Origin of the sequence: Thauera sp. K11, from assembly GCF_002354895.1 — a bacterium.
GTDB lineage: Bacteria > Pseudomonadota > Gammaproteobacteria > Burkholderiales > Rhodocyclaceae > Thauera > Thauera sinica.
In genome coordinates this window covers 5016132-5131474 of record NZ_CP023439.1, presented here as the reverse complement: position 1 = coordinate 5131474, position 115343 = coordinate 5016132, and the positions used below count along the sequence as shown (strand labels likewise).

The window sequence follows — 115343 nt, the reverse complement described above, 5'->3', positions numbered from 1 at the left end:
CGGGTGAGACTGCAGGTGGAGAACACCGACCTGTTCGACGTCGAGGTGGCGGCGCGCTTCGTGCAGATCCTGTCCGAGCCGCAGGCGCCGGCCGACGCCGAGTACGCGGGCTGACCCCTCCATGCGCATCGCCGCGCCCGCCCTCTCCCCGCCGGCCGGCGCGCGGCACGCCGGCGCGCATCGCCTCGTCAGCCGCGGGCTGGGCATCGCGCTGGCGATCTCGCTGATGCTGCACGGCCTGGTCCTGAGCCTGCAGTTCCGCCCGCCCGAGGGCAAGCCGGCGCGCGATCGCGGCCTGGAAGTCGTGCTGGTGAATGCGCGCCACGCGAAGCCGCCGCAGAAGGCCGACGTGCTGGCGCAGGCCAACCTCGCCGGCGGCGGCACCAGCGACAAGAAGGACGCGCGTCCGAAATCGCCGCTGCCGCCGCAGAACGCCCGCCGCGACGGCGACGCGCTCGTCGAACAGAAGCGGCGGCAGCCGCAGCAGGCGCAGGCGCAGCAGCAGGTCCTGACGCGCGACAAGGCCGCCGCGTCGGTGGCCAGCCGGCCGCAGCAGACCGAGCAGCCGACGTCGCCGCCGGTCGTCAGCGGCCTCGACCTGCTCGACAGCGCCGCCGCCGTCGCCCGCCTGGAAGCCCAGATCGACCGCTCCCTGGACGAGTTGTCCAAGCGCCCGCGCACCCAGTTCATCGGCGCGCGCGCCAGGGAATACCGCTTTGCGCAGTACGTGGAGGACTGGCGGCAGAAGGTCGAGCGCATCGGCACGCTCAACTACCCGGACGCGGCGCGCGGCAGGATGTATGGCAGCCTGCTGCTGTCGGTCACCATCCGCGCCGACGGCTCGGTCGAGCGCGTCGGCGTGCATCGCAGTTCGGGGCACAAGGTGCTGGACGACGCGGCGGTGCGCATCGTCAGGATGGCCGCGCCCTACGCCCCCTTCCCGCCCGACATCCGGCGCGATACCGACATGATCGAGATCACGCGCACCTGGACCTTCACCAACGCCGACGAGGTGCGGGCGAATTGAGCCCGGCCGGCCCGCGCGACCGCGCCGGAGCCCCGTCGTGAGGACGGCGCTGCGCTGGATCGGCCGCGCGCTGGCGATCGCGCTCGCGCTGCTGATCGTGTGGCAGATCGCGCTGCTCACCCAGGTGATCTGGTGGAGCCGCTTCGACCCGGCCAGCACCAGCTTCATGCGGCTGCGCCTGGACGAACTGCGCGCACGGGACCCGGAAGCCCGGCTGCGCCACCAGTGGGTACCCTACGAGCAGATTTCGATCCACCTGAAACGCGCCGTCGTCGCCGCCGAGGACGACAGCTTCGTCGACCACGAGGGCTTCGACTGGGAAGGCATCGAGCGCGCGCTGGAAAAGAACGAACGGAAGGGGCGGGCCGTGGCCGGCGGCTCGACGATCAGCCAGCAACTGGCGAAGAACCTTTTCCTGTCGCCATCGCGCAGCTACCTGCGCAAGGCGCAGGAGGCGGTGATCACCGTGATGATCGAGCGGTTGTGGACCAAGCGCCGCATCCTCGAGGTGTATCTGAACGTGGTGGAGTGGGGCCAGGGCGTCTTCGGCGCCGAAGCCGCGGCGCGGCGCTACTACGGCATTCCGGCCAGCCGCCTGGGCCCGGCCGAGGCGGCCCGGCTGGCGGTGATGCTGCCCGATCCGCGGCGCTACGAGCGCAGCTTCGGCCCGCGGCTGGCGGCGCACGCGGAGCGCATCCGGCGCCGCATGGCCTACTCGCAGGTGCCCTGAAACGCGCCCGGCCCGACGCGCCGGGCCGCGCCGCGGCGACGCGGCATCCCCGCGCCAAAGGCGCCGCCTCCGGGGTCGCGTGCGGCGCACCAAGCCCGTAGAATCGCGGTTCTCCCGACCACCCGAGCCCGCTGCGCGATGACCCAGGAAGAGGAACGCCACGCCGACGACGTCCAGCAGCACCTGCGTGAAGTGCAGGCGCTGCTCGCACGGCAGAAGGTCGTGGAGGACCTCGTCCACCGCCAGGACATGCCGCGCCACGAACTGGTCGAAAACCTCGTGCACAAGCAGCACGAGGCCGGGCTGCGGGCCAAGCTGGACGAACTGCACCCCGCCGACATCGCCTACATCCTCGAGGCGCTGCCGCTCGAGGAACGCCTGTACGTCTGGGACCTGGTGAAGGCCGAGCGCGACGGCGAGATCCTGCTCGAAGTCTCGGATGCGGTGCGCGAATCGCTGATCGAGACGATGGCGCCGGAAGAGCTGAAGGCCGCGGCGGAGACGCTGGACGCCGACGAACTCGCCGACCTCGCCCCCGACCTGCCGCCCGAGGTCATCCAGGACGTCTTCCAGTCCCTCGACAGCGAGGGCCGCGAGCAGTTGCGCGCGGCGATGTCCTACCCCGAGGATTCGGTCGGCGCGCTGATGGACTTCGACATGGTGACGGTGCGCGAGGACGTCACGCTCGAGGTCGTGCTGCGCTACCTGCGCCGCTTCGACGAACTGCCCGACCACACCGACAAGCTCTTCGTGATCGACCGCGACGACCACCTGAAGGGCATCCTGACGCTCGAATCGCTGCTGATCACCGACCCCGAGACCCTGGTCGCCGACGTGATGCGCAGCGAGCCGGTCATCAGCTTCACGCCGGAAGACGACGCCGGCGAGGCGGCGCAGGCGTTCGAGCGCTACGACCTGGTGTCGGCGCCCGTCATCGGCGACGGCAAGCGCCTGATCGGCCGCCTGACCGTGGCCGACGTGGTGGACTACATCCGCGAGGAATCCGAGGCCGAGATCCTGAGCCAGGCCGGCCTGCGCGAAGAGGAAGACATCTTCGCCTCGGTGTGGGATTCGGTGAAGAACCGCTGGTCGTGGCTGGCCGTCAACCTCGTCACCGCCTTCGTCGCCTCGCGCGTGATCGGCCTGTTCGAGGGCTCGATCGAGAAGCTCGTCGCGCTCGCGGCGCTGATGCCCATCGTCGCCGGCATCGGCGGCAATTCCGGCAACCAGACGATCACCATGATCGTGCGCGCGATCGCGATGGGCCAGGTGGAACCGTCCGCCATGCAGCGCCTGCTGAAGAAGGAACTCGGCGTGGCGCTGGTGAACGGCCTCGTCTGGGGCGGGCTGCTCGGCGTGCTGGCGTGGGTGCTGTACGACAGCGTGTCGCTGGGCGTGGTGATGACGGCGGCGATGACGCTCAACCTGCTGCTCGCGGCCAGCGCGGGCGTGCTGATCCCGATGATGCGCCAGAGCCTGGGCGCCGACCCGGCGATCGGCGGCTCGGTGATGATCACCGCGCTCACCGACTCGGGCGGCTTCTTCATCTTCCTCGGCCTGGCCACGCTGTTCCTGCTCTGATACAAGCGGGCCGCGCGCGGGAGCGGTGCGGCCCGGAACCGCTCAGCGCCCCCAGGCGTAGCGCAGCCCCACCCACGCGGCGCGCGGCGCGCCCGGCGCGACGAACTGCTCGCTGCGCCACTGGTCGGTATCGGGCTGGAAGGCGTTGCCCGGGCCGGTGAAGGGGTTTTCGGCCAGCGCGCCCGCAGTCGCGTAGCGCTGGTCGAAGACGTTGTCGACGCGGCCGAACAGCGTCCAGCCGCCGCTCAGCCGATAGTCGGCGCTCAGGTTCACCACCGCGTAGCCCGGCAATTCGCCACGGCCGCGGAACCCGTCGCCGGCCTTGTGGCGGTTGTTCTCGTTGCCGCGCACGTACTGGCCCGAATACGCGACCAGGCCGGCGCCCACGCGCAGGTCGTCGTTCGCGCGCCAGCTCAGCGCCAACTTCAGCCCGTGTTCCGGCAGGCCCGGAATGCGGTCGCCGCGGCCGACGCGGATCTGTTCTTCGCCACAGCCCGGGTCGCTTTCGGCGGTGCTGTTGTTCTCGGCGACGATGCAGGCGGAAGACTGGAAGGTGGCGCGCAGCCAGTTGTAATTGACCTGCCACTCCAGCGCCCCCGCGTTGCCGCCGATGCCGAGTTCGACGCCCTCGCGCCGCGTCTTGCCGAAGTTGGTGAAGTAGCCGGCGCTGGTCGAGGTGCCGACGAACAGGATGTCGTCGCGGCTGGTGGTGCGGAACACGCTGGCGTTCCACTGCATGCCGCCCGCCAGCCGGCCGCGCACGCCCAGCTCGAAGGTGCGCGCCACGACCTGCTCGAGGAAGGGGTCAGAGGCGAGCGCGTTGGGCAGCGTGCAGGGCTTTTCCGGATTGGCGCAGCCCAGCTCGATCGGCGTCGGCGCGCGGTTGCCCTGGCTGTAGCCGCCATACACGGTGAGCGCCGGGCTTGCCTGCCAGGTCAGGCCCAGCGCGGGGTTGAGCTTGTGGTAGGTGTAGTCGCCATCCAGGTTGTCGGGCTCACCGGGCTCCAGGCGGTCGCGGTTGATCACGCGCGTGCGGTTGTAGCGCAGCGCGCCGGTCAGTTGCACCGTGGGCCCCAGGGCGACGCTGTCGGTCAGGTATATCGACGTGGTGCGCGTGCGGCCGGACAGGCTGTTCTCGAGTTCCGCATCCTCGTCCACCTCCACGCCGCGGTTGGCGGTCAGCCGCCCTTCCTGCGCGGTCTGGCGGAAATCGGCATGGCTGCGGTCGTGCGAGGCGCCGACGGCGAACTGGTGCGCGCCGGCAAAGCGCGTCCATTGCAGCGCGACGCCGTACGCGCGCTGGTTGGTGGCGGTGCGGTTGAGCACGCCGCTGAGGTCGAACGCCGGGTCCTCTTCCAGCGCGTCCTCGTAGTCGTCGTTGCCATCGCCGTTCAGCGTGCGCGTGCGCGTGCGCCGCACATAGGCCGAGGCCGACAACTGGTCCACGTCGCTCAACCAGTGCGTGCCGGCCAGCGTCAGCATGCTCATGCGGTTCCGGGTCTGGTCGGGGTGGGTGAAGATCGCCTCGTCGCGCCGCCGGCGCAGGCTTTCCGGCACCAGGCCGTTGCCGATCAGGTCGGTGTTGGCGTGGATCACGCTCATCGACAGATCGGTACGGTCGGACTTCCATCCCAGCCGGCCGAAGAACTGCGCCACCTCGGAGGGCGAATGGTCGCGCCAGCCGTCCTCCTTCATGCCTTCGGCGGACACGAACCAGTTCAGCGCATCCTTGCTGCCGCCGTGCTGCAGGCTCAGCATGCGGCGATCGAACGAGCCGGCTTCGGCCTCGATCTCGGTGCCGGGATGGGTGTCGCCGCGCTTGGTCCGCAACGCCAGCGCGCCGCCCAGCGTGTTGAGGCCGTACAGCGGGTTGGAACCGGGCACCACGGCCATCGAGGCGATGGCCGCCCTGGGAATCAGGTCCCAGTTGACGACGTCGCCGAAGCCTTCGTTCACCCGTACGCCGTCGACATACACCGACAGCCCCTGCGGCGTGCCGAGCAGCGGCGACACGGTGAAGCCGCGGTAATTGACGTCGGCCTGGTAGGGGTTGCCCTGGATCTCGTTGACCGTCACGCTGCCCAGCCGCCGCTGCATCGCCTCGCCCAGCGACACGCCGCCCGCCTCGCGCACCTGGCGGCCGTCCAGGGTCTGCAGGTTCGCCGGCACCTGGTCCCTGGGCAGATCGATGCCGGGCAGCGGCGTGGTGCCCACCACGACGGTGGGGGCGAGCTGGGTGGGTTCCTCCGCCGCGTGAGCCGCACCAGCGGCCGCCAGGGCGGCAATGAAGGCGATCGTCGAGTAGCCGCAGCACGCCGGCGCCTGCGTCGGCCGGCGGATATGGCGCACGGGTTCACAGCCTGCGTGTGCTTGCATCATGTTTGCCTCCCTGGTTTTTCCTGCCGAAGCCGCTTTGCCGCGCCGTCGGCCGGCGCGGCTCGGTGACCGCGCCGGCCGCGCACGGCGGCCGACGGGCCTCGATCGATTCTAGGGATGGCGGCGGTGCGGCACCCGGGAGTCGCCCCCGGCGAAACCGGGAATTCTTCCCGGCATCGCGCCTTCAGGCCCCGTGGGTGGGGAAGGCGATCAGGCCGAGGCGCACTGCCTCGCGGATCAGCTTGAAATCGTTGTCCGCGTCGAGCTTGCTGCGGATGGCGGACAGGTGGTTGTGCACCGTCTTCGGGCTGAGATGCATGCTGTTGGCGATGTCGGCCGACGAATCGCCGCTCACCGCCAGGCGCAGGACCTCGAACTCGCGCGGGGTGAGGCGCGCGAGCGCCTGCTCGCCGTCGAGCGAGGAGCGCGCGAGCACTTCCAGGATGTCCGCCGAAAAGATCCGCCGCCCCGCTGCGACCGCGCGGATCGCATCGAACAGTTCGGTCGGTTCGCTGCTCTTGGTCAGGTAGCCGAGCGCGCCGGCGCGCATCGCCTGGGTCACGTAGCCGGCATGATCGTGCATGGACAGCACCAGTACCCTGAGCGCCGGCGCGCGCGCGAGCATGCGGCGGATGGCCTCGATGCCGCTGCAGCCGCGCAGGCTGAGATCCGCCACCGCCACGTCGATACCGCCGCGCGCCACGCAGGCGCACGCCTCGTCCGCCGTCGCCGCTTCGGCCACGACCTCGAACCCGCACTCGGCATCGAGCAGGCGGCGGTAGCCGGTGCGCACCACGGCGTGGTCATCGAGCAACAGGATGCGGATCATCGTGCAGATCTCCCTCGTCCACTTCGTCCTCTACCCTTGCGCCCTCGTCCGCTTCGGGCAGCCACAACTCCAGTTGCAGCCCGCCCAGCGCGGATTGCCCCAGGCTCAGCCGGCCTCCCGCCATCTCGGCGCGCTCGCGCATGCCGAGCAGGCCGCCGCCCGCACGCAGGGAGTCGGCCTGCCCGCAGCCGTCGTCGCCGACGACCAGCCGCACGCCGCCCGGCACCGCCTGCAGGCGGACCGCCGCGCGGCCGGCGCCGCTGTGGCGCAGCACGTTGGTGAGCGACTCCTGCAGGCAGCGGTACAGCGCCAGCCCGGCTTCCGGCGCCAGGCGGGGCAGGCGCCCGGGCAGTTCGACGTCGAGCGCGATGCCGCCGGCGCGGGCCCGCCAGTGCTGCACCAGTTCGGCCAGTGCATCGCGCATGCCCAGCCCGCCCAGCCCATGCGGACGCAGTTGGCGCAGCAGGCCGCGCACATGGGACGACATGCGCGCGGCCTCGGTGCGCGCATCGCGGGCGCAGTCGGTGATTCCTGCAGCATCGGCGGTCCCGGCATGGCGCTCGATGAACGCGGTGGCGGCGCCGATGGCGGCGAGCGACTGCCCGAACTCGTCATGCAGTTCGCGCGCGAGTTCGCGGCGCTCCGCCTCCTGCACGCCGATGAGCCGGCGCGCGAGCGTGGTTTCGGCGGCGCGCGCGGCCGCGAGGCTGGCGGCGAGGCGGTCGACGGCGGCGGCGATGCGGTCGAATTCCTGCAGCTCGAAGCGCGGCAGGGCCGCCTGCTCTTCGCCGCGCGCGAGCCGCGCCAGCCCCTGCTCCAGTTCGCGCACCGGTGCGAGTGCGCGGTGCGCCGCACGCCAGGTGGCGAACACGGTGACGCAGGCGAACAGCGCCAGCACGCCGAGCATGCGCAGCCCGTCGCGCAGCACCTCGCGGATCTCGGCGCGCGGGTCGGCGCGGATCACCAGCACCTCGTCGCCGATGGCGATGCGCTGCTCGTCCGTCGCACCACCCGGCAGGCGCGCGGCGAGCCAGTCGAGCGGATCGGCTGCTCCGGAACGGCGCGACTGCTCCAAACCGGGACGCTCCAGCGATACCGCGACGTGGCGCAGTTCGCCGGCCTCCAGCAGGCGCTTGAGCGCCGCGGTCTGCCCGCCCCCGGCCTCGCCGATGCCCAGCAGGAGTTCGGCCAGCCGGCCCGACGCCGCCACTTCCTCGGACACGTCGCGCGTCAGCGCGAGCGCGACCATCGCGCAGCCGGCGGCCAGCAGCGCGGCGGCCAGCAGGGAGAGGCGGGTGGCGAGGCGCCAGCGCAAGTCCATCGACGAGACCTCGGTCGGCAACACGCCGAGCCGCAGCAATCGCCGTGCCATCCGCTGCGGCACGGCCCCGCGCGATGGGCTGCTAACGCAGCGCGGCGAACACCGCCCGCGCCGCGGCGACGGTGGCGTCGATCTCCGCCTCGCCGTGCGCGGCGGACACGAAGCCGGCCTCGAAGGCCGACGGCGCGAAATAGTGGCCGGCCTCCAGCATGGCGTGGAAGAAGCGGTTGAAGCGCTCCCGGTCGGAGGCCATCACGTCGGCGAACGAGGCCGGGACGCCGGCGCTGAAATACACGCCGAACATGCCGCCGACCGCATCGGCGCTGAAGCTCACGCCGGCCTCGCGCGCCGCCGCCGACAGCCCGTCCGCCAGCCGCGCCGCGCGCGCGGCGAGCGCGTCGTAGAAGCCCGCCTCGCGCGTCAGCCTGAGCGAGGCCATGCCCGCCGCCACCGCCACCGGGCTGCCCGACAGCGTGCCGGCCTGATACACCGGGCCGAGCGGCGCGATCTTTTCCATGATGTCGCGCCGGCCGCCGAAGGCGCCCACCGGCATGCCGCCGCCGATCACCTTGCCGAGCGTGGTGAGGTCCGGCGTGATGCAGTACAGCCCCTGCGCGCCCTGCGGCCCCACGCGAAAGCCGGTCATCACCTCGTCGAAGATCAGCACCGCGCCGTACTGCGTGCACAGGCGGCGCAGCCCTTCGAGGAAGCCCGCCCTGGGCTTGACCAGGTTCATGTTGCCCGCCACCGGCTCGACGATCACCGCGGCGATCTCGTCGCCGCGCGCCTTGAACACCGCCTCGGCCTGATCGAGGTCGTTGTAGTCGAGCACGATGGTGTGCTTGGCGAAGTCGGCCGGCACCCCGCCCGAGGACGGATTGCCGAAGGTCAGCAGGCCGGAGCCCGCCTTCACCAGCAGGCTGTCGGCGTGGCCGTGGTAGCAGCCCTCGAACTTGATGATCGCATCGCGCCCGGTGTGGCCGCGCGCCAGGCGGATCGCACTCATCGTCGCCTCGGTGCCGGAACTGACCAGGCGCACCATGTCGACCGAGGGCAGCAGTTCGCAGATGAGTTCGGCCATGTCGACCTCGCTCGCGGTCGGCGCGCCGAAGGACAGGCCCTTGAGCGCCGCCTCGCGCACCGCCTCGACGATGGCCGGATGCGCATGGCCGGTGATCGCCGGCCCCCAGGACCCCACGTAGTCGATGTAGACCTTGCCGTCGGCATCCCACACGCGCGCGCCTTCGGCGCGCTCGATGAAGCGCGGCGTGCCGCCCACCGAGCGGAAGGCGCGGACGGGCGAATTGACGCCGCCGGGGATGGTGCGCTGGGCGCGCTGGAAAAGGGCTTCGTTGCGGCTGTTCATGGTCGTCCTGGCAGGCGGTGCTGTGCGAAAGCCCACATTGTGACGCCGCGCCGCGGCAAGGGTCCACCACCCGGATCAAGGCGGTGACGGGATGGCGGAAGAGCGGCAGCCCCGCTCAGGCCGGCAGGCCGAACAGCGGACGGTAGGCCGCGGCGCGCGCCGCCGGGTCTGCCGCGGCGAACACGTCGCTGATCACCGCCAGCAGGTCGGCGCCGGCGGCGATCACCGGCGCGGCGGCGTCGAGCGTGATGCCGCCGATCGCCGCCACCGGCAACTGCAGTTCACGCCGGGCGCGCGTCAACAGTTCGAAGGGCGCACGCGGTGCCTGCGGCTTGGACGGCGATGCGAACATCGCGCCGAAGGCCACGTAGTCCGCCCCCGCCTGCGCGCCGCGCCGCGCGCGGTCGAACTCGCCGTAGCAGGTCACGCCGAGGATGCGGCCGGCGCCGAGCGCCGCGCGCGCCGCCGCGGGATCGCCGTCGTCGCGGCCCAGGTGCACGCCGTCGGCGCCGATCGCCAGGGCGAGCGGCAGGTCGTCGTTGATCAGCAGCGGCACGCCGGCGGCGCGGCACAGCGCCAGCAGCGCCTGCGCCTGCTCGCGGCGCAGCGCCGGGCCGGCGGGCTTGTTGCGGTATTGCAGCAGCGCCGGCCGGCCCTGCAGCACGCGCCCGGCCAGCGCCAGCAGGTGCGCGGTGCCGGCCTCGTCGGGAGTCACCGCATACAGGCCGCGCAGGCGTTCGGGAGGACAGCGTTCAGGCATCGCCGGTCTCGCGGCCGCGCGCCCAGAAGAAGCGGTCCGGCACGGCGCGACCCATGCCGGGGCGATAGGCGTGGCGCAGCGTCTGCTGCGCGAACTCCTGCGCCTCGCGCACGGCCTCGGGCATCTCCATGCCGTGGGCCAGCGCGGCCGCGGCGGCGGCGGCCAGGGTGGCGCCGGCGCCGAGGTAGCGGCCGGGCAGGCGGTCCCAGGCATCGGTCCGGATCAGGCCGTCGCGGCCGTAGAGGCGATTCACCACCCGCGGCCCGCGCTCGCCGCCGCCGGTCAGCAGCACGTATTCGGTCCCTTCCTCGAAGAGGCGCGCCACCGCCTCCTGCGCGTCAGACGTGCCGGCGGACTCGTCTTCGTCCCCGTCGTCGCCGTCCGCCGCATCGTCGATGCCCGTGAGCCGGCACAGCTCGTGGCGCCCGGCCACCAGCAGGGTCGTCTGCGGCACGATCAGGTCGGCCAGCGCGGCAACGTAGTCCTCCTCCCCCGCCCACTCCGCGCCGGCGTACAACGCAGGTTCGAGCACGAGCGGCACGTCGGGGTAGTCGGCCATCACTTCGGCGATCCGCGCGACGTTCTCGACGCTGCCGCAGAAACCGATCTTGAACGCCGCCACCGGCACGTCCTCCAGCACGGCGCGCGCCTGGTCCACCAGCAGGTCGCCGTCGGCCGGCCAGGACTCGTCGACGCTGCGCGTGTCGCGCACGATGCCGGCGGTCTGCACCGCGAGCGGATGGCAGCCCATGCTGGAAAGCGTCAGGATGTCGGACACCAGCCCGCCTCCGCCGGTCGGGTCACCGGGGGCGAAACACAGCACGACGGGGGGCGTATCGGGTACGGCGATGGCCATGGAGGAAAGCGGGTGCCGTTGCCGGGCAGCGGCACCCATGCGTTAAGATTTGCGCGATTCTAGCGCCGCACGCATTTTTCTTCTCAAGTTGCCTCCCTCATGGCCGATATGTCGTACAAGACTTACATGTGTCTGATCTGCGGTTTCATCTATGACGAAGCCGCGGGCCTGCCCGACGAAGGCATCGCGCCCGGCACGCGCTGGGCGGACGTGCCGCCGAACTGGACCTGCCCCGAATGCGGAGCGCGCAAGGAAGACTTCGAACTCGTCGAGATCTGAACGCAGCCCGGGCCGCGGCGCGGGCGCTGCCCGCTCCCGCCTCCCAGACGCTCCCCACGCCCACGGAAATGACAGCATGGATCTTGCCGGACTCAAGGTGATGGTCATCGACGACAGCAACACCATCCGCCGCAGCGCCGAGATCTTTCTCGGCCAGGCGGGCTGCCAGGTGCTGCTCGCCGAGGATGGTTTCGACGCACTGGCGAAGATCGCCGACCATCATCCCGACGTCGTCTTCGTCGACATCATGATGCCGCGCCTCGACGGCTACCAGACCTGTGCGCTGATCAAGAAGAATTCGCGCCTGTCATCCACGCCGGTGATCATGCTGTCGTCGAAGGACGGGCTCTTCGACCGCGCCCGCGGGCGCATGGTCGGATCGGACGAATACCTCACCAAACCCTTCACCAAGGACAGCCTGCTGCGCGCGGTGGCCACCCACGCCGCGCGCGCCGCGCGGCTGAGTCCGGAGTGACCGCAACGCTCATGACGATCAGCAAAATCCTCGTGGTGGACGATTCGCCCACCGAGCGCCTGGCCCTCACCGAAGTGCTGGCCAGGCACGGCTACCACGTCATCACCGCGGAAAGCGGCGAGGACGCCATCGCCAAGAGCCGGACCGAGAAGCCCGACCTCATCCTGATGGACGTCGTCATGCCCGGCATGAACGGCTACCAGGCCACGCGGACCATCTCGCGCAGCGACGCCACGCGCAGGATCCCCATCATCATGTGCACCAGCAAGGGGCTGGAGACCGACAAGATCTGGGGTATGCGCCAGGGCGCCTACGACTACCTGGTGAAGCCGGTCGACCACGCCGAGCTGCTCGCCCGCATCAAGGCGATGGACTGAACGCCGATGTCCAGACGCATCAGCCTGCGCGAGTTCCAGGAAAACCTCGCCAAGCGCCTCGCCGAGGCGAAGACGGGCGAGCGCCGCGGACTGCTCGGCTTCCAGGCCGGCAGCATGAACTGGCTGATCGATCTCGCCGAATCCGGCGAGATCCTGCCGTCGCCGCCGCTGTCCCCGGTTCCCCTCACCAAGCCCTGGTACGTCGGCCTGGCCAACGTGCGGGGCACGCTGTACGGGGTGATCGATTTCGCCCTGTTCCACGACGACCCGCCCACCGCCCCCGGCGGCGCGGCGCGGCTGCTGCTGGTGGGCGCGCGCCACGGCGCCAACTGCGCGCTGCTGGTGAGCCGCATCGCCGGCCTGCGCAGCCACGAAGACTTCGAGCCCGACGCTGCGCCCGATCCGCATCCATGGGTAGCGCGGCGGCTGCACGACGTGCAGGGCCGGCTCTGGCTGCAGCTCGACGCCGGCCGGCTGCTGGCGCAGCCGGCATTCCTCGACGCGGGCCTCGAATGAGCGCGGCGAAGCCCGCGGCAGGCACGCGGCGGTCGGCACGAATCCGTTTTCCCCTTTCCGACTCACTACCTGCCGCGCACGGGAGGGCAAGGCATCGCCCCCCGGCGGCGGAGCACGCGACATGGCTTTGAAGTTCTCTCTGGGCAAGAAAAAGACGATCGACGACGTTTCCGCCGCCGAAAGCACCCGCATCCTGGACACGGCCGCGCCCGGCACGGCCCCTGGCGGCGACGCCGGCACGGCACGCGTCTTCCCGCAGCGGATGCGCAGGCTGGGCATCCTGTTCGCCGTGCTGGCGCTGGTCACCGCCGCGCTGGCGGTCTACCAGGCGCGGCGTTCCGCCGACGCGACCTCGCACGTCGCCGCCGCCACCGAGATGCAGATGCTGTCGCAGCAGATCGCGAAGGCGGCGCAGCAGGCGCTGCTGGGCAATGCCGATGCCTTCACCGAACTGCAGGCCGGCCGCGGCCGCTTCGCCGGCCTGCTGCAGGCGCTGAAGGAAGGCGGGCAGATCGACGGGGTGCGCGTCCCGGAGATCCCCGACGCCGCGCGCCCGCAGCTCGACGCGCTGTCCGAGGCATGGCGGCAGACCGACCACGACACGTCGCAGTTGCTCGCGCAGCAGAAGAACCTGGTCACGCTGAACGCCGCGGCGGACGCCATCAATGCCGACAACGCGCGGCTGCTCGAACTCTCGGAGCAGGTCGCCGCGCTCGCGCTGCAGGGCAACGCCAATGCGCGCGACATCGCCGCGGCCAACAGCACGGTGATGCTGACCCAGCGCATCGCCAAGAACGCCAACGCCCTGCGCGTGGCCGACGCGATCGACCCCGACGTCGCGGTCGCTCTCGGCAAGGACGCGAACACGCTGCGCGAACAGCTCGACCGCCTGGCGCAGATGCGCGGCGACGCCGAACTGCACGCCCGCATCGCCGAACTGGGTAATGCGGCCCAGGGCAGCTTCCAGGCCGTCGCCGGCATCCTGGGCGACATCCGCCTGCTGGTCCAGGCGAAGCAGGCCGGCAGCCGCATCTTCCGCGACTCGGTGCCGCTGCTCGCCTACAGCAAGGAACTGGCCTCCAGCCTCGCCGAAGCCTATCGCGGCTTCGACGCGATCACGCTGGCGACCCTGCTCGGCGCGCTGCTGGCGGTGACGGTGCTGGTGCGCATGGCGCGCCTCTACAACCACGACGTCGCCTCGCGCCGCGCCGAAACCGAGGCCCAGCGCCTGGCGGCGGAGAACGAACGCAACCTGACGCAGCAGGCCATCCTGCGCCTGATGAACGAGATGGGCGACCTCGCCGACGGCGACTTGACGGTGCGCGCCACGGTGACCGAGGACATCACCGGCGCCATCGCCGATTCGGTGAACTACACGGTCGAAGAACTCTCGGTGCTGGTGCGCCGCATCAACGACGCCGCCAACCGCGTGACCGCCGCCACCGAATCGGCGCAGCGGACCTCGAACGAACTGCTGCTCGCCACCGAACGCCAGTCGCACGAGATCGAAGGGGCCGGCACCACCGCGCAGCGCATGGCCGAGTCGATGACCGCCTCTTCCGAACGGGCGCTGGCCTCCGCACAGGTGGCGCGGCGCTCGCTGGATGCGGCGCACAAGGGCGCCGGCGCGGTGGAGGACACCATCGAGGGCATGAACGACATCCGCGACAAGATCCAGGAGACCGCCAAGCGCATCAAGCGGCTGGGCGAATCCTCCCAGGAGATCGGCGAGATCGTCGAGCTGATCTCCGACATCACCGAGCAGACCAACGTGCTGGCGCTCAACGCCGCCATCCAGGCCGCCTCAGCGGGCGAGGCCGGGCGCGGCTTCACCGTGGTCGCCGAGGAGGTGCAGCGCCTGGCCGAACGTTCGGCCGAGGCCACCAAGCAGATCGCCGCGATCGTGAAGACCATCCAGACCGACACCCAGGACGCCGTCGGCGCGATGGAGAACGCCACCCGCGACGTGGTCGACGGCGCGCGCCTGACCGACGCCGCCGGCCAGGCGCTGGCGGAGATCGGCGACGTGTCGCTGGAAACCGCCCGCCTCATCGAGCAGATCTCGTCCGACACGCAGCAGCAGGCCGCCACCGCCAGCCGGGTGGCGGCGACGATGCGCGACATCCTGACCATCACCGAGCAGACGACGCTGGGCACCAAGCAGACCGCGGTGTCGATCGGCCAGCTCGCCGACCTCGCCGTCGAGCTGAAGGGTTCGGTCTCCGGCTTCAAGGTCTGACCGGCCGCCCTCCCCCAAGCGCCACCAGCGGGAACACTCATGACACATGCGATCGAAACGGATCTCGGGCCGCTGAACTGGGTCAAGGGCGAGATCGACGCCGCGCTCGGCCGCGCGCGGGAGGCGCTCGGGCAGGCCGGCACCGCGCACGATCCGGCGGCGCAGGTGCAGTTCGCCCAGACCCACCTGCATCAGGTCCGCGGCGCCCTGTCCATCATCGGCCTCGACGGCCTGACGCAGTTCGCCGAGTCGGCGGGCCTGCTGCTGGGCGACATGGCGCGCGGCGACGTGCCGGCCGACCCGGGCAACGTGGAACTCGGCCTGCGCGCACTGGCGGCGCTGGGCAACTACCTCGAAGAACTCGCCCACGGCGCGCCCGACCAGCCGCTGCGCCTGCTGCCGCTGTACGAAGCCATCGCCGCGGCGCGCGGCCAGCCGGCGGGCGCGGTCGATCTGTTCTACCCCGACCTCAGCCTGCGCCCGCCCCGCCGCGACGACGCGCCGCCCGCCGCCGACGAGGCGCAGGCGCGGCTGCGCGGCGCCCGTGCCCGCTTCGAGCGCGGGCTGCTGGACTGGCTGCGCAAGGGCGCGGCCGGCGGCGGCGCTGCGCAGATGCGGGAAGCCATCGCCGACGTGGAAGCGCTGCAGCCCACGCCGTCGGCGCGCGCGCTGTGGTGGGCGGGCCTGGGTTTCTTCGATGCGCTGGCCGCCGGCACCATCGTCCCCGACCCCGCGGTCAAGAAGTTGTGCGCGCAGATCGACGCCCAGTTCCGCCGCCTGATGGGCGGCAACGGCGCAGTGCCCGAACGCCTGCTGCGCGAAGTCCTCCACCGCGTCGCCACCGCGCCGGCCACCACCGCGCAGCAGCAGAGCATCCGCGCCTGCTGGCAGCTCGATGCGCTGCTGCCGCCCGCCGGCGCGACCATCAGCGAAATTCCCCTCGCCCCGCTGCTGCAGGCGCTCCACGCCCGGCTGGCCGCGCTGCGCGAACAGTGGGACGCCTTTTGCGCCGGTACCGCCATCGCGCTGGCGCATTTCGAGGAGGAACTCGCCGCATTCGCCGGCGCCGCGGCGGGCCTCGCCCGCCCGGCCGTGGACCGCCTGGTCGCCGGACTGGCCGATTTCACCCGCTGGCTGCGGCACGATCCGCTGCAGTTTTCCGAGAGCATCGCGCTCGAAGTCGCCGCCGCCCTGCTGCAGATCGAGGCGGCGCTCGACCCCGGCGCCACCGGCGACGGCCTGGCCGCGCAGGTGGACGCCACGCTGTCGCGCCTCGCCGCACTGCGCCGCGGCGAAGCCCTCGCGCCGCAGCCGGCCTCCGCGGAGCAGGAAGGCGCGGTGCGTACGCACGAACGCGACGCCCTCGCGCAACTGGCCAAGGAAATGCTGTCCAGCCTCGCCCAGGTCGAGCAGACGCTGGACGACTACTTCCGCAACCCGCAAAAGCGCGCGGCGCTGGGCGAACTGCACCGGCCGATGCAGCAGATCCTGGGCGCGCTGAGCCTGCTCGGCGAAACCACCGCGATCGAGCTGATGCGCGAGGCCGGCACGCGCATCGCGCACTTCGCCGCACCCGACGCCCAGCCCGACCAGGCGGCGTTCGAAGAACTGGCGCACAAGCTGTCGGCGCTGGGCTTCTACATCGAGTCGCTGCCGCACAAGCGCACCGACCTGCAGGCGCTCCTCGGACCGGTCTCCACCGCCTCCGCTAGCGCCGAGGGCGCTCCCCCGGCGGCCGAAACGCCCCCCGCGCCGGCACACGCCGCGGCCCGGACCAGCGCGGAGCCGCAGGAAGGCACCGCGACACCAGCGGCCGAACCTGCGACCGGCATCGAGGCCGAAGCCGCATCGCCCGTCCCCGCCGCCGGAACGGCCCCCGTGCCGCCGTCCGGCGCGGACGGCGCGGCCCCGCCCGCGGCACCGGCTCCGCTGGCGCCATCCGCGGCGGAAGCCACCGCGGTGTCCGTGCCGGCCGCGGCGGGCGGCGCCGAACGCGCGACCGGCGACGCGGAGATCGACGCCGAACTGCTGTGCATCTTCATCGAGGAAGCCTACGAGGTGCTGGCCTCCATCGGCGAGCATCTCGAACTGTCGCGCAGCGAGCCGCAGGATGCCGAGCACCTGACGGTGATCCGGCGCGGCTTCCACACCCTGAAGGGCAGCGGGCGCATGGTCGGACTGCGCGAAGTCGGCGAAGCGGCATGGAGCGTGGAGCAGACGCTCAACCGCTGGCTGCAGCTCGAATGGCCGCCGACGCCGGCGCTGCACCACCTGATCGACGCAGCACGCCAGCTCTTCACCGACTGGGTCGCCCAGCTCGAAGCCGGCGGCCCGCGGGGACGGGATGCCGCTGCCGTCGTCGCCGAGGCCGAACGCCTGCGCAGCGCGGAAACGCCACCCGCCGAACCCGCTCCGGCCGCCGCGGCTCCGGCGGAAAGCGGCGCAGGCCGCCCCGCCGCGCCGGAGCCGGCGTTCCCCCGACTGGAACTGTCCGCGAGCGGCGAGATCCTGCCGCTGTTGACGGCCGCGGACCAGCCCGCCGCCGTCATCCCGCCGCTCGACGCCCTGCCCGATTTCGAACTCGAACCGCCGACCGTCGGCGATCTGCACGAACTGGCGCTGGGCGCCGACGGGCTGCCGCCGCTGGCCGCCGCCGAGGCACCGACGCCCGAGGAACTGGCGCTGCTGCCGTCGGAGGCCGGGGACGAGGCATGGCCCGCCCCCGAAGCCCCCGACGATGTGCCACCCGTCGTGGTCGGCATCGCGATCGACATCGCGCCGGCACGGCCCGAAGGCGAACCGGCGCAGCCCGATGGAGCGCCCGACAGGGCCGGAACGCCGCCGGCACCGGACGCGATCCTGATCGGCGATGCCGAGATGTCGCGCGCGCTGTACGAGCTGTACCGCTCGGAGGCGGCCGCCCACCTGGCCACGCTGCACGACGAGTTCGCCCGCCTCGCGGCCAACCCCGCGCTGCTGCCGCCCGACGCCGCGCTGCGTGCCGCGCACACGCTCGCGGGCATCTCCGGCACCGCGCGGCTGTCTCCCCTGCACACACTGGGGCGCGCGCTCGAACATGCGCTGGAACGCGTGCGCCATGCCGCCCGCCCGCCCGCCGCGGACGAACTGGCCCTGTTCTCGCAGAGCACCGGCACGCTGCAGGCCATGCTGGGCGAAGTGCTGCAGCAGCGCATGCCCGAAACCGCGCCGGCGCTGGAGCGGGCGCTGGACGACTGCGGCCGCGCCCATGCAGCCACGGCGCCGGAAGCCGGACCACCGGTTCGCACACCGGCCGCCGAAGCCGGTGTGGCCGGACCGCCCGCGGCCGGGGAAACCGTGCTACCGGAAGCCGGCGGGGAACCGCCGGCCGCCCTCCCTGCCGCTGCCGCCGTGGCCGAGGCGGCACGGGGCGGGGCGCCGATGGTGGCCGGCAGCGCGCCGCAGGACGACATCGACCCCCAGTTGCTCACGCTCTTCCTCGAAGAAGCGGCCGACCTGCTCGGCGAACTGCACGCCACGCTGCGCGCCTGGGAGCAGGCGCCGGAGGACGGCGGCCACGCCCCGGTGGTCGCGCGCCTGCTGCACTCGCTCAAGGGCAGCGCGCGCATGGCCGGCGCCATGACGCTGGGCGAGCACCTGCACGAACTGGAATCCCGCCTCGAAGAGGGCGGCGGGCGCGGCCAGGCGCTGGCCGACGATCTGGCTGCCGGCATCGACGCCGCCGAACTGATGATCGACGCGCTCGCGGCGGGCGAACCGCTGCCGGCCGTGGCGCCGCCCGCGGCGGCCGCGCAGCAGGCGACGGCGCTGGTCGCGGCCGCCGCCGAGGCGCCCGCGGCGGAACCCGAAGGCGCCGCCTCCGCGACGCTGCGCGTGCGCGCGGACCTGGTCGACCGCTTCGTCAACCAGGCCGGCGAGATCGGCATCTCCCGCACCCGCATCGAGGGCGAAATGCGCACGCTGCGCAATTCGCTGCTCGACCTCACCGACAACGTCATCCGCCTGCGCAATCAGGTGCGCGAGGTCGAACTGCAGGCCGACATGCAGATGCAGTCGCGCATCGCACAGGCGGATGCCCGCCATGCCGACTTCGACCCGCTGGAGATGGACCGCTACACCCGGCTGCAGGAACTGACCCGCATGCTGGCCGAGAGCGTCAACGACGTCACCACCGTGCAGCAGAGCCTGCTGGGCAACCTCGACAGCGCCGACCTGGCGCTGCACGGCCAGGCCCGCCTGTCGCGCGACCTGCAGCAGGCGCTGATGCGGGTGCGCATGCTGCCCTTCGACAGCCTCGCCGACCGGCTCTACCGCGTAGTGCGGCAAAGCGCGAAGGAACTGGGCAAGCGCGCCCATCTCGACCTGCGCGGCGGGCGCATCGAGATCGACCGCAGCGTGCTCGAACAGATGGCGGCGCCGCTGGAGCATCTGCTGCGCAATGCCGTCGCGCACGGCATCGAGACGGCGGACCGGCGCCGCGCCGCGGGCAAGCCCGAGATCGGCCAGATCAGCCTGGGCGTGCGCCAGGAAGGCAACGAGATCGCCATCGAACTCGTCGACGACGGCGCCGGCCTCGACTTCGAGCGCATCGAGGCGCGCGCACGCGCCGGCGGCCTCCTCGAACCCCACGAGCAGGCCGACGCGCGCCGGCTGACCAACATGATCTTCCTGCCCGGCTTCTCCACCGCACAGGCGGTGTCGGCGGTGTCGGGGCGCGGCGTCGGCATGGACGTGGTGAAGGCGCAGACCGCCGCGGTCGGCGGCCGCATCGACGTCACCAGCCGGCGCGGCGAGGGCACCACCTTCCGCATCCACCTGCCGCTGACGCTGGCCGTCACCCAGGCGCTGCTGGTGCGCGCCGCCGGCCGCACCTACGCCATTCCGTCGAGCATGGTGGCGCAGGTCATGGAGCTGAAGACCGACGCCCTGCAGCGCGTGCAGGCCGATCACGGCACCGGGTGGATGGACGAGCACTACGCCTACCGCTACCTCCCGCGCCTGCTCGGCGACAAGCACGCCCGACCCGAGGAACAGCGCTACAACTGGCTGCTGCTGCTGCGTGCCGGCGCGCAGACGCTGGCGCTCCACGTCGACGCGCTGTGCGGCAGCCAGGAGATCGTGGTCAAGAACGCCGGGCCGCAGCTCACCCGCATCCCCGGCATGTCGGGCGCCACCGTGCTCGGCGACGGCGAGATCGTGCTGATCCTCAATCCGGTCGCGCTCGCCAGCAGCGGCATGGGGCTGGAGGAAGGCCCCGAAGCGGCGCCGGGCAAGGCCGGCCACCCGGGCCACGTGCCGACGGTGATGGTGGTCGACGACTCGCTGACCGTGCGCAAGATCACCGGCCGGCTGCTCGAGCGCGAAGGCTACCGCGTCATCACCGCCAAGGACGGCGTCGACGCGCTGGAAAAGCTGGTCGAGACGCTGCCCGACGTCGTGCTGTCGGACATCGAGATGCCGCGCATGGACGGCTTCGACCTGGTCCGCAACATCCGCGCCGATGCGCGCACGTCCGCCCTGCCGGTGATCATGATCACCTCGCGGCTGGCGGACAAGCACCGCCGCTACGCCGCCGAAGTGGGCGCCAGCCACTACCTCGGCAAGCCCTACCAGGAAGAGGAACTGCTGGCACTGCTGGCCGGCTACACCGGGCGCGAATACCAGCCGCAGGCCGCGCCGGCCTGACACCGGCTCGCTTCGATGACCAGCCCGCATTCGGTCCATGGCTGGTTTCCACTGGATCATTTCCAGGTCTTTGAACGCGAATTGGCATGAGCGGTCCGCTGCCGGCCTGGCGGCGCAGGCCGTGCCGCCGCTTCAGCCCTTGATCGCGGCGAATCGGGCGAGCGTGCGCTCGCGCGCAGCGGCGTGGTCCACCACCGGCGCAGGGTAGTCCTGCCCGATGCGCGCCCGCGCCGCCTGCTGATCGAGGCCGCCCATCGTCCACGGCGCATGGATGAACCGGTCGGGCACCTGCGCCAGTTCGGGCAGGTAGCGGCGGATGAAGCGCCCCTGCGCATCGAACTTCTGCGACTGCGCCACCGGGTTGAAGATACGGAAATAGGGCTGTGCATCGCAGCCGGTCGATGCCGCCCACTGCCAGCCGCCGTTGTTCGCCGCCAGGTCGTAGTCGAGCAGCTTCGCGGCGAAATGGCGTTCGCCCAGCCGCCAGTCGATGCCGAGATCCTTGGTCAGGAAGGACGCGGCGATCATGCGCAACCGATTGTGCATGTAGCCGGTCTGCTCGAGCTGGCGCATCGCCGCGTCGACAATCGGATAGCCGGTGCGCCCCTCGCACCAGGCGGCGAATAGTTCGGGCGCGTCGTCCCAGCGGATGCGGTCGCATTCCGGGCGGAACGCCGCATCAGCCACATGCGGGTGATGCCACAGGATCATGTGGAAGAAATCGCGCCAGATCAGTTCCGACAGCCAGGTCTCGGCCCCGACACCGCCGCGGTGCCAGGCGAAGGCGGCGAGTTCTCGTACCGACACCGTGCCGAAGCGCAAGTGCGGCGACAGGTAGGAAACCCCCTTCACCGCAGGAAAATCGCGCGCCTCCCTGTAGCGGTCGATGCGCGCGCGGAATTCGGCGCAAAGTCGGCGGCCGCCGGACATGCCCGGCGGCAGGCGCAGTTCGGAGAGGTTGGTCGCCTCGAAGCCCAGCGCGGCCAGATCGGGCAGGGCGTGGCCGGCCGGCGGCGCGGCCAGGCGCGCGGCGTACTTCTCCACCGGGTAGGACTGCAGGTGGAAGCCGTCGAGCTTGCGCAGCCAGGCGTTCCGGTACGGCGTGAACACGCGGAAGGGCTGCCCGGCCTGGGTGAGCACCTCATCGCGTTCGAAGATCACCTGATCCTTGAAGTCGGCGAATCCGACCCCGTCGGCGGCCAGGCGCTCAGCGACGCGGCGGTCGCGCGCGATGGCGGCAGGCTCGTAGTCGCGGTTGGCGAAGACCTGCGCCACGCCGAGTTCGCGCGCAAGTTGCGGAATGATCCCGTCGGCGCGGCCATGGCGCACGATCAGTCCGCCGCCCGCCCCACCCGCGGTGCGGGCCAGCGCGTCGAGCCCCTGGGCGAGTTCGGCGACGGCCGCATGGATGAACTCGACGCGGCGGTCGCGCCGGTCCGGCAGGGCGTCGAGGATCTCGCGGTCGAAGACGAAGGCGCAGAACACCCGGCGGGCGCCGCGCAGAGCGTGATAGAGCGCGGTATGGTCGTGCGTGCGCAGGTCGCGGCGAAACCAGACGAGGGCGGAATGCAGCAGAGGATCGGTCATCGGTGCAAGGCGGCGCGCGGAAAGGCGCCGATTATGGCCGACGGCCGGCCGCCGCGGCGGTGCCCGTCCGGCACCCGGCACCCCGCTGGCGGCGGACACGGCGTAAAATGCCGCGCATGGATACGCCCACGGCCAACTTCACGCATCACTTCCTGATCGCCATGCCCAGCATGGCCGATCCCCATTTCGCGCGTACCCTCACCTACATCGCCGAACACAACGAACAGGGCGCGCTGGGCGTGATCGTCAACCGGCCGATCGACATGACGCTCGCCACGCTGTTCGAGCGCATCGACCTGCCGCTCGAGGCCGAAGGCTTCGCCGGCCAGCCGGTGTATTTCGGCGGCCCGGTACAGACCGACCGCGGCTTCGTGCTGCACCGGCCGCTGACCGAATGGCACTCCACGCTGCGCGTCAACGACGAAGTCGGCCTCACCAGCAGCCGCGACATCCTGCAGGCGATCGGCACCAGCGGCGAACCGCGCGAGGTGCTGGTGACGCTGGGCTACGCCGGCTGGGCCGCCGGCCAGCTCGAGCAGGAACTCGCCGACAACGCCTGGCTCACCGTGCAGGCCGACATGGCGATCATCTTCGAACTGCCGCCCGAGGAACGCCTGGCCGCGGCGATGCAAAAGCTGGGCATCGATTTCGCCAGGCTCAGCGAGGTCGCCGGGCATGCCTGAGGCGGCTGCCGCCGGGCAGCCCGTGAAGGACCCCCTGCCCGCCCGCGGCACCCTCTTCGGCTTCGACTTCGGCCTCGCCCGCATCGGCGTGGCCAGCGGCGAACTCGAAACCGGCCACGCCTCGCCGCTGGCCACGCTGCGCGAGGAATCGAACGACGCGCGCTTCGCCGCCATCGCGCGCCTGATCGCCGAATGGCGCCCGGTGGCACTGGTGGTCGGACTTCCCTCCCATCTCGACGGCCGCGAACACGAACTCACCGCACGCTGCCGCCGCTTCGCCAACCAGTTGCACGGCCGCTTCGCGTTGCCGGTGTTCATGGTGGACGAGCGACTGTCCTCGGTTGCGGCCGAGGCGGAACTCGCCGATGCCGGCGTGCGCGGCTGGCGCGAGCGCAAGGCGGTGCTCGACGCCGCCGCCGCACGACTGATCCTGCAAACCTTCCTGGACGGCAACCGACATGCAAACCCCTGACGCCGAAGCGCTCTGCCGCGAGCTGGCCGAGCAGATCCGCCCCCATGTCACCGCCGGCACCGTGCTGGTCGGCATCCATACCGGCGGCCTGTGGCTGGCCGAGCGCCTGCATGCGCTGCTCGGCATCCGCGCGCCGCTGGGTGCGATCGACGTGTCCTTCTACCGCGACGACTACGCCAGCAAGGGGCTGCACGCGCGCCCGCAGCGCACCGACATCCCGTTCGGCGTCGACGGTGCGCCGGTGATCCTGGTCGACGACGTGCTCTACACCGGCCGCACGACGCGGGCGGCACTCAACGAACTGTTCGATTTCGGCCGGCCGGCGCGCGTCGACCTGGCGGTGCTGGTCGACCGCGGCGGCCGCGAACTGCCCATCGCCGCGCGCTACTGCGCCCACACGCTGGCCGAGCCGCTGCCGGCGGCGCAGACCCTGGAACTGCAGCGCGCCGCCGACGGCACGCTGACCCTGCAGTTGACGAGCCGAGGCTGACCGATGCGCAACCCTCAACTGAACAAGCACGGCGAACTGCAGCACCTGCTCACGCTGGACGGCCTGCCGCGCGACATCATCGACACCATCCTCGACACCGCCGCGCCCTTCACCGAGGTGGCCGAGCGCGAGGTGAAGAAGCTGCCGCTGCTGCGCGGCAAGAGCGTGTTCAACCTGTTCTTCGAGAACTCGACGCGCACCCGCACCACCTTCGAGATCGCCGCCAAGCGGCTGTCGGCCGACGTGGTGAATCTCAACATCACCACCAGTTCCGCCGCCAAGGGCGAGAGCCTGCTCGACACGATCGACAACCTGTGCGCGATGCAGGCCGACATGTTCGTCGTGCGCCACGCCGCCAGCGGCGCGCCGGTGCTGATCGCGCAGCACCTGCAGGCCACCGGGCGCGACCACATCCACGTCGTCAATGCCGGCGACGGGCGCCATGCGCACCCGACGCAGGGCCTGCTCGACATGTACACCATCCGCCATTTCAAGAAGGACTTCACCAACCTGACGGTCGCGATCGTCGGCGACGTCATGCACTCGCGCGTGGCGCGCAGCCAGATCGCAGCGCTGACCACGCTGGGCGTGCCCGAAGTGCGCGTGATCGGCCCCAGGACGCTGCTGCCCACCGAGGTCGAAAAGCTCGGCGTGCGCGTGTTCAACGACATGCGTGAAGGGCTCAGGGGCGTGGACGTGGTGATGATGCTGCGCCTGCAGAACGAGCGCATGCACGGCGCGCTGCTGCCGACGCCGCAGGAGTATTTCAAGATCTGGGGCCTGACCGCCGACAAGCTCGCGCTGGCCAGGCCCGACGCGATCGTGATGCACCCCGGGCCGATGAACCGCGGCGTGGAGATCGATTCCGCGGTCGCCGACGGCGCGCAGGCGGTGATCCTGCCGCAGGTGACCTTCGGCATCGCGGTGCGCATGGCGGTGATGAGCATGCTGGGCAGCAACTGAGGAAGGGCGCATGAAGAAGATCCTGATTTCCAACGGCCGCGTCGTCGATCCGGCCAACCGCATCGACCGCGTGCAGGACCTGTACGTGGCCGGCGGCAAGGTCGTCGCCCTCGGCCCGGCGCCGGACGGCTTCGAGGCGGAGCGCGTCATCGACGCCTCCGGGCTGGTGGTCGCGCCCGGTTTCATCGACCTCGCCGCGCGCCTGCGCGAACCGGGCTTCGAATACCGCGCGACGCTGGAATCCGAGATGGATGCGGCGATGGCCGGCGGCGTGACCAGCCTGGCGATCCCGCCCGACACCGATCCGGCGCTGGACGAACCCGGCCTCGTCGAGATGCTGTGCTACCGCGCGAAGAAGCTCAACCGCGCGCACGTGTATCCGGTCGGCGCGCTCACCATCGGCCTGAAGGGCGAGCGCCTGTCCGAGATGGCCGAGCTGGTCGAGGCCGGCTGCGTGGCCTTCTCGCAGGCCAACGTGCCGGTGGTCGACAACACCGTGCTGATGCGTGCGCTGCAATATGCGGCGACCTTCGGCTTCCGCGTCTGGCTGCAGCCGATCGCGCCCTTCCTGTCGCGCGACGGCCATGCGCACGACGGCGAAGTCGCCACCCGCCTCGGGCTGGCGGGGATTCCGGTCGCCGCCGAGACGGTGGCGCTGTACACCTATCTGCAACTGGCGAAGATCACCGGCGCGCACCTGCACATCACCCGCCTGTCCAGCGCGGCGGGCCTGGAACTGATCGACCAGGCCCGGGCCGACGGCATCGAAGTGAGCTGCGACGTGTCGATCAACCACCTGCATCTGTGCGACATGGACATCGGCTATTTCGATGCCAACTGCCATCTCGTGCCACCGCTGCGCAGCCAGCGCGACCGCGAGGCGCTGTGCCGCGGGCTGGCCGAGGGCCGCATCAACGCGCTGTGCTCCGACCACACCCCGGTGGATGACGACGGCAAGCAGGCGCCGTTTTCCGAATCCGAACCCGGCGCCACCGGCCTGGAGCTGCTGCTGCCGCTGACGCTGAAATGGGCCGGGCGCGCCGGCCTGTCGCTGGGCGACGGCCTCGCGCGCATCACCTCGGATGCGGCGCGCATCGTCGGCATCACCAAGGCCGGCCATCTGTCGGCCGGCGCGCGCGCGGACGTCTGCGTGTTCGATCCCGCCGCACACGTCGCCATCAGCCGCGACGGGCTGCGCAGCCAGGGCAAGAACACGCCTTTCCTGGGCATGGAACTGCCCGGCAAGGTGCGCTACACCCTGGTCGAAGGCCAGGTGATGTTCGAGGGCTGAATCAGCCCAGCGCGCGCAGCTTGTCGACCACGGCGGACTGCGGCGCGTCGATGCGTACGCGCTTCGCGCGCGAGGTCTCGCCGCTCACCAGCGTGACAGCCGATTTCGGCACGCCGCAGAACTGCGCCAGGAAGGCGCACAGCGCCGCATTGGCCTTGCCATCCACCGGCGGCGCGGCAAGGCGGATCTTCATCGCCTCGCCGTGCAGGCCGGCAAAGCCGGTCTGTTTGGCGCCGGGCTGGATGTGCAGGCTCAGCACGACGCCGCCGTCGGACGCGACGCGCAGCCAGCCTGCCGTACCGGAAGCCTGCATGATCTCAGTTGCCGAACAGCAGCAAGGCGAAGTTGTTGCGCAGGCCGCCGATGACCATCAGCAGGATCTGCAGCACCAGCAGCAGCACCAGCGGCGACAGGTCGACGTTGGCGACGGTCGGGATCAGCCTGCGGAAGGGCTTCAGGAAGGGCGCGGCGAGCGCGTTCAGCACCGGCGCCGCCGGCCCGTGGGGACTCACCCAGGACAGCACCGCCGACATCAGCACCACCGCGAACACCAGATAGAGCGCCATCCGCAGCAGCTCGACGAGGCCGATGCCCCACAGCCCCAGCATGACCGAGACCGGATTGCTGCCGAAGACGGCGCCGTTCAGCACCAGTTCGGTGAACACCAGCAGGACCTGCACCACCCAGGCCGGCAGCAGGCTGGCCAGGTCGAGCCCGAACAGGCCGGGCACGAAGCGCCGCAGCGGCAGCACGATCCAGTCGGTGGTGCTGACGACGAAATGGCCCACCTGGTTGCGGAAGGAGACGCGCTGCCATTGCATGAAGAAGCGCGCCAGCAGCATCAGCGTCAGGAAGCCGCCGCCGGCATCGAGGATCAGCAGCAGGATGTTCGCAAGCATCGCCGCCTCAATCCTTGCCCAACTGCTCGCCAAGCTCGCGGCCGCGCGCCGCGGCCGCCTGCACCGCGGCGACGAGGGCGTCGTGCCAGCCCGCCGCCGCGAGGCTCGCCAGCGCCGCCTCGGTGGTGCCGCCCTTGGAGGTGACCCGTTCGCGCAGCACGCCGGGCGGCTCGTCGGACGCCGCCGCCAGCCTGGCCGCGCCCGTCACGGTGTCGAGCGCCAGCCGGCGCGCGGTCTGTTCGTCGAAGCCGAACGAGCGCCCGGCGGCTTCCAGCGCCTCGATGAAGTGGAACACGTAGGCCGGACCGCTGCCCGATACCGCGGTGACGCCGTCGATCGCGGCCTCGTCGGCGCCCCACACCACGCTGCCGACCGCCGACAGGATGCGCGCGGCGGCCTCGCGCCCGGCCGCATCGACCGAAGGGTCGGCATACAGGCCGGTGACGCCGGCGCCGATCAGGGCCGGCGTGTTGGGCATGCAGCGCACGATGCGCGCGTACGGCGCGCCGCCGGCGCCGAGCCAGCGCGCGATGTCGGCGATGCGCAGGCCGGCGGCGATGCTGATGACCAGTTGGCCGGACAGGCGGCCGGCGAGCTGCGCGAGCGCCGCGCGCATCTGCTGCGGCTTGACCGCCAGCACGATCGCGTCGCAGGCCAGCGCCGCATCGTCGAAGGATTCGACCGTGCGCACGCCGAAGCGGGCCGCCAGGCGCTGGCGCGTCTCCGCACCGAGATCGACCACCTGCAGGCCGGCGGCCGCGAAGCCGCGCTCGACCATGCCGCCGATCAGCGCCGCGGCCATGTTGCCGCCGCCGAGGAAGGTAATTTTCATGGGTATCTCTCTTTCAGCCTTCAGGATTCGTGTCCGGATCGTTCCGCCGTCCGCCGCATGCCGGGCCTGGCCGCCGCGGGCATCAGACCGCCGCCACCGGGCCGGCCGCCGCGCGGGTGCCGAAGATGGCGGTGCCCACACGCACGATGGTCGCCCCCTCGGCGATCGCCGCCTCGAGGTCGTGCGACATGCCCATCGACAGCGTGTCGAGCGCCAGCCCGTCGGCCGCCAGCGCCTCCTTGAGCGTGCGCAGCGCGGCGAAGCGGCTGCGCAGCAGCGCCTCGTCGGCGGTCGGCTCGGGGATGCACATCAGGCCCCGCAGCCGCAGCCGCGGCAGCACGGCCACCGCGCGAGCCAGTTCCCGCGCCTGCCCGGGCGCCACGCCGCTCTTGCTGTCCTCACCGCTGACATTGACCTGGATGCACACGTTCAGCGGCGGCAGATGCACGTCGCGCTGGGCCGACAGGCGCTCGGCGATCTTCAGGCGGTCGATGCTGTGCACCCAGTCGAAGGCGTTCGCCACCGGCCGCGTCTTGTTGCTCTGCAGGGGGCCGATGAAATGCCATTCGAGCCCCAGCGCGGCAAGCGCCGCGGCCTTGTCCGCGCCTTCCTGCACGTAGTTCTCGCCGAAGGCGCGCTGGCCGGCCGCGGCCGCCTCGCGCACCGCCCCGGCGGGCCAGGTCTTGCTCACCGCCAGCAGTGCGACGGATGCGGGATCGCGGCCGGCGGCCTGCGCGGCGCGGACGATGCGGCCGCGCACGGCTTGCAGGTTGGCAGTGATTAATGTCATATATCCGTGGTCATTTTCATGCTGGACGGAGCGCCGGCAGTATAGCATCGGCACCCAGGACCTCCCCTCGCCCACCGCCCGACCTCCCGACATGGACATCACCGAACTGCTCGCCTTCGCGGTCAAGAACAAGGCTTCCGACCTCCACCTCTCGGCCGGCCTTCCGCCGATGATCCGCGTGCACGGCGACGTGCGCCGCATCAACCTGCCGCCCATGGAACACAAGGACGTGCACGCCATGGTGTACGACATCATGAACGATGCGCAGCGCAAGCAGTACGAGGAGAGCTGGGAGTGCGACTTCTCGTTCGCGGTGCCCAACCTCGCGCGCTTCCGCGTCAATGCGTTCAACCAGAACCGCGGCGCGGGCGCGGTGTTCCGGACCATTCCGTCCAAGGTGCTGACGCTCGAGGAACTCAACTGCCCGAAGATCTTCAAGGAGATCGCCGACCAGCCGCGCGGCATCGTGCTCGTCACCGGGCCCACCGGCTCGGGCAAGTCGACCACGCTGGCGGCGATGGTCGACTACATCAACGAGAACGAATACGGCCACATCCTCACCGTCGAGGACCCGATCGAATTCGTGCATGAATCCAAGCGCAGCCTGATCAACCAGCGCGAGGTGCACCGCGACACGATGTCCTTCAACAACGCGCTGCGCGCCGCGCTGCGCGAGGACCCGGACGTGATCCTGGTGGGCGAAATGCGCGACCTCGAAACCATCCGCCTGGCGCTGACCGCGGCCGAGACCGGCCACCTGGTGTTCGGCACGCTGCACACCTCGTCGGCGGCCAAGACCATCGACCGCATCGTCGACGTCTTCCCGGCGGCGGAAAAGGACATGGTGCGCTCCATGCTGTCGGAATCGCTGCGCGCAGTGATCTCGCAGACGCTGCTGAAGACCAAGGACGGCGCCGGCCGGGTGGCGGCGCACGAGATCATGATCGGCACCCCCGCCATCCGCAACCTGATCCGCGAGAACAAGATCGCGCAGATGTACTCGTCGATCCAGACCGGCCAGAACGTGGGCATGCAGACGCTGGACCAGTGCCTGGCCGATCTCGTGCGGCGCAACGTGGTGTCGGCCGCCGAGGCCCGCGTGCGTGCGCAGAACAAGGATAATTTCGCCAGTTGAACGCCGGCGGCGAGGCCCGAACGGCTTCGCCGAACCACATGCATGGCCGCCCGTGCGGCCAGGAGCCCCAAATGGAACGCGACCAGGCCCTCAAGTTCATGCACGACCTGCTGCGGCTGATGCTGCAGAAGAACGGCTCGGACCTCTTCATCAACGCCGGCTTTCCACCCGCGATCAAGGTCGACGGCCGCATCGTCCCGCAGTCCAACCAGCCGCTGCTGCCCCAGCACACGGCGGAACTGGCGCGCGCGATCATGAACGATCGCCAGGCGGCCGAGTTCGAGGCCACCAAGGAATGCAACTTCGCCATCTCGCCGGCGGGCATCGGCCGCTTCCGCGCCAACGCCTACGTGCAGCAGGGCCGCATCGCACTGGTGCTGCGCACGATTCCGCAGCGCATCCCGACCTTCGAGGAACTGGGCCTGCCGCGGGTGCTGAGCGAGGTGGCGATGACCAAGCGCGGGCTGGTGATCTTCGTCGGCGGCACCGGCACGGGCAAGACGACCTCGCTGGCGGCGATGGTCGATTACCGCAACCAGAACTCCTATGGCCACATCATCACCGTCGAGGATCCGATCGAGTTCGTGCACGCGCACAAGAACTGCATCGTGTCGCAGCGCGAGCTGGGTATCGACACCGACTCCTGGGAAAGCGCGCTGAAGAACACGCTGCGCCAGGCGCCGGACGTGATCCTGATGGGCGAGATCCGCGACCGCGAGACGATGGACTACGCGATCGCCTTCGCCGAGACCGGCCACCTGTGCCTGGCCACGCTGCACGCCAACAGCGCCAACCAGGCGATCGACCGCATCATCAACTTCTTCCCCGAGGACCGGCGCCAGCAACTGCTGATGGACCTGTCGCTGAACCTGCGCGCGCTGGTGTCGCAGCGCCTGCTGCCGATGAAGGAGCGCAAGGGCCGCGTGCCGGCGGTGGAGATCCTGCTCAACTCGCCGCTGATCGCCGACCTGATCTTCAAGGGCGACATCCCGAGCATCAAGGACATCATGAAACGCTCGCGCGAGCTGGGCATGCAGACCTTCGACCAGGCGCTGTTCGAACTCTACGAGACCGAACTCATCACCTACGAGGATGCGCTGCGCAATGCCGACTCGGTGAACGACCTGCGCTTGCAGATCAAGCTCAACAGCCGGCACGGCGAGCGCGACATGAGCGCCGGCATCCAGAACCTGGACATCGTCTGAGCGCGCCTCAGGAGTCCGTGCCCGCCGCAGCCTGCGGGCGGTCGCGCATGCTGCCCGCCACCATGCGGTATTCCAGCAGGCGGCACTCCAGCGCACCGTTGAACAGCGGCGTGCGGCGGCTCGCCTTCAGCCCGATCAGCTTGGGCAGCGCCGGATCGCCGCTGAAGAAGAAGCAGCGCCAGCCGCTCCAGCGCTGCTTGAGCGCGTCGCCCAGGCGCGGATAGAGCGCCGCCAGCGCCTCGGCCTCGCCGATGCGCACGCCGTAGGGCGGATTCGTCACCATCACGCCGGCGGGGGCGGGCGGCGTGCGTTCAAGCAGGTCGGCGCGCTCCAGGCTCACGCAGTCGGCCAGGCCGGCGGCCTCCAGATTGGTGCGGCTGCGCCGCAACTGCTCGCCGACGATGTCCGAGCCGAAGATGGCCAGTTCGCGCGGCGCCTGGCGGCGCGCTTCCGCCGCGCGGCGGATGCCCGCCCAGGCCGCGCGGTCTGCATGGCGAAGGCGCTCGAAGCCGAAACGCCGCCCCAGGCCGGGGGCGATGTCGAGGGCGATCTGCGCCGCTTCGAGCAGGAAGGTGCCGCTGCCGCACATCGGATCGAGCAGGGGCTCGCCCGGCTGCCAGCCGGTGAGGAGCAGGATGCCGGCGGCCAGGTTCTCCTTCAGCGGCGCCTCCACCGCCGCGGGCTTGAAGCCGCGCTTGTACAGCGGCTCGCCCGAGGTGTCGATGTACAGCGTCGCGATATCCGCGGTCAGGAAGGCGTGGATGCGCACCGCGGGATCGGCCGTGTCCACGCTCGGGCGCCGGCCGGCGACGGTGCGGAAGTGGTCGCACACCGCATCCTTGATGCGCAGCGTGATGAACTCCAGGCTCTTCAGCGGCGACTTCTGCGCGGTGACGTAGATGCGGATGGTGTCGTCGGCGGTGAACCACTTCGCCCACGTCGCGCCGTAGGCGAGCTTGTAGATGTCGACCTCGGCACGGTAGCGGCCGCGCGCCACCTGCCACAGCACGCGGGTCGCGATCCGGCTTTCGAGATTGGCGCGGTAGCATGCCGTCCAGTCGCCGTGCCACATCACGCCGCCATGCACCGCTTCCGCACCGGCCGCGCCGAGGGCGCGCAGTTCGTCGGCGAGCAGTGCTTCGAGGCCGCGCGGGCACGGAGAAAAGAAGGTTTCGGCCATGTCGGGCTCCGGTCTTGGTGGGCGCATTGTAGCCTGCGCCGCCCGCGGCCCCGCTCCGGCGCCCGCCACGCCGCGTCCGCCGGCGCGCACTTCTGGCATCATGCGTCGCACGCGGCCTGCCCGCCGCGCCCGCACATCGCTTCGGAGCCGATCCGCCGTGACCGACCAGACGAAACCCCGCCCCCGCATCACCGGCGTGCTGCTCGCCGGCGGGCAGGGGCAGCGCATGGGCGGGGTGGACAAGGGGCTGATGACGTTCGACGGCCGCCCGCTGGCGGCGCACGTGCTTGCGCGGCTCGCACCCCAGGTCGACGAACTGCTCGTCAACGCCAACCGGAACCTGTCCGCCTGGCAGGCATTCGGCTACCCGGTCTTTGCCGACGACATTCCCGGCTACATCGGACCGCTCGCCGGCCTGCACGCCGCGCTGAGCCGCGCCGCCCATCCGCTGGTCGTCACCGTGCCCTGCGATGCGCCCTTTCTCCCCGGCGACCTCGTCCTGCGCCTGTTGTCGGCCTGGCAGGGCGCCGGCGCCGGCGCCGACGTCGCGGTGGCGAAGACCGCCGGCCGGCTGCACCCGGTGTTCTGCCTGTGCCGGCGCGAACACGTCGCGCATCTCGACGCATACCTGGCCGCCGGCGGCCGCCGGGTCGAGCGCTGGAGCGAGGGGCTGCGGGTGGTCGAGGTCGGCTTCGACGACCAGCCGGCCGCCTTCCTCAACCTCAACACCCCCGACGAACTGGTCCGGGCGCTGGCCGGTACCGGGCACGGGGACGGAAGGTAGCAGGGCCATCCATCGGCGGGCCGCACGCGGGCCCTATTCACTGCGGGTAGCCAGCACGCCCCTGTCGGGACAATAATGCTCACCGGCCGGATGTCATACCATCCGGCAGACGGATCTCGAGGCACGGAACCGGCACGTCCGGCAACGGAGACGAGGAGCGACGCGATGCAGCACGGTGCGGCCAGTCACGGTAGGAGATACGATCGGCGCCTTCCGGCATTTCTGCTGGGCACGGTCGCGATGTGGGCCTCGGCCCTGAGCCCGAACGCAACGGCGGAAGACTACCGCTACGTGGTGCGGCCCGGCGACAACCCCTGGAACCTGACGCAGCGCTTCCTGAAAGGCATCGTCTACTGGCCGCGGATCCAGCAATACAACCGCATCGTCGATGCCACCGCCATGCAGCCCGGCACCACCCTGCGCATCCCGGTGGGCTGGATGCGCGCGGCCGCGCGGCAGGCGGAGATCGCCGACCTGCGCGGCGACGTCTTCCTCGAACGAGGCGGGGAGCCGGCGCAGGCCGCGGCCGCGGGCATGCCGGTGGCGCCCGGTGCCACGCTGCGCACCGGCGACGAAGGCAGCGTCTCGCTGCAGTTCCCCGACGGCAGCCGCACGCTGATCGGCCCCGGCACGGTGGTGCGCCTCGTCGAACTGCGGCGGCTCACCTTGTCGTCGGGGCAGCAGACCCGGTTCGAGCTGCAGCAGGGTGAAATGGAGAACGAGGTGGCGGGCAGCCGGGGCAGCGGCGGCCGTTTCGTCATCCAGGCCCCGGCGGCGACCGCCGCGGTGCGCGGCACCCGGTTCCGCGTCGCGAGCGCGGCGGACGGCATGCGCAACGAGACGCTGCAGGGGACGGTCGCGCTGCAGAACCGCAAGGGCTCCACGCTGCTGCGCGCCGGCACGGGGACGCACGTCCGCGCCGGCGCCGCGCCGGGCGCCGCGCAGCCGCTGCTGCCCGCGCCGGTGCTCGACGCCCTGCCGGCACGCATCGAACGGCTCCCCGCGCGGCTCGAGATCCCCGCCGTGGCGGGTGCGCACGCCTATCGCAGCCAGATCTTCCCGGCAACGGGCGCGGCGGCGGCCGAATCCGATCGCAGCGGCCCCACCGCCCACGTCCTCAGCACCGGCGACCTGCCCGACGGCGTCCACCGCCTGCGGGTGCGGGCCATAGGCGAAGGCGGCCTGGAGGGCCTGGACGCCGAGCGCGAGATCGTCATCGACGCCCGGCCCGAGCCGCCCTTCCTCCACGAACCGCCGAGCGACGGCTGGGTGGTCGACGAACACCCGGCGTTCCGCTGGGCACGGAGCGGCGACGCCGCCCGCTACCACTTCCAGCTCGCGGCGGAGCGCGATTTCCACGCGCCGCTGGTCGTTGCCCAGGGGCTCGAAAGCCCGGAATGGATCGCCGGGCAGCCACTGGCGCCCAGCGTCTATTTCTGGCGCGTCGCAGTCGAGACCGATGCCGAGGGCCTCGGCCCCTACTCCGACCCGCAGCGCTTCACGCTGCCCCCGCCCGGCCCGCAGCCGCAGCCGCCGGAAATCGATGGCGACACGATGGAACTGCGCTGGCGTGCCGGCAACCCGGGCGAACGCTTCCAGGTGCAGATCAGCCGCGACCCCGCCTTCGCCGCGCCGGAGATCGACCGCGTGACGGACGAAGCCAGGCTGTCGATGCCGCGGCCGGAGCCGGGGCTCCTCCACCTGCGGGTGCGCACGCTGGCACCGGACACGCCACCCGGCCCGTGGGGCAAGGCGCAGCAGGTCGAGATCCCCCACAGCCACTGGCGCGCCCTGCTGATCCTCGTCCCCGTGCTGCTCATCGCGCTATGACGAACGGGCGGCTGGCGCACGCGATGGCGCAACGCGGCGGCTGGCTGGCCGCCGCCACGCTCGCCGCAGTCGCCGCGCTGACGCAGCCGGCACCGCTGCAGCGGCTGGATCTCGTCATCTACGACGCGCTGGAACCGCTGGCGCGGCCGGGCGGGCCGGAGCCCCGATCGGCCATCGTCGCCATCGACGAAGCCAGCCTGGCGGCGTTCGGGCGCTGGCCGTGGCACCGCGGCCTGCACGCCGCCGTGCTGGACCGGTTGACCGACGCCGGGGCGGCTGCGGTCGGCATGGCGGTGCTGTTCCCGGAAAGCGCCGACGGCGACGCGGCGCTGGCCGCGGCGATGCAGCGCGCCGGCAACGTGGTGCTGGCGACCGCTCCCGGCACCCTGCCCGGCGGGCGCGGCGTGCGCGATTTGCTGCCCACCGGCACGCTGGCCGAAAAGGCCGCGGGCATCGGCCATGTGGACGTCGAACTCGACGCCGATTCGCTTGCACGGCGCACCTTCGAACGCGCGGGGACCGGCATCCCCGCATGGCCCGCCCTGTCGCTCGCGGTGCTGCACCGGGCAGAGCCGGACGGAAGGCCACCGGCGGAGGCGGCCGCTCCGGCGGCGGCCAACGCCGCGTCGTGGGTGCGCGCCGGCGAGATGCTGCTCCCCTTCCCCGGGCGCAGCCTGCGCCCGCCGACCTATTCCGCGCTGGCGCTCCTGCGGGACGCGCAGCTTGCCGCCAGCCTGCGCGGCAAGGCGGTCTTCGTCGGCACCACGGCGGCCGGGCTCGAGGCCGGGCTCGCCACTCCGGGTTCGCGCAATGCTTCGCCGATGCCCGCAGTGGAGTTCCACGCACGCGCCTTCGACGCCGCGCGCAGCGGCCATGTCTATCGCAGCGCAGCACCTGCCACGGCAGCGGTCTTCACGCTGCTGATGCTCGCGCTGCCGCTCGCCGTCCATCCTCTGCTCGGACTGCGCGGCGCCATCGCGGGCAGCGCCTTCGCGCTCGCCCCGCTGGTGGCGAGCGGCGTCATCCTGTATTCCACGCGCGTCTGGGTGCCGCCTGCCGCCGCGACGGCGAGCTTCGTCCTCGGCCATCTGCTGTGGTTCGCGCTGTACCTGAAGCAGACGCGGGGGTCGCTGCTGCGCGCCCGCCTCGGCGCCGAGGCTACCCTGCGCTCGATTGCCGATGCCGTGATCACCGTGGACGGCGCCGGACGCATCGTGCTGATGAACGAAGTCGCCGAGAAGCTGGCCGGCATCGGCCTGGACCGGGTCCAGGGGCAGGCCGCCGCCGGCTTCCTCGCCGGATTCTGCTCCGCCGCCACCGAGATCGACCGGCTGCTCGCCGACTGCCTGCGCGGACACGGGACGCTGCGCCTGTCCGAACCGCTGGAGTGGCGCCGTCCCGATGGCGCGCCGTGTTCGCTGCGCGTCACCCTCACGCCGATCGGCGACGGCGGCGCAGGCGCGGTCCTGGCTTTCAACGACGTCACCGAAACGGTCGCCTTCACCGCCCGCCTGCTGTACGAAGCCACCCATGATCCGCTCACCGGCCTGCCCAACCGCACCCTGCTGCTCGACCGCCTGCGCCAGGCGCTGACGCAGGCGAAGCGCAAGGACAGCCTGGTGGCGCTGCTGTTCGTCGACCTCGACCGCTTCAAGCGCATCAACGACAGCCTCGGCCACAACTGGGGCGACCACGTGCTGAAGGTCGTGGCGCAACGCCTGGAGGCGTCGGTGCGCGCCGGCGACACCGTATCGCGCTGGGGCGGCGACGAGTTCATCGTGCTGCTGGACAACGTCACCGAGCGCAATGCGGTGGCCAGCATCGCCGGCAAGATCGTCGAAGTGCTGGACCGCGAGATCGAAACCGACGACGGCACCAGCCTCGTGGCCTCGTGCAGCATCGGCGTCGGCCTCGGCCCGCAGGACAGCGACGACGCCGAGACCCTGCTGTCGATGGCCGACAAGGCGATGTACCGCGGCAAGATGGAAGGCGGCGGAAACTTCACCTTCTACGCCGCCGACATGAACACCTGGTCGCGCGACCGCCTGAAGATGGAGGGCGCCCTGCGCCATGCGCTGGCCAATCGCGAGTTCGAGCTGTTCTTCCAGCCCCAGGTGGACATCCACGGCAACCGCCTGGTCGGCCTGGAATCCCTGATCCGCTGGCGCAAACCGGGCGCCGGCCTCGTCACCCCCGCGACCTTCATCCCGGCGGCGGAGGAATGCGGCGTCATCCGCTCCATCGGCGAATGGGCGCTGCACGAGGCGGCGGAGCAGGTCGCGCGCTGGTCGGCCGAAGGCCTGCAGCCGGTGCCGCTGGCCGTCAACGTGTCGGCACGCCAGTGCTCCGACATGGGCGTGGTCGAGGCCATACGGAGCGCGCTGGCCTGCAGCCGGATCGACCCCGGCCTGCTGAAGATCGAGCTGACGGAATCCACCACGATGCACAACGTCGACTTCGTCGCCACCCTGCTCGACAGCGTGAACCGCATCGGCGTCGGGGTGGCGGTGGACGATTTCGGCACCGGCTATTCGTCGCTGTCGTACCTGAAGCGCTTTCCGATCACCGAACTGAAGATCGACAAGAGCTTCGTCGGCGAGATCGCCACCGGCGGCGACGATGCCGCGATCGTGCGCGGAACCATCGCCCTGGCGCACGGGCTGGAGATGACGGTGGTTGCCGAAGGCGTCGAGACCGCGGCGCAGCTCGAGTTTCTCGCCGGGCACCACTGCGACGTCGCGCAGGGCTACTTCTTCGCCGAACCGATGCCCGCGAGCGAGGTCCGCCGCTGGCTGCTCGCGCCGCCGTCGCAACTGGCGCGCGGCGGCTGACTCAGAAGGGCTTCAGCACGGCCAGGAACACGACGGCGAACAGGACGACCACCGGGATCTCGTTGAACACCCGGAACCAGACGTGGCTCCTGGTGTTGCGGCCGGCGGCGAAGTCGCGCATGAGCTTGCCGCAGTAGAGGTGGTAGGCGATCAGCAGCACGACCAGCGCCGTCTTCGCATGCAGCCAGCCGCCGGCAAAGCCGTAGCCGAACCACAGCCACAGGCCGAGCACGACCGCCAGGATGCCAATCGGCGTGACGAAGCGGTAGAGCTTGCGCTCCATCATCGCCAGCCGCTCGATGGTCGCCGCGTCGCTCACCATCGCATGATTGACGAACAGGCGCGGCAGGTAGAAGAGGCCGGCGAACCAGCTCACGACGAAGATGATGTGCAGCGATTTGAGAACCAGCATGAAGTTGCAGCTCCTGTATGGATGAAAGCCTGGGACGGCGCGCGGCGCCTCAGCCCACGCCGCGGCGCGCCAGCGCGTCGCGGATGCCGTCGGCCACCGTGGGATGCCGCAGCGGCGTACGCAATTCCCGCTTCATGCGCCGGTTGTCGACCCTGCGGGACTCGGCCATGAACGACAGCACCGTCGGCGGCAGACGGCCGGCGATCTCTGCGCGGGCCAGGCGCGGCGGACGGGGCAGGCCGAAGGCGTCGGCCACGAGGTCGAAATAGTCGCCCATCTTCAGCCGCGTGTCATCGGCCGCGTTCCACGCCCGGCCGCCGCGGGCGCGGAACAGTGCGGCGCAGGCCAGGCGTGCCAGATCGTCGGCATGGATGTGGCTGGTATGCACGTCGTCGCCGGGCGCCAGCACCGGGTCGCCGCGGCGCAGGCGCTCGAGCGGCAGACGGTCGGCGGCGTAGATGCCGGGCACGCGCAGCACCCCGGTCCGCGCCCCGCTGCGGCGCCCGAAGCCGCGCACGAGACGCTCGGCCGCCACCCGCCTGCGGGCCCGGGCGCTTTGCGGACGGCATGGCCGCGTCTCGTCCACCAGCGCACCGCCGCAATCGCCGTAAACCCCTGTCGTACTTATGTATACGAGGGTCTGTGGTAGACTGCCGCGGGTTCCGAGCGCGGCCAGCACGGCCTTGGTGCGCGGATCGCCCTCCCCCTGCGCCGGCGGCGGTGCAAGGTGCAGGACGGCGTCGGCGATGCCGGCCAGCTTCCACAGGCTGCGTCTGTCGTCGAGGTCCGCGACGACGGGCACCGCACCCGCTGCCCGCAGCGCTGCCGCGTCCTCCGTGCGGCGCACCAGGGCGAACACCTTGAAGCGCCGCGTCAGCCAGGGCAGTGCCCGGGCGGCCACGTCGCCGCTGCCGATGATCAGGATCCGTCTCATTTGCGAATTGTCTCACGCCCCATGTCGTACGAGATTTCACTCCAGCCTGGCAACCACCACTTCCGCGCCGACGCGGACGAAACCATTCTCGAGGCCGCGCTCGCCGCCGGCCTGCTGCTGCCCCACAGTTGCCGCGACGGTGCCTGCGGCGCCTGCAAGGGCAAGGTCCTGGCGGGCGAGATCGACTACGGCAACATGACCGAGGGCACCCTGTCGCAGGAAGAGCGCGAGGCCGGCTATGCGCTGTTCTGCTGCGCCCGTCCGCGTTCGGACCTGGCGCTGCAGGCGCGCACCGTCAGCCGCGCCGGCGACGTTCCGGTGAAGAAGCTGCCCTGCCGCGTGCAAAGGCTGCAGCGGCTTGCCCCCGACGTGATGCTGATCGACCTGAAGCTGCCGGCGAGCGAGTCCTTCCAGTTCCGCGCCGGCCAGTACATCGACGTCCTGCTCGCCGACGGCCGGCGCCGCAGCTTCTCGATCGCCAACGCGCCGCACGACGCCGGCCACATCGAACTGCACGTGCGCCGCATCGACGGCGGCCGCTTCACCGCGCAGGTGTTCGACGCGATGAAGGAGAAGGACATCCTGCGCTTCGAAGGGCCGCTCGGCGGCTTCTGGCTGCGCGAAGAGTCGGCGCGCCCGGTGCTGCTGCTGGCCGGCGGCACCGGTTTTGCGCCGATCAAGGCCATCGTCGAGCACGCCCGGCACACCGGCATGTCGCGCCCAATGACCCTGTACTGGGGGTCGCGCGACCGTGCGGGCCTGTATCTGGACGAACTCGCCCGCGCCTGGCAGGACTCTCTCCCGGGCTTCACCTATGTGCCGGTCTTGTCCGAAATCCTTCCGGAGGACGCATGGACCGGGCGCCGCGGCCTGGTGCATCAGGCGGTGCTGGACGATCTCCCCGACCTGTCGGGCCACGAGGTCTATGCCTGCGGCTCGCCTGCGATGGTGGACGCCGCACGCGACAGCTTCACCCGCACGCGCGGCCTGCCCGAGGGGCAGTTCTTCGCCGACGCCTTCACCTTCGCCGCCCCGACGAACTGAGCCCAAGGCGAAACCCGCATGCCCCAGACCGTCCTGCTGACCCGCGAGCCCGTGGTGAACAAGAACCGCGCGATCACCGCCAACCGGCTGATCGCGCACGGGCCGAACATCGGCGCCGTGGTGGAGACGCTCGACGGCCTCGCCGACGTATGGCCGAAGCACCATCCGGTGTTCGTGAGCTTCGGACGGCTGATCCCCACGCCCGACCTGCTGGCCTGGCGGCCGCCGGACAACGCCGTGGTCGAGATCCCGGTACAGGCGCTGGCCCATCCGCAGACCCGGGCCCTGCTCCCCGAGCTGCAGGCGGCCGGCACCAGCATGTGCCTCACCTGGTATGCGCCGGGCAGCGCGCTGCCGCCGGGCATGGACTGGCGCTTCGTGCTGATGGACGCCCGCCGGCAGCCGGCGCCGGCCGACGCGCCGGGCCTGGCGATGGCGTGGGGCCTGGGCGACGTCGGCGCCTTCCGCGACGCGGTGGCGGCGGGCTACGCCGGCGCCTCGGGCTGGTTCTTCCTGCGCGGCAACCCGCCCGCCAAGGCGCTGTCGCCGGGGCATGCGCAGATCGTGCGGCTGCTCAACCTGGTGCGCAACAACGGCGAGATCCGCGACATCGAGGCGGTGCTCAAGCAGGACGTGGCGCTGTCCTACAAGCTGCTGCGCTACATCAACTCCGCCGGCTTCGGCCTGATGTGCGAGATCCAGTCCTTCCGCCACGCGGTCAGCATCCTCGGCTACACCAACCTGAACAAATGGCTGTCGCTGCTGCTGGTCACCGCCAGCCGCGACCCCAGCGCCCCGGCGATGATGCAGACGGCCATCGCGCGCGGCCGCTTCATGGAGGAAGCGGGCGGCGATTTCTTCGACAAGGCCGAGCGCGACAACCTCTTCATCACCGGCGCGTTCTCGCTGCTCAACCTGCTGCTGGGCACCTCGATGCAGAACCTGCTCGACGAGATGAACCTGCCGAACAACGTCACCGAGGCACTGCTCCACCAGCAGGGCGAATTCGCGCCCTTCCTCCGGCTCGCGCAGTCGTGCGAGAGCTTCGACGGCACCGCGCTGGCGAAGGCGGGGCAGGAACTCCATCTGGAAGCACAAAAGATCAATCGCGCGCAACTGGCCGCACTGGGCTTCGCCGACAGCCTGCAGGCTTGACGGCGACGCGCGCAACGCTGCGCACTCGGTCACGCGCCGTGACACTTCCGCCCGCTAGAATCGACGCGCTCCACCCGTCCTCTCTGCCGCCACGCGTCCCATGGTCCCTGCCGCATACTGTGAGCTCGATGCATCACCGATGCCCGATGGCTGCGCGACCATCGTGCGCCTGCTCGCGGCCACCTCGCCGAACTGGCCGGAAGTCGCGCTGGTCGCGGCACGCGATCCGGTGCTGTGCCTCGCGCTGCTCACCGCGGGGCCGCTGGCCCCGGGCGAACTCGACGGCGAGGGCCTGAACGCCGTCCTGCGACGACGGCTCGAACGCCTGGGCCCCGACCTGCTGCGTGCCTGGATGCTCGGCGTCGGACGCATGCCGTCCGCCCCCGGCGGCGACGGCGGCATGGCGCTGCTGCGCGGCGAATGCGCGCTGCACCTCGCGCTCGAAACGCGCTACCCGCGCCCCGATGAAGCCTACCTGGGCGCCCTGTGGCGCCATCTGGCCGAACAGGTCCGCACCGGGCACCCGAACGGTGCCGCCGAGGACGGAACGCTGCAGAAGGCCGACCGGCGGCAGGAATTCACGCGGATCGTCCACGCCTGCGGGCTGTCCGAAGCGGTGTGCGACGCCCTGGAACTCGGCATCACGCTCGCGGAACAACTGCAGGACGCCCATCCGCTCGTGCGGCTGCTGCACGCCGCGCAACTGCTCGCCGACGATGACTGGCAGGCTCGCACCGCAGAGGTCGCGGCCCTGACCGGGCTCACCGCCGCCAGCATCGCCAGCCTGCGCACCGACGTCGCCTACATTGTGTCGGGCCACGCCGCCTACCCGCTGCCGGCCCATGCCAGCGGCGGCGAAGGGGCGCTGATCGCAGCGGCGGACAATCCCTTCCGCGAAGCCGCCATCGCCGGCCTGCTCAACGCCGCCTTCGCCGACCTCGAAGCCGGGCAGATCGCCGACCGCCTCGCCATCGGCTCGCCTTTCTTTGGCCTCGCCATCGAACCCATCCTGCTCGCCGCCGACGAGAGCGGCCTGCTGCGGTCGCTGCTGCCCGGCCCCCCCGGCTCCACCGCCGCGCTCTTCGACGAACTCGACCTGCGCCTCGACGACGAACGCAGTTGCATCGCGCTGTCGGCGCGTTCCGGCCAGCCTTCCAGCCACGCCTACACAGGCGCGACGCCGCGCCGCAGCACGGCCGACTGGCACGTCGCGCGCTGGCTGGGACAGCGCGGCTTCGACTGCCTGCCGCTGCCGGCCGCGGGCTACACGGCGACCGCCGTCCTGCCGGAAAGCGCCGAGCGTGCCGCCGCGGCGCTCCGCAGCCTGTCGGCTGCCCTGCTGGGTGCGGCGGCACGCGCCATCCGTTCGTCGCAACGCCGCCTGACCGACGTCGCGACGCGGGAAGCGGCGCTGCAGCAGCAGTTCCGCGAGCATGTCCGCAAGATCGCGCACGAGGCCACGAACCCGCTGACGGTGATCAAGAACCGGCTCGACCTGCTCGGACAGCAGCACGCCGACGACAGTCCGCTGCAGGACGAGATGCTGTTGCTGAACGCAGAACTCGAACGCATCGACAACCTGCTGCGCCGCGCCGCGGATCTGCCGGTGGGCGCCGCCGAGATACCGATCTGCCGCGTCACCGACCTGCTGCTCGAGATGCGCGCGGTCTATGGCGATCCGCTGTTCGCACAGCACGGCATCGGGTTCGAGCTGCGCGCGGCGCGGGACGTCCCGCCCGCGGCCATGCCTGCGTCGGCCCTCAAGCAGGTCCTGCTGAACCTGTTCCGCAATGCCTCCGAGGCACTCCAGCCGGGCAAGCGGCTGGTGGTGTCGGTGATGGGCGAGGTCATCCTGAACGGACGCGCCCACGTCGAGATCCGGGTGGCCGACAACGGCCCCGGCCTGCCGCCGGACCGCCTCGCCGACCTGTTCTCGCCGCGCCCGAGCACCAAGGGCGGCGGCCATCAGGGGCTGGGCCTCAGCGTGGTGCGCGACATCCTCGCGCAATGGAAGGCGTCCATCGTGTGCCGCAGCCAGCCGGGCAGCGGCACCAGCTTCCAGATCCTTGTGCCGCTGGATCAATCCGGCTGAGTGTTGCATTATGTAACCGCACAATCTTGAATCCCGAATCGAGCGTGGAGCGATGGCCATCCCGGGTGAGCAACCCTTCAACGCAACGTCCAGCGGTGCACCCGGGCAGCAGCAGGAACCAGCGGTCCGCATCCTGATCGTCGACGATGATGCGTCGCTGCGGGCGACGTTCACGCAGGTACTCGCCAAGCCATGCCGCAACTTCGACGCCTGCGGTACGGTGGCCGACGGCATCGCGTTCCTGTCGGAACGGGCCTACGACCTCATCCTACTCGACTACCGCCTGCCGGACGGCACCGGCCTCGTGCTGCTCGACTGGCTGGTCGAGCAGTTGCGGGAGGAGGCGGTCATCATCATCAGCGGCGAGAACGACGTCGACGCGGTGATCGGCGCGCTGCGCCGCGGCGCCGACGACTACGTCCGCAAGCCCTACCACATCGCCCAGTTGCAGCGCGCCGTCGAGAGCGCCCTGCACAAGGCCGCCCTGGAGAAGGCCAACCGGGCGATGGAGCAGCGCCTGAAGGCATCCGAGAAGCTGCACCGCTACCTGGTGGAGAGTTCGCCCGACCTGATCTTCACGCTGGATGCGGAAGGCCGTTTCAGCTACATCAATCCGCGGGTGAGGCAGTTGCTCGGCTTCGAGCGCGGCGCGCTGATGCGGCGTCCGTTCACCACGCTGGTCATGCCCGAGGACGTGGACCGCATCTGTGGCCTGTTGAGCCTGCCGAGCACGATGCCGGGCGAGAGCTTCAGCGTCGAGCTGCGCCTGCGCCGCAATCGCGGCGAACCCTCCCCGGTCGAGGCGGACAGCGTCACCGTGTCGCTGACCGGCATCCCGATGATCAGCCAGCAGGGCGAACGCCGCGTCGTGGGGCTGTACGGCGTGGCGCGCGACATCTCGGAGCGCAAGCGCGCCGAGGAGATCATCTCGTTCCAGGCTTACCACGACCAGCTCACCCACCTGCCGAACCGCGTGCTGTTCAAGGACCGCCTGGAACTGGCGATCGCCCAGGCCCAGCGGCGGACCGGCGCGCTGGCGGTGATGTTCGTCGACGTCGACCGCTTCAAGCTGGTCAACGACACCTACGGCCATGCCGAGGGCGACCTGCTGCTGCGCGCCATCGCCTCCCGCCTGTCCTCCGGCCTGCGCCGCGGCGACACCCTGGCGCGGCTGGGCGGCGACGAATTCACCGTGCTGCTGCCCGACATCAACCAGCCCGAGGACGCCGAGACGATCGCGCGCAAGATCGTCGCCACCCTCGGCGAGCCGATCAAGCTCAGCCAGGGCGACTTCCGCGCCACGGTGAGCATCGGCATCGCGCTGTATCCGCGCGACGGCAACACGGCCGAAGACCTGACCCGCCACGCCGACATCGCGATGTACCAGGTCAAGCGCTCCGGGAAGAATGCCTTCCGCTTCTTCGACCCCAAGCTCAACACGCATCACCGCGAGCGCATCGCCCTCGAGAACGACCTGCACCAGGCGCTCGAGCGCGGGGAACTCGAACTCTTCTATCAACCGCAGATCAGCCTGTCGCAGCAGCGGGTGATCGGCCTGGAGGCGCTGCTGCGCTGGAATCATCCGCAACTCGGGCTGGTGCCGCCTTCGTCCTTCATCCCGGTGGCGGAAGAGGTGGGGCTGATCGGCGACATCAGCCGCTGGGTCCTCGACACCGCCTGTGCCCAACTGGCCCGTTGGCGCCGCTCCGGACACACGGACGTCAAGCTGTCCATCAACCTGTCGCCGCACGACTTCGACCACCGCGACGTCGTGCGCTCCATCGTCGGCTGCCTGTCGCAGCACGGCCTGCCGGCCGGCCAGGTCGAACTCGAGATCACCGAGAGCATGATGATGAACGACAGCGCCGGCGTCGCCACCAAGGTGCGCCAGTTGCGCGAAGCCGGCATCGGCGTGGCGATCGACGACTTCGGCACGGGCTACTCCGCGCTCGCCTACCTGCAGAAGTTCCCGGTCAGCACGCTGAAGATCGACCGCAGCTTCATCCGCGAACTGGACGTGGCGCTGACCAACCCCATCATCTCCGCCATCACCGGCATCGCCCGCGGATTCAACCTGCAGATCATCGCCGAGGGCGTGGAGCGTCAGGAGCAGGCCGACGCCTTGCGTGCCCTGGGCTGCGACGTCATGCAGGGCTACCTGTTCGCCCGGCCGGGCACGGCGCACGAAGCCGAAGCCTGGCTCAGGCAGGTCCCGTCCCACTCCACACACTAGGACGGTACCGCGCACCCGGTGCGCAGCGCCGCAAACGAACGGGGCCGGCATCATACGATGCCGGCCCCTCGGGCCGCCGGGCATGCGCCCGGCCTTCACGCAGCGCGGAAGGCCGGAGTCATGTGGAATACGTCAGGCGGAATACGTCATGTGGAATACGCCGGGCGGGAATTACTTCTGCGACAGGATCCAGGCAGCCAGCGTCTTGGCCTCGGCCTCGCTCACCTGCGGGTTGGGCGGCATCGGGATCTGGCCCCACACGCCCACGCCGCCCTTCTGGATCTTGGTCGCCAGCGCCGCGGCGGCTTCCTTCTGACCGGCGTACTTGGCAGCGACGTCCTTGTACGCCGGGCCCACCAGCTTCTTGTCCACCGCATGACAGGCAAGGCAGTTCTTGGCCTTGGCGAGGTCGGCGTTGGCAAAGGCCGGAGCGGCCGACAGAAGACCCGCGGCAACCGCGGCAGCAACGAACACTTTCATGGTCCTTACCTCATGGATGTAGGGCGGTTGAAACTGGCGGGATGTTAACCCACGCAGGGGCATTTTCCTACGCCGGAATGTCGCCGGAAACAACTTTATTGCAGGTTTGCAACAGCACCGACGATAGATTTAATTTGCATCAGAAACACGGCCCTGCCGCGCCCGGATACCGTCCGTGCCTGCATCCGGCGGTGCACCGCAGACGCGGTCGCGGCCTTCCTGCTTGGCCCGGTAGAGGGCGCGGTCGGCCCGTATCAGGAGGCGGCTGATGCTCTCGCCCGCCTGCAGTTCGGCGACGCCGAAACTGGCGGTGGCCGGGCACGCGAGCCTCAGGCCGGCGATCGCCGCACGCAGGCGTTCGGCAAGCTGCAGCGCGGCATCGCGCGGCGTGTCGGGCGCGATGACGAGGAACTCCTCCCCGCCCCAGCGGCCGGCGCTGTCGCCTCCCCGCACCTCCCGCCGCAGGGCGGCGGCGATCGCGATCAGCACGCGGTCTCCGGCGTCGTGGCCGCGGGTGTCGTTGATCTGCTTGAAGTGATCGATGTCGATCAGGATGACGGACAGCGGGTACGGTGCCCGCCGGAAACGCCTGGCCTCCGCCTTCAGCGCCTGATCCAGCCAGCCGCGGTTGAACAGGCCGGTCAGCGCGTCGTGGCGCGCCAGCCGTTCGACCTCGGCCAGCGCCTCGACGAGCTGGTGGTTGACCCGCTCGAGCGCGCGGCGCGCCTCCTGTTCGCGCTGGTAGTGGCGGTGGCGCATCATCAGGGCCGACAGGTTCTCGGCCGCCAGGGCCAGCAGCGCGCGGTCGGTATCGGAGAACTGGCGTTCGCGGCGGGTGTCGTCGAAGCCGACGAAACCCAGCAGCTCGCCGTCTGCGCACACCGGATGGATCAGCATCGCGTGCACGCTCTGCGCCTCCAGGTATGCCTGCGCCGCGGGGCTCAGGCGGGCGAGATCGCCCGCTCCGCCGATGGCCATCCCCTGTCCCTGGCGCAGGCTGTCGCACAGACCGGGGAACAGCCCGAAAGGCATGTCCCGGGGTTTGCAGGGCCGCGGCACGATGCCTTCGGCGCACCATTCGTGGGTGACCACCCACGCCTTCTGCGCAGTGTCGACGCGGAACAGATAGGCCCGGTCGGCCTCGAGATAGCTGCCGAGGATGCGCAGGCAGTTCAGCACGCCCTCGTCGAGCCCGTCCAGCCGCATGCGCGCGACCGCGTTCGCCAGCCGGGCGGCGTGGTCGTGGAACCGGTTGAGCGAACGCAGCCCGTCCGCCCGGGCAAGCGCGCGGCGGCTGGCGACGAGTTCGTGGATGTCGGTCAGCGCTCCGCCGATCCAGGATACCCGCCCGTCGGCATCATGCTGCGCATCCGCGGTGAGCCGGAACCAGCGGTAATAGCCGTCGTGGCAGCGCAGCCGGCACTCGGCCGCGAAGCCGCCCTCGCCGCTGCGCATGTATTCGCCGAGCGCTTCCAGCGTCGCCGAGCGGTCGTCCGGATGCAGCAGGCGGGCGAGGTTGTCCACCCTCCCGGCCAGCCGCTGCCCCGGCGGGTAGCCCAGCACGCGGGCAAAGCCCGGCGACCACGACGCGGGACCGGCGGGATCGACGCGGCCGGCAGCAGGTACGGGCATGTCCCACACCGCCGCACCGGCATGCCCCTGCAGCAGGGCGAGACGCGGGTTTTCCGCATCGTCGCCGCCGATCGGCAACGTCACTTGCAAAACACGCGGAGGAACAGGACAGGACATGGATTCCCGCGGGACAGGGGCCGCGGCTATTGCCGCACTTCCATCTCTTCGCCGGCACGCAGTCCGGCATGAGTGGCGCGGAAGGGGTTGATGTCGAGCCCGCCGCGCCGCGTGTAGCGCGCCCACACCGCCAGTTCCGCCAGCCGGCAGCGCGCGAGGATGTCGCAGAACACGCGCTCGACGCACTGCTCGTGGAACTCGTTGTGCCCGCGGAAGGACACGATGTAGCGCAACAGCCCTGCGCGGTCGATGGGCCGGCCGCGGTAGCGCACGACCAGCATGCCCCAGTCGGGCTGCCCGGTCACCAGGCAATTGGACTTCAGCAGGTGCGAATACAGGGTCTCGCCGACCTCGCCGCCATCGTCGGCGACGCGCAGGAAGGCCGGTTCGGGCTGGTAAGTGTCGATGTCGATGTCCAGCGTATCCAGGCAGACGCCCTCCGGATACGCGGCAAGACGCTGCGGCCGCAGCGCCAGCGGCACCACATCGACCGCCACCGTGCCGCCCGCCGCGGCGGAGAGGTCGCGCGCGATCGCGTCCCGCACCCCGTCGGCCGAGGCAAAACGCTGCTGGTTGAAGGAATTCAGATAGAGCTTGAGCGACTTCGATTCCACCAGGCGCGGCGTCGACGCCGGCACGCGGAAGCGTCCCAGCGCCACTACCGGCTTGCCGCGCGGATCGAGCCAGGACAGCTCGTAGGCATTCCACAGGTCTTCGCCGACGAAAGGCAGCGCCCCTGCCTGCAGGCCGAGTTCCGCGCGCTTGAGCTGGCGGTCGATCGGGAACAGGAGTTCGGGCGCGTAGGTGTCGCGATAGGCCACTGCGCGGCCCAGCGGCGACGCCTCGGCGCCATGCGGACGATCGGGGATCGTGTTCATAACCGAATTGTAATCTTGCCGGTCGGACGCACACGGAATTCTCGCCGCGCCCCGCCGAACCGGATGGGGCCTGCCTGCCGGCGGCAGCGATGGCTCACGGCCGCAGCCTGCCGCCGAACAGGGCGTGCAGATCGACGTGTGCTTCGACCGCGTCGGCCAGGCGATCGAGATCGGCCTCGCGCCGCGCCGCCAGATCGACCGGCGCGGCCGCCTGCCCGCCCGCCCATGCCAGCAGGGCGGCCAGCGCCGCGGGCGCGTCGAACAGGCCATGGACGTAGGTGCCGAGGATCTGGTCGTCCGCCGAGCGCGCGCCGTCGGTGCGCACGCCGCCGTCGGCGCACTGCAGCACCGCCGCAGGCGCTTCCTCGGTCGCCGGCCCGCTGGACACGCCCATGTGGATCTCGTAGCCCGCCACGCCGGGCTCGCCCTCCAGCGTCAGGTGGCCGCGCACGTTGTCGAGCCGCTTCTCGCGCTCGAGCACGGTGCGCATGTCGAGCAGGCCCAGCCCGGCCGTGCTGCCCGGGGCCCCCTCGACACCATGCGGGTCTGCGACTTCCCGCCCCAGCATCTGGAAGCCGCCGCAGATGCCGATGAGCTTGCCGCCGTAGCGCAGGTGACGCCGGATCGCCGCCTCCCAGCCCTGCGCGCGCAGCCAGGCGAGGTCGGCCTGCACGCTTTTCGAACCGGGCAGCACGACGAGGTCGGCGGGCGGAATCTCCTGGCCGGGCCCGACCCAGCGGAAATCCACCGCCGGATGCAGACGCAGCGCGTCGAGATCGGTATGGTTGGAAATACGCGGGAACACCGGCGCGACCACCCGCAGCGCACCCTCCGCGGCGGCGACGTCGGCAGCCGTGTCCGCCACCGCATCCTCCGCATCCAGGAACAAGCCGTGCAGGTAGGGCAGCACGCCGAACACCGGCCGCCCGGTGCGCGCCTCCAGCCAGTCGAGTCCCGGCCGCAGCAGCCCGAGGTCGCCGCGGAAACGGTTGATCACGAAGCCCCGCACGCGCGCCTGCTCCGAAGGCGACAGCAGCTCCAGCGTGCCGACCAGGTGCGCGAACACGCCGCCGCGGTCGATGTCGGCCACCAGCACCACCGGCACGTCGGCGGCCTCGGCGAAGCCCATGTTGGCGATGTCGCGGTCGCGCAGGTTGATCTCCGCCGGGCTGCCCGCGCCCTCCACCAGCACCGCGTCGTAGGCACCGGCCAGCCGATGCCAGCTCTGCATCACCGCCGCCATCGCGGTCGGCTTGTAGGCGTGGTAGTCGCGCGCCGACAGGTTGGCGACCGCGCGGCCGTGGATGATGACCTGCGCGCCGACGTCGCTCGAGGGCTTGAGCAGCACCGGGTTGAAGTCGGTGTGCGGCGCCACGCCGGCGGCCAGCGCCTGCAGCGCCTGGGCGCGGCCGATCTCGCCGCCGTCGGCGGTCACCGCGGAATTGAGCGCCATGTTCTGCGGCTTGAACGGCGCCACGCGCAGGCCGCGCCGGCGCAGCGCGCGCGCAAGCCCAGCCACCAGCGTGCTCTTGCCGGCGTCGGAGGTGGTGCCCTGCACCATGAGGGTCAAAGCGTGGGACATCGCGTAAAATCCGGGGCCTTTCCATCGAGGGCGCCGATTATCGCCGATCGCGGGCCACCGCCGCGGCGCCTTGCACCCATCCCGGGACGCCGTCCTCCATGTCCGCATTCGCCCTGCTCGTGTTCAAGCTCGCCGCCGGCCTGCTCGCCGACCGCCTGTTCGGCGAACCGCGACGCCTGCATCCGCTGGTCGGCTTCGGCCGCTGGGCCGCGGGCGTCGAACGGCTGGTGCGGCTGCGCGCCGAAGGCCGGGCGGCCGGCCTGGCGGCATGGACGCTCGCGGTGCTGCCCTGGGTCGCCCTCGCGGCGGTCCTGCGTGCCGTACATCCGCTCGCCCACTGGCCGGTGGACGTCGTGCTGTTGTACTTCGCACTCGGCGGCCGCAGCCTGGCGGAGCATGCCGAGGCCATCGCCGCACCGCTGGCCGCCGGTGATCTGGCGCAAGCGCGAACGTGCGTCGGCCGGATCGTCAGCCGCGACACCGCCGCGCTGGATGCCGCCGGCGTGGCCCGGGCCGGCACCGAGTCGGTGCTCGAAAACGGCAACGACGCGGTCTTCGGCGCGCTGTTCTGGTTCCTCCTCGCCGGTGGCTGGGGTGCGCTGCTGTTCCGCCTGGCGAACACGCTCGACGCGATGTGGGGCTATCGTACGCCCCGCTACCTGCGCTTCGGCTGGGCGGCGGCACGCATCGACGACGTCCTCAACGCCCTGCCCGCCCGCCTGACCGCGCTCACCTACGCGCTGCTGGGCCGCACCCGGCTCGCGCTGGCCTGCTGGCGCCGCCAAGCGCCGGCCTGGGACAGCCCCAACGCCGGGCCGGTGATGGCGGCCGGCGCCGGCGCGCTGGGTGTCGCGCTCGGCGGCACGGCGATCTATCACGGGCGCGTCGAGACCCGGCCGCCGCTGGGCGAGGGCGCGCCGCCCGACGCCGCATCGATCCGCGCCGCAGTAAGCTTGGTCCGGCGCGGCGTGCTGCTGTGGCTCGGCATCGCCATCCTGATCGCGCTGGCGGAGCCGCAGGTTCCCATCCGGTTCCCCGGGGGCGGCGGTGCTTGAGCATGGCGGGCGGCTGCGCAGCGCCGCCGCCCGCCACGGCATCCCGCTGGCCGACTGGCTCGACCTCTCCACCGGCCTCAACCCGCTCGGCTATCCGGTTCCGCCCCTTCCCGCGGAAGCCTGGCAGCGCCTGCCGGAAGAGGACGACGGCCTGGAAGACGCCGCCGCCGGCTACTTCGGCACACGCGAACTGCTGCCGGTCGCCGGCTCGCAAGCGGCCATACAGGCCCTGCCGGCGCTGATTCCGGGCCGGCACGTCAGCCTGCTCGTGCCCGGCTACGCCGAACATGCGCATGCCTGGCGCGGGCGCACACCGCACCACCGCACCGCGGCGGAACTGGACGCGGCCGTCGATGCCAGCGACGTCGTCGTGCTGGTCAATCCGAACAACCCCACCGGCACACGCTTCGGCCGCGACGTGCTGCTCGACTGGCACGCACGGCTGGCACGCCGCGGCGGCTGGCTGATCGTGGATGAGGCGTTCATCGACGCCGAGCCGGAGGACAGCCTCGCCCCGCTGGCGGGCCGGCCCGGCCTCGTGGTGCTGCGTTCGCTGGGCAAGTTCTTCGGCCTGGCGGGGGCGCGCGTGGGTTTCGTCCTGGCGCCGCCCGCGCTGCGCCTGCAGCTCGCCGCGGCACTCGGCCCCTGGGCCGTCAGCGGACCGGGACGCCACGCGGCGCGCCATGCCCTGGCCGACCGCGAATGGCAGCGGCAGGCGCGGCTGCGCCTCGCCGGAGAGGGCGCCCGGCTGGCGCAATTGCTCTACGCGACCGGCCTCGGCACTCCGTCGGGCCCCGCGCTGTTCAAGTGGCTTGCCCACCCGCGCGCTGCCGCCCTGCACGAGTCGCTCGCCCGTCGCGGCATCCTGGTACGGCTGTTCGACGAACCGGCGAGCCTGCGCTTCGGTCTGCCGCCGGACGAGCCGGGCTGGGCGCGCCTTGGCGCCGGACTGCGGGCGGCGCTGCGCGAAATCGGCTGAGCCGGCGGTGCCGGTCAGTCGTCCCGCGTATCCAGGTAGCGCTGCTGCCAGTCTTCGCGCGCATCCTCCCACCAGGCGCGGTCGAAGGCCCACGCCAGGGTGGGCAGCAGCGGAGCGAAATAGTGGCCCGCGGCGGAGGGCTGGTCCTCGGCGGCCGCGCGCAGCGGGGTGCCCAGGGCGCGCAAGCGCTCGTGCAGCGTCGGATGCAGCGGCAGGCTGCCGCCGCCGGCCTCGTAGTGTGAGAGGTCTTCCGCGACCGACTCGCGGCGCAGGAAGCCCGCCGCCACGCCCAGCCCCATTTCCCGGTAGGGGCGGATCGACGGACTCGGGAACTGCATGCTCTGGGCCATCACCTTCGGCCAGTAATCCTGCTCCAGGAAGCGGGCCTTGAGGCCGATCTCGACCAGGGTCTCCCCCATCAGCGCCCGGCCGACCACCTGCGCGGCGCAGGCATCCGCCTCGAATTCCTCCAGCCGGGCGAGCCGCAGCATGTCGCGGTAGAAACGGTGCGCCCTGCGCTCCAGCCAGTCGGCGGCCCAGGGGAAGTTCTCGAAGGCTTCGTCCAGCACGCGCGCCCACCACGCGCGCAAGTGGGCGGCCTGGGCGCCGAGCCCGGAACGCTGGCGCGCCAGATGTGCGAATTCATGCGCCAGCACGGCGGCCAGTTGCGCCGCCGACACGCTGTGCGCGAGCGGCAGGCCGATCAGCAGATGGGTGCGGATCGGTCCGATCCAGCCCCAGGCCGGACGCTGCAGCACGACGGCGTTCATGTCGCAACTGATCCAGACATGCTGAACCGGCGGAATGCCGAAGCTCGCGGCGATGTCGTCCATCAACCGGTAGAAGTCCTCGGCGGCCTGGCGCGGAAGGCGGATGCCCTGCGGCAGCGGCGACGTGTGGCAGACCACGCCCACCAGCCGCACCATGCTGAGCGCGACGGTGACGGCGAGCAGGCTCCACAGGCCGGCCCGCGTCGGGTCGCCCTTCAGCACGCCCTCCCAACTGTGGCCCATGGCGACGAACACAGTGGCCAGCATGCCCAGCAGCGCCGCGATCAGCAGCAGCAGGCAGCCGGTCGACAGCAGTCCGAGACGACGCGCGAGTCGGGATCGAAGATCGAAAACTCTTGATTGAGGCGTCACGTCGCCGGCACTCCCGCTCAGGTCCCGAGAACCGCAGGACGATAAGGGCCCCCGCAGCCGGCCCATCCGCAGAACGGCTCTAAATTACCCAAAAGACGCGCCGTCGTGGGAATTTTCGCTCCGCGCCCTTCGTTCGATCAACGCCCTTCGAGCGCCGTCGGTCCGCATTTTCTCGTTGCGGTGCACAAACTGCTCCAGTCTGCGCTATAGTCCGCGGGCGCCGCGATTCCAGCCGATCGACCGCGGCGCCTTCCCGCAACGACGTCCCGGGCCCGGCCCGGACGACTCCCGCGCGCCCCGATCGGCGCCGGCCGCAAACGAACGGCAGGCTTGCGCAGGATACACTCAATGACCTCCGAAACGACTTTCGCCAGCCTCGGGCTGGCCGAGCCGCTGCTTCGCGCCATCGCCGAAGCCGGCTACACCAAACCGACCCCCATCCAGGCCCAGGCCATCCCGCAGGTGCTCACCGGCGGCGACCTGCTCGCCGCCGCGCAGACCGGCACCGGCAAGACCGCCGGTTTCACGCTGCCCGTGCTGCACATGCTGGCCGCCACCCACGCGCACCCGCATCCGCCGGGCCGCCCGCGCTGCCTGATCCTCACACCGACGCGGGAACTCGCCGCCCAGGTGGAGGAATCGGTCCAGACCTACGGCAAGCACCTCGCGCTGAATTCGCTGGTGATGTTCGGCGGCGTCAACATCAATCCGCAGATCACCGCGCTGAAGAAGCGCGTCGACATCCTGGTGGCCACGCCCGGCCGTCTGCTCGATCACGCCGGGCAGAAGACGGTCGACCTCTCCGGGGTCGAGATCCTGGTGCTGGACGAAGCCGACCGCATGCTCGACATGGGCTTCATCCGCGACATCCGCAAGGTGCTCGCCCTGCTGCCGAAAAAGCGCCAGAATCTGCTGTTCTCGGCGACCTTCTCGGACGAGATCCGCGAACTCGCCGGCGGCCTGCTGCACGAACCGCGCACGGTGGAAGTGGCACCGCGCAACACCACCGCCGAACGTGTCGACCAGACGGTCTATCTGATCGGCCAGAAGCAGAAGCGCGAACTGCTGGCCCACCTCATCAAGAAGCACCAGTGGTTCCAGGTGCTGGTGTTCACCCGCACCAAGCACGGCGCCAACAAGCTCGCCGAATACCTGAGCCGGCACGACATCCCTGCCGCGGCGATCCACGGCAACAAGAGCCAGGCCGCACGCACGCGTGCGCTGAGCCAGTTCAAGGACGGCTCGCTGCCGGTACTGGTCGCCACCGACATCGCCGCCCGCGGCCTGGACATCGACCAGTTGCCGCAGGTGGTGAACTTCGAGCTGCCCAACGTACCCGAGGACTACGTGCACCGCATCGGCCGCACCGGCCGCGCCGGGGCCGAGGGCAACGCGCTCTCCCTCGTCGACGCCGAAGAGGCGAAGTTGCTGGCTGCGATCGAAAAGCTGATCAAGCGCCGCCTCGAGCGCGCCACGGCCGACGACTTCGTGCCCAGCGCAGGTGCCGAAGCCGCCCACGATGCCGACCATCATCGCGAACCGCTGCAACGCCGCGGCGGGCAGCCGCGCCAGGGCGACGACGGCAAGCGCGGAGAACGCGCCGCGCCGGCCCGCGGCCCGTCGCCGGCGCGCCCCGGCGGCAAGCCGCAGTCCGCCCAGCGGCGCGAGACCGACGGCAACCGTGCGCCGCGCAACGCCGCGCGCCCGGATGTCGACGGCAACCGCGCACCGGCGTCGCGCCCGGACGTGGACGGCAATCGCGTCGACAACGCCCGGCGGCCCGACGCGGACGGCAACCGCAACTCCGCGCCGCGGCGCGGCGACGCCGGCGGCAAGCGCGGCAACCCGCCGGCCCACGGCGACCGCCAGGCGCAGAACCGGCGTCCGGCGCAGCGCGCCGCCCTGTTCTCGCCGCGCGGCGACGGCGACCGCTGATCCCGGGACCGTGGCGCACCAGCCACGGCCCCGCCCACAGAAGCGAAAGGACCGCCGCGAGGCGGTCTTTTGCATGGGGCGCCGCCCGGGCGCCACGGTGCCCCTCCGTCGTCAGGCCGCCGCATCCCCGGCACGCGCATCCATCCGGCAATCACACTCACGCCATACGAGACAGTATGGGAAACCCGTATAATCGTCTGGTTCGCAACATAAAAGACCATACGAGCGGGAGAGGAAGATGTCGAACGTACACCAGCAGTACGCCCAGAAACGCGTGACCGCGGCGGACGCCGTGGCGATGATCCACGACGGCGAGACCATCGTCGTACCCACCGGGGTCGGCGAGCCGCCCACCCTGCTCAATGCGCTGTCGGACCGCCGCCACGACCTGCGCGACGTGGTGGTGAGCCAGATCCTGCCGCTGCGCAAGTACAACTACATCGACGAAGGGACTTCGCACAACGTGCGCCACGACGCCTACTTCTACGGCGGCGCGACGCGGCCCGGCGGCCAGGCGGGATGGATCGACTTCCTGCCGGCCTATTTCTCCGAACTGCCGATGCTGATCGACCGCGGCCTGACGCCCGCCGACGTGGTGGTGTCGATGGCCTCGCCGATGGACGCGCACGGCTACTTCTCGCTGTCGCTGGCGCCGGACTACACCATGGCGGCGGTGCGCCGCGCGCGCGTGATCCTGCTGGAAGTCAATCCCAACGTGCCGTTCGCCTACGGCGACTGCCACGTGCACGTCTCGCAGGTGAGCGGCATCGTGGAGAGCGACGAGCCGCTGTTCGAGGTCGGCCTGCCGAAGATCGGCGCGGTGCAGGAAGCGATCGGCAAGTACGTCGCCGACCTGATCGAGGACGGCTCGACGCTTCAGATCGGCTACGGCGGCATCCCGGACGCGGTGGTCATGCAGTTGCAGCACAAGCGCGACCTCGGCATCCACACCGAGATGATCGGCGACGGCATCCTGTCGCTGATCGAAAGCGGCGCGGTCACCAACCGCAGGAAGACCTTCATGCCGGGCAAGACGGTGGCGACCTTCGCGCTCGGCTCGAACAGGCTCTACCGCCATCTCGACCGCAACCCCGCGCTGGAGATGCATCCGGTCGATTTCACCAACGACCCGTACAACGCCGCGCGCAACGACAAGCTGTGCGCGATCAACGCCACGCTGCAGATCGACCTGCTCGGCCAGTGCGGTTCGGAGAGCCTGGGCCACGTGCCCTACTCCGGCACCGGCGGCCAGGTGGACTTCGTGCGCGCGGCCAACCGCTCCAACGGCGGCAGGGCCTTCATCGTGCTGCCCTCCACCGCGAAGAACGACACGGTGTCGCGCATCGCCCCGGTGCTGTCGCCGGGCACGCACATCACCACCAGCAAGAACGACGTCAACTACGTCGTCACCGAGTTCGGCGTCGCCCAATTGCGCGGCAAGACCGCCAAACAGCGCGCCGAGGCCCTGATCGGCATCGCCCACCCGGATTTCCGCGGTGAATTGCGCGAGGCGGCAAAGAAGATGAACCTGTTCTGAGCCGTTCCGGCATCCGGAACGCCGAGGGCCGCGCCGGCGGGGAAGCAATCCCGCCGGCGCGGCCCTCGGCATCCGGGTGCGGCCTTCAGAGGATGACGGTGATCTCTTCGCGGCGCACCAGTTCCTGGCCGAAGGCTTCGGCGTCCAGCGCCAGTGCGTCGCGCGCGGAAACCAGGCCGATCGGCCGCCCGCTCAGATCCACCACCGGCACGTGGCGGAAGCCGCCGTCGTACATCAGGTGCAGCGCATGGCCGAAAGGCTTGTCCTCGGTGATCGTCTGCGGCTTGTGGGTGAGCACCGCGCCGACCGGCGTCGCATCCGGATCGAGCCCCGCCGCGAGCACGCGGAAGGTGGCATCGCGTTCGGTGAAGATGCCGGTGAGCATCCCATGCTCGGTGACCAGGGCCGCGCTCTGCCTGCGGTCCTGCATGAGCTGGGTGACGGCGCGCACCGACATGTCGATCGGCACGCAGACGAAGGGTTGCTGGGCGATGACCTGATGTATCGGACGGCTGGGCATGGTCTGTCTCCTGATGGTCGTTGTGCTGCCTGCGAGAAGTCCGGCCCGCCTCGCGGCGGGGCAGGGACTTGCAAGCTTCAACCGTGCCAGCCCGCCGCGATCATCGGAACGACGCCCTGGAAGCGGCACAAACCATTGCTATCAAAGACTTTCGATGCGGAAGCAGGCAGTACGGCAGGGGTCCGTCCGCAGGCCGCCTTCCCCCGGCGAAGCCCCGTCTGCGTGCATGGCAACAGTCGTCGCACAGCATTGGTGCAAAACGAACAGCCCGGCGGCGGCGCCTTCCTGCCGTCCTAGGCGGACGGCAGCCCCATCGCCTCGCCCATGCGGATCGCCCGCGCCGGCGCCCATTCGAGGTTGAAGCGGACGCGCCCCTTCGGGAACAGCATCACGACCGTCGAGCCGAGCAGGAAACGCCCCATCTCGTCGCCCCGCTTCAGCACGACCTCGCCGTCCTCGTACAGCCAGTCGCGTACCGTGGGCGTGCGCGGGGGATTCACCACGCCGTGCCACACGGTGGCCATGCTGCCGACGATGGTGGCGCCGACCAGCACCAGCACGAAGGGGCCCGCGTCCGATTCGAATACGCACACGACGCGCTCGTTGCGCGCGAACAGGCCGGCCACCCCGCGCGCAGTGGCCGGGTTCACCGAGAACAGATCGCCCGGCACGTGGATCATGCGCCGCAGCCGGCCGTCGCAGGGCATGTGGATGCGGTGGTAGTCGCGCGGGCTGAGGTACAGCGTGGCGAAGGCGCCGTCCTCGAAGCGCGCCGCCAGGGCAGCGTCGCCGCCGACCAGCGCGGTGGTCGAATAGGAATGCCCTTTGGCCTGGAAGATCCGGTCGCGCTCGATCGTCCCGAACTGGCTGATGGCGCCGTCGACCGGGCAGACGAGCGCGGCCTGCGCCAGCGGACGCACGCCCGCGCGCAGCGGACGGGTGAAGAATTCGTTGAAGGTGCCGTAGGCGGCGATGTCGGGGTTGGCGGCCTCGTCCATGTCCACCCCGTAGCGCCGCACGAACCAGCGGATCACCGCGGTGGTCAGCCCGCCGGCACGGGCGCCGGCGAACTTGCCGGCGAGGACGGTCAGCGCCTGCTTGGGGAGCAGGTATTGCAGCAGCACGGCAAGGCGATCGGACACGGTCGGACCCGGATGACGTCGGAAGGCGCGGATTATAGCGGCAGCGCGGCGCGCCTCGCGGTACGCGGCGCCGCGCCGCGCCGGGCTGCGCAGCGTGATCCGGCGCCTTGCGTCGAGGCCGCCGGCGGGCTGCAGGGATGGGCCTGAACAGCAAAGACACAAGGCAGCGGGAGCGCGATGCGGCTGGCTTGGCTGAACCGCATCGCGCTCGATCCACTCAATCCACCGTCACCGTGTAGCGCACCGTGCCGCTGGCGCCCGGATTCACGCTGCCGTCCAGATGCCAGCCGATGAGCCCCTTGCCGGTGCCGGTCTGGGCCGGCGAGCATGGCGCCGCCGCGGCCGGCGGCGGGTTGGCCGGCGAGCGCAGGCTGCAGCCGGTCACCCCGCCCGGCAGCGGCAGGTCCGCCGCGGCCGACACGAAGGTGGTGTAGGCCGGCGTGCCGTCGCTGATCTGCATGTGGGTCAGCGGCTCCGCGCCGGTGTTGGTGTAGATCACCTCGTACTCCAGCGTGTCGCCCGAGCGGGCCTGGTTGCTCGTGCCGAAGGCGCCGCCGGTGCTCACGTTGCGCACGCGCTTCTGCAGCGTCAGCGCGCCCGACGACATCGTGGTGGTGTCGGTCACCGTGTAGGTCGCCACCAGGCCCGGCGCGGCGTTGGTGAAGGTCAGCGCCGCCTGCACCGGCACGCTGTTGGCCGCCCCGCTCGCCACCCCTTCGGGCACGAACTGCCGCATCACCACGCACACCACCTGGCCCTGCACCACGGTCTGCGGCACCGCCGGCGGATACAGCCTGGCGGCGCCGGACTGCAGCGTGCCGGTGCAGTCCGGGTCGGCATACACCACCTCGCTCCAGCCGCCGACCGCCGGCGTGCTGGTGCCCGCGCCGGTGGAGAACACCACGCTGCCGCCCGTGCCCGCGGTGAAGCTGTGGCCATGCACGGCCGCGCCGCCGCCGGGCCCCGTCTTGCTGCTGTCGGACTGCAGCGTGCTGTCCGGCACCACGCCGAAGTCCAGCGTCAGCACGCCGGTGGCGGGCGCGGTGAACGCCTGCCGCTGGCCGGCGCGGTCGTAGGTGTAGCTCACCCCGCCCACGCTGGTGGCCGTGCCGTCGGGCGTGGGCGTGCCCGCCACGCTGGCGCCGGTGGCGCGGCGGGCCGACGGCACCGCCACGCTCACGCACACCGGCTGGCCCGCCGCGGCGGGCGGCACCTGCAGGCTGTAGCGGCCGGCGCTGTCGGTGGTGGCGCTGGCGTGGGGGGTGGCGGCGCAGTCGGTCAGGCTCACCGCCAGCCCGGCCAGCCCGGCCTCGGCGCCGTCCTGCACGCCGTTGTTGGGCGTGCCGGTGTTGGCCCCGCCGCTGGGCGCGCCGCCGTCGTTGAACACCGTGCCGCCGATGCCGTTCAGGGTATTGGCGAAGGTGCAGGTGATGTCGGCCCCGGCCACCAGATTGGACGCGGCGATGCTCAGCACCTTGCCCGACAGGGTGCCGAAGGGCCCCGTGCCGTTGCCGCTGGCGGTGCCGTTGGCATCCACGCAACTGGCCGCGGCCGGGTTGGCCGGCCAGCCGGCGGGCACGGTGGCCTCGGTGATCGTCACCGCCGTGCCGGCGGTGCCCTCGATGCCGGCCGCGCCGGGCGCCGGCGTGCCGGCCACGCTGGTGACGATGGTGTCGGTGCTGGCCGACAGGCCCGTCATCTGGAAGCCGAAGCTGCCGGTGCCGCCGGTGGAGGTCTTGGCGATGCGCAGCCTGGGCTCGAGCAGCACGTCGATTTCGTCGTCGGCGCGCCACACGGTCAGGCCCCCGCCGTAGGGCGCCAGCGCGATCTGGTTCATCGGCGCGGCGCCGACCGCGTTGCGCGTGGCGCCGGTGAAGGCGCTGGCCTTGAACACGTCGCTGCCGCGCGTCCAGTTGCTCACGGTCAGCGCCTTGCCGCTGTCGAGCGTGAGCGTGGCCGCCGTCAGGCTGGCGGTACCGGAGGCCATGTCCAGCGTGGCGCTGTCGGCGATGGTGAAGGTGCCGATGCTGTAGGTATTGGCGCCCAGCGTCAGGTTGCCGCCGGCCAGTTCGATGTTCACGCTGGTGTTGCTGAAGCCCGCACCCAGCGTCAGCGTGCCGCCGGTGACCCTGATGGTGCCGCTGCCGGTCACGGCGCCGATGCTGCTGTCGCCAGTGATCGTCAGCACGCCGCCGGTGCCCAGGTTCAGCGTGCCGCTGCTGGTGAGGCTGGCCAGCGTCTGCGTCTTGCCGTCGAGGTTCAGCGTGGCGCCGGACGCGACCGTGGTGGCGCTGGCCGAGGGCAGCGCACCGTTGGCGCCCAGCTTCAGCGTACCGGCGCTCACCGTGGTGGCGCCGGTGTAGGTGTTGGCGCCGCTGAGCGTCAGCGTGCCGGAGTGGCTTTTCTCGATGCCGAAGCCGCCGCTGATGGCGCCGCTGATCGTGCCGGTATCGGTCGATAAGTAGGTCGCCAGGCGCGCGTTGCCGGTGAGCGTGACGTTGCCCGTGAGCGTGGCCCCGCCACCCAGGCGCAGCGCACCTATTCGGCCCGCGGTCTGTGCGTAGCCATCGCCCGCCAGGCTGACGTCGTTGGCAGCCGTGGGACCGTTTCTGAGATAGAGGCCACCGCCTTCGTTGACCGTTATGGCGCTGGTGCCCAGCCCGCTGCCATGGTGCAATTCGACCAACGCGCCGGACTCGATCACCGTAGGGCCAGTCAGGCTGTTGGCGGTGTTCATGATGTAGGCGCTCTCCTCAACGGTGCCGGTGCCTTTGAAGCGCAAGGTGCCCGCGCCCGAGATCGTGTTGCCGATCGTCCGAAGCCAGTTGGCGTTGTAGAACGCCAGCGTCGCACCGCTGGCGATGCTGATGGCGCTGCCGCTGGCGATGCTGCCCGTGGTGCCGCCACTGCCCACCTGCAGCGTGCCCGCGCTCACCGTGGTGGCGCCGGTGTAGGTGTTGTTGCCGGTCAGGATGGTGGTGCCCGCGCGGAGCTTGGTCAGCGCGAAGCCGCCGGAGATCACGCCGCTGATGGTGCCGCTGCCGGCAAACGTACCGATGCTCGACGCGGCGGTCAGGGTGACGTTGCCGCTCTGCGTGGCCCCGCCATCCACACGCAAGGCGCCGATGTAGCCCGCGGCTTCGTTCCAGCCCGTGCCGGCGATGGAGACGGCGCTGGTCATGTCGGCACTGCTGCCGCCCAGGTACAGTTGCCCGCCCGATTCGATGGTGATGGGCGCCGTGCCCAGGGCACCCGTGTTGCTTCTGGTCAAGCGGGCGCCGCTTTCCACCACCACCGCGCCGCTGAGGGTGTGGGTGGGCGCGCTGAGCGTGTAGGAACTCTGGTTCTGGGTGGCGTTGCCCTTGAAGCGCAGCGTGCCCGCGCCGGCGAAGGTGTTGCCGATGAGGGCATTGCCCGTGCTGTCGCTCGAACTGTAGTAGGCCAGCGTGGCGCCGCTGGCGATGCTGATGGCGCTGTCGCCGGCGAGGCTGCCGGTGGTGGTGTTGTTGCCCACCTGCAGGGTGCCGAACGACACGGTCGTCGCGCCGGTGTAGGTGTTGTTGCCGGTCAGGATGAGGGTGCCGTTGCCCGCCTTTTCAAAGGCGTTGGTGCCGGCCAGCACGCTGCCCACCGTGGCCGTCACGTCCGGGTTGGCCTGCAGGTAGTTGATCGCGGCCGTGCCGGTGAGGGTGTAAATGCCGTTGATGGTGTAGCCATCCGTCAGGAAGGTCAGCCCGCCGATGCTCTGGTTCGCGTTCAGGGTCACGGTCTTGGCGCCGGTGGCGCTGCCGCCGAAGGTGGCGACCTGCCCGTCCGTCCAGGGGCCGTTGGGGCCGCCGGAGGCGGTGGTCCAGTTGCCGCTGATGTCGGCGGCGAGCCAGGTGCCGCTGCCGCCTTCGATGGTCGTGGCGTTCACCGCCGGGCCGTCCCAGTAGGTGAAGGGGCCGGTGTAGATGCTCAGTTCGTTGCCCGTGGTGAGCCACTGCGTGGTGATGGCATTGCTGCCGCCCAGCGTGATGCGGTTGAGCGGGGCGATGTTCGGCGTATCCTTGGCCGGGGTGGGCGTGCTGATGGCGGTGGCGTAGAAGTGGTCGCTGCCGGCCGTCCAGTTGGTCACCGTGAGGGTGTTGCTGCCGGTCATGGCGAGCGAGGCGACCGTGAGGCTGGCATTGCCGCTGGCCATGTCCAGCGTGGCGCTGTTGGTGACGGTGAAGGTGCCGATGCCGTAGGTGGCCGCACCCAGCGTCAGGCTGCCTCCGGCCAGCTCGATGTTCACGTCCGTGTTGGTGAAGCCCGCGCCCAGCGTCAGCGTGCCGCCCGTCACCTTGATGGTGCCGCTGCCGCTGACGGCGCCGATGCTGCTGTCGCCGCTGATCGTCAGCGTGCCGCCGGTGCCCAGGTCCAGCGTGCCGCTGCTGGCGAGGCCCGCCAGCGTCTGCGTCTTGCCGTCGAGGTTCAGCGTGGCACCGCTGGCGACGGTGGCTGACGTGGCCGCCGGCAGCGTGCCGTCGGCGCCCAGCTTCAGCGTGCCGGCGCTGACGGTGGTGGCGCCGTCGTAGGTGTTGGCGCCCGACAGCGTGAGCGTGCCGGGGCCGAACTTCTCCAGCGCGAAGCCGCCGCTGATGGCGCCGCTGATGGTGCCGGACTCGTTGGCGGCGTGGAGGGCGATGCGGCTGTCGGCGCTCATGGCGACGTTGCCGCTGAGCGTCGAGCCGGGGCCCTGGAAGCGGATCGCGCCCAGGTAGCCCTGGGGATCGTTCCAGCCGTTGCCGGCGATGGTGAAACCGTTGGGCACGTCCACGCCGCCCCAGATCAGCGCGGTGGCACCGGATTCGACGGTGACGGCGGCCGAGCCGAAGCGCTCGGGGCGTTCCAGCCGTGCGCCGTTCTTGACCACGATCGTGCCGGCGAAGTCCGGGCTCGGGCTCTCCGGGATGTAGTTGCTCTGTCCCTGGGTCCCCGTGCCCAGGAAGTTCAGCGTTCCACTGCCCGAGAACACGTTGCCGAACATGACCAAGTCGGAACGGTAGAACTCAAGCGTGGCGCCGCTGGCGACGCTGATGGCGCTGCCGCTGGCGATGCTGCCCGTGGTGCCGCCGGTGCCCACGGCCAGCGTGCCCGCGCTCACCGTGGTCGTGCCGGTGTAGGTGTTGGCCGCGCTCAGCGTGAGCGTGCCGGCGCCGCTCTTGGCGAGGTTGCTGGCGACCGTCGCGCCGCCGCCGCTGCGGTTGTTGGATAGCGGCGTGGCCACACCGAGCGTGCCGCCAGTGACGTCGAAGGTGGTCGTGCCGCCAGCCGCGTTGGTGCCGATGAGGATGAAATTGTTCGACCCCGCGCCCACGGTGAACGCCGAGGTGCCGGCGGACGTCACCGTGCCCTTGAGTGCGAACGCGCCATAGTCGGCGTTGGCACCGCCGTTGGCCGTCAGCGTGCCGCCGCTCAGGGTCAGGTCGTTCAGGGTGTTGAAGGTGCCGTTGCTCGCCACCGTGCCGCCGGCGATGGTGATCGTCGATGCGGGCACCGCGGTATGCACGCCGAAGGTGTCGCTCCGGTCGAAGCGCAGCGTGGCGCCGCTGTTGACGGTGATGCTGCCCGCGCCGCTGGTGTTGTAAAGCGTGCCGCTGCCGCCGATCGCCAGCGTGCCCGCGCTCACCGTGGTCGTGCCGGTGTAGGTGTTGGCGCCGCTCAGGGTCAGCGTGCCCGCGCCGCTCTTGGCGAGGTTGCTGGCGACCAGCGCGCTGCCGGCGTTGCGATTGTCGAATAGCGGCGTGGCCACGCCGAGCGTGCCGCCAGTGACGTCGAAGGTGGTCGTGCCGCCGGCCGCGTTGGTGCCGATGAGGATGAAATTGTTCGACCCCGTGCCCACTGTGAACGCGGAAGTGCCGGAGGACGTGACCGTGCCCTTGAGTCCGAAAGCGCCCCAGTAGGGGTGGCTGCCGCCGTTGGCGGTCAGCGTGCCGCCGTTCAGGGCCAGGTCGTTCAGGGTGTTGAAGGTGTTGTTGCTCGCCACCGTGCCGCCGGCGATGGTGACCCTCGACGCGGGCGCCGCGATGTGCAGGCCGAAGGTGTCGCTGCGGTCGAAGCGCAGCGTGGCGCCGCTGTTCACGGTGATGCTGCCCGCGCCGCTGGTGTTGTAGAGCGTGCCGGCGCCGCCGATGATCAGCGCGCCCCCGCTCACCGTGGTGCCGCCGCTGTAGGTGTTGGCGCCGGTGAGCGTGATGCTGCCCGCGCCGGCCTTCTCGAAGGCATTGGCGCCCGCCAGCGTGCTGCCGATCGTCGCACCGATGCCGCTGCCGGTACTCAGCACGTTGGTCGGCAGACCGCCCGTGAGCGTGCCGCCCGTCAGGCTGTAGCCCCCGACCTTGAAGTCCAGCCCGCCGATGGCCTGCGTGCCTGACACTTCCACCGCCCCGCCGGTGACGCCGAAGACGGCCTTGCCGTTGGCCACCCACTTGCCGTTGCCGGTGCCATTGCCGGCGGTCCAGTTGGTGTCCGCCGCATTCCAGTTGCCGGCCCCGCCCTGCACGCTGCCGTTGCCGGGCAGCGCCGTGTCCGTGCCGTCCCAGTGCGCCCCGCCGTCGCCGATGATGTTGTTGGTGAAGGTGCAGGTCACGTCGCGGCCGTTGCCCGCGTCCGAAAAGCGCACCGAGCGCGCCGGCAGGTCGCCGACGGCTGCGTTGGTGAGGTTGGCGGTCTGCGTCGCGCCGTCCGCCATGCCCGTGCATGACGCCGCGCTCAGCTCGTAGCCAAACACCGCCTGCGTGATCGTCGTCTGCCCGTTCGACGCGGCCAGCGTCTGCCGCGCGCCCGCGGCGGCCGTGCCGGCCGAGGTGGTGATGACGTCGTGGGCGGCGACCCCGTTCGTGCCGCTGTACGCGAAGCCTCCCGTGCCGCCCTGGCTGACCGTGTTCACCGTGACCGTCGTGGTGCAGATCGTCGACGACTGGCCGTCGTACTGCACCAGGAATGCAGACACGCTATGCCTATCGACGATCCGCACCAGGATCTCGTTGAGCCCGGTCTGCCAGTTCCTGTCCAGGATCAGGTAAGCCCCGCTGCCTGGCGCGTAGTTTTGGTTGGCGGGGTCGCCGATATTCTCGACGTCGTAGTAGCTCGAATTCGGCTGCTCCACGCCGTTCACGTACACCATGCCGACGCCGTCGTCCGCGAAGAAGTTCAGCTTCATGTAGAACTGCGACGGATCGAGCGCCCCATCCAGGTTGAAGCGGTAACGGTACCAGTAGTTGCGCCGGCCGTCGGGGCTCTCCGGCGTACCGCCGACAACGGCATCGGCGCTATGCGAGATCCAGTCCGCGTTGCCGTAGGGGGACACGGTCCACGCCGGGTGTACCTGGGACACCACATAGCCGTCATCCCAGCCGCCGGTTGGCGGATCGAAGGAGGCGGACGTCTCCATCTCGCGGCTCACCTCCCAGTAGGTGTCGCGCGCGCCAACGGTCTTGGGCGGCCCCGCGGGGTTGCCGCTGTAGGCCGTATTGAAGAGGTAGCCGGTGGAATTGCAGCCGATGGTCGGGATGGTCGCGGCCCGCGCAAGTACGGGCATCAACAGGCACATCGCCAGCGTGGCCGCCAGCGCCGGCAACCCGGCGGCGAAGGATTCGTCTGGCGCGCCTTTCCTATGCGTTACGGCAGCGCATTCGATACATGATGGGTGACGTGGCGACTGCGGCACCTGACGCGGCGTGCTCGGGGCGTGCCGCAGGCACGCCCCGAGCACGCCAGCACGCCAGCACGCCAGCACGCCAGCACGCCAGCACGCCAGCACGCCAGCACGCCAGCACGCCAGCACGCCAGCACGCCAGCACGCCAGCACGCCAGCACGCCAGCACGCCAGCACGCCAGCACGCCAGCACGCCAGCACGCCAGCACGCCAGCACGCCAGCACGCCAGCACGCCAGCACGCCAGCACGCCAGCACGCCAGCACGCCAGCACGCCAGCACGCCAGCATGAGTACGACACGAGTCGTTGCCGAATGCATCGGATATCTCCTTGGTCACGAATTCCGCACACGTTGCGGCGCAGGCCATGCCCGGTGCGGAAGGCTCGCCGGCTCATGCAGGCGTGCCGGGAGGGCGGGTCCGGGTCGGGGACGAACGCTGGCCCGCTCCTGAAACGCGTGAATTTATCATATGATCAACGAAACGGAGAATGCTGTTCGAATCACCGTCGTACCCCGAAAAACTTCCTGTGAATGACGTGGCACCCGAATCCCGAAGCGGCGGCGCAACGGCCCGCCTCCTGTCCTGGCTGCGCGGCTTCTGGCCGGCGCCGCTCAACGCCAGCGGCCGCGAACGCATCGTCGGCTGCCTCGGCGCCCTGCTCGGCCTGCTCTCCACCGAGTGGATCAGCCATCTCGCGCTGGGCGAATCCAATCCGTGGTTCGTCGCGCCGATGGGCGCCTCCGCGGTGCTGCTGTTCGCCGTCCCGGCCAGCCCGCTGGCACAGCCGTGGTCCATCATCGGCGGCAACTTCGTGTCGGCGCTGATCGGCGTGTGCTGCGCGCAGTGGCTGGGGCATTCCGGCGTGGCGGGCGCAGTCGCGGTCGCGCTGGCGGTCGGCGCGATGTTCCAGTTGCGCTGCCTGCATCCGCCGGGCGGAGCCGTGGCGCTGACGAGCGTGCTGGGCGGGCCGGCGGTGGATGCCATGGGCTACGGCTTCGCGCTGTGGCCGGTGGCGGTGAATTCGGCATGCATGCTGCTCACCGCGCTGGCCTTCAACAACCTGTGGCGCCGCCGTTATCCGCACCGCCCCGCGCCGCTGCCGCCGCCACAGCCGCACGGCACCGCAGACCGGCCGCCGAGCGAGCGGGTGGGCATCACGCACGAGGATTTCGACGCGGTGCTGAAGGAACACAGCGAGCAGCTCGACATCGGCATCGAGGATCTCGAGGATCTGCTGCACGCGGTCGAACGCCGCGCCTACCGCCGCCGCTTCGGCGAAATCCGCTGCGCCGACCTGATGTCGCGCGACCTGCTGACGGTGACGCCGACGCTGCCGCTGGGCGAGGCGTGGGAAATGCTGGTGAGCCACCACATCAAGGCGCTGCCGGTGGTGGACGGCGGGCGCCGGCTGGTGGGCATCCTGTCGCTGCACGACTTCCTGGTGTCGCGCAGCGCGCCCAGCGAGGCGCAGGGCAGGCAGGTGGATACGCATCCGCAGATCGTCGCCGACCTGATGTCCACCGACGTCGTCACCGTGCGCCCCGAGCAGCCCATCGTCGACACCGTGCCGCTGTTCTCGGACGCCGGCCTGCACCATCTGCCGGTGGTCGACGCGGCGCACGAGGTGGTCGGCATGCTGACGCAGTCCGACCTGGTGGCGGCGCTGTTCCGCTCCGCCCTGGAGCAGCCGCCGCCGGCAGGCTGAAGCGCGGGCGCTCGGGATGCACGCCGCTACAGCCGGCGTGCCCCATCTGCGCGTGCACAGCAAGGGCGGGAAGCTCCGCTTCCTGCCGCTGCACCCGGTCGCCGACGTTTCGCGTGCGGTATTAATCCCGCCCCTATGGTCACCAGCGACTGGAGGCGGGTAGTCCTCATTTCGTATCGCTTACCGGTGTGCTGGTTGCGCTGATCCTACTTTAGAGGACGCGTGTGACTGGTCGGCAGAGGTCGCGCACGACGTCTACTACACGTCTTTACCGACCACTGGTCTGGCCTTCTCTACCGCGTCTTATCTAGGTAAATTCGTATGTAATTGAACTCCCCGAGAAAAAAGATGGCAACCAGCTCAAGTGCACCGAAGCGTGCAACGGTAGTCCCCCTGCGTAAGACGAAAGCCGATCAGGTATCGGACAAGAAGTGGGGAAAAGCGGTGATGAAGCTCGGCTTCTGCATCATCCCTTCCATGCTGCTGCGGGCGCAGCAGCGGCTCGGCCTCAACCCGACACAACTCGCTGTGCTGCTCCAACTGGCCGACTACTGGTGGAGTCAGGACCGGAAGCCCTATCCGAGCAAGCAAGCATTGAGTGACCGTTTGGGCCTGGGCCCGCGCCAGATTCAGCGTTACATCGCGGAGCTGGAAGCTGCCGGCCTCGTCAAGCGGATCGAGCGACGGGCAGTGCATCGGGGCAAGCTGAGCAACGAGTATGACCTCTCCGGCCTCGTAGACCACCTGAAGAAGCTGGCCCCAGAGATCGAAGAGGCCAACGAGCTTAAGCGCCAAGCAACGCGGCGGGGCGGACTACCGAAGCGCCAGGATGGGGAAGGGAAGTGACTCTTCGATCTCGCCGTCCTAGTATCTCCTCACCCACGCGTGAGTTGAAATCCAGCCAATAATAGTACAATATGAGATCAAGGCAATGAAGCCGAACTACAAACCTCCCTTCAGTCGGTTCGTGAAGAAAGCTCACAAACCGCTGCAGCTCGCGATCGAAGATGCGGTGGAAGAGATTTGCGAGAACCCCGGGATAGGGGAGGTCAAGGTGGGCGGCCTGGCAGGGGTCCGGGTCTCCAAGTTCAAGTTCAACCGCCAGGAGTATCTGGTCGCCTATCGCCCGCCGAACCCTGAAGAAACTGAGCAGACCGAGGTGGAGTTGCTGATCATCGACTTCTACCAAGTCGGTTCGCACGAGAATTTCTACGACGAACTCAAACGGTACCTACGAGCCGAAGGATAGAGAAATGGCACACGCTGCCACTGCAGAAGAGCTCTTCCAAGAGCTCAAGCGCATGCCAACGACTGAACGGCAGAAGTTCTTCGTCCTCTTGTCGACCAAGGCTTTCCATGGCGAAGACCTCAATCACGAAGAACTTTTCGGCCACTTGGCCGGTGATGAGTTCACCGCCCAAGAAGCGGCAGAGTACCTCGAGGTCTCCATGTCGACTTTTCGGCGGATGGTTGCAAGCGGCAGACTCCAGCCGAGCGCAACCGTCGGACGCAGCCAGCTATTCGCCGCACCAGACCTCAAGAACTTCAAAAGAGCCCTGAAAACAGCGAAGGGCTGACTTATGCACCTAACGCGCCGGGCGCTCGGGATGCACGCCGCTACAGCCGGCGTGCGGCACCTGGCCCGCGGCATCCGGCGCATCCGCGGCGAACCACGCCAGCCGGGGATGCAGGCCGACGACATCGCCCACCACGGTCAGCGCCGGCGGCCGCACGCCTTCGTCGCGCACGCGCGCCTCGAGCGTCGCGAGGTCGGCCGTCACCACCCGCTGCGCATGCGTCGTGCCGCGCTCGATGACGGCCGCCGGCGTCGCCGCCGGCAGGCCGTGGGCCATCAGCCCGGCACAGATCTCGCCCAGGCGCGAGATGCCCATGTAGATCACCAGCGTCTGGCCGTGCCGCGCCAGCATCGGCCAGTCGAGATCGAGCCGGCCGTCCTTCAGGAAGCCGGTGGTGAACACCACCGACTGCGCATGATCGCGATGGGTCAGCGGAATGCCGGCATAGGCGGCGATGCCGGCGGCGGCGGTGATGCCCGGCACCACCTCGACGGTGATGCCGGCCTCGACCAGGGCTTCCATCTCCTCTCCGCCGCGGCCGAAGATGAAGGGGTCGCCCCCCTTCAGCCGCACGACGCGCTTGCCGGCGCCGGCCAGGCGCACTAGCAGGGCATTGATCTCGTCCTGCGGCAGCGTGTGGTCGGCGGCCTTCTTGCCGACGTAGATGCGCTGCGCGCCGGCCGGTGCGAGATCGACGATGGCCGGGCTGACCAGGTTGTCGTACACGACGACGTCCGCGCCGCCGAGCAGGCGGGCGCCGCGCAGGGTGAAGAGTTCGGGATCGCCGGGGCCCGCGCCGACCAGGTATACGTGGCCCGGCAGCGGACCGGGGCGGAAGCGGGCGAGTTCGGGCAGGGACATGGCAGTCATGGATTCACGGAAACGGCGCTCCAAGTGTGGCAGGCCCGGCTCGGGCCGCGCAAGGCGGAACGGGAGCGGCGGGCGCGCGGGCCGGGCCACGGTGCGGGCAAGCGCTGGCACTTCACGTAACATGCGCGCTTTCGACTTCCGGCCGGCGCAGCGCGCCTTCACGCCATGAGACGCCGCACCGCGCTTCGCCTGTTCTCCCTCTTCCTCGCCACCCTGGCCGCGGCCCTCGCCCACGCCGCGGTCGAAGTCACCGACGACACCGGCCGCCCGCTGCGCCTCGAACACCCGGCGCAGCGCATCGTCAGCCTCGCGCCGCACATCACCGAACTGCTGTTCGCCGCCGGCGCGGGCGGCAAGGTGGTCGGCGTGGTGGCCCACAGCGACTATCCGCCGGCCGCCGCCACGCTGCCGCAGGTGGGCACCTACCCCCGGGTGGACCTCGAGGCGGTGGCCGCGCTGAAGCCGGACCTGGTGATCGCCTGGAAGAGCGGCAACCGCGACGCCCACCTCGAACGTCTCGCCGCGCTCGGCATCCCGGTGTACGTCAACGAGCCGCGCAGCCTGGAGGCGGTGGCGCAGAGCCTGGAGCAGTTCGGCCGCCTCGCTGGCACCGGGGACGTCGCCAACGCCGCCGCCGCGGCCTTCCGCCAGCGCCGCGCGGCGCTCGCCGCGCGCTATGGCACGCGCCCGCCGGTGCGGCTTTTCTACCAGGTCTGGAACCAGCCGCTGACGACGATCAACGACGAACAGGTGATCTCGGACGCGATCCGCCTGTGCGGCGGCGTCAACGTGTTCGGCGGCCTCGGGCCGCTGGCGCCGCGCATCGGCACCGAAGCGGTGCTCGCCGCCAACCCGGAGGCGATCGTCGCCAGCGGCATGGCCGACGCGCGGCCGGAATGGCTGGACCAGTGGAAGCGCTGGCCCGACCTGGCGGCAAGCGCCGCCGGCAACCTCTACTTCATCCCGCCCGATTTGATCCAGCGCCACACCCCGCGCCTGCTCGACGGTGCCGAGCGCCTGTGTGCCCAGCTCGAGGAAGTGCGCGCCAAGCGCGCCACGGCGCCGCGTTGAACTGACGGTTTTCCCCGGCAGCGCGGCCAGAGCGCAGGAGGCGCAAGCCGCTCCACGGCCGCACGAGCGCGGCCGCCGGCCGCGGCGTGCCGGCTGCACGCAGCTCAGTCCGCCGACAGCAGCGCGGCGACGGCCGCCGGGTTGGACGGGAAGTAGAAATGCACGTAGGAGGCGGTCAGCCGGCCGACGCGGTAGATCGCCTCGCCGTCGCGGCCGTCGGGCGTGGCCGCGCGCAGCAGGGGCCGCAGCGGCGTGTCCGCGTGCGAGTAGTGGAAGGTGTGGCCGGCCAGGCGGCCTTCCGGCAGATCGGCCAGTTGCACGCCGAGCGCGGCCAGGCGCGGCTGCATCACCGCCCGCCCCGGCAGCAGGCCGCCGAAGGCATGCGCCACACCGGCCTGATCCACCACCGTGCCGAACAGGCTCATCATGCCGCCGCATTCGGCCAGCACCGGCCTGCCGGCTTCGGCATGGGCGCGCAGGCCGCGCCAGAAGACGGTGTTGCCGGCCAGCCGCGCGCCGTGCAGTTCGGGGTAGCCGCCCGGCAGCCATACCGCGTCGCAGGCAGGCAGCGCATCGCCCGCCAGCGGCGAGAAAAAGGCGAGCGTGGCGCCGAGTTCACGCAGCGTGTCGAGGTTGGCCGGGTAGATGAAGCCGTAGGCGGCATCGCGCGCGATGGCGACGGTGCGCCCGGCGAGCAGCGGCGGCACGGCGGGCGCCGCCACCGCCGGAAACGCCACCGCCGCCGGCAGTTCCGCGGCGCCGGTGGCGGCCAGGCCGTCGGCGAGGCGGTCGAGCCGCGCGTCGAGATCGCCGATCTCGGCCGCCTGCAGCAGGCCGAGGTGGCGTTCCGGCAGCGCCGCGGCCGCATCGCGCATCACCGCGCCGAACCAGCGCATGCCGGCCGGCAGCGCGTCGCGCAGCATGTCGGCATGGCGCGCGCTGCCCACCTGGTTGGCGAGCGCGCCCGCGAACGGCAGGCCGGGGCGGAAGGTCGCCAGGCCGTGCGCGACGGCGCCGAAGGTCTGCGCCATCGCGCGCGCGTCGATCACCGCCATCACCGGGATGCCGAAGCGGCAGGCGATGTCGGCGCCGCTCGGCACCCCGTCGTACAGGCCCATGACGCCCTCGACCAGGATCAGGTCCGCCGCCGTCGCCGCGGCATGCAGCCGGCAGGCGATGTCGGCCTCGCCGCACATGGCCAGATCGAGGTTGCAGACCGGCCCGCCGCTGGCCACCGCGTGGATCTGCGGATCGAGGAAGTCCGGCCCGCACTTGAACACCCGCACCCTGCGCCCCAGGCGGGTGTGCAGGCGCGCGAGCGCGGCGGTGACCGTGGTCTTGCCCTGGCCGGAGGCGGGCGCGGCGACGAACAGCGCCGGGCAGCGCACGGCGGCGGCCGGCCCGCCGCCGCCGGCGCCGCCGTCTTCCTTCCCGTCGCGGCGGGGTTCGCTCATCGTGCTAGTCCGGGATGAAGGTGACGCGGCCATCCACCTCGTAGCGCCGCAGGGGGTGGCCGAAGGCGTGCGACAGCAGATCGGGGCGCAGCACGCTGTCGCGCTCGCCGGCACGCACGCCGCCGCGGCCGTCGAGCAGGATGACGTGGTCGGCGTAGCGCGCGGCGAGGTCGATGTCGTGCAGCACCATCACCACGCCGCGGCCCGGTCCGCCGGCGTCCTCGCGCACGAGGCGGCGGAACATGTCGAGCGTGGCGATCTGGTGATGGAGATCGAGATGGTTCAGCGGTTCGTCGAGCAGGTACAGGCGCGGCGCCTGGACCAGCAGCGCGGCGATCGCCACGCGCTGGCGCTCGCCGCCCGACAGGGTGAGCACGTCGCGCTGCGCGAAGCCGGCGAGGCCGACCGCGGCGAGCGCGTCGCGCGCGATGCGCTCGTCTTCCGCGCCCTCCCAGCCCCAGCGACCGAGATGCGGATGGCGGCCGATCAGCACCGTCTCCAGCACCGAGGCGGCGAAATGGTCCGGCTGCTGCTGCGCCAGCAGGCCGCGAAAGCGCGCCGCCTCCGGCGCCGGCCAGGCCGCGTAGGGCCGGCCGCCGATCCGCACCCGGCCGGCCGTGGGCTCGCGCAGGCCGGCCAGCGTGTGCAGCAGCGTGGTCTTGCCCGCGCCGTTGGGCCCGAGCAGCGCCAGGCATTCGCCGGCCGCGAGCGTCAGGCTGAACTCGCAGCACAGCCAGCGCCCGCCCACCTGCAGCGCCAGGCCCTCGGCCTCGAGCAGCGGCGCCTCCGCCCCGCGCCGGGCCGTCATCGCGGATGCCTCGCCAGCAGGAACAGGAACACCGGCACGCCGATCATCGCCGTCAGCACGCCGACCGGCAGTTGCTGCGGCGCCATCGCGGTGCGCGCCGCGGTGTCGGCCAGCAGCAGCAACGCGCCGCCGGCAAGCGCCGAGGCCGGCAGCAGCACGCGCTGGTCGTTGCCGATCGCCAGCCGCACCAGGTGCGGCACGATGAGGCCGACGAAGCCCACCGAGCCCACCAGCGTGACCGCCACCGCGGTCAGCAGCGAGGCCAGCACGTAGAGGCCCAGGCGCAGCCGGGTGACGCGCACGCCCAGCGCACGCGCGGTGAGTTCGCCGCGCGCCAGCACGTTGAGGTCGCGCGCGGCGGGCATCACCGCCGCCAGGCCCAGCGCCAGCACCGCCAGCGCCGGCCATGGCCGCGCTGCGCCGCTGGCGTCGCCCATCAGCCAGAACAGCATCGACAGCACCCGGGTATCGCTCGCCAGCGCCAGCATCATCGACACCGCGGCACCGCAGCCGGCGGCGACGATCACCCCCGTCAGCAGCAGCCGCGTCTGCGTCCAGCTACCGTCGCCGTGCGCCAGGCCGAACACCAGCAGCATGGCCGACAGGGCGCCGGCAAACGCCGCCGCATCGACCCAGAACACCGCCGCGCCGAGCGAGATCGCCGCCAGCGCGCCGACCGCCGCGCCGCCGGAGATGCCGAGGATGTAGGGGTCGGCGAGCGGATTGCGCAGCAGCACCTGCATCAGCGCGCCCGCCGTTGCGAGCAGCCCGCCGCACGCGAAGGCCGACACGGCGCGCGGCAGGCGCAGCTCGCGCACCACCGCGGCGGCGGTGCCGTCGCCGCCCGCCAGCGCTGCGAGCGCATCGGCCAGCGTCACCGGCAGGTCGCCCGCGGCGAGCGCCCACACGAAGGCGGCGGCGGCCAGCAGCAGCAGGGCGGCGAGCACGCCCGGCCGGCCCGCGCCGCTCCCGCCCCTTCCTTGCTGCGGGATACGGGCCGTCATGGGCGCTCAGCGCGGCGCGTAGCGCACGGCGACGAAGGCGTTTGCGCCGGGCGTGGCGTAGCCGCGCACCAGTTCGTAGTCCTTGTCGAGCAGGTTGTTGAAGCGGGCTTCGATCCGCCAGTCGCGCGCCGGTGCGTAATGAACGTAGGCATTGAGCAGGCCATATCCCCCATCCGGTCGGCCGACGTGTTGGGCACCGCATCATAGCGTGCGCCCTGGGCGACCAGCTCCGCGCCGAGGGTCCAGCCGCCGGCGTCGCGTTCGACGGCCACCGCTGCCGCCCGGCTGGCGCGCCGCGCCAGGCGCTCGCCGGTGTCGGCGTCGCGCGCATCGAGGAGATCGACGCTGGCGCGCAGGCGGTAGCCTCGCCACTCGGCCGCCGCACCCAGTTCCACGCCTTCGAGCCGCGCATCGCTGACGTTGCCCGCCATGCGCGTGCGCGGCCTGGTGCCGGGCAGCAGCGCCCATTCGATCAGGTTGCGGATGCGGTTGTTGAAGTAGGTGGCGCGCGCGCTGTAGCGGCCTGCTTCCCAGGCGATGCCGAGTTCGCGGTTCAGCGCCGTCTCTGGTTCGAGATCCGGGTTGCCGGCGTTGCAGCCGGAGCTGGTGCAGGTGCGCGGGTAATAAAGATCGTTGAAGGTCGGCGCCTTGAACGCGGTGCCGATGCTGCCATGCACCCGCCATTGGGGCAGGAACTCGAAGCCGTACGCGGCGGTGCCCGTCGTGCGGCCGCCGAACTGCGAGTTGTCGTCGTGCCGGGCGTTGAGCTGCAGGTGGTGGCGGCCGAACTGCCCGCCCCAGCCCAGCAGCGCCGAATTCACGGTGCGCTTGGTCTCGGCGTAGGCAGTGGAGGTATCGACCTCCTGCTCCAGGTATTCGTAGGCCGCGAGCAGCGAACCGCCGCCGAGCGCGACGTCGTGCTGCCATGACAGCAGGCGCTGCGCGGTATCGAAGCGCGAACTCGCGCTCTCGCTGCTGCGGGTGAAGGCCCGGTCGGCGCTATGGCCCAGGCGCAGCGTGCTCGCCCAGCCGGCGCCGAGCTGGTTGCGCATGTGCGCGCTCACGCTTTCGGTGCGCTTGTCGAGGTAGGAGTCGTACGGCCGCCCGGCGTCGTAGTCGTTCTGCGCATCGGCGCGGAACAGCGCCACGCCGATCTCGTCCCGCTCGCGAAAGCCCAGCGACAGCGAGGCGCTCTGGTAGTCGTTGCGAAAGCCGTCGCGGTCGGGATCGCTGCCTGCGCGCGAGGCGGGCTTGGCATCGATGCCGCCGGTACGGTCGTGGCCGGCGACGAGGCTGTAGCGCAGGCGGTCGATGCCGCCGCTCAGCGCGGCGCTCAGCGTGCGGGTGTCGTCGCTGCCGAAGCCGGCCCGCAGCGAGGGGTGGATGCCTTCCTCGCCCTTGCGGGTGAAGATCTGGATCACGCCGCCGATCGCGTCCGAGCCGTACAGCGCGCTCGCCGGGCCGCGCAGGATTTCGATGCGCTCGATCGCTTCGAGCGGAATCACTTCGGGCGTGGCGTCGCCGCGCGTCGCCGAGCCGGCGCGCATGCCGTCGATCAGCAGCAGCGTGTGGCCGGCGTTCGCGCCGCGGATGAGGATCTTGCTGGTCGAACCGGCGCCGCCGTTGGTCGTCACCTGGATGCCGGCACGGGCCGACAGCAGTTCCACCAGGCTGGAATGCCCGGCGCGCTCGATGTCTTCGCGGTCGATGACCTCGATGGCGGCCAGCGCGTCGGAAGCCCGCTCCACCTGGCGCGTGGCGGTCACCACGACGGCGTCCAGCGTCGGCACGCCGTCGGCACGCGCCGCGCCGATACCGGCGCAGGCGCAGGCCGCGGCCAGGGCCGCGGAGGAAAACCTGTCCATGGGGTGTCTCCGGCAGCGCTCAGAACGAGACCCGCGCACCGAGCTTCCAGGTGCGGACGAAATCGACCGGATAGACCACCACCGGCGGCCGGAAAGCGCTCTCGACCCAGACGCCGTTCTCGTGCGCGAACAGGTTGCTCACCGCGCCGTAGAGTTCCACGTCCTTCGTCACCCGGTGGCGGTAGGCGAGGTCGGTGGACTGGTATTCCCGCTGCCTCGGCGCCCCGTTGGCGAAGTCGCCGTCGGCCCACGCCTTGCTGCGCCAGGTGTGCGACAGGTTCAGCGTGCCGGCCTCGCTCACCTTGACGGCGAAGCCCAGCACCAGGTTGTGCTTCGGCGCGGCGGGCAATTCCTTGCCGTCGAAGGCGCCGCTGCCGTCGCGATCGATGATCGCCCGCGTCCACGCGTAGTTCAGCGAGCCCGTCAGCGCGGGGGAGATCTGCCAGGTGTCCTGCAGTTCGATGCCGTACTTGTGCGAACGGTCGAAGTTCGTGTTCGCGAAGCTGACCGGGTCGAAGTAGATCTCGTCCTTGAGCCTGGCATGGAACACCGCGAGCTTCAGGCGGTTGGCGGGCAGCACGTGGTTGAGGCCGAGCGTGACCGTGCGGGCGTGCATGGGCTCGATGAAGGCGTTGAAGGCGGTGCCGACGCAGGTGAAGTCGGCGTCGAAGGCGTTGCAGACGAAGAAGCGGTCGATGTCGGGCGCCTGGAAGGCGTCGTTGTAGTTGCCGAACACCGTCAGCGCCGGATCGATGCGGTAGTTGAAGCCGACGTCCCACGAGTTGAAGCGCTCGTCGTCCTTCAGGCGCGCGCCGGCATCCGGGCGGTGTCCGTATTCGACCCGCTCGCGCCGCGCGCCGGCCGACAGCGTGAGGCGGTCGAAGGCGTACTGGCCCTGCACGAACCAGCCGAGGTTGCGCTTGGAAGTCTTCTCGCTCGCGCCCTTGCGCTCGCCGTCGAAGGATTGCACGCCCGCGGTGACGGACAGGCGGTCGCCGAGGTACTGCAGCGCCAGTTCGTCCGAATCGTAGGTGTAGTCCAGGGTGCTCGAGAATGCGCCGAGAAACTCGGACGTCTTGTCCTCGGTCTGGTGGCGCGCGGACAGCCGCCACGCATCGGTCAGCCGGTACTCGGCGCCGACGCTCCAGTAGGCGCTGTCGAAGCGCTGGTGAGTGTAGAGGCTGCCGTCGTTCTGCGCCGGATCGTCCTCGAACCGCGCCAGGTCCAGCGGGCCGGGGTAGCGCGTGTCGATGCGGGTCCGGCCCGCGTCGGCGGTGAGCTTCAGGCCATCCACCGGATTGCCGCCGGCGGCCACGTGCCAGGTGTCGGCCTTCGAGGCGTCCCGATGGCCGGACGGGTCCTTGTCGGAGTAGCCGTCGGTTTCGCCGTGATCGGCCGTCGCCGACAGCGAGAAGCGCTCGCGCACGAGGCCGGCCGCGACCGTGCCGCCGAGCGCGCCGTGGCTGCCGCCATACGCCTCGATGCGGGCGCCGTCGTGCGGCCGGGTGTAGATCTGGATCGAGCCGGCGGTGGCGCCGTCGCCGTACAGCACCGAGCCGCTGCCCTTGGTGATCTCGATGCGGTCCACGTCGGCCAGCGCGATGCCGCCCAGGAGTTGCGGCACCGAATCGATGTTGTTCAGCCGGCGGCCGTCGACGGTGATCATCACGTTCTGGAAACCGCTGGTGAGGCCGTAGCCGCGCATGTTGAGGCTGGGCGTGAAGCGGTTGCCGAAGCTGGGCACGACCTGGACCGAGGTCTGGCGCGACAGGTAGTCGACCAGCGTGGTCGCGCCGGAACGCTCGATGTCCTTGCGCGTATGCACTTCGGAGGCGTAGGTGGCATCGACGTCGGTCACGTCGATGCGGGTGGCGGACACGATGACCGGTTCGAACTGGTGTTCGCCGGCGGCGATCGCCAAGGCCGACGGCAAGGCTGCACAGGCCGCGACTGCCGCGGCCGAAAGGCGGATGCTCATGGATGGGGACTCCCCGCGCCGCGGCCCGCGTCCCCGCAGTCCCCGGCAAACCGCACATGGACGCGCCGCGAACGGGGCAGGCATGAGCGCAGGGAACGACCCGCCGCCGCCACCCCGCGGCACCTCCTCCAACGCGCACGGGCCGGTATCCGGGCTCGCGAGCCGAGGCGGCCGGGTTTCTCCGCGAAACCCGCCACACGCGGCGCATCGCCTTCCCGGGCAGAAGCCCAGTGGCAGAGTGATGCGCCTTGAACTCGCTTACCGTTGCGGGGGCAGCACAGGCATTGCGGGGCGAACCTTCGGGTCCGTCGCGCCGCGCACCTGTTTCCCGTTTACCCCTAGGGCGCGGACCGCCGTCGGGCACCTCGAACGCAGCGCCCCTTCCGGGGCAGCGGCGCGGATGATACCTTTTCCGCCCCCGGTTTGCAGCGCAGGAACGCCACGCCCCAATGACGCTCGAACTCATCCTCGGCGGCGCGCGCTCGGGAAAGAGCCGGCACGCCGAACGGCGCGCCGCGGATTCGGGGCTGGCCGTCACGGTCATCGCCACCGCCGAGGCGCTCGACGCCGAGATGGCGGAGCGCATCCGCCGCCACCGCGCCGACCGCCCGTCGGCCTGGCGCACCGTGGAAGCCCCGCGCGCGCTCGCCGACGCCCTGCGGCGCGAGGCCGCGCCCGGCCGCTGCCTGCTCGTCGATTGCCTGACGCTGTGGCTCGCCAACCTCCTCGCCGGCGCCGAAGACCTGCCGCCCGGCGCCGATGCCGACGCGTTGCCCCGACTGCGCGCCGAGCGCGACGCCCTGCTCGCCGCGCTGCCCGCGCTGCCCGGCACCATCCTGCTGGTCGCCAACGAAGTCGGCCTCGGCCTGGTGCCGGAAACGCCGCTCGGCCGCCTGTTCCGCGACGAGGCCGGCCGGCTCAACCAGCAACTGGCCGCGCTCGCCGGCACGGTGACCTTCGTCGCCGCCGGGCTGCCGCTGAAGCTGAAGGGCGGCTGAGCGGGGAGCGCCGCTCAGGCCGTCGGATCGGGGATTCGCCCCGGGCAGGCGGCCGGAATTCCCCGTCGCGGCGGGCAGCTTATCGCGCGGGCTCGCGCATCGTGACGAACTCTTCCGCCGCCGTCGGATGGACGCCGATCGTGGCGTCGAAGACCTGCTTCGTCGCGCCTGCCTTCAGCGCGATGGCGATGCCCTGGATGATCTCGCCGGCATCGGGACCCACCATATGCACGCCCACGACGCGGTCGCTGGCCTTGTCGACCAGCAGCTTCATGAAGGTGCGCTCGTCGCCGCCGGCCAGGGTCTGCTTGAGCGCCCTGAAGCCGGTCTTGTACACCTCGATCCCGGCATGGCGCTCGCGTGCCTGCGCTTCCGTGAGGCCCACGGTGCCGATGGCCGGCTGGCTGAAGACGGCGGTGGGGATCAGGTCGTAATCCAGCAGCTGCACCGCCTCGCCCGACATCTGCCTGACGAACTGCATGCCCTCGGCCAGCGCGACCGGCGTCAGCGCCACGCGGTCGATGACGTCGCCGATGGCGTAGATCGACGGCTCGTCGGTCTGCAGGTTCCCGTCGACGACGATGGCGCCATTGTCCCGCTGCCGCACGCGGGTGTTCTCCAGCCCGAGCCCGGCCACGTTCGGCACGCGGCCGGTGGCGTAGAGCACGCAGTCGGCCTGCTCGCGATGCCCGTCCCTGAACGTGACCTCCAGGCTGCCGTCCGGCAGCTTCCCGATGGCGCCGACGTCGCTGCCGAAAGCCAGCGAAACGCCCTTCTTCGCAATCTCTTCGGCGGCGAAGCGGCGCACGTCGTCGTCGAAACCCCGCAGGAAGAGATCGCCGCGATACACCAGCCGCGTGCGCGCACCGAGCCCGGCGAAGATGCCGGCGAACTCGACCGCGATATAGCCGCCGCCCACCACGATGGCGCGCTTGGGGAAACGCTCGAGGAAGAAGACCTCGTTGGAGCTGATGGCATGCTCGCGGCCGGGGATGTCCGGCACGAAGGGCCAGCCGCCGGTCGCGATCAGGATGCGTTCCGCACTGTAGCCGCGCCCCGCCACGCTCACCGTGTGCGGCCCCTCGATCGTCGCCCGCGCCTCCATCAGTTCGCAGCCCGAATCGGACAGGAGCCTGCGGTAGATGCCGTTCAGGCGCCCGATCTCGGCATTCTTGTTGTCGCGCAGAGTGGGCCAGTCGAACGCCGGTCCGGCCGTCTGCCAGCCATAGCCGCGCGCCATCCTGAACTCCTCGGCGAACTGGGCGGCATAGACGAACAGCTTCTTGGGCACGCAGCCGACATTGACGCAGGTGCCGCCGACATGGCGCTCCTCTGCGATGGCGACCCGCGCGCCCCGGGCGGCAGCCATGCGGGCGGCACGCACGCCGCCCGAACCGGCACCGATCACGAACAGATCGTAGTCATACGTGTTCATCCTGTGGCCTCCTGATCAGCCTGACATCGAAGGGGGTTCGACCGGCCCGGCATGGAAAAGATCGGCGCCGCGCCGAACGCCGGGTCCGGCAGCCCGGCGGGCGGGCGGAAGCACCGGCGGCCATCGCTCCGTCGCAAGCCCGCCGGCCGGCAGCCCGGCGCGCACGTCCCCTGCGCCGGACCGGCCGCCGGCGTCGTCACCCGCCGGCTTCGCCCAGCCGGCGGATGCGCTCCGAAACCGGCGGATGGGTGGACAGGTAGCGCCACCAGTCCTCGCCATGGCAGCCGCGCGGCGCGGCGTCTTCGGCCAGGGCGCAGGCGGCATCGCCGTGGTCCCGTTCCAGCGCCGCCAGCATGCGGCCGAGGGCCTCGGGCGGCAGGCCATGCTGCCGCAGCACCCTTGCCGCATGCCGGTCGGCCTCGAACTCGAAATCGCGCGAGTAGCCGAGTTCGGTGAGGATCACCGGAATCGCCGCGATCACCGACGGGATCGACGACACGTCGCCGGTCAGCACCGTCGCCACCAGCCCCAGGGTCGAGCCCTGGATCGCGTGGCGCAGGGCGTGGCGGTGCTCGATGTGGCCGATCTCGTGCACGAGCACGCCGATCAGTTCATCGTCGCCGGCGGCCCGGCGCACCAGTTGGTCGGTGAACACGATCGTGCCCGAGGGCAGCGCGAGGGCGTTGGGGCCCAGGGTGCGCTCGGCATCGCGGAACTCGATCCGTACCGGCACGCCGCCGCCGGCGCCCCGCGTGAAGGGCTCGAAGCGCGCGCGCAGCCGCGCCTGCTCCGCTTCAGCCAGGGTACTGGGCCCGAGCAGACGGCTGTCGAGCACTTCCAGCACGCCTTCCCCCAGCCTGGCCGTCACCGACGGGGGCAGGGCCCGCGCCGCCGCCTCGGCCAGCGCCGGAATACCGTGGCGCACCGCGCCCCAGGCCAGGACGGCCGTCACCGCCACGCCGATCAGCGCGTAGCGCAGGCGCGACTCCAGCCGGTGGACCAGGCCGTGACGCGGCCTCAGCGGGGCCAGCAGTGCATCGATCGCGGCGTTGTCCGCGGTCTCGAACGCGCCGCCGTCGGGAAAGCGCACGAAGCGCGGCGTGTTGCCCACGCGCGGACTCACCTGCAGCGCGGCGGCCGCCAGCGGGCCGGCGAGCACTGCGCCCGATTCGGCCTCGATGCGCACGCCGTCGGCGCCGGCCCGCAGCACCGCGCGCACCCGGGCCGAACCGCCCGGTGCGAAATAGGCGCCGGCGGCGACGGTTGCGGTCACAGGCCCAGATCCACGTTGAACAGGTCGGCGACTTCGCCGCCGGTCGCCGACACCGCGTCGCGCTGCGCGGCGACGAAGCCGTCGAGTTCATCCTCGGCGACGAAATCGATGTGCTCGGCCGCATAGCGGGCGCTGCGCACCTTGGCCCACGGGTAGAACAGGCCCAGCGTCAACACGATGCCGACCGAGTTGCCGAGCAGCAGCCGCAGGTAGGACCCGAACTCGTAGCGGGCGACGAAGCGGTGCCCGCCGAGCACGCTGTTGCCGATTGCGAGATTGACGAGGGCGACGTTCGCCCAGGCGATCAGCCCGAGGTAGACCAGGACCATCACGATGATGCTCAACGGCGCGAACAGGAAACCAAGCGCGTAGCTGAGCGCACCTCCCACGACGCCGCCCAGCAGCAGCAGCAGGAAGGCCCGGTAGAACGGGCCCGCGCCGATCCCGAAGCCGAAGGCGCTGGTGCCGTAGCGGGCGTTTTCGATCACGAAGCGCTGCTGGCGCTGCATCGCCAGCGGCATCAGCAGGCCGAGGCTGAGCACGCCGGCCAGCGGCCACAGCAGCAGGGCCTTCGCCGCGCCGGGCACCGTGCCGGCGAAGCCGAAACGCACGCCGCGCCAGGCGCTGTGATGGTTGCGGAAGGCCAGCGAGCGCACGACGATCCACGGCGTCGCCAGGATCAGCACCAGCATCATCGCCATGCCCAGCAAGGGTTCGAACCGGCCCGCCACCGCGTAGATGGCGAAGAACACGAAGGCGATGATGCGTCCCTTGAGGATCTGCATCGGCCGGGCAAGGTACTCGAAGCTGCTGCCGTCCAGGCTGGTGCTGCCGTAGAAATAGCGCTGCGTGCGCACCTTCGCCCAGGGCGAGTAGATGCCCAGGGTGAGGATGGAGAGCAGCACGTTGACGATCCAGATGCGGAAGTACTCGAAGCCCTCGCCGGCGAAGGCAAAGGGCAGCACACGCGGCGCGGGCTCTGCCGCGGTGCCGGCGGCAACGCCCGGCGGCACCGGCGCGCCGTCGCGGAATGCCGGCGCGGCCGGATCACCGGCGGCCGGCGCGGCATCCGCCCCGGGCTGCCAGGGTCCGTCGCCGTATGCGGGCGATGGCGCCGGCACCGCGGCGGGCGCGGCCTCCCGCGGCGGCTCGACGGTCACCACCGCGCCGATGCGGCGCAGCGCATCCTGGTAGCGGGTCGCATCCGCATGGCTGAGTCCGCGCTTGACCACCACCCGCGGATGGCTGAAGAACTGTTCCAGGCGCTCGGCGCCGAGGCCGAACATCTCGGCCAGGCTCGCCTTCACCTGCTCGTGCTCGAAACCCTCGACGAGTTCCCCGTCGAACACCACGGCATAGGCCGCTTCCGTCATTTCCGTTCTCCCAAGGCATGTGGCTCGAATCGCGACGCACCGGCGGCGGGCGTCACGGACACCGGCGGCGGGGATGATATATGCGATGACAAACGACTCCAAGGCATTATGCTGCAATGCAATGCCCGGCAACGGGGATGCCGCGGCCCCTGCGATCTGCTACCTTTCGCCCCCGCCCACGCGGCCCGCCGCGGCATTCATTCGGAGGACGGCACCATCATGCAGATCGACATTCCCGCCCCGGCCCACGACCTCGCCGCCGCATTGCAGCAGCGCATCGACGCCAAGACCAAGCCGCCCGGCGCGCTCGGCCGGCTGGAGACGCTCGCGCTGCAGATCGGCCTGGCGCAGCACACGCTGGCCCCGGAACTGCGCCAGCCGCACATCGTCGTCTTCGCCGGCGACCACGGCGCGGCGCACGCAGGCGTGTCGGCCTTTCCGCAGGACGTCACCTGGCAGATGGTGGAAAACTTCCTCGCCGGCGGCGCGGCGATCAACGTCTTCAGCCGCCAGATGGAGCTGGGGCTGACGGTGGTGGATGCGGGCGTGGCGCACGACTTCGGCCGGCGGGCCGGGCTGGTGGACGCCAAGATCGCCCCCGGCACCGCGAACTACCTCGAACAGCCGGCCATGAGCGCGCAACAGCGCGACGCCGCACTCGAACGCGGACGCGGCATCGCCCACGCGCTGGCGGCCAACGGCTGCAACTGCGTGGGCTTCGGCGAAATGGGCATCGGCAACACCGCCGCGGCCTCGCTGCTGACGCACTGCCTGGTCGGCGAGGCCGGCGGCGCCGGGCTCGCCACCGTCACCGGCCGCGGCACCGGGCTGGACGACGCCGGCCTGGCCCGCAAGCGCGCCCTGCTCGAACGGGCGCTGGCCCGCGGCGGCCGCCCGTCCGATCCGCTCGCGGCGCTGGCCGAATACGGCGGCTTCGAGATCGCGATGATGGCCGGCGCGATGCTGGGCGCCGCCGAAAGGCGCATGCTGCTGCTGATCGACGGCTTCATCGTCACGTCCGCGCTGCTCGCCGCGCACGCGCTCGCACCGGCGATCCTGCCCTACTGCGTGTTCGCCCACCGCTCGCAGGAGCCCGGCCACCGCGTGCAGCTCGCCCATCTCGGCGTCGAGCCGCTGATGGAACTCGACCTGCACCTGGGCGAAGGCACCGGCGCGGCGCTGGCCTTCCCGCTGGTGCAGGCGGCGGTCAACTTCCTCGCCGGGATGGCGAGCTTCGAGTCGGCCGGCGTCAGCGGAAGGCGCTGAGCCGCCCGCCCTTTCCGATGCGCACGCTCCGTGCGCAGCATGGCCGCGCAGGCGAGCCGATCGCGCCAGGACCAGACCCGATGCGCTATCAGTTGGAACTCTTCTTCACCGCACTCGGCTTCTTCACCCGCCTGCCGGTGCCGGCCTGGGTGCCGTGGTCGGCCGAGCGGCTCAACCACGCGGCGCGCTACTTCCCGCTGGTGGGCTGGGTGGTGGGCGCGATCGGCGCGGCCGCCTACCTGGCCTGCGTGCTGGTGCTGCCGCCCATGCCGGCGGTGATCCTGTCGATGGCGGTGACGATACGCGCCACCGGCGCCCTCCACGAGGACGGCTGGGCCGACGCCTGCGACGGCCTGGGCGGCGGCCGCGACAAGGCGCAGATGCTGGCCATCATGAAGGACTCGCGCATCGGCAGCTACGGCGCGATCGGCATCGTGCTGATGCTGATGGCGAAGGCGGCGGCGCTGTTCGAGCTGGGCGCCGGCGACGAGGCCGACGCGGCGCTCGCCCTGCTCGTCGCCCATCCGCTGTCGCGCCTGGCCTCGACCGCCCTGCTCCACCTGCTGCCCTACGTGCGCGAGGACGACACCGCCAAGGCCAGGCCGCTCGCCCGCCGCCTGAGCGCCCCCGAACTGGCGATCGCGGCCTCGTGCGGCCTGCTGCCGCTGGCGCTGCTGGCGCCCGCCGAGGCGCTGGGCGCCGCGCTCGCCGCCGTGCTGGCCGCCGCGTGGTCGGCGCGCCTGTTCCTGCGCCGCCTCGGCGGCTGCACCGGCGACCTGCTCGGTGCCGCGCAGCAGGCGGCGGAACTGGCCTGCTACCTTGGTATCCTGGCCGCATGGAACTACACCTGATCCGCCACCCGCCACCGGACGTGGCCCACGGCGTGTGCTACGGGCAGCGCGACGTGGGACTGGCCGAACCGCCCGAGGCGTGCGCGGCGCGGCTGCGCCCGCTGCTGCCGGCACAGTTCGAGCTGCACGCCAGCCCGCTGGCGCGCGCGCGCCTGCTGGCCGAAGCGCTCGGCACGCCGCGGCTGGACGACCGCCTGAAGGAAATCCACTTCGGCGCCTGGGAAGGCCGGCTGTTCGACGAGATCGGCAGCGCGATCGACGAATGGGCGGCCGACCCGCTCGGCTTTCGCGCCCCCGGCGGCGAATCGGCGCGCGAAATGGCGGCCCGCGTCCTGGCCTGGCTCAACGGCGTGGTCCTCGAGCGGCCGGAACGGCCGGTGGTGGTGATCGCCCACGGCGGCCCGCTGCGCACCATCGCCGGCCACCTGCTGGGGCTGCCCGCCGAACGCTGGCTCGGGCTGGACTTCGCCTGCGGCCACACGACCCGCATCGACGTCGAAAGCTGGGGCGTGGTGCTGAGGTGGTTCAACCGCTGAACGGCACGCGCCCTCCGATGCGGCCCGCGAACGGCGGTGCCGATCCGCTAAACTGCCGCGCATGACGCCTCTCCCCGACGCATTCCGCCCGGCCGGCCATCGTTCGTCCGCCTCCGTTCCCGCCTGGCTGCTGCCGGTGCTGGCGCTCGCCTTCACCGCCTACCGCGCATGGGTGATCCTGCACCTGGACATCGACCCCTATGTCGACGAGGCGTACTACTGGGGCTGGGCGCAGGCGCTGGACTGGGGCTACTACTCCAAGCCGCCGCTGATCGCCGGGCTGATCGCGCTGTGCCAGGCGCTGTTCGGCGACGGCCTGCTGGCGCTCAAGGCGCCGTCGCTGATCCTGTACCCGGCCACCGCGCTGCTCGTCCAGCAGCTCGGCCGGCGGCTGTTCGATGCGCGCATCGGCTTCTGGGCCGGGCTCGCCTTCCTCACCATGCCCATCGTGTCGGCGCTGGGGCTCTTCGTCAGCACCGATGCGCCGCTGCTGTTCTTCTGGGCGCTGGGCATGCTGCTGCTGTGGCGCGTGCTGCAGAGCGGTTCGTCCGCCGGCTGGCTGGCGGTCGGCGTCGTGGCCGGGCTGGGCATGATGTCGAAATACACGATGGCGGCCTTCGTCGGCTCGGCCTTCCTCGCCCTGCTCGCGCATCCGGGCGGCTGGCGCCAGCTCCTGCGCCCCGGCCCCTGGCTGGCGCTGGCGGCGGCCTGCGCGGTGTTCGCGCCCAACGTGTGGTGGAACTGGCAGCACGGCTTTCCGACCTTCCAGCACACGGCCGAGATCACCCGCATCGGCGGCACCGCCGCCGCCGACCGCGGCTGGAAACCCGGCGAGTTCTTCGAATTCCTCGGCGCGCAGTGGATGTCGTTCGGGCCGCTGCTGGCGATCGCCCTGGCCTGGGCGCTGCTGCACCTGCGCCGGCTGTGGGCCGACACGCGCTTGCGCTTCCTGCTGATGCTCGTGCTGCCGCTGCTGGTCGTGGTCGGCGTGCAGGCGCTGACCGGGCGCGCCAACGGCAACTGGGCGGCACCCATCTTCGTCGGCGGCTGCATACTGGTGCCGGCCTTTCTCGCGCAGGGCGGCCGCGGCAGATGGCGGCTGGCGGTCGCGGCGGTGGTGCTGAACCTGCTGCTGGCCCCGCTCGCCTATCACTGGCCCGACCTGCTGCGCGCCGCCGGCAAGGAACTCACCGCACGCAACGACCCCTACAAGCGCGCCCGCGGCTGGCAGGCGTTCTCGGAGGCGGTGCGGCCCTACCTGGCGCAGCAGTCGCCGGACGACCCCGATCCGGTGCTGCTGTCGGACGACCGCGAACTGCTGGCGCAACTGATCTGGCACCTGCGCCCCGCACGTTACGCGCGCTGGCAGCCGCAGGCGCACGTCACCGACCACTACGGCCTCACCGCGCCGCTGACGCCGCAGACCGGCAGGCGCTTCCTGTTCGTGACCGACCGCGCCGACGCCGGCGCGATCGCCGCGCGCTTCGGCTCCGCCGACCGGCTGGGCGAGGTGGATGTCGCCGTCTATCCGAAGCTGCACCGCCGCGCGACGGTGTGGCTGATGCGCGACTTCCACGGCTACTGAGCCGCCCCGCGCGGGCGTGCCGGGCCGGCGCGGCGCCGATCCATGGGATAATCCGCCGGTTTTTCCGACACGGCCCTCTTCCGCCTCCATGCTGCTTCCCCTCCCGGATTTCTCCGGCAGCCGCGTGCTCGTCGCCGGCGACGTCATGCTCGACCGCTACTGGCACGGCGCCACCTCGCGCATCTCGCCCGAGGCCCCGGTACCGGTGGTGCGCGTGGGCGAGGACGAGGTACGCGCCGGCGGCGCGGGCAACGTGGCGCTGAACGCCATCGCGCTGGGTGCGCGGACCGCCGTGGCCGGGCTGGTCGGCGAGGACGAGGCCGGCCGCCTGCTGGCGGCGCGGCTGCAGGCACGGGGCGTGCGCTGCCGCCTGCAGGCGGTGTCGGATGCGCCGACCATCACCAAGCTGCGCGTGATCAGCCGCCACCAGCAACTGATCCGCCTCGATTTCGAGCAGACTTTCGCGGCGCAGCATGCCGGGCTGATGGAAGCCGCCGTCGGCGAACTGGTCGCCGACGCCGACGTGCTGATCCTGTCCGACTACGCCAAGGGCACGCTCGCGGACGTGCAGGCGCTGATATCCCTGGCCCGCGCGCAGGGGGTGCCGGTGGTGGTCGACCCCAAGGGCGCGGACTTCGACCGCTACCGCGGCGCCACCGTCGTGAAGCCCAATCTCGCCGAGTTCGAGGCCGTCGTCGGCCCCTGCGCGGACGACGCCACGCTGATCGCGCGCGGCGAGGCCCTGCGCGCCGGGCTGGAACTCGAAGCCCTGCTGGTCACCCGCGGCGAGCGCGGCATGACGCTGCTGCGGCGCGGCGCGGCACCTTTCCAGTTGCCGACGCGCGCACGTGAGGTGTTCGACGTCACCGGCGCCGGCGACACGGTATCGGCCGCACTCGGCTGCGGCATCGCCGCCGGCCTGTCGCTGGCCGACGCCACCGTGCTGGCCAACCTGGCCGCGGGCATCGTCGTCGGCAAGCTGGGCACGGCCACCGCCACGGTGGACGAGTTGCGCGCCGAGATGGAGCGCCACGCGCCGCTGCAGCAGGGGATGGTCGCCGCGGACGCGATCGCGGCCGTGTGCGAGCGCGCGCGGGCCGCCGGCGAAACGGTGGTTGCCGCCCTCGCCCCCGGCGGCATGGACGCCGCGGCGCTGGCCTTCCTCGCCGCCGCGCGCACGCTCGGCGACCGTCTGCTGGTGATCGCACCGTCGGCCGACGGCGGCGCGCCGCATGCGCAGATCCCGCTGCTGGCCGCGCTGCGCGCGGTGGACTGGGTGGTGCCGGCAGCGGCGGCGGACATCGACGCCCTGGTCGACGCGGTTTCCCCCGATGCCTTCGCCTGCCGCGCCGGCCAGCCCGCCGGCATCGCCGAAGCCACGCTTGCGCGGCTGGCCGCGGTACACGCCATTCCGGCCGCCCGTGGCGGGGCAGGCCGGGCATGAAGCCGCACGCCCTGGAGAGCTGCCGCGGCCGCCTGAAAGCCTGGCTCAACATGCACCTGGTCGACCACGGCCTCGTGCGCTCGATCTACAACAACTTCTACCACCTGGGCGGCGGCATGTACCGCTCCAGCCAGCCCAGCCCGGCGCAGATCCGCCGCTATCACCGGCGCTACGGGCTGAAGACCATCCTCAACCTGCGCGGCGAGAGCCCCTACGGCTCCTACCCGCTGGAGCGGGAAGCGTGCGCCGAACTGGGCATCGAACTCGTCGACCTCACGCTGTTCTCGCGCGCGCCGCCCAGCCGCGCGCGCATCCACGCGCTGAAGGACACGTTCGAGCGCATCGGGTATCCCGCGCTGATGCACTGCAAGTCGGGCGCCGACCGCGCCGGCATGGCGGCGGCGCTGTACCGCATCCTTCACCTGGGCCACCCGGTGGAGGACGCGATGGCGGAGCTGCACTGGAAGTACGGCCACTTCAAGCGCGCGCGCACCGGCGTGCAGGACTTCTTCCTCGCCAGCTACCTCGCCCATGCGCGGCAGACGCCGATCGGCTTCATGGAATGGGTCGACACCGTCTATGACGAGCGCGCGCTGAAGACGCAGTTCCGCGCGGACGGCTGGTCCAGCCTGCTCGTCGACAAGGTGCTGCACCGGGAATGAAAGCCTCCCTCCTGCTCTACCGCCGCCTGCTCGGCTCGCTCAAGCCCTACCGCAAGGTCGTCGCGCTGTCTTTGCTGGCGATGATCGCGGCCGCGTCGCTGGAGCCGGTGCTGCCGGCGCTGCTGAAGCCGCTGGTGGACGAGAGCCTCATCGGCAAGAGCGCCACCGCGCAGTGGCAGGTGCCGCTGTTCCTGATGCTGGCCTTCCTCGGCAAGGGCATCGCGGAATACGTTTCCAGCGTGTCCAGCCAGTGGATCGCGAACAAGGCCATCACCGACCTGCGCCAGCAGGTGTTCCGCCACCAGATGCACCTGCCGATGTCGGTGCACCAGACCGAGGCCGGCGGGCGCATGCTGTCGCGCATCCTGTACGACATCCCGCAGGTCGGCTCGGCGCTGTCCAATGCGTGGATCATCGTCATCCGCGATTCGCTGGTCATCGTCGGCCTCACCGCCTACCTGGTGTGGACGGCCTGGCAGCTCACGTTGCTGATCCTCGCCATCGCGCCGGCGGTGGCCTGGCTGATCAAGGCCGCCGGCCGCAAGCTGCGCGGCTCCAACCGCGCGATGCAGGAGACCACCGGGCGCATGACGGGCGCGGTGGAGGAATCGCTCGCCGGCATCCGCGAGATCAAGCTGTTCGGCGGGCACGCGCATGAAGACCGCAATTTCGCGGCCATCTCCGAGCGCCTGCGGCAGCAGACGATGCGCACCGTGCGCGTGTCGGCGGCCAACGTGCCACTGGTGCAGATCCTCGCCGCGGCGGCGGTGTCGGCGGTGATCTGGACGGCCTCGGCGCTGTCGGCGCAGGACAAGCTGACGCCGGGCGAGTTCGTGTCCTTCGTCACCGCGATGTCGATGCTGTTCGAGCCCATCCGCCGCCTCACCAACATCAACTCGGTGATCCAGCGCGGGCTGGCCGGCGCGCAGAGCATCTTCGAACTGCTCGACACCGCGCCCGAGCCCGACACCGCATCCGCCGAGCGGCCGCCGGCGCGCGGCGAACTGCGCTTCGAAGCGCTTGCGTTCAGCTATCCGGGCCAGGACGGCAGGGCGCTCGACGGCTTCGACCTGGTGATCCGTCCGGGCGAGACGGTGGCGCTGGTGGGCGCCTCGGGCAGCGGCAAGACCACGCTGGTGAATCTCATCACCCGCTTCTTCGAGCCCACGCAAGGGCGCATCCTGCTCGACGGCGAACCCCTCGCGGCGCTGCCGCTGGGCTGGCTGCGCGGCCAGATCGGCTGGGTCGGCCAGCAGGTGGTGCTGTTCGACGACTCCCTGGCGGCCAACATCGCCTACGGCCGGCCCGACGTGCCGCCGGCCGACATCGAACGCGCCGCCCGCGCCGCGCACGCCTGGGAGTTCATCGACAAGCTGCCCGAGGGCCTGCAGACCCGCGTCGGCCCCAACGGCAGCCAGCTTTCCGGCGGCCAGCGCCAGCGCATCGCGATCGCCCGCGCCTTTCTCAAGGACGCTCCCATCCTGCTGCTGGACGAGGCCACCTCGGCGCTCGACAACGAATCCGAGCGCGCGGTGAAGGACGCGCTCGACACGCTGCGGGAGAACCGCACGGTGATCGTCGTCGCCCACCGCCTGTCGACGATCCGCGACGCCGACCGCATCGTCGTCATGGAGCGCGGGCGCATCGTCGAGATCGGCACGCATGCGGAACTGGCCGCGGCGGACGGCACCTACGCGCGGCTGCTGGCGAGCGGCAGCGAGATCGCTGTGGATGCCGCCGGGAAGACGGAGCCTTGAGGGCGTAGCCGCCGACGGCCCGGACTGCGCCGGCGCGGCAAGGCGGGTCAGCCGGAAAGGCCGGCGCCTGGAAAAGGGCAGGCATCGAGCAGGCGTCCGGCCTCGAATCGCAACTCCTGATATTCGGCGCGGGAGCAGAGCGTGTCGACGCGGGTCGCCTCATCGAGCAGCAGCGCGGTCTTGTCGATCCCCACGCCCGCGAAGTAGTCGCCGAACTTGAAGTCGCCGCCCACGACCTGGTCCGAAATCTTCAGCCAGACGGACGGGACCCGGTAGCAGTCGGCCGCGATCAGGCCGTGCAGGGAGCTGGAAGCGATCGCCTCGCACGAGGTGAGCTGGCGGACGAACGCCTCGATCCCCGCATTCACGTCGATGACGAGCACTTCATCCGACGCCAGCCTTTGCACCACCGGCGCGAGCCTGTCCACGTAATGGGGAATGAGGCCGAGCCGATAGCGCTTGCCCGAAGCAGGCGGGATGAAGCGGTCCACCAGGAGCGCCGGATCGCCATAGACCGCCGGGACCTTGACACCGAAGGACTCCAGCTTCTCCCGCGTCCGCGGCCCGCGGACCGCGTACACCCGTGCCGGCAAGGTACGCATCCGGGACGTGGCAGCCTTGAAACCCGAGCCCCACACATGAAGGTTGCGCGTCGAGCTGCCGTCGAGGACGCTGCCGATCGCGCTATAGACGCGCGGGAAGCCGATGTTGGCGACGCTGCGGAAATGAACGACGCCGCGCCCCGACAATTTCGGCAGCAAGTAGGCGTTCAGTGCATCGCCCCAGTTGGATTTCGTTTCTTCCGATCGCGAATAGCGAACGACCAGATCACCCGACAACGCGGCGCGCAAATTCCCGAACACGTTCAGCACCCTGCTCTCTCCTCTTCCGCGCTGTCGCGCATCAGGGCTGGTCGAACCGATAGCCGAAGATCCGGATGTCCGGCTCGAAGTGCTTTGCCACCATCTCCGCCAGTTCGTCGGTGTAGTAGCTGCGGTAGTCCTTCTTGCGGTCGGTGGCCTGGCGCTTGTGCAGCAGCGTGGGCGGGGTGATGCCGATGCGGCGGCAGGCTTCGTCGAAGTCTTCGGCCAGGTTTTCGTAGCGGCCCATGAAATCCACCAGCACCTTGCCGTGCAGGTCGATCACGTAGTCGCTCTGCAGTTCGATGCTGGTGTCGACGTGGAACTGGTAGGGCCGCCCGGGATCGAGCTTCCAGCGGATGAACTCGTCGAAGGTGTCGATGTGGCTCATCAGGTGCGGCCGCTCGCGCCGGATGTGGTGGAAGGAGCTGACCTGCAGGTCCCACGGGTTGCGCACGAAGACGAACTTGAACAGCTTGTCGAAGGTCTCGGCCGGCAGCATCTCCCTGGCGGCGATGATCTTCGAGTGGCGCGGAAACTTGATGCCCAGCCGGTGGCCGGACAGCGCCGACAGCCGCGAACACAGGAACTGCACCGGATACCAGGGGTCGCGCAGGCGCAGCGGGCGCAGCGAATCGCGCACCGAAGTGCCGCCGGTCTTGGCGATGTGGACGAAGAGGAAGTTGTATTTCAGGGACAGCAGCATTCAGTCGGCTCCGTTAAGCTCAAGCGCAGCGAGATAGCCCTGGACGGACGCATCGCGGTGGTAGGCGGCCACGGCACGCTTCAGGTCGTCGGCCGGCAGCGGCGCAGCCAGCGTGCGCAGCATCGCATCGCCCAGCGCCTCGGCGTCGCCCACCGGCACCAGCGGCCCGTAGCGCCCGCCGTCCAGCACTTCGCGCGGGCCGCTCGGGCAATCGGTCGCCACGCTGGGGGTGCCCAGCGCCAGGGCCTCGGTCAGCACGTTGGGCGAACCTTCCCACGCCGAACTGAGCACGAACAGGTCGGCCCGTGCCATCCAGGCATAGGGATTGGGCGTGAAACCCGGCAGCGCCACGTCGCCGGCCACCCCGAGTTCCGCCGCGAGGGCCTCGAGGCGCGCGCGATGGCGGCCCTCGCCGAGGATCACCAGCCGCGCCGGCCGCTGCCGGCGCAGCTTCGCGAAGGCGCGCACCAGGGTGGGGAAGTCCTTCTGCTCGGTGAGGCGGCCGGCGCCGAGGACGATGGGCAGCGCATGATCGGCAAACCACGGATGATCGACCGGCCAGGCGGCGAGTTCGCCCAGCCGCGGCGTCACCACCGGGTTGCGGATCACCTGCAGCCGCGCGCGCGGCAGGCCGGTGAGCCGGGCGGTATCTTCCAGCACGCCTTCGGACACGCACACCACGCGCTCCACCGGCGCATAGATCAGCCGCATCGGCGCCACCCGCAGCCAGCGCGCGAAGTTCGAGCGCCCCTCCAGCGCCGCCGACAGGTTGGTGCCCAGCCGCCCGACGATGCGTACCCGACTGCCGGCCAGCCAGCGCGCCAGCACCGCGGCGCGGATGGCGCGGTCCTTGGCCGCGAGCAGCGCATCGGGCCGCACCCGGCGCAGGTAGCGTGCCAGCGGCCATATCGCCATGCCGCTGTGGCGCACGCCGAGGTCGATCAGCGTCACGCCCGCCGGCAGGGCGCCGAGATGGGCGCTGTCGGCGCGGATCGCCAGCAGGTCCACCGCCACGCCGCGCGCCGCGAAGCCTTCGACGAGGTTGAGCACCATGCGCTCCACCCCGCCTTCGCCGGAGAAGGAGATCAGCACCGCGAGCCGCGGCGGCGTATTCACGGGAACTCCCGGAAGCCGAGCGCAGCGAGATAGGCGCGGGCGCTGCCTTCGTCGGTGTAGCCCTGCACCGCGGCGCGCGATCGTTCCGCCGGCGTCGGCACGTCGAGTTGGCGGCGCAGCGCGAGTGCCAGCGCATCGGCGTCGCCCACCGGCACCAGCGGGCCGTGGCGCCCGCCGTCCAGCACCTCGCGCGGGCCGCTCGGGCAGTCGCAGGCGACGCTGGGCGTGCCCAGCGCCAGCGCCTCGATCAGCACCACCGGCATGCCCTCCCAGCGCGAGGCGAGCGCGAACACCGCGGCGTGCGCCATGTAGGGATAGGGATTGGTGCAGAAACCGGGCAGCGCGACGTCCTGCGCCACGCCCAGTTCGGCCGCGAGGCGCTCGAGTTCGCCGCGGCGCCGGCCTTCGCCGAGGATCAGCAGCCGGCAGTCCAGGCCGGCGCGCAGTTTCGCGAACGCGCGCAGCAGCGTGGCGAAGTCCTTGCGTTCCGACAGTTCGCCGACGCCGAGCACCACCGGCGGCTGGCCGGCGGCGAACCAGGGATGATCCAGCGCCTCCTGCGCCCTGGCGCGCATCCGGCCGGTGACGATGGGGCTGGGCACCACGTGGATGCGCTCGCGCGGCAGGCCGGCATAGGCGGCGAGGTCGTCGGCCGCGCCGGCGGACGGCACCAGCACCGCGTCCGCCAGCGGGTAGATCCAGCGCATCGACGCCCGCTGCACGAAGCGCTCGAAGGCGCCGCGGCTGGCGAGGTTGACCGACACCGTGGTGCCCAGCCGCACGCCGACGCGGGTCGGCACCCGCGCCAGCAGGCGGGCGAACAGCGCCGCGCGGTTGACCCGGTCCTTGTCGCACAGCAGGGCCTCGGGGCGTTCGCGGCGCAGGTAGCGGACCAGCGCCGGAATCGCCGGATTCACGTGGCGCGCGCCGAGCGGCAGATGCCGCACCCCGTCGGGCAGCGTGTCGAACGTCGGCCCGTGCCCTTCCACGCCGAGCACGTCGACCCGCAGCCCGAGCCGCGCGATCGCCGGCACGAGGTTGCCCAGCACGCGATCGACGCCGCTGTGGCCGGAAGTGGCCGCGAACACGGCCAGATCGGTGCTCACGCGCGAACGCCCTCTTCGCCGAGCAGGCGCTGGAACAGGGCGTGGTAGCGCGCGGCGCAGGTTTCGACGGTGTATTCCTGCACCGCGGCGCGGCGCGGCGACGCATCGCCGGGCTCGTCGAGCACGTGCCGGATGGCGGCGGCCAGCGCCGGCACGTCGTCCACCGGCACCAGCGGCGCCACCTCGCCTCCGCGCAGGATCTCGCGCGGGCCGCTGGGGCAGTCGGCAGCGACGACCGGCACGCCGAGCGCCAGCGCCTCGGTCAGGGCGTTCGGAGACCCCTCCCAGCGCGAAGCGAGCACGAAAAGGCCGGCCCGGGCCAGATAGCGGTAGGGATTCGGGTCGAAACCGGGCAATGCGAAGTCATCGGCGACGCCCAGGCGCCCGGCCTGCTGCTGCAGGGCTTCGCGAAGGCGCCCCTCCCCGAGGATCAGCAGCCGGCAGGGGCGGATGGCGCGCACGCGGGCGAACGCCTCCAGCAAGGTATCGAAACCCTTTTGCGTGCGCAGGCCGCCCAGGCCGCAGATCACCGGCGGCGAGCCTGCGGCGAACCACGGATGCACCAGCGGTTCGGCCGCCTGGACGGCGAGCGCGGAGGTCACGACGGGGTTGCGGATCAGGTGCAGGCGCGAGGCGCTCACATGCGCGACGGCGGCGATGTCGCGCACCACGCCTTCGGAATTGCCGACCACCGCATCGGCCGCGCCATAGATGGCGCGCAGTTGCCGATACGTCCGCCAGCGCTTGAAGGCGCTGCGCCCGGCCAGGCGTTCGGACACCGTCGTTCCGGGGCGCATGACCAGCCTGAACGGCACGCCGGACAGCCTCCTCGCCAGCACGGCGGCACGCCCGGCCCTGTCCTTGCCGCACAGGACGAAGTCGGGGCGGGCCTGCCGCAGGTAGCGCAGCATGGAGGGCTGCACGCCGAACACGCCCGATCGCCCCGTCTCGATCAGACGCACGCCGGCGTCGAGCTGGCCGAGGTAGGGTTCCTCGCGCGAACGCGTGAGGAAATCGACCTCCACGCCACGCCGGACGAGACCACCAGCGAGATTGACCAGCATGCGCTCGACGCCACCATCGCCAAAGGACGGCATGAAGATGGCAAGACGCATGCAACCACTCCGGATCAAAGCCCGGAGTATAGCCGAAGGGCCGCGGCCACCCGATACACCCGCCGCCGCGTATAATCGCAAGCCGATCACGCCAGCGCCCCAAGTCAATCCATCGCCCGCCCTCGCCCTTGCGCCGGCACGCCAAGGCGAGCAAGACATGATTCCATCCCAGACCGACAGGGCATCCATCCACCCCGCCACGACACCGGCCCATGCCGCCCTGCGCTGGGCCGCCACGCTGACCGGCACGCGCGTTCTCACGGCGCTGGTCATCCTGGTCGCGATGGCGCTGCTCGCGGCGATGGGCGAGGTCATCAACCGCGATGGCACCCTCTTCGTCCGTACGGCCGAGGCCTTCCTGGACGGCGGACTCGACGCCGCGCTGGAACTCTACCCGTGGCCCGCCTATTCGGTGCTGTTCGCGCTCGTGTCCCGGTTCACGGGGCTGGCGCTGGAAGATGCCGCGCACCTGGTCAACGCCGGCCTGTGGGTGCTGCTGGCGGACGCCTTCATCCGCCTGCATGCGCGCCTGGAGCCGGATACCGGCAAACCCTGGGTCGCCGCGCTGGTTTTCCTGTCCTTCCCGAAGCTCGCCCACGGCCTGGAGATCTACCGCGACTGGGGCTACATCGCCTTCGCCCTGTTCGCCATCGTGCCGCTGTGCCGCTTCTGGCAGGAAGAGCGCGGCCGGGTCGGCGACGCGCTGCTGTGGCAGGCGGGCGCGACGATGGCGACGCTATTCCGCGTCGAGGGCGCGGTGCTGCTGGCGCTGGCGCCGCTCGCGTTGCTGCTGCAGGACAGGCCATGGCGGGAGCGGCTGCGCAGGGCCTCTCTGGTCGGAGCCTGTGCCGTGCCCGCGCTGGTGGCGGTACTGGCCTTCGTGCTGGCCAGCGATACCCCGGTGGGACGGCTGCATGAACTGCTCGTCTATGGAAATCCCGCCGAGGTCTTTACCGCCTTCGATGAGGTCGCACGGCAGATCGGCGACGTGCTCGACAAGTACAGCAGGGATTTCGCCCATCCCATGCTGGCCAGCGGCATCGTCACGATGTCGGTATGGATGGCGCTGAAGAATCTCGGCGTTTTCCTGGTGCTGCTGACGGCCTACGGCCTTCACCGCTTCGGACTGCCGCGCCGTGCCGGCTATGGGCTGATCTATTCCCTGCTCGGAATCGTCGCCCTGACCCTGATCGTCTTCTTTGCCAAGCAGTTGACCCTGGTCGGGCGCTACGCGGTGCTCGCCTCCTGTCTGATCCTGATCATCACCAGCGCGCTGGCGGCACGACTGCTGGACCGTCGCCGGACCGCCGGCCGCCGCGGGCGATGGGTCCGCACGCTTGCGCTCGCGGGGCTGGTGATCGGCGGCCTGATCAACACCATCTCGGTGCAGCCGGACTACAAGATCTACATCCGCGACGCCGGCCAGTGGCTCGGCCGCAATGTCCCGGCCGACGTCCCGATCGCCACCAACGACACGGTCATCAATTACTATGCCGGCCGGCCGCTGGGCGCCCAGTTCTCCAATCTGGACCAGTTGCGCGCCCATCTCGCGCACGCCATGCCGCCGTACTATGTGGCGCTCCGCCTCGACGATCACGAGGCCGGCGCGGCGCGCGCGCTCTTCTCCGGTGCGCCGGTCATGGAGTACCACAGTCCGCAAGCCAGGGAGACCCTGTTGATCTTCTACCTGCAGCAGCGTTGAACGAGACTCGCCCGAGAGCAGCATGCATCCCCAGTCCCCGCAAGCACTTGTCTATGTCGGCCGCAGCCGGCTGCATCGCAATCGTGCCAACTTGATCCAGGCGTTGCACGTGGCCGAAGGCTTCCGGAACATCGGCCTGCCGATGCGCATGTACCTGCCGCCGGCCGAGGGCTGCGACGTGCGCCGGGTGCTGGAAGACTTCGGTGTGAGCCCGGACCTCGACATCCGGCCGACGCAGTGGCTGCACACCCGATTCCGGCTGTGGCCCTTCTTCCTGCGCTTCCGGCGCGAGCTGCGCGCCGCGCGCTCGGTGTTTACGCCGCTGCCCCAGGTCAGCGGCATCCTGGCCGCGCTCGGCATTCCGCACGTGCTCGAGATCCACGACGCCGAACGCGATCTCATCGCCAAGGGCATGCTCGACACCGTGATCTCCGCGCACCGCAAGGGCGTGCTGACCCGCCTGCTGCCGGTAAGCAGGGGAGCGGAACGCTTGCTGCTCGATTCCGGCGCCGATCCCGCGCGCGTCACGGTGGCGCCGAACGGCGTCGAACTGGGCGCCTATCAGGCGCTCCCGGCCTTCGACCCGGCACGTCTCGCGGCGCCGCGACTGGTCTACCTGGGCACACTCGAGCGCAAGCGCGGCATCGAAGTATTCGGCGCCGCCGCCGCGGCCGGGCTCGGCCAGGTCACGCTGATCGGCAACAAGGCGCCGGGATACACGCCGCCGCCGGGCGTCGTGGTGCTGCCTTTCGTGCCCCATCACGAAGTGCCCGGCTGGTACGGCAGGACCGACATCGTGCTGCTGCCCTACCCGAAGGACATCGCAACCGCCGATTCGATGAGCCCGATGAAGCTGTTCGAGGCGCTCGCCGCCGGCCGCCCCATCGTCGCCAGCAACCTGCCGGTGCTCCGCGAACTGCTGACCCACGAGGAAAACGCGCTGCTCGTCGACGCGGACGACGCCGACGCCTGGCTGGCCGCGATACGCCGGCTGCAGGCCGACCCCCGGCTGGCCGCGACACTGGCCGGCAACGCACGCGAGCTGGCGTCCCGGTTCACGTGGGAAAAGCGCGCCGCGGACATTGCGCGGGCCTGCGGCTGGCTGCCGGCCGCTTGAACGCGGTATCGACCGGGATGCCCTCAATGGTGCGACCGAGCCCTCGACCCGCCCTGGACCGCCTGCTCATCGTCCGCGCCTCCGCCATCGGCGACGTCGTCTTCGCCTCCCCCTTCGCCGCCGCCGTCAAGCGCACGTATCCGCAGGCCCACGTCGCCTGGCTGGTCGAACCCGGCATCCACGAACTGCTCGCCGCCGACCCCTGCATCGACGAACTGATCCTGTGGCCCAAGGCCGAGTGGCGCGGGCTGTGGCGGGAGAAGCGCTACCTCGAGTTCTTCCGCCGCATCCGCGCCTTTCGCGCGCTGCTGCGCGCGAAGCGCTTCGACACCGCGATCGACATGCAGAGCCTGCTCAAGAGCGGCCTGCTGGCCTGGCTTTCCGGCGCGCCGCGGCGCATCGGCCTGGGCTCGCGCGAGGGCAGCCGGTGGCTGATGACCGAGGTGGTACCCAAGGGCGGCATCGAGCGCCGCATCAGCTCCGAATACCTCTACCTCGCGGAACGGCTCGGCCTCGACACCGGCGAATTCCTGCCGCGCCTGTGCGTGAGCGGCGAAACCGAGGCGAAGGTGGGGGCGCTGCTTGCCGCGCACGGGCTCGAACCCGGCCGCTACGCGGTGTTCGCCCCCTTCACCACACGGCCGCAGAAGCACTGGTTCGAGGATGCCTGGCAGGCGCTGGCGCCGCGGGTGCGCGACGAACTCGGGCTCACGCCGGTGATCCTCGGCGGCCCGGCCGACAGGGATGCCGCGCAGCGCATCGCCGCCGCCGCGCCCGGCGTGCTGTCGCTGGCCGGCGCCACGCGCCTTCCCGAAGCCGCCGGGCTGATCCGCCATGCCGGTCTGCTGGTCGGCGTGGATACCGGCCTCACCCACATGGGTACCGCGTTCGCCACGCCCACCGTGGCGCTGTTCGGTTCCACCCGCCCCTATCTGGACACCGGCCGCCCCAACGGCAAGGTGATCTGGCTCGGCCTGCCCTGCTCGCCCTGCCGCAGGCGCCCGACCTGCAACGGCGCCTTCACCTGCCTGCGCGACATCACGGCCGGGCGGGTGATGCAGGAAGCACGCGCCGTGCTGGCGGCAGAGCGCGCCGCATGAAGGTCCTCCACGTCGAATCCGGCCGCCACCTGTACGGCGGCGCGAAACAGGTGCTGTACATCCTGGAGGGCCTGGCCCGCCGCGGCATCGACAACCTGCTCGCCTGCCCGCCCGGCGCCCACATCGCCGAGCCGGCGAAGGCGCATGCGAAGGTATGCGAACTGCCGATGAAGGGCGATGCCGACCTCGGCCTCGTCTCGCGCCTGAAGTCGCTGATCGCCGCCGAGCGCCCCGATCTCGTCCACCTCCACAGCCGCCGCGGCGCCGACCTGTTGGGGGGGATCGCCGCGCGGCTGGCCGGTGTGCCCTGCGTGCTGTCGCGGCGCGTCGACAACCCGGAGGCGCGCTGGGTCGTGGCGCTGAAATACCGCCTGTACGACCACGTGATCACCATCTCCGAAGGCATCCGCCAGGTGCTGCTGGCCGAGGGGCTGGCGCCGGACAAGGTCAGTTGCGTGCGCAGCGCAGTCGACGCCACCCCTTACCTGCATCACTGCGACAAGGCTGCGTTCCGCGCCTCGCTCGGCCTGCCCGCCGACGCACCGGTTGCCGGCATGGTGGCGCAACTGATCCCGCGCAAGGGCCACCGCTATCTGCTCGCCGCGCTGAAGGAGGTGCTGCCGCGCCACCCCGCGCTGCAGGTGCTCGTGTTCGGCCGCGGTCCGCTGGAGGCCGAACTGCGCCAGGCGATCGCCGGCCAGGGCCTGGCCGGCAACGTGCGCCTGATGGGTTTCGTCGACAACCTGCCCGAGATCCTCGGCTGCCTGGACCTGCTGGTCCATCCGGCCGACATGGAGGGCCTGGGCGTGTCGCTGCTGCAAGCCTCGGCCGCGCGGGTGCCCATCATCGCCAGCCGCGCCGGCGGCATGCCCGAGGCGGTGCGCGACGGCGTCAACGGCCTGCTGGTCGAACCCGGCGACATGCGGCAACTGGCCGGCGCGATGGACCGCCTGCTCGGCGATCCCGCGCTGCGGGCACGCATGGGCGAAGCCGGCCGCACGCTGGTGCTCGGCGAGTTCTCGGTGGATGCGATGTGCGACGGCAACCTCGCCATCTATCGCAAGGTACTGGCGGAAAGAAGGAAGACATGAGCACGCTCAAATCCCTGCACCTGATCGGCAGCGCGCAGATGGGCGGCGCCGAGCGCTGGTTCACCCGCTTCCTGTCGGCCATGGTGCGCCACGGCGAGCCGGTCGAAGCCGTCGTGCGCCGCGGCTCCGAACTCGCCCGCCACCACCTGCAGGACGTGCCGCACCGGGAACTCGGCTTTCGCACGGTGTGGGACCCGCTGTCGCGCTTCGAGGTATCGCGCCTCGTCGCCGGCAGCGACGCCCCCATCGTGCAGACCTACATGGGCCGCGCCACCCGCCTCACCCACCTCAGGCCAGGGCGGGGCAAGGTCCACCTGTCGCGCCTGGGCGGCTACTACAAGCTCACGCCCTTCCGCCACGCCCACGCCTGGATCGGCAACACGAAGGGCCTGTGCGACTGGATGATCCAGGGCGGACTGCCGGCCGGGCGGGTGTTCCACATCACCAACTTCGCCGACCCCGCGAAGACGGTGCCACAGGCCGAACTGGCCGCGCTGCGCGAACGGATCGGCCTGCGGCCCGGCGACTGGCTGATGGTCACCGCCGGCCGCCTGATCGACGTGAAGGGCCACCGCTTCCTCGTCGATGCCATGGGCCGGCTGCCCGCCGGGATCGACGGCCGGCGGCTGCGCCTGGTCGTGCTCGGCGACGGCGGCCTGCGCGAGGCGCTCGAAGCCCAGGCGCGCCAGGCCGGCGTCGCCGACCGCATCCTGTGGGCCGGCTGGCAGCAGGACCCGGCACCGTGGTTCCACGTCGCCGACATGGTGGTGTTCCCCTCGCGCGATGCCGAAACGCTGGGCAACGTGATCCTCGAAGCCTGGGCCTACGGCAAGCCGCTGGTCGCCACCGCCTTTCGCGGCGCGCGCGAGATCGCCCGCCACGGCGAGGATGCCTGGGTCGTCCCGTGCGACGACGGCGCCGCGCTGGCGCAGGGCATGGAGCACGTGATCCGCGAGCCCGGGCTGCAGCGGCAGATGGTGGCGAACGGCCTGGCGCGCATCGGGCGCGACTTCTCCGAAGCTGCGATCATCGGCCAGTACCGTGCGCTGTACGCACAGTTGCTGGACAATCGCTGAACCACGCCACGAGGCAGAGGCGGCACCCGATGAGCGACGGCATCAACATCCTCATGTACCACCAGGTCGGCCCGTTCGCGCAGCTGGAGGGCGCGATGGCCGAGCATCGCTCGACCTACTGCCGCGTCGAGCGCTTCGCCGCGCAGATGGCCTTCCTGAAGCGCTTCGGCTACGCGGTATTGTCGATGGACCAGGTACTCGCCTGCGTACGCGGCAAGGCTCCCATCCCGCCGCGCGCGGTGGCCCTGACCTTCGACGACGGCTACGAGAACTTCGCCGCATACGCCTGGCCCATCCTGCGCCACCACGGCTTTCCGGCCATGGTGTACCTGATCGCCGGCCTCGTCGGCCAGCCCTCGCGCTGGTTCGAGCGCGACGGCCGCCCCACCCCGCCGCTGATGACCGCCGACCGCATCCGCCAGTTGCGCGCCGAGGGCTGCGGCTTCGGCGGCCACTCGGTCGACCACGTCAAGCTCGCCGAGCAGGACGACGCCACGATCCGGCGCGAGGTCACCGACTGCAAGGCGATGCTGGGCGACCTGCTCGGCGAACCGGTGCGCCACTTCTGCTACCCCTTCGGCAGCCACGACCTGCGCGCCGTCGAAGCCTGCGCCGAAGCAGGCTGGGCTACCGCCACCACCTGCGAGCGCGCCCCGGCCACCACTGCCGACGACCCGCTCACGCTGCCGCGCAAGGCCATCGCCTGGGGCGATTCGCTGTTCGGCGTGTGGTGGAAGATCCATGTGAAGAACACGCCGAAGCGGCCGCCGATCAGGCGCGCGGTGTGATGAGCCGCCGTCCCGGGTGGCTTGCAGGCCACGACGGGTCGAGCACTGGCAGCCGATCGGCAACGGCGGGAAACCTGTTCATCGAGCAGGACAACGTCAATAGTGGTACCGGCCTTGCAGGAATTCGACCCGTCCAGTCTTGGCCAGGTACACACAACGATGCTCCTGGGTGATGCGGCGCGACCACACATCCGGCCCCAGATATTTCAAGGGTTCCGGCTTGCCGATGCCATCGAATGGATCGCGCAGGATGGCACGGACGAGTTCCAGCAGACGCTTGGCGGTACGCCGATCCGTTTCGACCCAGTAGTGCAAATCCTCGAGAAATTCAGGGTGGCAGACGGCGACGCGCTCGGCATCACACATCATCGGGCTCGACCTTTTTCTCCAGGTCCGGAATCGGCGTAAACGGCAACGACTCGGCCCGCGCCCTCACCAACGCCGACAGCAACCGCTCGGCATTCCTGGCTGAGCGCAGCAGGTGGGCCGTCTCGATCAGACCTTCCAGTTCATCGGCCGCAATCATGGCCACGTCTCCGCCGGACCGGCGCCGCACCACGATCACTTCGCGGTCGTCGACAGCGCGATCCATCAGTGACTTGAGCTGCTCACGAGCCTGGCTGTAAGTGGTTTCGATGGTCATGGCAATCTCGCTCCGGATGCAAAATGTACAGAATCATTGTACAACTTTTGCCTCTCAATGCCGCGCCGGCTCGTACTCCGGCACCCAGCGCTTCAGGCCGGTGCGCACCGTCTCGTCATCCACCGGACCGGGCTGCGACAGCCACTGCATGAGTTCGTCCAGAAAGCAATCCGCCACCGGCCGCGAGCGCGCGATGCGCAGCTTGGGATGCGGCGTCTCGCGCGTTTCCTCGGCATCGGCGAGCAGTTCCTCGTACAGCTTCTCGCCCGGACGCAGGCCGGTGAATTCGATGCGGATATCGTCCTCGGTGTAGCCCGACAACCGGATCATGTTGCGCGCCAGGTCGACGATCTTCACCGGCTCGCCCATGTCGAGCACGAAGATCTCCCCGCCCTGCCCCATCGCCGCCGCCTGCAGCACCAGTTGCGCCGCCTCGGGGATGGACATGAAGTAGCGGTTGATCTCCGGATGCGTCACCGTCACCGGCCCGCCGCGCGCGATCTGCTCGGCGAACTTCGGAATCACGCTGCCGGTGCTGCCCAGCACGTTGCCGAAGCGCACCATCTCCATCTGTGTGCCGCCCTGGCCTGCAGTCTGCAGCGCCTCGCACACCATCTCCGCGAGGCGCTTGGTGGCGCCCATGACGTTGGTCGGGTTCACCGCCTTGTCGGTCGAAATCAGCACGAAACGCTCGGCACCGTGGCGCTGCGCATGCACGGCCACCTGCAGCGTGCCCAGCACGTTGTTGCGCACCGCCTGCCATGCGTTGCCGACCTCCATCAGCGGCACGTGCTTGTAGGCGGCGGCGTGGAAGACGAGTTGCGGCTTCCAGTCGGCGAAGATCTCGTCGAGCCGGGCGGCGTCCTTCACATCGCCGGCCAGCGGCACGATCTCCACATCGACCCGATGTACCCGGAACCACTGCTCGATCCTGTACAGCGCAAACTCGCTCGCCTCCAGCAACACCAGCCGCAGCGGCGCGAAGCGCGCGACCTGGCGGCACAGCTCGCTGCCGATCGAACCGCCGGCGCCGGTGATCAGCACCGTCTTGCGGGTGATCATCCACTGCACGTGGACGGAGTCGATCTTCACGGGGTCGCGGCCGAGCAGGTCTTCGATGTCCACCGGACGCATCGCGTTGACGGCCACCTTGCCGCTCATCAGGTCTTCGAGGCCGGGGACGGTGAACACGTGCGCCCCGGCCCGTACGGCAAGGTCGGCCGCGCGCTTCAGTGCATCGCTGGCTGCAGACGGCATCGCCAGGATCACGTGATGCGCCTTGTAGTCCCCCAGAACCTGGGGCAGCAGGTCGATGGCCCCGACCACAGGATGGCCGAGCAACTCCAGGCGCCACTTGGCGGGATCATCATCGACCAGGGCCACCACACGCCAATCGGCGCTTCGCTCCAGTTCGCGCACCAGCATCGCGCCGCCCGTGCCGGCGCCGACCACCACGACCGGCTTGCCCGCGGCGACCAACCCGCCGTACATGCGGTGTTCCTTCCACATCCGCCAGGCCGCGCGGCCGCCGCCCATGACCACCAGCAGGAGCATCGGATAAAGAACGATCATCGACCGCGGAATGGCAGGCCCCTCCGTCCGATCCAGTGCCACCAGCACGACGAGCCCGAACGACGAGACAGCGACCGCCTGCAGCACGCGCTTCAGATCGGGCAGGCTGGCAAAGATCCACATGCCGCGATACAGGCCGGCCCAGCGACACGCGAACACCTGGATCACGAGCAGGATGCCCAGGCCGAAGAGCATCTTGTCGCTGTAGCCGGGAGGCCAGGTGAAGTTGAAGCGGATCAGGAAACCGCCGACCCAGGCTACGGCAGTCGCAATCAGATCGAACAGGAAAACCAGTGCGGTACGTGTCGTGTTGGTCATGTCGAAAATGCAGAAACTGCCTCAACACGCAGCCGAGTTCATGACCCGGGCAAGCACTTCGCAAGTGAGCCTGATTTCCTCATCCTTGAGGCCGGGATGCACCAGGAACATCAGACTCGTTTCACCCAGTTCGCGCGCCACGGGCAGGCCGGCCTCCGGCCGCCAGCCGGTACCGTCGAAGGCTTTCTCCAGATATACCTCCGAACATGAACCCGAATAGCAGGGCACACCCACGGCGTTGATTTCCCGCAGAATCCGGTCGCGATTCCAATCCGGCTTCAAGGCCGCCGGTTCGACGAACACGTAGCATTTGTAGGCGGCATGCTCGACATCAGGCGGAATCTCCGGTACTCGCAGGCCCGGCAAGGCGCGCGCTGCGTCCCAGATGGCGCGGGCGTTGCGAATGCGTTCGTCGTGCCATGCCGGCATACGCGTCAACTGGATGCGGCCGATCGCGGCCTGCACCTCCATCATCCGCCAGTTGGTGCCGAAGCTCTCATGCACCCAGCGAAAGCCCGGCGGATGTTCGCGCTCGTAAACCGCCTCCCAACTCTTGCCATGGTCCTTGAACGACCACATCTTCGACCACAGGCCGCGATCATCGGTGGTCACCATGCCGCCTTCGCCGCCGGTGGTCATGATCTTGTCCTGGCAGAAAGACCACGCACCGACATGTCCGATGGAACCTACCGACCTCCCCTTGTAGCGGGCGCCATGCGCCTGGGCACAGTCCTCGATCACCTTCAGGCCCGCTTCCCGGGCCAGCGCCATGATCGGATCCATGTCGCAGGGCCAGCCTGCCAGATGCACACAGATCACCGCTTTCGTCCGCGGCGTCAACACCGCCCGGATCGTCTCGGCGGTAATGTTCTGCGAATCGCGGTCGACATCGGCGAAGACCGGTACTGCTCCTGCATTGACGATGGTGGAAACCGACGCAAGAAAGGTGCGCGGCGTGACCACCACCTCATCGCCCGGCCTGACTCCCAGCGCCTTCAAGGCGACGTCCAGCGCCACGGTGCCGTTGGCCAGGGCGACGGCATGCGCCGTCCCGGCCCAGGTGGCGAATTCCTTCTCGAAATCGCGGCAGTGCTGGCCAGTCCAGTAATTGACGCGGCTGGAAAGAATGACGTCCCGGGCGGCATCGGCCTCTTCTCTTGTGAAAGAAGGCCAAGGAGAAAACGGAGTATTGAGCACGAGAAACCTATCAATGAATCGAGTTCAAGAATGCTTCGGGAGCCCGGCCCGCTTCAGGGTTGCGTCTGCCATATGGCGGCGTCCCCGGAAAACGGACGTCGTCATGGAGGGAGTGCCGGATGTCATGATCGCATTTTCATGGCGTTCGAAGCGACGGCCGCGCGCGGCGGTCAGATCTTCTCACGAACCCGGGCCGGGTTCCCAACCACGGTCGCTCCCGCCGGCACATTCCTGGTCACCACCGCCCCCATGCCGACCACCGCGCCACGGCCGATCACCAGCGGCTGCCCGGGACGTCCCTGCTTGATGACCGCACCGGCGCCTATGTAGGCATGATCCTCGATCACGATGTTGCCATTGCACTTCACGCCAGGAGCAAAGGTCACGAATTCGCCAATCACGCAGTCATGTTCGACATAGCTGTATAGGTTGGCGTGAAAATATCTTCCAATGCGGATATTCGAAGTGAGAGTGACGAACGGACTCAATGCGGCTCCCTCGCCTACGTGCACATCGTCCATCACCACCACGTTCTCGGCCGCCACCGTCCAGGGACGGATGCCATCCGCCGTGCAACGCGCCGCGAGCCGCTCGCGCACCGCGCCGTCTGCGATCGCCAGCACCACATGCCGCTCGCACGCCGGCAGCGCAAAGAAATCAGCATAGGTCACGACCCGATGCCCATTTACCCTGTCGGGACCGGCGCCGTCGTCGATGAAAACCAGCCGATCAGCTTCCACGCCGATCTTGCGCAACTGATTCCGTGCCAAAGGCATGATCCCGCGGCCGCAACCACTGGCTCCATAAACGGCATACAACGAACCGCTCAACGTCCGTCCTCCTTGGGCGACCCTGTGAAGCGAGGCATCGTCACCTCCCCTGCCGCGCTGATTCCGTCCCTCACGAGCACTCTCCTCACCGTCAGGAACAGGATCTTCAGATCCAGCCAAAACGACCGGTTATCCACATACCATACATCCAGGCGGAATTTCTCTTCCCAGCTCAATGCATTGCGGCCGTTCACTTGCGCCCAGCCCGTTACGCCGGGGCGAACATCATGGCGACGGTACTGCTCCGCCGAGTAGAGTGGCAGGTACTCCATCAACAACGGACGCGGGCCGACGAGGCTCATGTCGCCCTTGAGCACATTCCACAATTCTGGCAGTTCATCCAGGCTGGAAGAGCGCAGGAAACTGCCGAAAGGCGTCATCCGCTCGGCATCGGGCAGGGGGTTCCCGTCGATGTCGACCGCATCGCGCATGGTGCGGAACTTGATCATCTGGAAGGGCTTGCCATGAAAACCGGGACGGGTCTGCCGGAAAAGCACGGGGGAGCCAAGCCTGCGGTGGATCTGCCACGCAACGAAAAGGACGACTGGAGATAGAAACAACAGCCCCGCCGCAGCACCAACGATATCGAATGGACGTTTAAGCATCCCGGGTCAACTCGATGCCTTTGCCGCGAGTTGCCGGAAGAGCGCGCCAAAGCGTGCCACACCGACCGCCAACGACAATTTTTCCCGATAGAAGCGCCTGTTGCAGGCAGCCATTCCCGCCCTCTCTTCCTCGCTCATATGCATCAGCGACAATGCAGCTTCGGCGATCGAAACAGGATCTTCGGACCGCGCGATACAGCCCCCGCCACTTTCCCTGACGAGATCCGCCGCGTCCCCATCGACCGCCATCAGGATCGGCTTGCCCACCGCCATGTATGCTTGAGTCTTCGATGGAATCGTGATCCGAAACAGCGGATCCTGCTTCAGATGGACAAGCAGCGCATCCGCCGCCGACAGCAATACGCCGACCTGGGCCATCGGCACCTGCGGCAGGAAGACCACATTGTCCAATGCACTCTCGGCGGCGAGTTGCTTCAATCTCTCCACTTCAATGCCTCCGCCCAGAAAAACGAAACACAGGCGAGGATCTCGCTCCTTCACGAGTTTGGCGGCATCCAGCACGGCGGCCAGTGCCTGTGCCTTGCCCATGTTGCCAGCGAACAGGACGCAAAACCGATCCTTTCCCGGGAACCCGGCTGGCAGGCTGCCGGTCGGCGTGGTCAGATTATCCTCGGCGCACCAGTTGTAAATGACGTCGATCTTCCCTTCCGGAACGCCCCTTTCGATCAACAATCGTTTGAAACCCGGTGAAAGAACGGTCAAACGATCCATTCTCCGATAAACCCAGTCACAGACCTTCGCCACGAACGACAGCGCCTTTTCGTTCGAGAACATGCCCGTAGCACGCAGCGTATCCGGCCACATATCCTGTATGTCATACACGACCGGCACCTTCCTCAACAGTCTCAGGAAAGCCGCGCTCACTCCGACACTCAGCGGAGGATGATATGCATACACGACGTCCGGGCGTCTGGCTCCAAACAAGCCGTATAACAAAGAAGTGGCGGCGAAGCTGGCGTAATTGAGAATCCGCCCGAGCTTGCTCTGATCATGGCTCGGAAAAAGTGGAACACGCGTGATCCGCACGCCGTCGATCGTCTCGCGCTGAAGCAACCTGATCCTGTAGCCGTCATAGACTTTCCCGCCCGGATAATTCGGGAAGCCGGTCAACACCTCCACCTCAAAACCCTGCCTGACGAGTTCGCGCGCAAAGACCAAGCCCTTGAAGGTCGGCTCGGGATCGAACCATTGGGTCATCAGCAAGACGCGGATGCTCATCTTCTTCAATACTGTTTCCACACCACGCGCTTCACGTAGTCGGTATAGCTGTGAATGATACGCACCACCTTGTCCGAGACGTTCGGCATGCTGTAATCGGCCACCAGGCGCAGGGCACGGATTTCGCCGCGCGGTTGTGTCTCCAGAATCGCCAGCCCCTGGCGCACCCGATCCACCTCCAGCCCTACCATCATGACGGCGGCCTCTTCCATGCCTTCCGGCCGCTCGTGCGCCTCGCGCAGATTCAACGCAGGAAAGTTCAGGATCGACGACTCTTCGTTGATCGTGCCGCTGTCCGAAAGCACCGCCTTTGCAGAGAGTTGCAGCTTCACGTAGTCGTGAAAGCCAAGCGGTTTCAGCAGACGCACCTGGGGATGGAAGTGCGCTCCCGTCGCATCCACACGCTTTTGCGTACGCGGATGCGTCGATACGATCACCGGCAGGCCATGATCTTCAGCCACCGCGTTGAGCACGGCCACCAGCTTGGCGAAGGATTTCTCCGACTCGATGTTCTCCTCGCGATGCGCGCTCACCACGAAATAGCGCCCCGTCGCCAGCGATAGCCGCTGCAGCGCGTCGGATGCCTCGATGCGGGAGCGGTAATGCGTCAACACCTCGAACATCGGGCTACCGGTCTTGATCACCTGGTCGGGCGGCAGCCCTTCGCGCAGCAGGTAGTCGCGCGCAATCGTGCTGTAGGTCAGATTGATGTCGGCCGTGTGGTCGACGATCCGGCGGTTGGTCTCTTCCGGCACACGCTGATCAAAGCAGCGGTTGCCCGCTTCCATGTGGAAGATCGGCACCTTGCGCCGCTTGGCCGGGATCACCGACAGGCAACTGTTGGTGTCGCCCAGTACGAGCATCGCCTCGGGCTGGACTTCGCCCAGCACGCGGTCGACCGCGATGATCAGGTTGCCGATCGTGTGCGCAGCCCCCGTGCTGCCTTCCGCACTGTTCAGGAAATAGTCGGGCTTGCGCACACCAAGGTCGTCGAAAAAGACCTGGTTCAATTCGTAGTCGTAGTTCTGCCCGGTATGCACCAACACGTGGTCGCAATGCTCGTCCAGCGCGGCCAGCACGCGCGACAGGCGGATGATCTCGGGCCGGGTGCCGACCACCGACATGACTTTCAGCTTTTTCATGACTCTCGGGACGAATGTGCTTTTTTACAGGGGACAGGCGAAAGTGTCGGGGCGTGCGCGGTCGAACACTTCGTTCGCCCACAGCATTACCACCATTTCATCGCTGCCGATGTTGGTGATGTCGTGCGTCCAGCCGGGTACGGTCTCGACGATCTCGGCTTTGTCGCCGCTCGTCACAAGCTCGTGCGTTTCGCCCGTCTGCATATGGCGGAACTTGAAACGGGCCTGGCCCTTGATGACCAGGAATTTCTCGGTCTTGGTGTGATGGTAGTGACCGCCGCGGGTAATGCCAGGGTGTGCGGTGAAGAACGAAAACTGCCCGCAGTCGGGCGTCTTCAGCATCTCGACGAACACGCCGCGCGGGTCGCCGTGCTGCGGTACGGTGTACGTGAAGGATTCGACCGGCAGGTAGCTCACGTAGGTGGCGTACAGCGCACGTACGAATCCGGTGCCCACCCGCTCGGTCATCAACGTGCAGCGGCTGTCGCGGAAGGTTTCGATCAACTGCGCCATCTCACCCACCGTCGTGGTGTACTGCGGCGTCACGGCGGCAAAGCCTTCGGCATCCGGAGCCGCATCGGCGCCGTCCATGAGCTGGATGAAACGCTCGACTACGTCATCCACATATACCAGCGTCACCGCGGCGGCCGGGTCATTGATATGGATCGGCAGCCCGCGCGCGATGTTGTGGCAGAAGGTCGCCACCGCCGAATTGTAATTGGGCCGGCACCACTTGCCGAATACATTCGGCAGCCGGAAAACATGTATCGGTATCCCGTGGGTGTCGGCCAGCGAACTCAGTGCCGCTTCAGCCTCCCGCTTGCTTGCACCATATGGATTGGCGTACGCCGCCTGGATAGACGACGTATAGACGATCGGTACCCTGTTGCCCGTCTTCTCCGCCATCCCGCCCACCGCCTTGCACAACGCCAAGGTCAGGTCTGCATTACCCGTCACGAACTCGGCGGGGTCCTTTGGGCGATTCACGCCCGCAAGGTGAAAAACGAAGTCCACGCCGCGCAGCAGATCAGGCAGCGCGTCTACCGCGTGTTCGCGAGTGAAACACACAACCTCCACGTCTTTACGCTCGGACAGGTGCAGTTGAAGATTCCTGCCAACGAAACCATTGGCGCCGGTGATCAGTACCTTCATCGAATCACTCCTCTGCCGCCGCGTGCTCGCCACGTGCGATGCGCTGCATGAAGTCGAGCTTCAACAGCAGTCTGGCCATGCCATCGACGTCCAGCCTCGTCGTGTTGTGGGAGTTGTAGTCTTCGCCATGGGTCGTCTGCGTCAGCCTCGTCTCACCCTGCTCCACGAATTTTGCGTAGTTCAGGTCGCGGCCATCCGGCGGCACACGGTAGTAGTCGCCCATGTCTTCGGCGCAGGCCATCTCCTCGCGGCTCAGCAGCGCCTCATAGAGCTTTTCGCCATGACGCGTACCCATCACCGAGACCGGGTGATCCGGCTTGCCCATCAGCGCCAGGATCGCCTTCGCCAATGTTTCGACCGTGGCGGCCGGCGCCTTCTGCACGAAGATGTCGCCATTGTTGCCATGCTCGAAGGCATACAGCACCAGATCCACGGCATCGGCCAGCGTCATCATGAAGCGTGTCATGGTCGGATCGGTGATCGTGATCGGCTTGCCTGAAAAGACCTGATCGACGAACAAGGGAATCACCGACCCGCGCGAAGCCATCACGTTGCCGTAGCGCGTACCGCAGATCACCGTCCCAGTGCCTTCCAGGTTGCGGCTGGCCGCCACCATCACCTTTTCCATCATCGCCTTGCTGATACCCATGGCGTTGATCGGATAAACCGCCTTGTCGGTGGAAAGGCACACCACACGCTTCACTCCTGCTGCAATCGCCGCCTCCAATACGTTTTCGGTCCCCAGTACATTCGTACGCACTGCCTGCATCGGATGGAACTCGCAGGAAGGCACCTGCTTGAGCGCCGCAGCGTGAAACACGAAGTCCACACCCCGCATCGCCTGCCCCACGCTGCGTTGGTCGCGCACATCGCCGATGTAAAATTTCAACTTGTCGCTATTGTAGCGCTTGCGCATATCGTCCTGCTTCTTCTCGTCGCGGCTGAAGATGCGGATCTCGCCTATATCGGAGGCGAGGAAGCGCCTCAACACCGCGTTTCCAAAAGAACCAGTACCACCGGTAATCAAGAGTACGTTTTCTCTAAACATAACTTTCTCGTTCAATTCCTAACGACGAAATCCAGCAGCACAAGCGGCTCTTGGATATCCTTTCATCACCCAGAGGAAGAACCAAAACAAGGCGGAAAAATACGAATCAACCGTTTGAGTCAATTGATTATTTGCCGGAATATAAAAAACCAGCAGGCACGAATAAAGAAAAATCAATGCCCCTATGTCGCTTGTACATTGAACAGCGCTTTTCCACGCAATGGCCCACACGGCGCCAAACACTACCATTACTACTGGAACAATCGGAAAACCTATGTCACTCGCAATCCATGAAAAAAGAGTGGACCAATTCGACTTGTCATCCCATCCAACCGCCCTCAACTTAGCCACATAACTGCGTTGATACAGCGATTCGTCTACATTGCTCGAGAAAAAACTCATGAGAAATGCTGAGTGCCCCAGTCCATATGTCGACGTAAAGTTCTCTTCGAGCGCAAGCGACAGGCCATAGTACCCCTGCGACGCATAAGCTGTCATCATTTCCAGCCCAAACGTAGCCCTTGCGCGGAGGGGATCTTCATTGGCATCGCGAACCGAACAGACAACCCCCTCCGCAACGCAAAAGGCATCGCTTCCCCCCATGCGCGACTCTTTTCGATCCACAAACAGAAAAAACGTAGCGCACAAGAACAGCCCAAACGCCACCGACGCGACAACAAATTTCGAGGCTGAGAACGGAAACCTTCCTCGTTTGATACCTAAACGCCCCATTACCACCATGAATGTCGCGCCAACAATAATCAGCAGATCACCCGTCTCTCGATCCGTTCCTCTCATCAGGGAAAATATCAATATGGCGATGATGTGCAAAACCAGCAGAGCCACGTCCGCTCGTCGAAGCTCGCGCCATCTCAGTATCCCGAAAGGAATAACGCAAAATACGAAAGGCGCCAAAACGGCCCTGACGACAGCCACATAAGGGCGAATCCCCGATTCATTCGCCTCAAGCGCAGCAAGCATTTCCCTGTATGCCTCGCCCTGGTCGCCAAGCACGCTCACGATTTCCCACGGCCATTTACCCGTATAAACCCACGTCGACGGGAATAGTAGAATTACGCTAGCCACGGCACCAAAGCGGAAAAACATCCGCCACCCAGCAAAATGCTGGCGTGGAACCCCAACATACGAACCGATGAGAAACCCAAGAACGATGCCGGCAACACAAGCCGACAAGAACATTGTCAATACATCCGCGTTCCTGATCGGCCAATCGAAAGGGCCTGCAAAGAAGAGCAGAATAGTCGTCGCCAGATACGTCGCGCCGAGCGCGACAGGCAGATATCTAATTTTACTGAAGAAAGTGCTCATTGGAGTTCAAACCACCTTCATGGCGCACCCCGCCATTTCGAGCAGCTTCATAGAAACGCGGCCAACTTCGAAATTATCCGCGAAGCAAGCCGGCCCCCGTTTTCCCATCGCCCGCAATTTTTCCTGGTCGGCGGCCAGGCATCCGATTGCCTCAAGAAGCTCTCGCGGCCGCCCTGCCTCGACACTGATACCGACTCCTTGAGAAACGAGGAAGTCGCCGTAGTCCGTAGTCTTTTCGACTGATGCGACGATCGGAAGCCCTACCCTCAGATAGTCGAGGGTTTTTGAGGGGAAGCTTGGCACATCCACATCCCTGACCGTGCAGACAAGGGAGAGATCACAGGCTCTTATGATTTCGAGATATTCAGATCGGGGGACTCTCGGGATCCAGATCAGATTTCTATGCCCTTCGTCAACATACGCTTTTACGAGAGATTCCAACGGGCCACTTCCGATGACGAGGAATGCGAGACTGGATTGACACTCTTCGGCAATGGCCGCAGTAGAGAGCAGATCTTCCAGCCCTCGTCCTTGGCTGAGCTGCCCCCCAAATACGACGATCGGCGCTGACTGCGGCAGATCATACCTACGGCGCGTAACATCACGATCCGCTTCGGGGAACGGGGCTCCCTTGGCCCAAATTGGTAGTACACAAACCTCCTGGCCATCACGGAGGCGGTAATGAGCGCGCAGATACTCAACGTTGGCCGGCGACATGCATCCAATTGCATCGAATCTACGCATGAGCAGCGTCTCCGCCGTCCTGGCTACGGCAAACGCCACGCGCGATGATAACAGCCCGATTTGACGATGGTGATGAGGGAAAAAATCCCATTGAACCAGGAATGACTTCGTCTTTGGCCTGCGTGTCATCGCCAAGAGTGGCAACGCCATTGTTACTGCCGGAGAGAAACCAATCACGAGGTCGAACTCTTCATCATGAGCAAATCTGCGGATCGACCGATAGGCAGAGACAGATGAGAGCGTCCACTTCAACAATTTTGAAACGAAAGCGACCGGTGTTCGAATGAGTACTGG

96 protein-coding genes and 1 riboswitch (2 of these 97 cut by a window edge) are annotated in these 115343 nt (G+C 69.8%); of the genes, 47 read left to right on the top strand and 49 right to left on the bottom strand.

Annotated features, from left to right (window positions below):
• The 4 genes from CCZ27_RS22380 to mgtE form a co-directional block, all read left to right on the top strand.
• Positions 1 to 114: the 3' portion of a ribonuclease catalytic domain-containing protein gene (locus CCZ27_RS22380; protein ID WP_096452906.1), read on the top strand. Its footprint begins 1785 nt before the window's first position; the window shows 114 of its 1899 coding nt (coding positions 1786-1899); its start codon lies off the left edge, out of view; the stop codon is at positions 112 to 114.
• 7 nt (positions 115 to 121) lie between these two features.
• Positions 122 to 1027: an energy transducer TonB gene (locus CCZ27_RS22375; RefSeq protein WP_096451963.1), complete on the top strand. Its 906-nt coding sequence runs from the start codon at positions 122 to 124 to the stop codon at positions 1025 to 1027.
• A 37-nt stretch (positions 1028 to 1064) separates the two neighbouring features.
• Positions 1065 to 1757 carry a monofunctional biosynthetic peptidoglycan transglycosylase gene (gene mtgA, locus CCZ27_RS22370; RefSeq protein ID WP_096451961.1) on the top strand — a complete coding sequence of 231 codons (693 nt, stop codon included), beginning with the start codon at positions 1065 to 1067 and terminating at the stop codon, positions 1755 to 1757.
• 138 nt (positions 1758 to 1895) lie between these two features.
• Positions 1896 to 3338 (top strand): magnesium transporter, encoded by a 1443-nt coding sequence (mgtE, locus tag CCZ27_RS22365; RefSeq protein ID WP_096451959.1) that lies wholly within the window; start codon positions 1896 to 1898, stop codon positions 3336 to 3338.
• A gap of 42 nt (positions 3339 to 3380) precedes the next feature.
• Here mgtE and CCZ27_RS22360 read toward each other — a convergent pair whose 3' ends face one another.
• From CCZ27_RS22360 to thiD, 6 genes are all read right to left on the bottom strand, one after another.
• Entirely contained in the window at positions 3381 to 5717 is a 2337-nt protein-coding gene (locus CCZ27_RS22360) for a TonB-dependent receptor (protein ID WP_232516502.1), read from the bottom strand.
• A 181-nt stretch (positions 5718 to 5898) separates the two neighbouring features.
• On the bottom strand, positions 5899 to 6543 hold the full coding sequence (locus CCZ27_RS22355; protein WP_198363229.1) for a response regulator: 645 nt from the start codon (positions 6541 to 6543) through the stop codon (positions 5899 to 5901).
• On the bottom strand, positions 6518 to 7915 hold the full coding sequence (locus CCZ27_RS22350; protein ID WP_096451957.1) for a sensor histidine kinase: 1398 nt from the start codon (positions 7913 to 7915) through the stop codon (positions 6518 to 6520). Before CCZ27_RS22350 ends, CCZ27_RS22355 begins: the two co-directional genes overlap by 26 nt.
• A gap of 31 nt (positions 7916 to 7946) precedes the next feature.
• Complete coding sequence (hemL, locus tag CCZ27_RS22345; RefSeq protein ID WP_096451955.1) at positions 7947 to 9230, bottom strand: glutamate-1-semialdehyde 2,1-aminomutase; 1284 nt, start codon at positions 9228 to 9230, stop codon at positions 7947 to 7949.
• Positions 9231 to 9345: 115 nt separating this feature from the next.
• A complete protein-coding gene (gene thiE, locus CCZ27_RS22340; RefSeq protein ID WP_096451952.1) occupies positions 9346 to 9990 on the bottom strand; it encodes a thiamine phosphate synthase in 645 nt (214 codons plus the stop codon).
• A complete protein-coding gene (gene thiD / locus CCZ27_RS22335) occupies positions 9983 to 10846 on the bottom strand; it encodes a bifunctional hydroxymethylpyrimidine kinase/phosphomethylpyrimidine kinase (RefSeq protein WP_198363227.1) in 864 nt (287 codons plus the stop codon). Before thiD ends, thiE begins: the two co-directional genes overlap by 8 nt.
• Before the next feature lie 126 nt (positions 10847 to 10972).
• On the opposite strand from thiD, the gene CCZ27_RS22330 reads away from it, so the two are divergent.
• From CCZ27_RS22330 to CCZ27_RS22305, 6 genes are all read left to right on the top strand, one after another.
• A complete protein-coding gene (locus CCZ27_RS22330) occupies positions 10973 to 11125 on the top strand; it encodes a rubredoxin (protein ID WP_385961541.1) in 153 nt (50 codons plus the stop codon).
• Between the two features lie 76 nt (positions 11126 to 11201).
• The gene (locus CCZ27_RS22325) at positions 11202 to 11600 is read left to right on the top strand and encodes a response regulator (RefSeq protein WP_096451950.1); all 399 of its coding nucleotides are present in this window, start codon (positions 11202 to 11204) and stop codon (positions 11598 to 11600) included.
• An 11-nt stretch (positions 11601 to 11611) separates the two neighbouring features.
• The gene (locus tag CCZ27_RS22320) at positions 11612 to 11977 is read left to right on the top strand and encodes a response regulator (RefSeq protein WP_096451948.1); all 366 of its coding nucleotides are present in this window, start codon (positions 11612 to 11614) and stop codon (positions 11975 to 11977) included.
• A gap of 6 nt (positions 11978 to 11983) precedes the next feature.
• Positions 11984 to 12493, top strand: coding sequence for a chemotaxis protein CheW (locus tag CCZ27_RS22315; protein ID WP_096451946.1), 510 nt, complete (start codon positions 11984 to 11986; stop codon positions 12491 to 12493).
• A gap of 121 nt (positions 12494 to 12614) precedes the next feature.
• Positions 12615 to 14732, top strand: a complete 2118-nt coding sequence (locus CCZ27_RS22310; protein ID WP_096451944.1) for a methyl-accepting chemotaxis protein — start codon at positions 12615 to 12617, stop codon at positions 14730 to 14732.
• A gap of 39 nt (positions 14733 to 14771) precedes the next feature.
• Entirely contained in the window at positions 14772 to 20417 is a 5646-nt protein-coding gene (locus CCZ27_RS22305; RefSeq protein WP_096451942.1) for a FimL-related protein, read from the top strand.
• Between the two features lie 132 nt (positions 20418 to 20549).
• Here the strand turns inward: CCZ27_RS22305 and CCZ27_RS22300 are convergent, their stop codons facing one another.
• Positions 20550 to 21989 (bottom strand): cryptochrome/photolyase family protein, encoded by a 1440-nt coding sequence (locus tag CCZ27_RS22300; protein WP_096452896.1) that lies wholly within the window; start codon positions 21987 to 21989, stop codon positions 20550 to 20552.
• 122 nt (positions 21990 to 22111) lie between these two features.
• Here CCZ27_RS22300 and CCZ27_RS22295 point away from each other — a divergent pair, with 122 nt between their 5' ends.
• Genes CCZ27_RS22295 through CCZ27_RS22275 form a run of 5 tightly spaced genes read left to right on the top strand, consistent with a single transcriptional unit; the run spans position 22112 to position 25903 of the window.
• Complete coding sequence (locus tag CCZ27_RS22295) at positions 22112 to 22687, top strand: YqgE/AlgH family protein (protein WP_385961537.1); 576 nt, start codon at positions 22112 to 22114, stop codon at positions 22685 to 22687.
• Entirely contained in the window at positions 22680 to 23159 is a 480-nt protein-coding gene (ruvX, locus tag CCZ27_RS22290; protein WP_096451938.1) for a Holliday junction resolvase RuvX, read from the top strand. The genes CCZ27_RS22295 and ruvX overlap by 8 nt, the downstream gene beginning before the upstream one ends.
• Entirely contained in the window at positions 23146 to 23649 is a 504-nt protein-coding gene (gene pyrR / locus CCZ27_RS22285) for a bifunctional pyr operon transcriptional regulator/uracil phosphoribosyltransferase PyrR (RefSeq protein ID WP_096451936.1), read from the top strand. Before ruvX ends, pyrR begins: the two co-directional genes overlap by 14 nt.
• Before the next feature lie 3 nt (positions 23650 to 23652).
• Positions 23653 to 24612 carry an aspartate carbamoyltransferase catalytic subunit gene (locus tag CCZ27_RS22280; protein WP_096451934.1) on the top strand — a complete coding sequence of 320 codons (960 nt, stop codon included), beginning with the start codon at positions 23653 to 23655 and terminating at the stop codon, positions 24610 to 24612.
• Between the two features lie 10 nt (positions 24613 to 24622).
• Positions 24623 to 25903: a dihydroorotase gene (locus CCZ27_RS22275; RefSeq protein ID WP_096451932.1), complete on the top strand. Its 1281-nt coding sequence runs from the start codon at positions 24623 to 24625 to the stop codon at positions 25901 to 25903.
• Position 25904: 1 nt separating this feature from the next.
• Here the strand turns inward: CCZ27_RS22275 and CCZ27_RS22270 are convergent, their stop codons facing one another.
• The 4 genes from CCZ27_RS22270 to CCZ27_RS22255 all read right to left on the bottom strand — a co-directional run bounded on the left by CCZ27_RS22270 (position 25905) and on the right by CCZ27_RS22255 (position 28424).
• The gene (locus tag CCZ27_RS22270) at positions 25905 to 26216 is read right to left on the bottom strand and encodes a DUF167 domain-containing protein (protein ID WP_096451930.1); all 312 of its coding nucleotides are present in this window, start codon (positions 26214 to 26216) and stop codon (positions 25905 to 25907) included.
• Between the two features lie 4 nt (positions 26217 to 26220).
• Positions 26221 to 26802: a YggT family protein gene (locus tag CCZ27_RS22265; RefSeq protein WP_096451928.1), complete on the bottom strand. Its 582-nt coding sequence runs from the start codon at positions 26800 to 26802 to the stop codon at positions 26221 to 26223.
• Between the two features lie 7 nt (positions 26803 to 26809).
• Entirely contained in the window at positions 26810 to 27634 is an 825-nt protein-coding gene (gene proC / locus CCZ27_RS22260) for a pyrroline-5-carboxylate reductase (protein WP_096451926.1), read from the bottom strand.
• Between the two features lie 82 nt (positions 27635 to 27716).
• Positions 27717 to 28424: a YggS family pyridoxal phosphate-dependent enzyme gene (locus tag CCZ27_RS22255; protein ID WP_096451924.1), complete on the bottom strand. Its 708-nt coding sequence runs from the start codon at positions 28422 to 28424 to the stop codon at positions 27717 to 27719.
• Positions 28425 to 28515: 91 nt separating this feature from the next.
• On the opposite strand from CCZ27_RS22255, the gene CCZ27_RS22250 reads away from it, so the two are divergent.
• Positions 28516 to 29559, top strand: a complete 1044-nt coding sequence (locus CCZ27_RS22250; RefSeq protein WP_096451922.1) for a type IV pilus twitching motility protein PilT — start codon at positions 28516 to 28518, stop codon at positions 29557 to 29559.
• Between the two features lie 71 nt (positions 29560 to 29630).
• The gene (locus CCZ27_RS22245) at positions 29631 to 30764 is read left to right on the top strand and encodes a PilT/PilU family type 4a pilus ATPase (protein WP_096451920.1); all 1134 of its coding nucleotides are present in this window, start codon (positions 29631 to 29633) and stop codon (positions 30762 to 30764) included.
• A gap of 7 nt (positions 30765 to 30771) precedes the next feature.
• Here CCZ27_RS22245 and CCZ27_RS22240 read toward each other — a convergent pair whose 3' ends face one another.
• Positions 30772 to 31944, bottom strand: a complete 1173-nt coding sequence (locus CCZ27_RS22240; protein ID WP_096451918.1) for a THUMP domain-containing class I SAM-dependent RNA methyltransferase — start codon at positions 31942 to 31944, stop codon at positions 30772 to 30774.
• Positions 31945 to 32101: 157 nt separating this feature from the next.
• Between CCZ27_RS22240 and mobA the strand changes: the two genes are divergently transcribed.
• The 3 genes from mobA to CCZ27_RS22225 all read left to right on the top strand — a co-directional run bounded on the left by mobA (position 32102) and on the right by CCZ27_RS22225 (position 37389).
• A complete protein-coding gene (gene mobA / locus CCZ27_RS22235) occupies positions 32102 to 32728 on the top strand; it encodes a molybdenum cofactor guanylyltransferase MobA (RefSeq protein WP_385961532.1) in 627 nt (208 codons plus the stop codon).
• Positions 32729 to 32968: 240 nt separating this feature from the next.
• Positions 32969 to 34558 (top strand): FecR family protein, encoded by a 1590-nt coding sequence (locus tag CCZ27_RS22230; protein WP_232516500.1) that lies wholly within the window; start codon positions 32969 to 32971, stop codon positions 34556 to 34558.
• A gap of 23 nt (positions 34559 to 34581) precedes the next feature.
• On the top strand, positions 34582 to 37389 hold the full coding sequence (locus tag CCZ27_RS22225) for an EAL domain-containing protein (RefSeq protein ID WP_232516499.1): 2808 nt from the start codon (positions 34582 to 34584) through the stop codon (positions 37387 to 37389).
• Position 37390: 1 nt separating this feature from the next.
• Here the strand turns inward: CCZ27_RS22225 and CCZ27_RS22220 are convergent, their stop codons facing one another.
• Positions 37391 to 37801 (bottom strand): CopD family protein, encoded by a 411-nt coding sequence (locus CCZ27_RS22220; protein WP_096451910.1) that lies wholly within the window; start codon positions 37799 to 37801, stop codon positions 37391 to 37393.
• 49 nt (positions 37802 to 37850) lie between these two features.
• The gene (locus tag CCZ27_RS22215; protein ID WP_096451908.1) at positions 37851 to 38735 is read right to left on the bottom strand and encodes an NAD-dependent epimerase/dehydratase family protein; all 885 of its coding nucleotides are present in this window, start codon (positions 38733 to 38735) and stop codon (positions 37851 to 37853) included.
• 21 nt (positions 38736 to 38756) lie between these two features.
• Between CCZ27_RS22215 and CCZ27_RS22210 the strand changes: the two genes are divergently transcribed.
• The 4 genes from CCZ27_RS22210 to CCZ27_RS22195 all read left to right on the top strand — a co-directional run bounded on the left by CCZ27_RS22210 (position 38757) and on the right by CCZ27_RS22195 (position 45259).
• Complete coding sequence (locus tag CCZ27_RS22210) at positions 38757 to 39779, top strand: CDP-6-deoxy-delta-3,4-glucoseen reductase (protein WP_096451906.1); 1023 nt, start codon at positions 38757 to 38759, stop codon at positions 39777 to 39779.
• 18 nt (positions 39780 to 39797) lie between these two features.
• The gene (locus CCZ27_RS22205; RefSeq protein ID WP_096451904.1) at positions 39798 to 40934 is read left to right on the top strand and encodes an EAL and HDOD domain-containing protein; all 1137 of its coding nucleotides are present in this window, start codon (positions 39798 to 39800) and stop codon (positions 40932 to 40934) included.
• Positions 40935 to 41073: 139 nt separating this feature from the next.
• Positions 41074 to 43026: an ATP-binding protein gene (locus CCZ27_RS22200; RefSeq protein WP_232516498.1), complete on the top strand. Its 1953-nt coding sequence runs from the start codon at positions 41074 to 41076 to the stop codon at positions 43024 to 43026.
• Between the two features lie 52 nt (positions 43027 to 43078).
• Complete coding sequence (locus CCZ27_RS22195; protein WP_096451900.1) at positions 43079 to 45259, top strand: putative bifunctional diguanylate cyclase/phosphodiesterase; 2181 nt, start codon at positions 43079 to 43081, stop codon at positions 45257 to 45259.
• Between the two features lie 171 nt (positions 45260 to 45430).
• Here CCZ27_RS22195 and CCZ27_RS22190 read toward each other — a convergent pair whose 3' ends face one another.
• From CCZ27_RS22190 to CCZ27_RS22175, 4 genes are all read right to left on the bottom strand, one after another.
• Positions 45431 to 45739: a c-type cytochrome gene (locus CCZ27_RS22190; RefSeq protein WP_096451898.1), complete on the bottom strand. Its 309-nt coding sequence runs from the start codon at positions 45737 to 45739 to the stop codon at positions 45431 to 45433.
• Positions 45740 to 45868: 129 nt separating this feature from the next.
• On the bottom strand, positions 45869 to 47455 hold the full coding sequence (locus CCZ27_RS22185) for a sensor domain-containing diguanylate cyclase (RefSeq protein ID WP_198363225.1): 1587 nt from the start codon (positions 47453 to 47455) through the stop codon (positions 45869 to 45871).
• 59 nt (positions 47456 to 47514) lie between these two features.
• Positions 47515 to 48366, bottom strand: a complete 852-nt coding sequence (gene queF, locus CCZ27_RS22180; protein WP_096451894.1) for an NADPH-dependent 7-cyano-7-deazaguanine reductase QueF — start codon at positions 48364 to 48366, stop codon at positions 47515 to 47517.
• A 94-nt stretch (positions 48367 to 48460) separates the two neighbouring features.
• On the bottom strand, positions 48461 to 49948 hold the full coding sequence (locus CCZ27_RS22175; protein ID WP_096451892.1) for a cobyric acid synthase: 1488 nt from the start codon (positions 49946 to 49948) through the stop codon (positions 48461 to 48463).
• A gap of 98 nt (positions 49949 to 50046) precedes the next feature.
• Between CCZ27_RS22175 and cbiB the strand changes: the two genes are divergently transcribed.
• Positions 50047 to 51003, top strand: a complete 957-nt coding sequence (cbiB, locus tag CCZ27_RS22170) for an adenosylcobinamide-phosphate synthase CbiB (protein ID WP_096451890.1) — start codon at positions 50047 to 50049, stop codon at positions 51001 to 51003.
• On the top strand, positions 50996 to 51982 hold the full coding sequence (gene cobD / locus CCZ27_RS22165) for a threonine-phosphate decarboxylase CobD (protein ID WP_096451888.1): 987 nt from the start codon (positions 50996 to 50998) through the stop codon (positions 51980 to 51982). Before cbiB ends, cobD begins: the two co-directional genes overlap by 8 nt.
• Before the next feature lie 14 nt (positions 51983 to 51996).
• Here the strand turns inward: cobD and CCZ27_RS22160 are convergent, their stop codons facing one another.
• A complete protein-coding gene (locus tag CCZ27_RS22160; RefSeq protein ID WP_232516497.1) occupies positions 51997 to 53124 on the bottom strand; it encodes a M48 family metallopeptidase in 1128 nt (375 codons plus the stop codon).
• A 348-nt stretch (positions 53125 to 53472) separates the two neighbouring features.
• Here CCZ27_RS22160 and CCZ27_RS22155 point away from each other — a divergent pair, with 348 nt between their 5' ends.
• Positions 53473 to 55059 (top strand): DEAD/DEAH box helicase, encoded by a 1587-nt coding sequence (locus CCZ27_RS22155; RefSeq protein WP_096451884.1) that lies wholly within the window; start codon positions 53473 to 53475, stop codon positions 55057 to 55059.
• Between the two features lie 238 nt (positions 55060 to 55297).
• Positions 55298 to 56596 carry an acetyl-CoA hydrolase/transferase family protein gene (locus CCZ27_RS22150; protein WP_096451882.1) on the top strand — a complete coding sequence of 433 codons (1299 nt, stop codon included), beginning with the start codon at positions 55298 to 55300 and terminating at the stop codon, positions 56594 to 56596.
• 85 nt (positions 56597 to 56681) lie between these two features.
• Here CCZ27_RS22150 and CCZ27_RS22145 read toward each other — a convergent pair whose 3' ends face one another.
• From CCZ27_RS22145 to CCZ27_RS23820, 4 genes are all read right to left on the bottom strand, one after another.
• Entirely contained in the window at positions 56682 to 57116 is a 435-nt protein-coding gene (locus tag CCZ27_RS22145; RefSeq protein WP_096451880.1) for a CBS domain-containing protein, read from the bottom strand.
• A gap of 293 nt (positions 57117 to 57409) precedes the next feature.
• Positions 57410 to 58258 (bottom strand): archaetidylserine decarboxylase, encoded by an 849-nt coding sequence (asd, locus tag CCZ27_RS22140; protein ID WP_096451878.1) that lies wholly within the window; start codon positions 58256 to 58258, stop codon positions 57410 to 57412.
• Between the two features lie 217 nt (positions 58259 to 58475).
• On the bottom strand, positions 58476 to 65822 hold the full coding sequence (locus tag CCZ27_RS22135) for an autotransporter-associated beta strand repeat-containing protein (RefSeq protein ID WP_232516691.1): 7347 nt from the start codon (positions 65820 to 65822) through the stop codon (positions 58476 to 58478).
• Positions 65823 to 65902: 80 nt separating this feature from the next.
• Complete coding sequence (locus CCZ27_RS23820; protein WP_157748682.1) at positions 65903 to 66277, bottom strand: hypothetical protein; 375 nt, start codon at positions 66275 to 66277, stop codon at positions 65903 to 65905.
• A 151-nt stretch (positions 66278 to 66428) separates the two neighbouring features.
• Here CCZ27_RS23820 and CCZ27_RS22125 point away from each other — a divergent pair, with 151 nt between their 5' ends.
• The 4 genes from CCZ27_RS22125 (at position 66429) to CCZ27_RS22110 (ending at position 69223) form a co-directional block, all read left to right on the top strand.
• Complete coding sequence (locus CCZ27_RS22125; protein WP_096451874.1) at positions 66429 to 67646, top strand: HPP family protein; 1218 nt, start codon at positions 66429 to 66431, stop codon at positions 67644 to 67646.
• A 348-nt stretch (positions 67647 to 67994) separates the two neighbouring features.
• Entirely contained in the window at positions 67995 to 68492 is a 498-nt protein-coding gene (locus tag CCZ27_RS22120; RefSeq protein WP_096451872.1) for a helix-turn-helix domain-containing protein, read from the top strand.
• An 85-nt stretch (positions 68493 to 68577) separates the two neighbouring features.
• Positions 68578 to 68895: a type II toxin-antitoxin system RelE/ParE family toxin gene (locus CCZ27_RS22115; RefSeq protein ID WP_096451870.1), complete on the top strand. Its 318-nt coding sequence runs from the start codon at positions 68578 to 68580 to the stop codon at positions 68893 to 68895.
• A 4-nt stretch (positions 68896 to 68899) separates the two neighbouring features.
• Positions 68900 to 69223 (top strand): excisionase family DNA-binding protein, encoded by a 324-nt coding sequence (locus CCZ27_RS22110; RefSeq protein WP_096451868.1) that lies wholly within the window; start codon positions 68900 to 68902, stop codon positions 69221 to 69223.
• A 9-nt stretch (positions 69224 to 69232) separates the two neighbouring features.
• On the opposite strand, the gene cobA is transcribed toward CCZ27_RS22110, so the two are convergent.
• On the bottom strand, positions 69233 to 70084 hold the full coding sequence (cobA, locus tag CCZ27_RS22105) for a uroporphyrinogen-III C-methyltransferase (protein ID WP_096451866.1): 852 nt from the start codon (positions 70082 to 70084) through the stop codon (positions 69233 to 69235).
• A 174-nt stretch (positions 70085 to 70258) separates the two neighbouring features.
• On the opposite strand from cobA, the gene CCZ27_RS22100 reads away from it, so the two are divergent.
• On the top strand, positions 70259 to 71164 hold the full coding sequence (locus tag CCZ27_RS22100; RefSeq protein WP_096451864.1) for a cobalamin-binding protein: 906 nt from the start codon (positions 70259 to 70261) through the stop codon (positions 71162 to 71164).
• A gap of 104 nt (positions 71165 to 71268) precedes the next feature.
• Here the strand turns inward: CCZ27_RS22100 and CCZ27_RS22095 are convergent, their stop codons facing one another.
• Genes CCZ27_RS22095 through CCZ27_RS22075 form a run of 5 tightly spaced genes read right to left on the bottom strand, consistent with a single transcriptional unit; the run spans position 71269 to position 78273 of the window.
• Positions 71269 to 72618: a cobyrinic acid a,c-diamide synthase CobB gene (locus tag CCZ27_RS22095; RefSeq protein WP_096451862.1), complete on the bottom strand. Its 1350-nt coding sequence runs from the start codon at positions 72616 to 72618 to the stop codon at positions 71269 to 71271.
• Between the two features lie 4 nt (positions 72619 to 72622).
• Positions 72623 to 73426, bottom strand: a complete 804-nt coding sequence (locus CCZ27_RS22090; protein ID WP_096451860.1) for an ABC transporter ATP-binding protein — start codon at positions 73424 to 73426, stop codon at positions 72623 to 72625.
• Positions 73423 to 74430 (bottom strand): FecCD family ABC transporter permease, encoded by a 1008-nt coding sequence (locus tag CCZ27_RS22085; protein WP_096451858.1) that lies wholly within the window; start codon positions 74428 to 74430, stop codon positions 73423 to 73425. The genes CCZ27_RS22090 and CCZ27_RS22085 overlap by 4 nt, the downstream gene beginning before the upstream one ends.
• Positions 74427 to 76295: a TonB-dependent receptor domain-containing protein gene (locus tag CCZ27_RS22080; RefSeq protein ID WP_332460888.1), complete on the bottom strand. Its 1869-nt coding sequence runs from the start codon at positions 76293 to 76295 to the stop codon at positions 74427 to 74429. Before CCZ27_RS22080 ends, CCZ27_RS22085 begins: the two co-directional genes overlap by 4 nt.
• 19 nt (positions 76296 to 76314) lie before the next feature.
• Positions 76315 to 78273: a TonB-dependent receptor gene (locus CCZ27_RS22075; protein WP_096451856.1), complete on the bottom strand. Its 1959-nt coding sequence runs from the start codon at positions 78271 to 78273 to the stop codon at positions 76315 to 76317.
• Positions 78274 to 78396: 123 nt separating this feature from the next.
• Positions 78397 to 78643: riboswitch (cobalamin riboswitch) on the bottom strand.
• A gap of 79 nt (positions 78644 to 78722) precedes the next feature.
• On the opposite strand from CCZ27_RS22075, the gene cobU reads away from it, so the two are divergent.
• On the top strand, positions 78723 to 79271 hold the full coding sequence (cobU, locus tag CCZ27_RS22070) for a bifunctional adenosylcobinamide kinase/adenosylcobinamide-phosphate guanylyltransferase (protein ID WP_096451854.1): 549 nt from the start codon (positions 78723 to 78725) through the stop codon (positions 79269 to 79271).
• A 79-nt stretch (positions 79272 to 79350) separates the two neighbouring features.
• Here the strand turns inward: cobU and gorA are convergent, their stop codons facing one another.
• The 3 genes from gorA to CCZ27_RS22055 form a co-directional block, all read right to left on the bottom strand.
• Positions 79351 to 80706, bottom strand: a complete 1356-nt coding sequence (gene gorA / locus CCZ27_RS22065) for a glutathione-disulfide reductase (protein ID WP_096451852.1) — start codon at positions 80704 to 80706, stop codon at positions 79351 to 79353.
• A 196-nt stretch (positions 80707 to 80902) separates the two neighbouring features.
• Entirely contained in the window at positions 80903 to 81979 is a 1077-nt protein-coding gene (locus CCZ27_RS22060) for a M48 family metallopeptidase (protein WP_096451850.1), read from the bottom strand.
• A complete protein-coding gene (locus CCZ27_RS22055) occupies positions 81976 to 83352 on the bottom strand; it encodes a YjgN family protein (protein ID WP_096451848.1) in 1377 nt (458 codons plus the stop codon). Before CCZ27_RS22055 ends, CCZ27_RS22060 begins: the two co-directional genes overlap by 4 nt.
• A gap of 219 nt (positions 83353 to 83571) precedes the next feature.
• Between CCZ27_RS22055 and cobT the strand changes: the two genes are divergently transcribed.
• The 7 genes from cobT (at position 83572) to msbA (ending at position 91453) form a co-directional block, all read left to right on the top strand.
• Positions 83572 to 84618 (top strand): nicotinate-nucleotide--dimethylbenzimidazole phosphoribosyltransferase, encoded by a 1047-nt coding sequence (gene cobT / locus CCZ27_RS22050; RefSeq protein ID WP_096451846.1) that lies wholly within the window; start codon positions 83572 to 83574, stop codon positions 84616 to 84618.
• Positions 84619 to 84698: 80 nt separating this feature from the next.
• Positions 84699 to 85469 carry an adenosylcobinamide-GDP ribazoletransferase gene (locus CCZ27_RS22045; RefSeq protein ID WP_096451844.1) on the top strand — a complete coding sequence of 257 codons (771 nt, stop codon included), beginning with the start codon at positions 84699 to 84701 and terminating at the stop codon, positions 85467 to 85469.
• Positions 85454 to 86005: an alpha-ribazole phosphatase family protein gene (gene cobC / locus CCZ27_RS22040; protein ID WP_096451842.1), complete on the top strand. Its 552-nt coding sequence runs from the start codon at positions 85454 to 85456 to the stop codon at positions 86003 to 86005. Before CCZ27_RS22045 ends, cobC begins: the two co-directional genes overlap by 16 nt.
• A gap of 61 nt (positions 86006 to 86066) precedes the next feature.
• Positions 86067 to 87590, top strand: coding sequence for an ArnT family glycosyltransferase (locus tag CCZ27_RS22035; RefSeq protein ID WP_096451840.1), 1524 nt, complete (start codon positions 86067 to 86069; stop codon positions 87588 to 87590).
• Positions 87591 to 87678: 88 nt separating this feature from the next.
• Positions 87679 to 89034 carry a D-glycero-beta-D-manno-heptose-7-phosphate kinase gene (gene rfaE1 / locus CCZ27_RS22030; protein ID WP_096451838.1) on the top strand — a complete coding sequence of 452 codons (1356 nt, stop codon included), beginning with the start codon at positions 87679 to 87681 and terminating at the stop codon, positions 89032 to 89034.
• Complete coding sequence (locus tag CCZ27_RS22025) at positions 89031 to 89696, top strand: fused DSP-PTPase phosphatase/NAD kinase-like protein (RefSeq protein WP_096451836.1); 666 nt, start codon at positions 89031 to 89033, stop codon at positions 89694 to 89696. The genes rfaE1 and CCZ27_RS22025 overlap by 4 nt, the downstream gene beginning before the upstream one ends.
• Positions 89693 to 91453 carry a lipid A export permease/ATP-binding protein MsbA gene (msbA, locus tag CCZ27_RS22020; protein ID WP_096451834.1) on the top strand — a complete coding sequence of 587 codons (1761 nt, stop codon included), beginning with the start codon at positions 89693 to 89695 and terminating at the stop codon, positions 91451 to 91453. The genes CCZ27_RS22025 and msbA overlap by 4 nt, the downstream gene beginning before the upstream one ends.
• A gap of 47 nt (positions 91454 to 91500) precedes the next feature.
• Here the strand turns inward: msbA and CCZ27_RS22015 are convergent, their stop codons facing one another.
• Genes CCZ27_RS22015 through CCZ27_RS21995 form a run of 5 tightly spaced genes read right to left on the bottom strand, consistent with a single transcriptional unit; the run spans position 91501 to position 96356 of the window.
• Positions 91501 to 92325, bottom strand: coding sequence for a polysaccharide pyruvyl transferase family protein (locus tag CCZ27_RS22015; protein ID WP_096451832.1), 825 nt, complete (start codon positions 92323 to 92325; stop codon positions 91501 to 91503).
• A 31-nt stretch (positions 92326 to 92356) separates the two neighbouring features.
• Complete coding sequence (locus CCZ27_RS22010; RefSeq protein WP_096451830.1) at positions 92357 to 93019, bottom strand: sulfotransferase family 2 domain-containing protein; 663 nt, start codon at positions 93017 to 93019, stop codon at positions 92357 to 92359.
• Positions 93020 to 94135, bottom strand: a complete 1116-nt coding sequence (locus CCZ27_RS22005; RefSeq protein WP_232516496.1) for a glycosyltransferase — start codon at positions 94133 to 94135, stop codon at positions 93020 to 93022. It lies immediately after the preceding gene.
• The gene (locus tag CCZ27_RS22000; RefSeq protein WP_096451828.1) at positions 94132 to 95241 is read right to left on the bottom strand and encodes a glycosyltransferase; all 1110 of its coding nucleotides are present in this window, start codon (positions 95239 to 95241) and stop codon (positions 94132 to 94134) included. Before CCZ27_RS22000 ends, CCZ27_RS22005 begins: the two co-directional genes overlap by 4 nt.
• Positions 95238 to 96356, bottom strand: coding sequence for a glycosyltransferase (locus CCZ27_RS21995; protein ID WP_232516495.1), 1119 nt, complete (start codon positions 96354 to 96356; stop codon positions 95238 to 95240). Before CCZ27_RS21995 ends, CCZ27_RS22000 begins: the two co-directional genes overlap by 4 nt.
• A 157-nt stretch (positions 96357 to 96513) precedes the next feature.
• Here CCZ27_RS21995 and CCZ27_RS21990 point away from each other — a divergent pair, with 157 nt between their 5' ends.
• The 6 genes from CCZ27_RS21990 to CCZ27_RS21965 are packed head-to-tail and all read left to right on the top strand — an operon-like array spanning position 96514 to position 103230.
• On the top strand, positions 96514 to 98058 hold the full coding sequence (locus CCZ27_RS21990) for a hypothetical protein (protein ID WP_096451826.1): 1545 nt from the start codon (positions 96514 to 96516) through the stop codon (positions 98056 to 98058).
• Positions 98059 to 98080: 22 nt separating this feature from the next.
• Positions 98081 to 99175, top strand: a complete 1095-nt coding sequence (locus CCZ27_RS21985) for a glycosyltransferase family 4 protein (protein WP_096451824.1) — start codon at positions 98081 to 98083, stop codon at positions 99173 to 99175.
• 26 nt (positions 99176 to 99201) lie between these two features.
• Positions 99202 to 100275, top strand: coding sequence for a glycosyltransferase family 9 protein (locus CCZ27_RS21980; RefSeq protein ID WP_096451822.1), 1074 nt, complete (start codon positions 99202 to 99204; stop codon positions 100273 to 100275).
• Positions 100272 to 101366, top strand: a complete 1095-nt coding sequence (locus tag CCZ27_RS21975; RefSeq protein WP_096451820.1) for a glycosyltransferase — start codon at positions 100272 to 100274, stop codon at positions 101364 to 101366. Before CCZ27_RS21980 ends, CCZ27_RS21975 begins: the two co-directional genes overlap by 4 nt.
• Entirely contained in the window at positions 101363 to 102442 is a 1080-nt protein-coding gene (locus CCZ27_RS21970) for a glycosyltransferase (RefSeq protein ID WP_096451818.1), read from the top strand. The genes CCZ27_RS21975 and CCZ27_RS21970 overlap by 4 nt, the downstream gene beginning before the upstream one ends.
• Before the next feature lie 29 nt (positions 102443 to 102471).
• Complete coding sequence (locus tag CCZ27_RS21965; RefSeq protein WP_096451816.1) at positions 102472 to 103230, top strand: polysaccharide deacetylase family protein; 759 nt, start codon at positions 102472 to 102474, stop codon at positions 103228 to 103230.
• Between the two features lie 96 nt (positions 103231 to 103326).
• Here CCZ27_RS21965 and CCZ27_RS21960 read toward each other — a convergent pair whose 3' ends face one another.
• The 12 genes from CCZ27_RS21960 to CCZ27_RS21905 all read right to left on the bottom strand — a co-directional run.
• Positions 103327 to 103599, bottom strand: coding sequence for a Txe/YoeB family addiction module toxin (locus tag CCZ27_RS21960; protein ID WP_198363223.1), 273 nt, complete (start codon positions 103597 to 103599; stop codon positions 103327 to 103329).
• Entirely contained in the window at positions 103589 to 103873 is a 285-nt protein-coding gene (locus CCZ27_RS21955; RefSeq protein ID WP_096451812.1) for a type II toxin-antitoxin system Phd/YefM family antitoxin, read from the bottom strand. The genes CCZ27_RS21960 and CCZ27_RS21955 overlap by 11 nt, the downstream gene beginning before the upstream one ends.
• Positions 103874 to 103927: 54 nt before the next feature.
• Entirely contained in the window at positions 103928 to 105763 is a 1836-nt protein-coding gene (locus CCZ27_RS21950; protein WP_096451810.1) for a polysaccharide biosynthesis protein, read from the bottom strand.
• Positions 105764 to 105784: 21 nt separating this feature from the next.
• Entirely contained in the window at positions 105785 to 106960 is a 1176-nt protein-coding gene (locus CCZ27_RS21945; RefSeq protein ID WP_096451808.1) for a DegT/DnrJ/EryC1/StrS family aminotransferase, read from the bottom strand.
• 170 nt (positions 106961 to 107130) lie between these two features.
• A complete protein-coding gene (locus CCZ27_RS21940; protein ID WP_096451806.1) occupies positions 107131 to 107790 on the bottom strand; it encodes a NeuD/PglB/VioB family sugar acetyltransferase in 660 nt (219 codons plus the stop codon).
• Positions 107787 to 108395, bottom strand: a complete 609-nt coding sequence (locus CCZ27_RS21935) for a sugar transferase (RefSeq protein WP_096451804.1) — start codon at positions 108393 to 108395, stop codon at positions 107787 to 107789. Before CCZ27_RS21935 ends, CCZ27_RS21940 begins: the two co-directional genes overlap by 4 nt.
• A gap of 6 nt (positions 108396 to 108401) precedes the next feature.
• Positions 108402 to 109634 (bottom strand): glycosyltransferase family 4 protein, encoded by a 1233-nt coding sequence (locus CCZ27_RS21930; protein ID WP_096451802.1) that lies wholly within the window; start codon positions 109632 to 109634, stop codon positions 108402 to 108404.
• 5 nt (positions 109635 to 109639) lie between these two features.
• Positions 109640 to 110758: a UDP-N-acetyl glucosamine 2-epimerase gene (locus CCZ27_RS21925; protein ID WP_232516494.1), complete on the bottom strand. Its 1119-nt coding sequence runs from the start codon at positions 110756 to 110758 to the stop codon at positions 109640 to 109642.
• Positions 110759 to 110800: 42 nt separating this feature from the next.
• Positions 110801 to 111928 (bottom strand): UDP-2-acetamido-2,6-beta-L-arabino-hexul-4-ose reductase, encoded by a 1128-nt coding sequence (wbjC, locus tag CCZ27_RS21920; protein ID WP_096451798.1) that lies wholly within the window; start codon positions 111926 to 111928, stop codon positions 110801 to 110803.
• A gap of 4 nt (positions 111929 to 111932) precedes the next feature.
• Positions 111933 to 112976 carry a polysaccharide biosynthesis protein gene (locus CCZ27_RS21915; protein ID WP_096451796.1) on the bottom strand — a complete coding sequence of 348 codons (1044 nt, stop codon included), beginning with the start codon at positions 112974 to 112976 and terminating at the stop codon, positions 111933 to 111935.
• 18 nt (positions 112977 to 112994) lie between these two features.
• On the bottom strand, positions 112995 to 114305 hold the full coding sequence (locus CCZ27_RS21910; RefSeq protein ID WP_096451794.1) for a hypothetical protein: 1311 nt from the start codon (positions 114303 to 114305) through the stop codon (positions 112995 to 112997).
• 6 nt (positions 114306 to 114311) lie between these two features.
• Positions 114312 to 115343, bottom strand: partial view of a glycosyltransferase family 4 protein gene (locus CCZ27_RS21905; protein ID WP_096451792.1) — the 3' portion only. The gene runs 189 nt beyond the window's last position; only the last 1032 of its 1221 coding nucleotides appear in the window; its start codon lies off the right edge, out of view; the stop codon is at positions 114312 to 114314.

Coding starts and splice junctions, on each gene's coding strand:
- CCZ27_RS22375 (WP_096451963.1), top strand. CDS start 122: ATGCGCATCGCCGCGCCCGCCCTCTCCCCGCCGGCCGGCGCGCGGCAC.
- mgtE (WP_096451959.1), top strand. CDS start 1,896: ATGACCCAGGAAGAGGAACGCCACGCCGACGACGTCCAGCAGCACCTG.
- CCZ27_RS22360 (WP_232516502.1), bottom strand. CDS start 5,717: ATGATGCAAGCACACGCAGGCTGTGAACCCGTGCGCCATATCCGCCGG.
- CCZ27_RS22355 (WP_198363229.1), bottom strand. CDS start 6,543: ATGATCCGCATCCTGTTGCTCGATGACCACGCCGTGGTGCGCACCGGC.
- CCZ27_RS22350 (WP_096451957.1), bottom strand. CDS start 7,915: ATGGCACGGCGATTGCTGCGGCTCGGCGTGTTGCCGACCGAGGTCTCG.
- hemL (WP_096451955.1), bottom strand. CDS start 9,230: ATGAACAGCCGCAACGAAGCCCTTTTCCAGCGCGCCCAGCGCACCATC.
- thiE (WP_096451952.1), bottom strand. CDS start 9,990: ATGCCTGAACGCTGTCCTCCCGAACGCCTGCGCGGCCTGTATGCGGTG.
- thiD (WP_198363227.1), bottom strand. CDS start 10,846: ATGGCCATCGCCGTACCCGATACGCCCCCCGTCGTGCTGTGTTTCGCC.
- CCZ27_RS22330 (WP_385961541.1), top strand. CDS start 10,973: ATGTGTCTGATCTGCGGTTTCATCTATGACGAAGCCGCGGGCCTGCCC.
- CCZ27_RS22325 (WP_096451950.1), top strand. CDS start 11,202: ATGGATCTTGCCGGACTCAAGGTGATGGTCATCGACGACAGCAACACC.
- CCZ27_RS22320 (WP_096451948.1), top strand. CDS start 11,612: ATGACGATCAGCAAAATCCTCGTGGTGGACGATTCGCCCACCGAGCGC.
- CCZ27_RS22315 (WP_096451946.1), top strand. CDS start 11,984: ATGTCCAGACGCATCAGCCTGCGCGAGTTCCAGGAAAACCTCGCCAAG.
- CCZ27_RS22310 (WP_096451944.1), top strand. CDS start 12,615: ATGGCTTTGAAGTTCTCTCTGGGCAAGAAAAAGACGATCGACGACGTT.
- CCZ27_RS22305 (WP_096451942.1), top strand. CDS start 14,772: ATGACACATGCGATCGAAACGGATCTCGGGCCGCTGAACTGGGTCAAG.
- CCZ27_RS22295 (WP_385961537.1), top strand. CDS start 22,112: ATGCCGCGCATGGATACGCCCACGGCCAACTTCACGCATCACTTCCTG.
- ruvX (WP_096451938.1), top strand. CDS start 22,680: ATGCCTGAGGCGGCTGCCGCCGGGCAGCCCGTGAAGGACCCCCTGCCC.
- pyrR (WP_096451936.1), top strand. CDS start 23,146: ATGCAAACCCCTGACGCCGAAGCGCTCTGCCGCGAGCTGGCCGAGCAG.
- CCZ27_RS22280 (WP_096451934.1), top strand. CDS start 23,653: ATGCGCAACCCTCAACTGAACAAGCACGGCGAACTGCAGCACCTGCTC.
- CCZ27_RS22275 (WP_096451932.1), top strand. CDS start 24,623: ATGAAGAAGATCCTGATTTCCAACGGCCGCGTCGTCGATCCGGCCAAC.
- CCZ27_RS22270 (WP_096451930.1), bottom strand. CDS start 26,216: ATGCAGGCTTCCGGTACGGCAGGCTGGCTGCGCGTCGCGTCCGACGGC.
- CCZ27_RS22265 (WP_096451928.1), bottom strand. CDS start 26,802: ATGCTTGCGAACATCCTGCTGCTGATCCTCGATGCCGGCGGCGGCTTC.
- proC (WP_096451926.1), bottom strand. CDS start 27,634: ATGAAAATTACCTTCCTCGGCGGCGGCAACATGGCCGCGGCGCTGATC.
- CCZ27_RS22255 (WP_096451924.1), bottom strand. CDS start 28,424: ATGACATTAATCACTGCCAACCTGCAAGCCGTGCGCGGCCGCATCGTC.
- CCZ27_RS22250 (WP_096451922.1), top strand. CDS start 28,516: ATGGACATCACCGAACTGCTCGCCTTCGCGGTCAAGAACAAGGCTTCC.
- CCZ27_RS22245 (WP_096451920.1), top strand. CDS start 29,631: ATGGAACGCGACCAGGCCCTCAAGTTCATGCACGACCTGCTGCGGCTG.
- CCZ27_RS22240 (WP_096451918.1), bottom strand. CDS start 31,944: ATGGCCGAAACCTTCTTTTCTCCGTGCCCGCGCGGCCTCGAAGCACTG.
- CCZ27_RS22230 (WP_232516500.1), top strand. CDS start 32,969: ATGTGGGCCTCGGCCCTGAGCCCGAACGCAACGGCGGAAGACTACCGC.
- CCZ27_RS22225 (WP_232516499.1), top strand. CDS start 34,582: ATGGCGCAACGCGGCGGCTGGCTGGCCGCCGCCACGCTCGCCGCAGTC.
- CCZ27_RS22220 (WP_096451910.1), bottom strand. CDS start 37,801: ATGCTGGTTCTCAAATCGCTGCACATCATCTTCGTCGTGAGCTGGTTC.
- CCZ27_RS22215 (WP_096451908.1), bottom strand. CDS start 38,735: ATGAGACGGATCCTGATCATCGGCAGCGGCGACGTGGCCGCCCGGGCA.
- CCZ27_RS22210 (WP_096451906.1), top strand. CDS start 38,757: ATGTCGTACGAGATTTCACTCCAGCCTGGCAACCACCACTTCCGCGCC.
- CCZ27_RS22205 (WP_096451904.1), top strand. CDS start 39,798: ATGCCCCAGACCGTCCTGCTGACCCGCGAGCCCGTGGTGAACAAGAAC.
- CCZ27_RS22200 (WP_232516498.1), top strand. CDS start 41,074: ATGCCCGATGGCTGCGCGACCATCGTGCGCCTGCTCGCGGCCACCTCG.
- CCZ27_RS22195 (WP_096451900.1), top strand. CDS start 43,079: ATGGCCATCCCGGGTGAGCAACCCTTCAACGCAACGTCCAGCGGTGCA.
- CCZ27_RS22190 (WP_096451898.1), bottom strand. CDS start 45,739: ATGAAAGTGTTCGTTGCTGCCGCGGTTGCCGCGGGTCTTCTGTCGGCC.
- queF (WP_096451894.1), bottom strand. CDS start 48,366: ATGAACACGATCCCCGATCGTCCGCATGGCGCCGAGGCGTCGCCGCTG.
- CCZ27_RS22175 (WP_096451892.1), bottom strand. CDS start 49,948: ATGTCCCACGCTTTGACCCTCATGGTGCAGGGCACCACCTCCGACGCC.
- cbiB (WP_096451890.1), top strand. CDS start 50,047: ATGTCCGCATTCGCCCTGCTCGTGTTCAAGCTCGCCGCCGGCCTGCTC.
- CCZ27_RS22155 (WP_096451884.1), top strand. CDS start 53,473: ATGACCTCCGAAACGACTTTCGCCAGCCTCGGGCTGGCCGAGCCGCTG.
- CCZ27_RS22150 (WP_096451882.1), top strand. CDS start 55,298: ATGTCGAACGTACACCAGCAGTACGCCCAGAAACGCGTGACCGCGGCG.
- CCZ27_RS22145 (WP_096451880.1), bottom strand. CDS start 57,116: ATGCCCAGCCGTCCGATACATCAGGTCATCGCCCAGCAACCCTTCGTC.
- CCZ27_RS22135 (WP_232516691.1), bottom strand. CDS start 65,822: ATGCCCGTACTTGCGCGGGCCGCGACCATCCCGACCATCGGCTGCAAT.
- CCZ27_RS22125 (WP_096451874.1), top strand. CDS start 66,429: ATGCTGTTCGAATCACCGTCGTACCCCGAAAAACTTCCTGTGAATGAC.
- CCZ27_RS22120 (WP_096451872.1), top strand. CDS start 67,995: ATGGCAACCAGCTCAAGTGCACCGAAGCGTGCAACGGTAGTCCCCCTG.
- CCZ27_RS22115 (WP_096451870.1), top strand. CDS start 68,578: ATGAAGCCGAACTACAAACCTCCCTTCAGTCGGTTCGTGAAGAAAGCT.
- CCZ27_RS22110 (WP_096451868.1), top strand. CDS start 68,900: ATGGCACACGCTGCCACTGCAGAAGAGCTCTTCCAAGAGCTCAAGCGC.
- cobA (WP_096451866.1), bottom strand. CDS start 70,084: ATGTCCCTGCCCGAACTCGCCCGCTTCCGCCCCGGTCCGCTGCCGGGC.
- CCZ27_RS22100 (WP_096451864.1), top strand. CDS start 70,259: ATGAGACGCCGCACCGCGCTTCGCCTGTTCTCCCTCTTCCTCGCCACC.
- CCZ27_RS22095 (WP_096451862.1), bottom strand. CDS start 72,618: ATGAGCGAACCCCGCCGCGACGGGAAGGAAGACGGCGGCGCCGGCGGC.
- CCZ27_RS22090 (WP_096451860.1), bottom strand. CDS start 73,426: ATGACGGCCCGGCGCGGGGCGGAGGCGCCGCTGCTCGAGGCCGAGGGC.
- CCZ27_RS22085 (WP_096451858.1), bottom strand. CDS start 74,430: ATGACGGCCCGTATCCCGCAGCAAGGAAGGGGCGGGAGCGGCGCGGGC.
- CCZ27_RS22080 (WP_332460888.1), bottom strand. CDS start 76,295: ATGGACAGGTTTTCCTCCGCGGCCCTGGCCGCGGCCTGCGCCTGCGCC.
- CCZ27_RS22075 (WP_096451856.1), bottom strand. CDS start 78,273: ATGAGCATCCGCCTTTCGGCCGCGGCAGTCGCGGCCTGTGCAGCCTTG.
- cobU (WP_096451854.1), top strand. CDS start 78,723: ATGACGCTCGAACTCATCCTCGGCGGCGCGCGCTCGGGAAAGAGCCGG.
- gorA (WP_096451852.1), bottom strand. CDS start 80,706: ATGAACACGTATGACTACGATCTGTTCGTGATCGGTGCCGGTTCGGGC.
- CCZ27_RS22055 (WP_096451848.1), bottom strand. CDS start 83,352: ATGACGGAAGCGGCCTATGCCGTGGTGTTCGACGGGGAACTCGTCGAG.
- cobT (WP_096451846.1), top strand. CDS start 83,572: ATGCAGATCGACATTCCCGCCCCGGCCCACGACCTCGCCGCCGCATTG.
- CCZ27_RS22045 (WP_096451844.1), top strand. CDS start 84,699: ATGCGCTATCAGTTGGAACTCTTCTTCACCGCACTCGGCTTCTTCACC.
- cobC (WP_096451842.1), top strand. CDS start 85,454: ATGGAACTACACCTGATCCGCCACCCGCCACCGGACGTGGCCCACGGC.
- CCZ27_RS22035 (WP_096451840.1), top strand. CDS start 86,067: ATGACGCCTCTCCCCGACGCATTCCGCCCGGCCGGCCATCGTTCGTCC.
- rfaE1 (WP_096451838.1), top strand. CDS start 87,679: ATGCTGCTTCCCCTCCCGGATTTCTCCGGCAGCCGCGTGCTCGTCGCC.
- CCZ27_RS22025 (WP_096451836.1), top strand. CDS start 89,031: ATGAAGCCGCACGCCCTGGAGAGCTGCCGCGGCCGCCTGAAAGCCTGG.
- msbA (WP_096451834.1), top strand. CDS start 89,693: ATGAAAGCCTCCCTCCTGCTCTACCGCCGCCTGCTCGGCTCGCTCAAG.
- CCZ27_RS22010 (WP_096451830.1), bottom strand. CDS start 93,019: ATGCTGCTGTCCCTGAAATACAACTTCCTCTTCGTCCACATCGCCAAG.
- CCZ27_RS21995 (WP_232516495.1), bottom strand. CDS start 96,356: ATGCGTCTTGCCATCTTCATGCCGTCCTTTGGCGATGGTGGCGTCGAG.
- CCZ27_RS21990 (WP_096451826.1), top strand. CDS start 96,514: ATGATTCCATCCCAGACCGACAGGGCATCCATCCACCCCGCCACGACA.
- CCZ27_RS21985 (WP_096451824.1), top strand. CDS start 98,081: ATGCATCCCCAGTCCCCGCAAGCACTTGTCTATGTCGGCCGCAGCCGG.
- CCZ27_RS21980 (WP_096451822.1), top strand. CDS start 99,202: ATGGTGCGACCGAGCCCTCGACCCGCCCTGGACCGCCTGCTCATCGTC.
- CCZ27_RS21975 (WP_096451820.1), top strand. CDS start 100,272: ATGAAGGTCCTCCACGTCGAATCCGGCCGCCACCTGTACGGCGGCGCG.
- CCZ27_RS21970 (WP_096451818.1), top strand. CDS start 101,363: ATGAGCACGCTCAAATCCCTGCACCTGATCGGCAGCGCGCAGATGGGC.
- CCZ27_RS21965 (WP_096451816.1), top strand. CDS start 102,472: ATGAGCGACGGCATCAACATCCTCATGTACCACCAGGTCGGCCCGTTC.
- CCZ27_RS21960 (WP_198363223.1), bottom strand. CDS start 103,599: ATGATGTGTGATGCCGAGCGCGTCGCCGTCTGCCACCCTGAATTTCTC.
- CCZ27_RS21955 (WP_096451812.1), bottom strand. CDS start 103,873: ATGACCATCGAAACCACTTACAGCCAGGCTCGTGAGCAGCTCAAGTCA.
- CCZ27_RS21950 (WP_096451810.1), bottom strand. CDS start 105,763: ATGACCAACACGACACGTACCGCACTGGTTTTCCTGTTCGATCTGATT.
- CCZ27_RS21935 (WP_096451804.1), bottom strand. CDS start 108,395: ATGCTTAAACGTCCATTCGATATCGTTGGTGCTGCGGCGGGGCTGTTG.
- CCZ27_RS21930 (WP_096451802.1), bottom strand. CDS start 109,634: ATGAGCATCCGCGTCTTGCTGATGACCCAATGGTTCGATCCCGAGCCG.
- CCZ27_RS21925 (WP_232516494.1), bottom strand. CDS start 110,758: ATGTCGGTGGTCGGCACCCGGCCCGAGATCATCCGCCTGTCGCGCGTG.
- wbjC (WP_096451798.1), bottom strand. CDS start 111,928: ATGAAGGTACTGATCACCGGCGCCAATGGTTTCGTTGGCAGGAATCTT.
- CCZ27_RS21915 (WP_096451796.1), bottom strand. CDS start 112,976: ATGTTTAGAGAAAACGTACTCTTGATTACCGGTGGTACTGGTTCTTTT.
- CCZ27_RS21910 (WP_096451794.1), bottom strand. CDS start 114,305: ATGAGCACTTTCTTCAGTAAAATTAGATATCTGCCTGTCGCGCTCGGC.